This is a genomic window from Sphingomonas aurantiaca (assembly GCF_003050705.1).
GTDB classification, from domain to species: Bacteria; Pseudomonadota; Alphaproteobacteria; order Sphingomonadales; family Sphingomonadaceae; genus Sphingomonas; species Sphingomonas aurantiaca.
This window is the reverse complement of record NZ_QAOG01000003.1, coordinates 285,306-398,150: the sequence shown is the minus strand read 5'-3', so window position 1 is coordinate 398,150 and position 112,845 is coordinate 285,306. Positions and strand designations below refer to the sequence as shown.

The following is a 112,845-nucleotide window of genomic DNA, read 5'->3' as shown; positions in this document are numbered from 1 at the left end:
TGCTCGGCGACATCATCCTCGCGCACGGCGTCTGCGTCGCGGAAGCCGCCGAGCGCGGCATCTCGGTCGAGGATCATGCGATGCATCTGATGGTGCACGGCACGCTGCATCTGCTAGGCTATGATCATATGGACGACGACGAGGCGGAGGGTATGGAGCAGATCGAACGCGACGCACTCGCCGCGCTCGGGCTCCACGATCCCTATTTGATAACAGAGGACTGACGACCACGATGGCCGATGGCCCCACTGCCGGAAACGGCGATAGTACCGACAGTATCTGGCGCGGGCTGAAAGGCCTGATCTTCGGCACCCCCGACGAATCGCTGCGCGACCAACTCGAGGAGGCGATCGACCGGCACGAGGGCGATCCCGCCCCCGATGCCAAGGGCGATCTCACCCCGCTCGAACGCCAGATGGTCCGCAACCTGCTGCATTTCAGCGAGCGTGACGCAGGCGATGTCGGCGTGCCGCGCGCCGACATCATCGCGGTCGAGGAGGACACCCCGTTCGCCGACCTCGTCAAGCTGTTCGCCGAAGCGGGCCACAGCCGCCTGCCGGTCTACCGCGACAATCTTGATACGATCATTGGTATGGTCCACATAAAAGACGTCTTCAACATCCTGGCGACCGGTGCCGAACACCCTGCGTCGATCGCCGGGCTGATCCGCGAGCCCCTGTATGCGCCGATGTCGCGCGGGGCGCTCGATCTGCTCGCCGACATGCGGCAGAAGCATGTCCACTTGACGATCGTGCTCGACGAATATTCGGGCACTGAGGGCCTCGTCACGTTCGAGGATCTGATCGAGGAGATCGTCGGCGATATCGAGGACGAGCATGACGACGCGCCGCAGGTCTTGATGACGCCGATCGACGGCGGTGCCTGGGACGTCGACGCGCGCGCCGAGCTGGAAGACGCAGCCGAGCTGATCGATGCGCGTCTGGCCGAAGTCGATGGCGATATCGACACGCTGGGTGGATTGGCGGCGTTGCTGGCCGGCCACGTGCCGCAAGTCGGCGAATGCGTCGATCATCCCAGCGGGTGGAAGCTCGAGATCACCGACGCGGACGAGCGGCGCATCAATAGGTTGCGCCTGCATCCGCCGGTGGTGCCGGTCGAGGATGACGACTGAGGGACGTGTCGCCTTGCTGTTATCCCGGTGCCGTCATGGTCGTTTGAGAGCGCTCAACGCTACCACGACACTTCGACAATGATCCCAGAGAGAGTAGGGATCCCCGGGTTCGGGCCACCGCATTTGCCTCGTGGATATCCCCGCTTTCGCCGTAATGACGGAGGGGGCAAGTGTTGAGGCAACGAGGGGGCGCCGTGACCATTGCCCCCGCCCTCTCGCCCCCCTAATCTCCCCCTCATGCGCAAACACATCCTCATTGTCCTCGGCTTGATACTTCTCGTGATCGCCGGGGGCGTTACCTATCTCGCCTGGCCCGACACGGCCGAACTGTCGGTCGACCAGGTCGCCGGCAAGCTGCCCAAGATCACGGATCCGCGCATCCAGACGATCCCGACCGTCAAGGTCGCCAAGGTGGTCGGCTGGCAGAACGGTACGATGCCGACCCCCGCTGCGGGCCTGAAGGTCCAGTCGTTCGCGACCGGGCTCGATCACCCGCGCTGGATGTACCGCCTGCCCAATGGCGACGTACTGGTCGCCGAGACGAATTCGCCACCGCGCGAAGGCGGCGGGATCACGGGGTGGGTGATGAAGGTGCTGATGGGCCGCGCCGGCGCCGGCGTGCCCTCGGCCAACCGCATCACGCTGCTGCGCGACGCGAACGGCGATGGCGTTGCGGAGACGAAGTCGGTGTTCATGACCGGCCTTAACTCACCGTTCGGCATGACTTTGCTCGATGGCCAGCTCTATATCGGCAACACCGACGCGCTCGTTCGCGTGCCCTATACCGAAGGCGCGACGAAGATTACCGCCAAGCCCGAGCTCGTCATCAAGCTCAACCCAGGCGGCAACCACTGGGCGCGCAACGTCATCACGGCCGCGGACGGCAAGACGCTGTACGTCGGCGTCGGCTCGTCGTCGAACATCGCCGAGAACGGCATGGACGCCGAGAAATACCGCGCGAACATCCTGCAGGTCTGGCCCAAGGACAAGAACTGGCGGATCTATGCCGCCGGCCTGCGCAACCCCAACGGCATGGCAATCAACCCCAAGTCGGGCGGGCTGTGGACCGTGGCCAACGAGCGCGACATGCTCGGCTCCGATCTCGCGCCCGATTACATGACGCAGGTCGAGTTCGGCGACAATTTCGGCTGGCCCTGGTATTATTGGGGCGGCTATCCTGACAGCCGGGTCGAGCCGAAGAACCCCGCGCTCCAGCAATATGCAAAGCGCCCTGACTATGCACTGGGGCCACACGTCGCAGCCCTCGGCCTGACCTTCTCGGCCGATGCCAAGCTCGGCGCGAAGTTCGCCAACGGCGCGTTCGTCGGCGAGCATGGTTCGTGGAACCGCAAGCCCGTCTCCGGCTACAAGGTGGTCTACGTGCCGTTCGGCGACACCGGCTTCCCGGCGGCGAACGCCAAGCCGGTCGACGTGCTCGGCGGGTTCCTGAACAAGGACGGCGACGCGCAGGGTCGCCCGGTCGGGGTCATCACCGACAAGACCGGTGGCCTGCTCGTGGCGGACGACGTCGGCAACGTGATCTGGCGAGTCAGCGCTGGGCGGTAGGAGGCGGAACAGCCCGCTTCAGTCACTGCAAGACAGCTTAAGACGGGTCCTATCAGCAAAGACCACCCCGGCGAAGGCCGGGGTCCAGTCGGGAAACGGGCGTAACGACGGGCTGCGCCTAGTTACATCGACCTCTCCAACTGGACCCCGGCATTCGCCGGGGTGGTGGCTATTGTTAGGGATATAGCCGGCACCCAGATGTCGGCAAATTACGCGCCGCCACCGTCCGGCAAGACCGTCGCAACGCGCACCGGCAACCCGTCGATGCTTTTGGTCCGCCCGGCCCATTTTGCGAGCCGCTCGGTCCCAGCCTGTGCCGCGTGATATTTCGACAGAGTCTGCCGCTCGCGCTCCAGCGCCATGAACGGCACGCCCCAGCCGCAACTCGTCTGCACCTCACCAACCGAGATCACGAAGATCTGTCGCGTGCCCGGCAGCGGCGTGAACCTCGCGTACAGTTCCGCCCATTCGGTATCCTGCGGCAGCACCGCGCGACCCGTGCCATAGATCCGGAAGATCAGCGCGGGCTGGTCGAAGGCGCAGAACATGATCGTGATCCGCCCGTCCGCGGCGAGATGCGCGTTGGTCTCGTTCCCCGAGCCACCGACGTCGAGATACGCGACGGTGTTCGCATCGAGCACGCGAAAGCCGTCCATGCCCTTGGGACTGAGGTTGATCCGCGCGCCCTCCGCCGCCGTCGCGACGAAGAACACCGGCTGCCGCGCGACGAATGCGCGGTGATCGTCGGTGAGCGCGGGGAAGAATTCCATCGATCGACTCCGGATTGACGCGCGCCAGCTACGCGCATAACTTGTGCGCATGAAGCATGATCCCATCGCCACCGGCAAGCGCAAATCGGTCAATATGTCGCTGGATACCGGCATTGTTGCGGCGGCACGGGAAGCGGGACTCAACCTTTCGCAGATCAGCGAACAAGCGATCCGGCACGCCACGAAGGTCGAGCAGGAGCGGCGCTGGAAGGAAGACAATCGTGAAGCAATCGACGGTTGGAACCGCTGGTACGACGAGAATGGTGATCCGCTCGCGCATTTGCGGCCGCTCTGAGTGGCACAGTTCGACGTCTATCGAATCCGAGGCAACGTGCTGGTCATTGATTGCCAATCAGATCTGTTGTCCGACCTTCAGACGCGCTTCGTGGTGCCGCTCCGTCCAACCGACGCGGTCATCGTTAAGAGGCTGACACCGAGCTTCACAATCAACGGCCAAGCCCTGACAATGGTCACGCCGCTAGCCCGTGCAATCGACATCCGCGATATCGAAGCCATCGTGACCACGCTCGAGGCGGCACAGTCCGAGATCAAGGCCGCACTCGATATGCTGATCTCAGGCTATTAAGCCGCCGTCCCGCCGACCGTAAGCCCGTCGACCAGCAACGTCGGCTGGCCGACGCCCGCGGGCACCGACTGCCCGCCCTTGCCGCAGATCCCGATACCCTCGTCGAGCGCGAAGTCGTTGCCGATCCCGCGCACCTTGGTCAGCGAGCTCGGCCCGTCGCCGATCAGCGTCGCGCCCTTGATCGGTGCGCCCAGCTTGCCGTCCTCGACCAGATACGCCTCGGTGCAGCTGAACACGAACTTGCCCGACACGATATCGACCTGCCCGCCGCCGAACGCCTTGGCGAAGATGCCCTTCTTCACGCGGCTCAGCAGCTCGGCGGGATCGTCATTGCCCGCCTTCATGAAGGTGTTGGTCATCCGCGGCATCGGCGCGTGCGCATAGCTTTCGCGGCGGCCGTTGCCGGTCGCCTCCACGCCCATCAGCCGCGCGTTGAGCCGGTCCTGCATATAGCCCTTGAGAATGCCGTCCTCGATCAGCACGGTCTCGCGCGTCGGCGTACCCTCGTCGTCGATCGTCAGCGACCCACGGCGATCCTGGAGCGAGCCGTCGTCGACGACGGTCACGCCCTCGGCCGCGACGCGCTCGCCGATGCGGCCGGAGAAGGCCGACGTGCCCTTGCGGTTGAAGTCGCCCTCGAGCCCGTGACCGATCGCCTCGTGCAGCAGGATGCCGGGCCAGCCGTTGCCGAGCAGCACGGTCATCTCGCCCGCGGGCGCCGCGATCGAGTCGAGATTGACCAGCGCCTGCGACAGCGCCTCGTTGATCGCGCGGTTGTACGTCTCGGGCTGGAACAGGTCGGTGTATAGATAGCGCCCGCCGATGCCGTAGCCGCCCGTCTCGCGACGGCCATTCTGCTCGGCGACGATCGACACGTTAAGCCGCACCAGCGGCCGCACGTCGGTCGCGATGAACCCGTCCGCACGGACGATCTCGACCACCGACCACGTCCCCGACAGGCTGACCGAGACCTGCGCCACGCGCGGATCGCGCGCGCGTGCGGCGGCGTCGATCGTCTGGCAGAGGTTCACCTTGTCCGCGAACGGCACGAGATCGAGCGGATCGGCAGCGGTGTAGCGGTGGCGGTTGGTGCCCTGTGGCGGGCCGGCCTTCGCGGCGACGCCCGGTTCGATCAGCGCCATCGTCTCGGCGGCGCGGCGGATCGCAGCAGGGGTCATCTCGTTCGAATGCGCGAACGCGGTCATCTCGCCCGATACCGCGCGCAGGCCGAAACCCGAGCTCGTGTCGTAGGAGGCGGTCTTCAGCCGGCCGTCGTCGAACCCGAACGCCTCGGCCTTGCGATATTGGAGATAGAGTTCGCCGTCATCGGCCTTGCCGAGCGCCTTGGCGGTCAGCGCCTGCGCCTGCTCGGGGTCGAGCGTGTCGCGGTAGAGGAACGAGCGGGGATCTGCAGCTATCGTCATTCGATAGATATAAGGGGCTTAGCGGCCCGCGCCATCCCCATGGTCGCGCAATGTCGACTGGTCCGCGCCATCGGCGGCCCCGCCGACCAGGATGAAGCGCCGGTCGCAATAGCCGCAATCGACATAGCCGGTCTCGTCGATCTGCAACCACACGCGCGGATGGCCGAGCGCTGCGCCGCCGGGAATGTCGGTGGCGCCATCGCAGGCGACGCGGGCGTGGGTGACGCGGGTGGTTTCGAGCGGCGGATGCATGCGGGCGCGATAGCAAGCGCGGGCGGGGCGGGCAATTGGTTCTTCTGTGTCACGGAGAAGGAAGGATTTGTTCACGCGGAGGCGCGGAGGTGTTGCGCTTGTCGCGAAGTGACCCTCACATCAGGAACGGCCGGACAGGAAGTGCGTCTCCCGACCGACAGGCTGGATACGACATCTCCGCGCCTCCGCGCGAACAAATCTTCTTTGCGACGCCCGAGGGGATGACCCGCCCTTCCCGCCCCGCTATGCCGCAGCCATGACCGAAGCCGCGATCGCAATCTCGAATCTCTGCAAGACCTACGCCGGCGGAAAGCGCGCGCTCGACGGCGTGACGTTCGACGTCCCGCGCGGCCAGATCTTCGGTCTGCTCGGCCCGAACGGCGCGGGCAAGTCGACGCTGATCAACATCCTCGCAGGACTCGTCAACAAGACCGACGGCAACGCCGCGATCTGGGGCTTCGACACCGACGAGCATCCGCGCAACGCCAAGGCCTCGATCGGTATCGTCAACCAGGAGATCCTGTTCGATCCGTTCTTCTCGCCGTTCGAGACGCTGGAAATCCAAGCTGGGCTTTACGGCGTGCCCAAGGCGAAGCGCCGGACGATGGAGCTGCTCCGCGCGGTGCATCTGGAGGACAAGGCGCACGCCTATGCGCGCACGCTGTCGGGGGGCATGAAGCGCCGCCTGATGGTGGCCAAGGCGATGGTCCATTCGCCCCCCGTGCTCGTGCTCGACGAACCGACAGCGGGAGTCGACATCGAACTGCGCCAGCAGCTCTGGACCTATGTCCGCAGCCTCAATGCGGCAGGCGTCACGGTCGTCCTGACGACGCATTATCTGGAGGAAGCCGAGGAGCTCTGCGACCGGATCGCGATCATCAACAACGGTCGCCTGATCGCCAACGAACCGACGCGTGAGCTGGTCGGCAAGGCGCAGGAGAAGATCGTCGCGGTGACGGTCGACCGCGACGTGACCGATATCCCCGCGAACATTTGCTTCGAGAAGATCACGCTCAAGGGCGATCGGACGCTTGAGATCACATACAAGAAGGATCGCGTCAACGCTGGCGAGGTGCTGGCGGCGATCCAGGGCGGCGGGTTCGGGATCGTCGACGTCTCGACCAAGGAACCCGATCTCGAGGACGTCTTCCTGAGCCTGACGCGCGCCGCCAACGCCTGACATCACGGCAGGCGCTACACCGCGGGCCGGTGTCGTGCGCCTGCGGGTTCGGCAGGACCGAGCGCTGCGGCGTAGCCAGCGAGCGCGATCGCGACCAAGGCGGCGATCCACAATCCGTCGGTGCCAAGCCGCGCATAGGCGAGCGCACCGCCGATCGCCCCGCCGACCAGCGCGGCCCATAGCACCAGATAGGGCAGCCACGCCCAGCGCGGCCCGCCGATCAGCGCGCCCGCCAGACGCTGGCCGAACTTGACGAGCGTTCCGGTCATATAGGTCACGCCGATGCTGACCTCGCCCGCGCGCTGGAAGACAGTGTTCGCGGATCCCATCGCCGCTGCCATCATGGTCGTCGTCCAGCCGATCGAGGCGCGGCCGTCGATGCCCGCCGCGATCGCCAGGACTGCGGCGACGAAGACCAGGACGGCGGACTTGCGATAGCGGCCGGCGATCTCGGACAGCAGCGTGCCCGCGACAACCCCGCCGACGAACCCGAGCACGAGCCGCCCCGCCATCGCCGCCATTGGCGGATCGAGCACCGCGCCGACCGCAAGCTGGGTCGAATTGCCGCTCATGAACGACACGAACAGGCCACCCAGCTTGAGGAAGCCGATCGCGTCGACATAACCGGCCATGCCCGACAGGCCGGCGGCGAGACTCCAGAAGCGCGCGTCATAGGTCTTCACGCGCTCCAGCCTAGGCGCGATCCGGTCCGTGTTCGACCCCCGGAACTCGGGTTCGCGCATCGACGCGGCTTGGCGTCTGCGGCAAACCCTGTCCTGCCGCCCCGTTTTTGTGCCACAGCGGCGCAATGCAGGATTTTCTTCCCTCGTCGCGCGACGATACGCGGCCTTCCGACACGACCGGCATGACCAGCGATATCCTCATCGTCGGATCGGGTGCCGCCGGACTGACAGCCGCGCTTACGCTCGCCGATCGGCTTACCGTGACGGTGCTGGCCAAGGGCGCGCTGAATGAAGGGTCGACCGCCTGGGCGCAGGGCGGGATCGCCGCGGTGCTCGAACCCGGCGACACGTTCGAGAATCATGTCGAGGACACGATGGTCGCGGGCGCTGGGCTCAACGACCGCGCGATCGTCGAGATGGTCGTCGAGGGCGCCCCCGCCGCGATCGAGCGGCTCAGCCGTCTCGGCGTGCCGTTCGAGACCGAGGGCAACGCGCTCCACCTGACGCGCGAAGGCGGGCACAGCCATCGCCGGATCGTCCATGTCGCCGATGCGACCGGCTGGGCGGTGCAGGAGGCGCTGCAACGCGCGGCCGAGGCGCATCCCAACATCACGCTGGTCCCCGATCAGATCGCGATCGACCTGGCAACCGGGCGGCATGAGCTACGCTATTCGGGCGCGGGCAATGTGTGGGGGGTGTACGCGGTCGACCGCAAGACCGAGCGCGTTGGCCTTTACACCGCGCGCGCGACGATCCTGGCGACGGGCGGTGCGGGGCGGACCTATCTGTTCTCGACCGCGCCGCGCGGCGCGACCGGCGACGGGATCGCGATGGCATGGCGGGCGGGTGCGCGGGTCTCAAACATGGAAATGATGCAATTTCACCCGACCTGCCTCTACAATCTGGAGGTCAAGAATTTCCTGATCACCGAGGCGGTTCGCGGCGAAGGGGGGCGGTTGATCAACCCGTCGACGGGCAAGCGCTTCATGACCTATTACGACGCGGCGCGGATGGAACTTGCCCCCCGCGATATCGTCGCGCGCGCGATCGACGCGGAGATCAAGCGCTATGGTCTCGACTACGTCCATCTCGACATCAGCCACATGCCCGCCGACTTCATCCGCCATCACTTCCCGAACATCCACGAGAAGCTGCTGACGGTCGGCATCGACATGACGACGCAGCCGATCCCCGTCGTCCCTGCGCAACATTACACGTGCGGCGGGATCGTCGTCGACGAGCATGGCAAGACCGACCTGCCCGGCCTGTATGCCGCGGGCGAATGCACCGAATCGGGTCTGCACGGCGCGAACAGGCTGGCGTCCAACTCGCTGCTCGAATGCTTCGTGTTCGGCGAGGCGGCCGCGGACAGCATCGCCGCCGCGTGGGACAGCCTGCCCCCGCCCCCGCCGATCCGCCCCTGGGACGAAAGCCGCGTTACAGATTCGGACGAAGAGGTGGTGATCAAGCAGACCTGGACCGAAATCCGTCGGTTCATGTGGAATTACGTCGGCATCGTCCGCACGACCAAACGGCTCGAACGCGCGCAGCACCGGATCAAGCTGCTCAACGACGAGGTGGCCGAATATTATCAGCATTTCCGCGTCACGCCCGACCTGATCGAACTGCGCAACCTGCTCCAGACCGCCGAGCTGATCGTCCGGTCCGCGCTGCACCGGCATGAAAGCCGCGGGCTGCATTTCACGCTCGATTATCCCGACACGTTGCCCGATGCGGTCGACACGGTTCTCGTTCCCTGACCGCGGCGCGATTGGGCGCAACCCCCGCGCGCTTCGTCGCAGCGGTGCGGAGGCGCTGTTTCGCGCGCCCGAGCAACCGATAAGGATCGATGCTCCAGTGCAGGGCCTTCAATCCATCATGACATCGGCGAGTGCGTTCAAGCGTCTTCTGGCAACCACCCTGTTCGGTGTGGCACTCGCCGGATGTGGATCGGCATCGCGGCCCACCCCGCCTGCGGTCAGCCCGGTGAATCAGGCCGGGGGATTCGTATCGATTCCGGTGCCGCCGCCGCTGCCGCGCACGGCGCGCCCCGCGCCTGCCAGCCTGGTCAACGCGATTTCCGAATTGCAGAGCGGCTTCCAGGGGAAGGCGGGAATCGCGGTGCGCGCGGTCGACGACGGCTGGACGGTCGAGGCGGGCGGGCGCCAGTTGCTGCCGCAGCAGTCGGTCAGCAAGCTATGGGTTGCGCTGACCGTCATGGACCTGCGCGATCAGGGCAAGATCCGCCTCGACGAGCCGATCGTCGTCCGCCCGCAGGACCTGACGCTGTTCCACCAGCCGATCGCGATGCTGGTCAAGGGCGATGGCTATCGCACGACGGTCGGCGACCTGCTTACGCGCGCGCTGACGCATAGCGACAATACCGCGAACGACCGGCTTCTCACGCGCGTCGGCGGATCGGCCGCGGTGCGGTCGATGATCGCGCGCAAGCAGCTCGGCGCGATCCGGTTCGGGCCGGGCGAACGGCTGTTGCAGAGCGGGACCGCGGGTCTCGTGTGGCAGCCATCCTACGCGGTCAATGGCGGCTTCCTGACCGCGCGCAACCAGCTGTCGCCGGCGGTGCGCGCCGCCGCGCTCGACGCCTATGTGCGCAATCCACCGGATGGCGCTGCGCCGATCGCGATCGCCGATGCCATTGCGCGGCTGGCAAAGGGGGATCTCCTGTCCGAGACCTCGACCAAGATCCTGCTCGATACGATGGGCCGGTCGGTCACCGGTCGTGCGCGGTTGCGCGCCGCGCTGCCCGGCGGGTGGGAGATCGCGCACAAGACCGGGACGGGGCAGGATCTCGGGCGGCGCAACGCGGGCTTCAACGATGTTGGGCTGCTGACCGCGCCGGATGGGCGTCGCTACGCGATCGCGGTGATGATCGGCGACACGATCCGGCCGATGCCGGAGCGGCAGAAGCTGATCCAGAATGCGGCGGCCGCGGTCGCGAATTATGCGGGGACTACGCGGCCGCTGAACTGACACCGCCCCTAGAACCCGATCACTACCCCCGTCATCCTGACGAAAGTCAGGATCCAGAGCCAAGCACGGCATCGCCCGTAACCCTGAATCCTGACTTTCGTCAGGATGACGGAGTGGGGGGACGCCGCGGAATGGGGGATGCGGCGCGCGCCCTCAGTCGAAGCCGTTCGTCAGGAACCGCTCCGCCACCGCGCAGTGCATCGCGATCCCGTGCGCCATCACGCGTTCGTCGATCGTCATCTTGGTGTTGTGGAGCGGCGGGTTGGTGCGCGGGTCGCTCCCCTCGGGCGCGGCGCCGATGAACGCCATCGCGCCGGGGAGCTTCTGGAGCACGTACGAGAAGTCCTCCGCGCCCATCATTGGCGGCATCACCTGATAGGCGCCCTCGCCGCCGATCGCGGTCGCACACGCCTTCATCAGGTCGGTGGCGCGCTCATCGTTGACGGTGACCGGATAGCCTTCCTCGATCGTCGGCGTGCCGACTGCGCCGTGGGCCGCTGCGATGCCCTCGACCATGCGGATGAACGCCGCGCGGACCTGTTCGCGAGTCCGCTCCGACAGCGTGCGCATCGTGCCGAGCATCTCGACGGTCGACGGGATGACGTTGTGCGCGGACCCTGCGTTAAGCTTGGTGATCGACAGCACCGCAGGATCGGTGACCGCCACCTGCCGCGCGACATAGGTCTGGAGCGCGGTGACGATCTCGCACGCGATCGGCAGCGGATCGAGGCAATCGTGCGGCATCGCCGCATGCCCGCCGCGCCCGGTGATCGTCGCGCGCAGCGTATCGGTCGACGCCATCAGCGTCCCCGCGCGGCTGACGACATGACCCATCGGCATGTTGGGCGAGATATGCAGCGCGAACCCCGCCTCGGGCAGCGGCGCATCGAGCAGGCCGTCGGCGATCATGTGGCGCGCGCCGTGATGCCCCTCCTCGCCGGGCTGGAACATGAAGACGACGGTGCCGGGCAGTTCGTCGCGGCGTGCGCACAAGGCCTTCGCCGCGCCGACCAGCATCGCGGTGTGCGAATCATGGCCGCAGGCGTGCATCGCGCCGTCGATCTTCGAGGCGAAGGGGAGCCCGGTTTCCTCCTGCATCGGCAGCGCATCCATGTCGCCGCGCAGCAGGACCGTGCGGCCGTTGCCGCCGGCGGTGCCGCCGCGTCCGCCGCGCAGGATCGCGACGAAGCCGGTGGTCGAATTGCCCTCGCGAATCTCGAGCGGGAGGCCGGCGAGCGCGGCCTTCACCTTGTCCGAGGTGCGCGGGCAGTGGAGGCCGACTTCGGGGTCGGCATGGATCGCGCGGCGCAGCGTGATCGCATCGTCGAGGCTGTTCTCGCCGATGCTGGTCCAGTCGGTGGTGGATTCGAAATCGAGGGACATGGTTTGACTCCTTGAACGGCTTGACCATCACCCCGGCGAAGGCCGGGGCCCAATTGGGAAGGTCGATGTGACGGAGCGCCTCCCGACGTTACCTCCGTTCCCCAATTGGGCCCCGGCCTCCGCCGGGGTGGTATAATTGTTTTGAGGGCAGCCCGCCCCCGGTCACGCTGCAGTCTACCCCCGGAACAGCCCGCCTAAAACCCCGCGCAGCACGGTGCCGACCAGGCCGCCGCTCGACGACCGCCGGCGCGACGTCGTGCCGAACACCTGTTTGCCGATCTCGTTCGCCACCTGCCGGCCGATCGACGAGCTTGCGGCCCGCGTCGCGGACGTCGCCATCTTGGTCCAGGGTGAGTTCGCCGCCTCGCGATCTGCTTCACGTTGCTGGCGATCCGCCTCGCGCTGGTCCGCGACGCGCTGACGCTCCGCCTCCTTCGCCACCCTTGCATCGAGCTTGGCCTGCGCGGCCGCCGCCTTCTCCGCCTCGGTCGTAGCCTTCGCCTCGGCGGCCGCGGCGCTCGCCTCCTCGGTCTTGGCCGCGAGCAATTCCTCCGCCGATTCGCGATCGACCAAAGTGTCGTATTTGGCGCCGATCGCATCGGTCTCGATCATCACCTTGCGCTCGGCGGGCGTGATCGGTCCGACGCGCGACGCGGACGGCTTGATCAGCGTACGCTCGACCGGGGTCGGCGCGCCGTCGGGCTGGAGCAGCGACACGAGCGCCTCGCCGACCTTCAGCTCGGTGATGACCGTGGCGACATCGACGCCCGGATTGGCGCGGAACGTCTCCGCCGCCGCGCGCACCGCCGCCTGGTCGCGCGGCGTGAACGCCCGCAGCGCATGCTGGACGCGGTTGCCGAGCTGGCCAGCGACGGTGTCGGGAATGTCGATCGGGTTCTGCGTGATGAAATACACGCCCACCCCCTTCGACCGGATCAGCCGGACGACCTGTTCGATCTTCTCGAGCAGCGCCTTGGGCGCGTCGTCGAACAGCAGATGCGCCTCGTCGAAGAAGAAGCACAGCACCGGCTTGTCGGGATCGCCGACCTCGGGGAGATGCTCGAACAGCTCGCTCATCAGCCACAGCAGGAACGTCGCGTACAGCTTGGGTGAAGCCATCAGCTTGTCGGCAGCGAGGATGTTGACGATGCCCCGACCGCGATCGTCGACGCCGATGAAGTCGTTCATCTCGAGCGCGGGTTCGCCGAAGAAATTCTCCGCGCCCTGGGTGCGCAGCTGGAGCAGCGACCGCTGGATCGCGCCGATCGACTGCTTCGACACGTTGCCATAGGTGACCGTCAACTCGTCTGCACGGCCCGCGCATTCGGTCAGCATCGCCTGCAGATCGTCGAGGTCGATCAGCAGCAACCCCTCCTTGTCGGCGACGTGGAAGGCGATCGTCAGCACGCCCTCCTGCACGTCGTTCAAATCCATCAGCCGCGACAGCAGCAGCGGCCCCATCTCGCTGATCGTGGTGCGGATCGGATGCCCCTGCTCGCCGAACAGGTCCCAGAACTGCACCGGATTGTCGGCATAGGCCCAGCCGTCGTCGCCGATCGCCTTGGCGCGCTCGGCGAACGTCGCATGCGTCTTGGCGGTCGGCGATCCGGCCATCGCGAGGCCCGACAGGTCGCCCTTCACGTCGGCGACGAAGCACGGCACGCCGTTTGCCGAGAACCCCTCGATGATGCCCTGCAGCGTCACCGTCTTGCCGGTGCCGGTCGCGCCCGCGATCAGGCCGTGGCGGTTCGCGCGCTTCAACGCCAGCGTCTGCGGCTTGCCGTCCACGCTCGCGCCGATGAAGATGCCGTCGCTCATGCTCTCGTCCTCGTTGTCCGGCGCCGATCCTATCCCCGTAGCCTACAAAGAAAAAGGACCGCCGCTCGGGTGAGCGACGGTCCTTTCGGGTCAGTCGTGTCGGTCGTGGATTACTTGATCTTGACCGGCAGGAACTGTGCCGGGCTGCGTCCACGCTTTACCTGCAGCAAGACCTGCGGGCGACCCGCGGTCTTCGCGGTGTTGACCGCGTTCTGGAGGTCGGCCGCGGTGCGAACCGGCGAGCCGTTGACCGACATGATGACGTCGCCGCGCTTCAGCTTGCCAAAGGCGTCGCTGGTCTGCGCAACGACGGCGATGACGACGCCCTGCGTGCTCGCCTCGACGCCGACCGCCTGCGCGATCGCCGGGGTGAGCGGCTGTACGCCGATCCCGAGCACAGCGCCCGCCGTCGGTGCGGCGGTGGTGGCATCATCGCCGTCATCGCCATCGTCGGTGCCGAAGCCCTGTGCGTCGCCGCCCAGCGTCGCTGCCAGCTTGTCCGCGCTCGGACGCGGCACGACGACCACGTTGGCGACGACAGGCTTGCCGTTGCGCAGGATGTCGAGACGCGCGGTCTGGCCCGGCTTCACGTTGGAGACGAGGTAGGACAGCGACTGGTCGACCGTGACGACCTGGCCGTTGACCTTGGTCACGACGTCGCCTGCGCGGACGCCGGCCTTCGCCGCGGGGCCACCTGCGGTCACGTCGTTGATCAGCTCGCCCTGGTTCTTGGCGATGCCGAGTGCGGCTGCGGTATCCTCGTTGATCGTGCCGCCCGGCTGAAGCTGGACGCCAATATAGCCGCGCTCGATCGTGCCGCCCTTCATGAAGGTGGCGATGATCGGCTTGGCAACGGCTGCGGGGATCGCGAAGCCGATACCGATATTGCCGCCCGACTGGCTGAAGATCTGCGAGTTCACGCCGATCACGTTGCCGTTCAGATCGAACATCGGGCCGCCGGAGTTGCCCTGGTTGATCGACGCATCGGTCTGGATGAAGCGGTCATACGCACCGCCCTGACCGGTGACGCGGTTGATCGCCGAGACGATGCCCGCGGTGACGGTGCCGCCCAGGCCGAACGGCTCGCCGATCGCGACGACCCAGTCGCCGACGCGCGCACCGTTCGAATCGCCGAACTTCACGAACGGCAGGTTGGCCGCGTCGATCTTGAGCAGCGCGAGATCCGATTCCTGATCCTTGCCGACAACCTTTGCGACATATTCCTTCTTGTCGCTGAGCGTCACGGTGATCGAATCGACCGTCGCGCCCTGCGCGCCCGGCGAGATCACGTGGTTGTTCGTGACGACATAGCCGTCGGGCGAGATCAGGAAGCCCGAGCCGAGCGAGGCGCCCTCGCGCTTGACCGGCGCGCCGCCCTGGCCACCACCGCCCATGCCGCCGAACAGGTCGCCGAACGGCGTGCCCGCGAACGGATTGGCCTGCTGCTTCTGGACGATCGTTTGCTTGGTCGAGATGTTGACCACAGCGGGCTGGAGCCGCGCGACCATATCGGCAAAGCTCATCGGCGCGCCGGGCTTGGGGGAGACGGCCTGGATCGCGCCCGGCTCGTTCTGCGCGACCTGCGCACCGCTTGGCTGAAGCGCGAGCGTGGCGGTCGCGCCGCCGAGGAGAAGAGCACTGGTAATGGCGTAGGCGTAACGCACTAGATGTTGTCCTCTCGTTTCATCAATCGAAACAGATCGCCGTTAGGCGGGCCGTCCTGAATGATGCTTGAATATGAACGGCGTTCGAAGGTTCCGCAGGCTTAACGCCCGCGGCCCTCGAATTCCCTCAGATAGCTGTTGTTCGGCGAAAGAATGATCGAGGTCGATCCTTCGGGTGCCGCCCCGCCATCCGCGCCGAACGTGTGCCGGTACGACTGCATCGCGCGGTAGAAATCGTAGAAGTCGGCGTCCTTGCCGAAGCTCTCGGCATAGATCTTCGCCGAATCCGCGTCGGCCTGCGCGCGCACGATCTGCGCCTGCTTCTGGCCTTCGGCGCGGATCGTGATCGCCTCCTGCTGGCGCGCGCTCGACATGCGCTTGAGCGCGCTTTCGAGCGGCAGGCCGACGGGCAGGTTCGCCTGCTTGATGCGGACGTCGACGATCTCGACGCCGTACTGGCTCGCGACGCGCTGCAGGCCCTTCTGGATGTTGTCCATCAGCTCGGAGCGCTCGGGGCTGAGCAGTTCGACGAAGCGCCGCTTGCCGAGCTCGTTGCGCAGCGCCGATCCGAGGATCGGGCGCAGCTGATCGGGGATCCGGTCCTCGCTGCCCACCGCGTTACGCATCTTGCGCGGATCGACGATCCGGTAGCGCGCATAGGCATCGACCTCGAGCCGCAGCTGGTCGGTCGACAGCACGAGCGTGTTGTCGAGTTCGAGATCCTGGACGCGCTTGTCGATCCAGACGATCCGATCGACGAACGGAATGCGCGCGATCAGACCCGCGCCGGTCTGGCCGAACGGCGTATTGGGCTGCCAAGCGTTCACCGTGCGGATCGGCTGGCCGAACCGCAGGATCACCGCCTGCTTGGTCTCGGGGACGATCGCGAAGGTCGATGCGGCGAGGATGACCAACAGCAGCGCAACGATGCCGGCCACGATCGGGTTGCGGAAACTCACGGCGTTCACTGGGCAGCTCCGGACTGGGGGGCAGCCGTCGCGGGCGTCGCCTGGACAGCCTCTGGGTTCGGCAGGCGCTTGGCGTTCGACAACGGCAGGTACGGCACCACCCCGCCCGGCGTCTCGACGATCGTCTTGTCGCTCTTGGCGAGCACCGCCTCCATCGTCTCGTAATACATGCGGCGGCGAGTCACTTCGGGCGCGAGCTTATACTGCTCGTACACCTTGTCGAACGACGCGGCCTCGCCCTGCGCGCGCGCCACGACCTGCTGCGCATAGGAGCGCGACTGGTTGAGGTTGGCGATCGCCTCCTGCTGCGCGGCGGTGACGGCGTTGAAGTCCTCGACGATCCGCGCGGGCGCGGCGGCCTGCTTGATCGCGACGCCCTGGATGCGGACTCCCGACTTGTAGTCGTTGAGGATCTGCTGAGTCAGCTCGGCAACGCGCTGTTCGATGACCGTGCGCCCCGTGCCGATCGCCTGGTCGAGCGTAGTGGTCGCGACCACTGCGCGCATCGCGCTCTCGGCGGCCGCGCGGACGGTGTCGTTCGGCTCGGCGAGCTGGAACACGTAATCGCGCGGATCAGCGATGTCCCAGCGGACCGAATAGGCGAGGTCGATGATGTTCTGGTCGCCGGTCAGCGTCAGATTCTCGCCGTCGCCGACGGGGAAATTGTCGGTGCGGATCTTCTGGACGTCGACCACCGTCACGTCGGCGATCGGCGCGGGCATCGTCAGGCGGACGCCCGGGTCGAGCGTGCCGGCATATTTGCCGAAATAGGTGACGACGCCACGCTGCTGCGGGCCGATCTGGTGCACCGAGGTGAACAGGATCCAGACGACCGCGATGATCGCAACGCCGATTGCCCAGAGCGCACGGGCATTGGCGCCCGACGGCATGCCGCCGAAACCGCCATTGCCGCCACCGCCGCCGCCCGAGCCCCGCGCCTTGCGCAGGAATTCGTCGAGCGCAGTGGGCTTGGCGGCGGGTTTGCGTCCGCCGGGGGGGAGCGCCCATGGATTGCGCGGGCCGTTGCCGCCAGTCTTGCCGTCGTCACCCGAGCCGCCCCAGGGGCCTTTCGGAGTTTCGGTGGCAAGGATATCGGGGCGCTGGAACCAGCGCGAGAAGATCGTCATGCTAACCTTTATAGGTAGGCGGCGGCGGAAAAACAGTGCCAAGCGGCCCCGGCGGCCCTATCTGGCCCCGATGATCGATCTAGAAGCGGTAAAGGCGGCAGTTGCCGCAGTGGCGGGCAAGCGGGCGACCGTCCGGCTCGAAGGGACGCGTGCGGGCATCATCATCGATGCGACCGGGCTCGACCCGCAGGAACGCGATGCGCTGGAAGCGACCGTCCGCATGGCGGCCACTCAGCCCGGCGTCACCGAGGTGCGGATCGCCGTCACTGCCGAACGCTCGACGCGCAGGCTGATCGCGGTCGCCAGCGGCAAGGGTGGCGTCGGCAAGTCGACGCTGGCCGCCAATCTCGCTATCGCGATGTCGCGCGCCGGGCGCCGCGTCGGCCTGGTCGATGCCGATATCTACGGGCCGTCGCAGCCGCGCCTGATGAACGTCGAGGGCACGCGGCCGACCGCCAAGGACAAGGTGCTCGATCCGGTCCCGACGCCGTACGGCGTACCGTTGCTGTCGATGGGGCAGCTCGTCGAGCCGGGCAAGGCGATCGCATGGCGCGGACCAATGGCGGCAGGCGCGCTCGGCCAGCTGGTCGAGGCGGATTGGGGCGCGACCGACACGCTAGTGCTCGATCTGCCACCCGGCACCGGCGACGTGCAGCTGACGATGGTCCAGAAATACCGGCCCGCGGGCGCGGTGATCGTCTCCACACCGCAGGACCTCGCGCTGATCGACGCGCGCCGGGCGATCGACCTGTTCGAGAAGGCAGGGATTCCGATCATCGGGCTTGTCGAGAACATGGCGGGCTATGTCTGTCCGCATTGCGGCGAGGCGTCGGACCCGTTCGGCAATGGCGGCGCGGAGGCGGCGGCGCGCGAACTGGGCATCCCGTTCCTCGGCCGCGTGCCTTTGAAAATCGGGATCCGCACCGCCTCCGATGCGGGTACGCCGCCCGCGGCGGATCCTGATGATCGCATTTTCATGCCGATTGCGGCTCAGGTCGTCGCATGGCTCGGAAAACTGTGAAACCCGCGGGGCTGATCGACGTTGTCTCATTACCGGTCGTACCCGACGCGTAGAGTTGCGGTACGAGCGGACCAGGTTTCCCCCGATAGGAGGCATCGATGCCGTTGACCGCCGATGCCGACATCAAGGCTCTGCTCGAGAGTGCGCGGACGATCGCGATGATCGGCGCCTCCGATCGCCCCGATCGCTCGTCTTACGGCGTGATGGCCAAGCTCCAGGCGCATGGGTACCGCGTGATCCCGGTCAATCCGCAGATCACCGGCGAGCATGTCCATGGCGAGTTCGTGTTCCGCGACCTCTCGCAACTCGGTGACCCGATCGACATCGTCGACATCTTCCGCAATTCGGCTGCGGCCGGCGACGCGGTCGATCAGGCGATCGCGGCTGGCGCGAAAGCCGTGTGGATGCAGCTCGGGGTGATCAACGAGGACGCGGCGGCGCGTGCCGAGGCGGCCGGCCTGCAGGTGGTGATGGACCGCTGCCCCGCGATCGAGATCCCACGGCTGGGCGTCGCCACGATCGGGGAATGACTCTTGCCCCCGCCGACGAACGCGCCCAGTCTGCGCGCCTGTCCGGGAGGCGCTCATGCTCGCGATGCTGTTGTCGATGATGATCGAGGACCCGCTGATGGCCGTCGCGAAGGCTCGGATGGCTGCCGAGCAGACGTGTACCCCGAGCGCTGACGCTACCGATATTACGGTCTGCGGGTTACGGACTGCCGACCGGTTCCGCGTTCCCTTCATCGTCCATGATCCCGGCGATCCGGCGCATGAGAGTCTCCGCGACGAACGCACCCGCCTGCTTCACCGTACCACGCCGCTTGCCGATCTGAGCCCGTTCCAGGTCGGCGGCGGCATGGCAGGCGTCACCATGACCGTCGGGGGCGGAGGCAGCACTTCGTTCCGCAAGCCTGCGCCCTAAGGATTCCGATCATTCTCGCACCCATCCTGTTCGCGCTGCTCCAGCTGGCCGCAACAAGCCCCGCCCCTGTGCCGCCGCCCGTCCCCGAGCGCTTCTCGATCCTGGTCGACCCGTGCGCCACGCAGACGCAGGACGGCAACGAGGTCGTCGTCTGCGGCACGTCGGCGACCACCACCCCGCGCTTGCCGATGCGAGACGATCGCGGGCCGCCCGACCACCCGGTCGCCTCCAATCCCGAACTGAGCGCGGTCCGCGCGCTGCAACTGGAGAACACGCCCTGTGCGGCCACCCAATGGGGATGCCAGGTCGGCTTCGGACCGCCGATCGCCCCGATCGCGAAGGCGGCGGTCGGGCTGATCAAGAGCGCACTCGCGAAAAAGCCGGACAAAAGGGGCCGCGTACCGATCGACCTCGATGGCCCGGTCGGCACCGTCAACTAGGGTGAGGCGCTTGCGATGATCCTAATGACACTGATGCTGCAATCCGCGACCGCATCCGCCACCCCGATAGTCGCCCCGCCGCCGCAAAGCTGGTCGATCCTCACCCCGCCCGCCTGCCCCGGTTCGAGCCCGTCCGAGGTCGTCGTCTGCGGGACCAACGGTACCCCCGCGCCACGCCTCCCGCTCCCCGACGAACGCCTGCCACAGGATCGCCCGCGCCAGCCCACCGGCGATCCGCGCGCGGCGCTCGACAATGCCGGCCCCGTCTGCCCGCCGGGTGGCTGCACCGGGGTCGACCTGCTGACCGTCCCGGTGGTGCTGATCCGGGGCATCGGCGCGCTGATCGATCCGCACAGCTGTTGCGAGAATGGCGAAGGGAAGGATCCGATGGCGCTGCTCCGCGACGTCGGGCGGACATTCCGGAAGAAGCCGGACAAGGCGAACCGAGTTCCGATCGTGCTGGACGAGCCGGTTAGGTAAGTTCGTCCTTCCATGTTTCCCCGCGAAGGCGGGGACCCAGACTGGGCTCCCGCCTTCGCGGGAGAACAAGCGGGAGGTTGCGTTACTGTCCTCCACCCCGGCGAAGGCCGGGGCCTAATTGGTGTGGACGCGGTAACGACGCGTGCCCTTCGTTAGTACCGTCCCCCAATTGGGCCCCGGCCTTCGCCGGGGTGGAGGCCATGAAGGTAGCCGCCTGCCCCGTTCAATCCAGGATATGCATCCACATCGGCTGCCCGACGAGGCTCTGCGACCCGCGCAACTTCTCCAGCGCCTGCGCGATCGAACGTTCGGGGCTTTCGTGCGTGACGATCGCCACCAGCACGCTGCCATCCGAAATCGCCCCGCGCTGGATCAGGCTCTCGATCGACACGCCTGCATCGCGCATCGCCGCCGCGATCTCCGCGAGCACGCCGACGCGGTCCGCCACGGTGAAGCGAAGATAGGCGCGTCCCCGCCGCTCGCCGCTGTCCGCCTTGGGCGCGGCCGACAGCGAGGCGACCGGCATCGCGAACGGAGGCCCGAACTCGCCGCGCGCGATGTCGATCAGGTCGGCGACCACCGCGCTCGCCGTCGGGCCATCGCCTGCGCCAGCGCCCTGGAACAGCAGCCGGCCGACGAAGTTGCCCTCGGCCACCACGGCATTGAGCGATCCGGTGACGTTCGCGAGCGGATGATCGATCGGCACGAGATGCGGATGGACGCGCTGGAACAAGCCGTCCGTCCCCGCTTCCGCCAGCCCCAGCAGCCGCACGCGGTAGCCGAGCGCCGCCGCCTCGGCGATGTCGGCGCCCAGCAGGTGCCGGATGCCGCTGATCGCGACGTCGTCGAACGCCGGCTGCGTCCCGAACGCGACCGCCGCCAGGATCGACAGCTTGTGCGCTGCATCGACGCCATCGATGTCGAAGCTCGGATCGGATTCGGCAAACCCAAGCGCCTGCGCTTCGGCGAGCACCTCGGCGAAATCGCGGCCTTCCGATTCCATCTTCGATAGGATGAAATTGCAGGTGCCGTTGAGGATGCCGTAGACGCGCGCGATCTCGTTCGCCGCGGCGCCTTCGCGCAGGCCCTTGATGACCGGGATGCCGCCCGCGACCGCCGCCTCGAACTTCAACGCGACCCCCGCGGCTTCGGCCGCCTGCGCCAGCTCGAGCCCGTGATGCGCGATCATCGCCTTGTTCGCGGTGACGAAATGGCGTCCCGCAGCCAGCGTGCTGCGCGCCAGCGTCAGCGCCGGGCCGTCCGACCCGCCGATCAGCTCGACCACCACTTCGGCGCCCGGCTGCTTCGCCAGCGCGGTCGTGTCGTCGACCCAAGCGAACCGCGACAGATCGACGCCGCGATCCTTGCCGCGGTCGCGCGCGGAGACCGCGACGATCTCGATCTCGCGCCCGGCCCGTCGCGCAATCAATTCGCGGTTCGCATCCAGCAATCGGATGACACCGCCGCCGACGGTCCCGAGCCCGGCAAGGGCCACACGCAATGGTTCGCTCATTTTCGTCCTCCACTCGCGCGTCCGGTTACGTTTCGCGGGCAGTTTGCGCAATCCTGATGACGCATGGCACTGCGCACCCTATCTGGGCGCAATGTCCGGCCGCTTCGATCACCTCCCCAACCGTCGCACGATCATCGATCGCCGCGCCGTCGCCGAAACCATCGCAGCGCTGGAGGGCGTCGATCCCACCGCGCTGCGCCGCGACGCGACCATGTTGCTGAAGGCGGCGCTCGAGAAAGGCCGGATCGAGGTCGAGCGCCGCCTCGTCGAACATCCGTCGCGCGGGCTCGAAGCGTCGAGCGCGCAGGCCTATCTGATCGACCAGCTGCTGCGCATCCTGTTCGATTTCACCACGCATCGACTCTACCCGCTCCCCAACCCCACCGCCGGCGAGCGGCTCACGCTGATCGCGGTCGGCGGCTATGGCCGGGCCGAGATGGCGCCGCATTCGGACGTCGATATCGGCTTCCTGACGCCCGGCAAGCAGACGCCCTGGGCCGAGCGCGTGATCGAATCGATGCTGTACGCGCTGTGGGATCTCGGGCTGAAGCTCGGCCAGTCCAGCCGCTCGCTCGACGAGATGGTGCGCCAGGCCAAGGCCGACGTCACCGTGCGCACCGCATTGCTCGAGGCGCGCTTCGTCTGCGGCGACACCGAGCTGTACGAACAGGCCTCGCACCGTTTCAAGACCGAGGTCCAGGCCGACACCGCACGCACCTTCATCGCCGACAAGCTCGCCGAACGCGATGCGCGCCACCGCAAGATGGGCGACACGCGCTACGTCGTCGAACCCAACGTCAAGGAGGGCAAGGGCGGGCTGCGCGATCTCCACGCGCTGTTCTGGATCGGCAAATATATCTACGACGTCCAGCGCGCCGCCGAACTGGTCGAGGTCGGGCTGTTCACCAAGGCCGAATATCGCCTGTTCCACCGCGCCGACAACTTCTTCCAGGCGGTGCGCTGTCATCTGCACAGCATCACCGGCCGCGCCGAGGATCGCCTCACCTTCGACCTGCAACGCGAGATCGCCGACCGGATGCGGTTCTCCGATCGCCCGGGCAAGTCGAAGGTCGAGCGGTTCATGCAGTTCTATTTCCTGCAGGCCAAGACCGTCGGCACGCTCAGCGGCGTCTTCCTCGCCCATCTCGACGAGAAGTTCGCCGCGCGCGGACGGCGCTTCGGCCTGCCGACTATCCGCCGCTCCCCGCGCAAGCTCAACGGCTTCGTGCTCGATCGCGGCCGGCTCGCACTGCCGAGTGACGACTTTTTCCAGGCCGATCCCGAACGCCTGATCGAGATCTTCCAGCTCGCCGACAAGCACGGCGTCGAGATCCACCCGCTCGCGATGCGCGCCGCCGCGCGCGACGCAAAGCTGGTCGACGACGTCCGCAACAGTCCGACCGCCAACGCGCTGTTCCTCGACGTGCTGACGTCCCCGCGCGATCCCGAACTCGTGCTGCGCTGGATGAACGAGGCGGGAGTGTTCGGCCGGTTCGTGCCCGATTTCGCGCGCGTCGTCGCGCAGATGCAGTTCGACATGTACCATCACTACACCGTCGACGAGCACACCATCCGCGCGATCGGCCTGCTCGCGCGGATCGAGAACGGCGTGCTGAAGGAAGATCATCCGCTCGCCAGCGCGATCTTCGAACAGATCGTGTCGCGGCGCGCGCTGTACGTCGCGGTGCTGCTGCACGACATCGCCAAGGGCCGTGGCGGCGATCATTCGATCCTGGGCGCCGAGGTCGCACAGCGGCTGTGCCCGCGCTTCGGGCTGACGCCAGCGGAAACCGAAACGGTCGCCTGGCTGGTCCGCTGGCACCTGCTGATGTCCGCGACCGCGTTCAAGCGCGACCTCAGCGACTTCAAGACGATCCTCGATTTCTGCGACGTGGTGCAGAGCCCGGAGCGGCTGCGGCTGCTGCTCACGCTGACGATCGTCGATATCCGCGCGGTTGGTCCGGGCGTGTGGAACGGCTGGAAACGCCAGCTGCTCGGCGATCTGTACGAAGCCGCGGAAGAGGTCCTCCGGCTGGGCCACAAGCAGAAGGGGCGCGCCGAACGGATCGCCGCCAAGCAGGACCATCTGCGCGACGCGCTCGGCTGGGACGCGGAGTCGTTTGCGACGCTCGTCCACCGCTTGCCCGAAGCCTATTGGATCGCCGAGCCCGAGGACGTGCTCGCGCACAATGCGCGCTTTCTCGCGACGACGTTCGATGCGCAGCTCGCGATCGACGCGCATGTCTATCCGGGGCGCGGCGCGACGCTGGTGACGATCTACGCGGCGGATCATCCCGGGCTGTTCTACCGTATCGCCGGAGCGATCCACGTCGCGGGGGGCAACATCATCGATGCGCGCATCCACACGACGCGCGACGGGATGGCGGTCGACAACTTCCTCGTCCAGGATCCGTTCGGGCGGCCGTTCGATGAATCGGGCCAGCTGTCGCGGCTGAAGACCGCGATCGAGGATGCGCTGGCCAACCGCGGCAAGCTGGCCGACCGGCTGGTCGCCAAACCCCTGCCCCGCACGCGCGCAGAAGCGTTCGACATCGTTCCCAACGCGCTCGTCGACAACAAGGCGTCGAACCGCTTCACCGTGGTCGAGGTCAACGCGCGCGACCGGCCCGCGCTGCTCAACCAGCTCGCCAACGCGCTGTTCCAGTCGAAGGTGACGATCCACTCCGCGCATGTCGCCACCTATGGCGAGCGCGCGGTCGATACGTTCTACATCACCGACCTGACGGGCGACCGGATCACCCAGCCTGCGCGATTGAAGACGCTGGAACGGCGATTGCTCGCGGCGGCAGCGGGCGAGGATATCGACCTCGCGGCGTAGCGATCACTGCGCATCCTCCGGCGTCCCCGCGCCGTCGGGAATGACGCGGCGTAGGACACGAAAAAGCCGGCCCGCAGAGACCTGCGAGCCGGCTTTTCCCGTTAGGCTACCCGATCAGAAGCGCGAGCGCAGCGTCAGGCCGTAGGTGCGCGGCTCGGCGAGGAAGGCCGAGTAGAGCGCGTTGCCGGTGCCGCCATAGGCTGCGACGTTGGCCGACGACCCAGCACCCTGGAACGGCGTGTTGAACGCGACCTGGATGTAGTTCTTGTTGAACACATTCTGTGCCCAGAACTCGAGTGCCCAGATCTGGTCCTTGCCGCGCAGACCGACGCGGGCGTTGACCACCGCAAAGCCATCCTGCTTCTTCTCCGGCGCCAGATCCGACCCGGTGTTATAGTCCGACGACAGGCGGCTATCGACGTAGAACAAGCCCGACAGGCCGTTCTTGCCGATGTCCGGCGTCCACGCGAACGACGTGGTCACGACGTTCTTCGGGGCGTTCGACAACTGGCTTCCCGGGAGCAGGAAGAGAGCGCGGTCGAGCGCCTCGCCGGTGGTCGAGCTGCCGACCAGGTTCTTGCGGGCAAACGTGTCGGCATAGGTGTAGCCTGCGGTGAAGGTGACCTGCTTGATCGGCGACATGGTCGCTTCGAGCTCGACACCCTGCGAGATCACGCCTGCCTTCTTCGCCCGGTTCGGGGCGCAGGTGCCGGTCTGCGCACCGGTGACGGGGTTGAAGCCGTTATCGCTGTCGAGACCGTTGAGGTTGTCCTTGCAGCCCTGGACGTTCTGCACGACGAAGATCGAGCCGTTGAACGTGTTGAGCTGGAAGTCGGTGAATTCCTGGCGGAACGCAGCGACGTTCAAGGTAAACTGGCGCGTGTTGAACTTCGCCCCGATCTCGTAATTGTTCACCTTCTCGGCGTTGAAGCGCAGGCCAGCCGCATCGGCGTTGCTGCGCGCCGAGAGCACGCCGTTGACGCCGCCCAGATCGGACCGGTCGAGATTGTAGCCGCCCGCCTTGTAGCCCTTGGCATAGGAGGCATAGGTCAGCAGCTTGGTGAACGGCTTCCACGAGAGGACCGCCGTGCCGGTGAATTCGCCGTCACCAAAGCTGTCGTTGAGGTTCAACCCGTTCAGCGCGGTGCTCGAATTGCCCGTGCAGGTCAGCGTGACGATGCCCTGTGCGAACGCCGTCGCGCCGCTCTGAGTCCGGGTCAGGGGCGCGAGCGCTGCCTGCTGGATCGGGCAGACGCTGTTGTTGTTGTTGAACTTGGCGTTGAATTTCTTCGTTTCGTGCGTGTAGCGAAGACCGCCCGTCAGCGACAATTTGTCGGTCAGGTGAAGGATGTTGTGCGTGAAGAACGCGTAGTTCTCGCTCTTCTGCCGGTAGATCGAGCCCGAATCGCCGACGTTGTTCACGCCGCCGCCAAGCCCCGGACCACCCGTCAGCCGATCGAGTGCCGAGGTGATCAGCCCACCCGCCGCGCCGAACGCACCGGTGATCGTCGCGCGGCCAATGGCGCTCATGCAACCCGGATTGTTCTGGTTCTGCAGCGCCACGTTGGGGCTAACCGTCGCGACGAGGCGGCAAGCCGCGAACTGGCCGTATTGCGAGCCGAACACCGCATTGTCGACGAGCTTCAGATTCTCCTTCGAATAGAAGCCGCCGACGAGCCAATCGAGCTTGTCGTTGAACAGCGAGCCCTGCAGTCGCGCTTCCTGCGTGAAGGTGTGGAACTGGCGATACGCGTTGCCGTCGTCGGCGCGGTGGGTCAGATCGATGTTGGTATAGTCGATGTCGCTCGCATTGCCCGACTTATACTCGCGGTATGCGGTGATCGAGGTGAAGGTCGCGCCGCCCAGATCCCAGTCGGCCTGCACCGAGCCGCCATAATCCTTGGTCGTGTTGCGATAGGTCTGGCCCGGAGTCACCGCGACCTGGCGGCTGAACGGATCAGCCTTGTTGCCCGCGAGCGGGAACACCGCACCTTGGCGACGCAGGATATCGACGATGCGGTTGCTCGCATTGTTCGTGACCGCGCCGTCGGCGTTGACGGTGCCGAAGAACGGCGCGACGCCAGCGGTATTCGCCGTGGGATCGGTCGTCTCGACCTGGCTGTAATAGACCGCGCCGCAGCAGCTTTCCTTGCGATGCGAATAATCGCCGATCACGCGGAAGCTCAGCTGGGAAGTCGGATTGAACAGCAGCTGGCCGCGAACGAAATAGCGATCGCGGTCGTTGATGCGGCTTTCGGTGCCGTTGGCGGCGGTGACGTTCTTGTAGAAACCGTCGCGCTTCACATAGACGCCGTCGACACGGAAGGCGAGCTTCTCGGCGATCAGCGGTCCGGTGATGCCCGCTGCGATGCGCTTCTGATCGTAATTGCCATAGGTCGCCTCGGCATTGCCGTGCCAATCGAACTCGGGCGAGCGCGTGATGATGTTGATCAGGCCTGCCGACGCGTTGCGCCCGAACAGCGTTCCCTGCGGACCGCGCAGCACCTCGACCCGGTCGATCTCGCCGAGTTCGTTGAGGCCGACGCCGGTGCGGCTGCGATAGACACCGTCGATGAACACCGCGACCGAGCTCTCGAGGCCGGGATTGTCGCCGACCGTACCGATACCGCGAATACGCGCCGACGCGTTCGATTCATTGCCCGTCGACGAGATCAGCAGCGACGGCGCGAGCTGGTTGAGCGAGCGGATGTCGCTGCCACCGGAATTCTGGAGCGCGGCCTGACCGACCGCGGATACCGCGATGGGTACGTTCGACAGACGCTCCGAACGGCGGGTCGCGGTGATCACGATGTCGCTCGAGTTGCCGGTCTCGCTAACTGCGCTGGCAGCACTGGCTGCGCGCGTCGTGTCGGCGTCCGTCGCGGCGTTGGTCTGGCCATCTACCGATGCATTCGCCGTCCCCTGCGACGGCGTGGTCTGCGCCTCGACGGTCGAAGTCGCCTGCTGTGCAAAGACCGGCGTGACGAGCGTCGTGGTTGCTGCTGCGGACAACAGATATGCGATCATGCGCATCGGCGTTCTCTCCTGAGTGTTCGAACTTTTCGAACTTATGGTTTGGACGTTAGGTAGAGGCCTTCTGTTGTTGGCGTCTAGCAATTTCCGCAAACGGAAACCGATTTTTGAACATTGTGTCTCAAAACCGCCACAGAGTGACAGGCAGCAAACCCTAGTTTCAAATCACAACTGGTTTGACAGGATTGTCGTAAGCCGGTGCGGCGGCTGGAAGCACCCCGCGAGGACGTGCAAGCGTAGCAATGTGACGGAGCAGACAGGCCGCCGCCACTACGCGCAGGAACTCTTCAAGGCATTCGTCCGCCCAGAGGCTGCAGAGCAGGCCTAGCAGCCTCATAGGGGCGCCTCGCGCACGCCACACAGCACTAAGCGCCCCCCCCGCGGACGCGGGGGGCGCTAGGCACTAGGCACGATCAGACTATTAGAGAGCGGCGCGCCGCCGGGTCAGGCCTGCGCGAAGACCTTTGTTCCGACGATCCCGACGACGGTGAGCGCCATGAAGCAGGCCTGGATACCGCTGACCTTGTCACCGAAGAGCAGGACGCCGCCGATGATGACGCCGATCGCGCCGGCCCCCGTCCAGATGGCATAGGCCGTGCCCGCAGGCAGGCCGCGCATTGCCAGCGCAAGCAGGCCCATGTTGACGAAGCTCAGGATGATCGGGACGCTCGACGCCTGCCACGTGGCGATGGTGGCTGCCCATTTCAGGCTGAGCGCCCAACAGATTTCGGTGACGACGGCGACCGCGAGGATGAGCCAGGACATGATTCTTCTCCAACGGGCTCAGATTGGAGACTCGGCCGCCGGAAACCCGGGAAGAGACGGCCGTCAAACATGTTTGCGTGGGAGGGACACGTGCCCTCACCGTCCCACTGCTGCGCAGCGGGCCCTTCCTCTCCCGCGAGGGGAGAGGAGAAGACTTAGTTCAGGCGGGCCAGGCCCGAGATCGAGCGGTCGACCATCAGGCGGTCGGCAGCGGCGTCGTGGTGTTCCGCAATCAGGATACCAGCAGCCTTGGCGGCGGCATCGGCTGCGCGGGCGCGGACTTCGGCGATCGCGGCGCGCTCGGCAGCGGCGATCTTGTCCTCGGCCATCTTCGCGCGGCGAGTCATTAGGTCTTCGGCGCCAGCCTTGGCCTTTGCGATGATCGCGGCGGCCTCATGATGTGCATGCGCCTTCATGGCCTCGGCCTCCGCATGCGCGGTCTTGGCCTTCGCTTCATACTCGGTGCGGATCGCCTCGGCTTCGGCACGGAGCGCCTGGGCCTCGTCGAGCTGCGTACGGATACCGGCGATGCGCGCGTCGAGCATCTTGCCGATCATCCCTGGAACCTTCTTCCAGATCATCAGCACAATCACGATGATCATCGCCACCGCGACCCAGCCGGTCGAGGTCAGGCCGAGCGCGGTAGGATCGGCGACATGCTCGACGCCGCCGGGTGCTGTCGTGTGACCCTGAATGCCCTGGTTGTCGATCGCACCTTCGGGCGCCATGCCCTCCTCGTGGATCACCTTGGCTGCTGCGTCGGGATTAGCCATGCGCGGTCGTCCTGCGTACCGCGTCGCTCGCCGCATCCAGGCTGACCTGGAGACCTGCGACCTTGGCGGCCAATTGCTGTGCTGCTTCGGCGGCGACGCCCTGAAGGTTCGAGAGTGCCTCGGCCTTCGCGTTCGCGACCGCGAGATCGTGATGACCAAGACGCTCGGCGAGTTCGGCGTCGGCGGCATGCACCTGCTGCTCGAACGCCGTCGCCGCACGCTTTGCCGCCGCGGCGGTTTCCGCATGGGCTGCGGCGCGCGCCGCATCCATTTCGGCCTGCCAGTTCGCCTGGACCGTATCGGCCTGCGCACGGGCAGCGACCGCCGCCGCCAGATCACCGGCGATTCGGCCTTCGCGCGAGTCCACGTTGGACACGATCTTGGGCACCATTCCCTTGCCGATCCCGAAATACAGGATGCCGAAGGTGAGCAGCAGCCAGAAGATCTGCGAGGCGTAGGTAGCGGCTATCTGGGCAATCTGGGGCATTGGTCTGTCCTGCGTTAATCCGGCCGGGCGCGGTTGCCCGGCCAAATCACCGAGTGGTTAGGCGACGAACACCAGGATGATCATGGTGACGAAGGCGAGCAGGCCGAGAAGCTCGGCGGCTGCGAAACCGATGAACAGACGGCCCTGCTGGCTGTCGGCTGCGCCCGGGTTGCGGAGAGCACCGGCGAGGAACTGGGCGAACACGTTGCCCACGCCGAGTGCGGCGAGGCCCATGCCGATCGCTGCGAGGCCGGCACCGATCATCTTTGCTGCTTGTGCGTCCATGATAAATTCCCTTTGAAAAACAGTTAGGTGATGGAAAAACTTAGTGAAGGTTGACCGCGTCGTTCAGATAGACCGACGTCAGCAACGCGAACACATAGGCCTGGATCGCGGCGACCAGCAGCTCGAGCAGCGTGATGCCGATCATCAGCAGCATGCTCGGCGCGGTCACCAAACCGATATACATCCCGCCGAGGTTCAGGCCGTTGATCACGAACGCTGCCAGCACCTTGAGCAGGATATGGCCCGCGGTCATCGCCACGAACAGTCGCAGACCGAGCGAGAAAGGACGCACCAGGAACGACATCAGCTCGACCACGAAGATCAGCGGGATCATCAGCGCGGGCGTGCCGCTCGGCACGAACAGCGAGAAGAAGTGGAAGCCATGCTTGCCGAAGCCGACAATCAGGACGATCGCAAAGCTGATCAGCGCGAGCACGCCGGTCACCGTCATGTGGCTGGTCACCGTGAACGGGTGGACGCCGGGGACGATGCCGAACGGCAGCAGGCCGATAATGTTGGCAAACAGGATGAACATGAACAGCGAGAAGACATAGGGCACGAAGCGCTTTCCGCCCGGGCCGACATTCTGCTCGAGCATGCCCGCGATGAAGCCGGTAAAGCCTTCGACCGCCATCTGCCACCGGCCGGGGACGAGCTCGCGCTTCATCCCGCCGATCATGAACGCCCACAATGCGACCAGCGTCACCACCATCCACAATGCGGAATTGGTGAAGGACAGGTCGTAACCACCTACGATCCAGTGCGAGCCGAACGCCGGCTCGATCAGGAACTGGTGCATCGGATCGATCTTGCCGCCCTGTTCTGCCGCCACGTGGAATCCCTGCCGTCTTGATACGACAAACGCCCGGTTACTCCGGGCGTTCGCCTGAAATTCGAATGATCTGCCTGAACGCGACCGCTATCCCGAGGAACAGCAACACGATCAGTCCCCAAGGGCCAGTGCCGAACCAGCGGTCAATCAACCAGCCGATCAGCGCACTGCCGACGAGACTCCCGATCAGGGCGGAAATGACGCGATTGCCTTGCGAGTATCCCCGCTCGGCGTCCGCCCCCTTCTGCCCCTTAGCGAGCGTCTCCCGAGCCTTGACCTCTCTCAATCGCTCATCGAGCGCGGAAAGTCGCGGATCGTCAACACCCTGGGGGTCCTGTCCGGGTTCGATCTCCGCCACGCACGTTCCTCCACCTGATTTCGCATCGGGGAGGAAGCAAGCAGCGACGAGCGATCCCGCCAAGGCGCGGTCCGTTTAGAAAAGGGGGGGGTGCAAGTCAACCGGTGTGACAGGGGCGTCATCAATCGGGCTTTTGGAGGCGCCCCGCTTCCCACCTCCCCGGCGAAGGCCGGGTCCAGCCGGGAAGGCCATGGTAACGAAGAACCGCCCTAAACTATCAACCGCTCCCAACTGGACCCCGGCCTTCGCCGGGGAGGTGCCCCTGTTGCGACTCCCGCCGACTGTCAGACGCAGCGCGAATCACGCTCCGGGGCGGCCGCCGTGCGGGTCTTCCAGACACCACCCGGCGTCTTGTACTTCTCGCCGGCGTTGGTCTGCAGGATCAGGTTGCAGCCGCTGGTGAACGCCAGCTGCTCGACCGTTGCGCCGCTCGCCTGCGCCTTTTGCGTGTACGCCGACTTGCGCTGGATATTGATGTTGTTGACCAGCGCGCGCAGGTCGCCGCTCGCCGCACCGACGAGGCCGAGATAGCCGTCGGGTTGTTCGCCGACCTCGCCGCCCGCGCGCGCCGCGGCATAGGCCGGGTCGCGCTGCGCCGAGGCGGCCACCGAAAGGCCGCCGAGAGCCACCGCTGCGGCAACCATCATCATGACCTTGGTCTTCATCTTAGAATATCCCCGGATTCTGCTGGATCAGCGACTTCGCCTCGCCATCGAGACGATAGACCACTTCCTGCGTCACGTTGATGTTGAGGTTGATCTCGATCGGCTTGTCGGGGGCCGACACGTTGATGCAGCCCGGCAGGGCGGCGGTCAGCCCGATAATCGCGATCGTCCTCGTCATCATCCGCAAGATCGGCCTTTGCTCCAGCTTCTTCAATCCTGTTTCGGTCATGGCACAATACTGCTTTCCGGGGCCTGAATGGTGGGGAGTTTCGGAGGGGGCGGCGCGGCTTGCTGTTGGAGCAGCGCGGGCAGGTTGCGCTGGATCAGTCGCTTCGGATCGTAGAAGCTCTGCGCGGAATCGAGCAGCCCACGGAACGGCGCCTTGATGCGGATATTGAACACGAATGGCAGCTTCTGCAGGCGGCGGACGATGAAGTTCGACTTCGCGCCCTCGCCCTGGCTGATCCCGGCGAAGCGCACGTCGGTGACCATCTCGCCCGCCAGCGGCCCGTTCATGCCGACTCGCAGCGACTGGTAGCGCAGCGATTTCAGCGCCTGGAACGCGATGTTCGCCCAGATGCCGAGATCCTTCTGGCTCAGATCGCCGACATAGGCGAGCGTCCCGCCGCCCGGTCGCACGCGCAGGTCGCCGCCCTCGATCCGGCCGCCGGTCTCGTCGAAGATCATCGGCAGCACGCCGTCGAAGATGCCCGTCGCATCGAGATTCTTGAAATCGAACTGCTGGAGGAACTGGTCGGCGGCCATGTTGGCGACGTGGAACGTCATCCGCCGCTCGGAAGCCGCAGAGAAATCGAGCAACGTCGGGTCGAGCGTCAGCGATCCGCCCGCGAACGGCCACGCCCCGCCCTCGACCTGCACGCGCGCGCCGGGCAGCGTCTGGTAGCGGATCGTGCCGTCGGTGACAGGGATGCCGGGGTTGAGCGTGCGGATCGTCGCCACCTGCCCCGGCGCGCTCTGCAGATTGAGCAGGTCGGTGAAGCGGATCTCGGTCGCGATGCCGGTGACCGGGCCGAACGCGGCGGCGAGGTCGGTGCCGGCGGTGCGGAACACGCCGTTGCTCGTCACGCCATCGGGGGTCCAGGCGATGTGCCCCTCGCCGCTGACGGATCCGTTGACGTCGGCGATCACGCCGAAGGTCAGCGGGGTGAGCGCGTCGGGTTGCAGCCTGTCCTTGGCGAACGCGATTCCGGGGACGGCGAGGTCGGCCTTGCCCGCCCCTGCCCCGAGCGCGTGGGAGAGCGTGACATCGGCGACCTTGGTGTTCGTCGTCGGCTCGAACAGCGTGCCCGCCGCGGTGATCGTGCCGTTGACCAGCGCGAGCGTCACGGTGCGCGCGGCGAGCGGCTTGAACCGCGGGGTCGGCGCGGCATCGGACACGCCCATCGCGCCGGTGAGATTGAGTGCGCCGCCGACCAGCGTCCAGTCGCCGGTCGCGTCGCCGAGCAGCAGCGGCACGTTGGCGATCTGCCCCGCGCCGCCGGTGAACGCGCCCGCCAGCCCTCGCGCGGTCATGCGACCGGTGACGGTGCCGAAGTCGAGTCGCGTGACTCGCTCTGGCGCGCCGATCCGGGTCTGCACGCGCTCGATCGCAAACCCGCGATCGGCGAGCCGCACGGTCGCGCCGGCGGTCGCGAGCGTGATCGGGGTGGTGCCGAGCCGTCCGGTCAGGCTTGCCGCCGCGATCCGGGCACCGCCGCCGATCCGCGTACCCTTCACCTGCACCAGCGCGCCATCGACCGGGCACAAGGTCAGACGCGACAGGTCGAGCACCAGTCCGGATAGCGCGAACCGCTGCACCGCCAGGGGCGTGCAACCGGTGTTGACGACCAGTCGGCCGCGACCGTCCCACAGCGCGGCAACCGGCATCGCCAGGCCATCGACCCGGTTGGCGGATCCGCCGCCGCCGATCGGCCCCGAAAGCGTCACGCGCGTCGCGATCGACGTCGCGCCGCCCGGAGTCGCGCTGAAGGTGACGGGGGTCAGCGCCAGACGCGCGGCCCCCGCGGCATAGGGCGCGATGGTGGCCACACCGCGGATCGCCGCACCGGGTTTCGCCTGCGCGAGCGACACGCGCGCCTCGGGCAAGCCGCCGCCGCGCATCGCGAGGGTCGTGTCGAGCCGCACGCCGCCCTTCGGCCAGTCCAGCGCGACCCCCCTCCCGCCGCCGAGCGCCACGCGCGCACCGCTGGCAGACGCGAGCGCGAGACGGGACAGCAAAGCTTTGCCGCGGCCGCCCTCGATCTGCACGCGCACGTCGGCATCCGCCGCAAACCCGCGACCTGCCTTCTGGATCGCCTGCGCCGCTGCGGCCACCAGCGGTGCAACGGGCGTCCCCGCGGCCGCCCCGCCGATCGCCGTCAGTCCAGCGAGTCGTTTTTGCGCTACTGCGGCACCGCTCGCCTGGACGCGCCCGTCGAACGCGATCTGCTTGCCGATCCGGTACGCGCCCGCAACCGAAACCCGTCGCGCGCCGCCCTCGAGCGTGCGCACGGTATCCGCGGCAATGTCCACTTTCCCTGCGGTGGCCGCCGCGCTTCCCGTGAAAGCGATCGTGCCGCTCGCGCCCGCCAAGGTGCCGCCCGGCGTCCGTGCCGCGCCCGTCGTGACCGTCGCCTTGCCCTGCCAGCGGTCGAGCGCCGCGGAGAGGCCGACGTCGAGGTCTGCCACCAGCCGGTCGACTCGCGTCGTGCCGCAGGCGAGCCGCGACACGCGCACCGGCCCGGTGACGGTCGGCTTGGCGGCGTCGATCCGCAGTTTGACGGTCGCCGCGAGCCGGTCGATCGCGCACCCGCCGATATCGAGCCGCTCGCTGATCGCCGCCAGCGTCCCGCGGAATCCGTCGTCGAGCTTGCCCGATCCGGCCAGCTTCAGCCCGACGATCCCCTGCGGAGTCTCGAGCCGCATCCGACCATCGGCGACCGACACGTCGAGCGCGGGCAGCGCAAACGGCTTGCCCGACGACGCGGGCAGCAATTTGTCGATCGCGCCCAGCGAGACTTTCCCGTTAATTAGCCGACCGCGCAGCCGTACCTTCCCCGCGCGCACGCCTTCCAGATAGGGGCCTGACAAGCCGATGCCCGTGCGGGTCTCGACCCAGTCGGCGACGAGATCGGGATGCGCGGGATCGCCGATCACGACATTGGTCAACCGCTGGCCGCCCAGCGCAAGGTCGGCGATGGCGTAGCGCGCCGGCACACCGGCCTTGGCGAGCTCGCGGTCGATGAACCCTTCGGCGATCGGCTTGCGCACCAGCCACAAGACGAACAGCCCGGCGAGAAGAAGCAGCGCGATCACGAGCGCGACGCGGCGGGCAGTCGCAGGACGGCGAGGGTTGCCCCCTGTCTCGCTCGTCTCGCTCACCCACGCACTCCGCTCCAGTCGAAGCCCTGCATAGGCGGGTGCAGGGGCGTCATGCAATTGCGCAGCGATGTGCTAGCATCGCGATATGGCCGAACCGGACGACGACGCCGCTGCCCTGGGGAATGATCTGAAGGGTCATCGCGGACGCTTGCGCAAACGGCTGTTCGACGGCGGGGGCGAGGCGCTGCTCGACCATGAACTCATCGAATATCTGCTCGCGATCGCGATCCCGCGCGGCGATACCAAGGCGCTCGCCAAGGCGCTGATGCGCGAGTTCGGCGGGATCGGCGGGGTGCTCACCGCGGATGCCGAGGCGCTCGGCCGCGTGAAGGGGATGGGCGAGATCTCGACCGCGGCGATCAAGATCGCGCACGCCGCCGCGATCCGCCTGCTGCAATCGCAGGTCAGCGACCGCCCGGTGCTCGCCAACTGGCAGGCGCTGCTGGACTATTTGCGTGCCGACATGGCGCACCACGCGATCGAGCGCTTCCGGGTACTGCACCTCAACACGAAGAACATGCTGATCCGCGACGAAGTGATGAGCAAGGGCTCGATCGATCAGGCCGCGGTGTATGTCCGCGAGGTCATCCGCCGGGCGATCGACCTGGGGTCGGCTTCGATCATCCTCGTCCACAATCATCCGAGCGGCGACCCCTCCCCGAGCCGCGCCGATATCGAGATCACGCGCACGATCGCCGAGGCGGGCAAGCGGCTCGGCATCACGGTCCACGACCATATCGTGATGGGCACTGGCGGCCATGTCAGCCTGCGTGCGCAAGGCTTGATCTGACGGCGGCCGGGCCTTTTTACGTGCTCCGTCGTTGTCGCTGCGAAGGACGTGCACCATGGACAACAAGATTCACAACGAGCCCTCAACTGTGATCGCGGAAAACGGGCAGGTTCTCGTCGACGGCCCGGACGGGGTGGCCGTTTCGCTGACGCCCGACGCGGCGGTCGAGACGTCCGAGCGCCTGCTGCAGGCAGCGGTCGAGGCGCAGGGTCAGATGCTTGGCGAGGCGCGGGTCGAGAAGGAACGCGCGGCGCGCAAGGCCCTCTGACGTACGGCGCCCGAATGGTGGCGGATAGACGATCGTCGATCCGCCACCGTAATCCAAGGCGCCGCTACGGTCAGCCTTGCGTCAGAAAGCCGGTGACCTCGGCCTTTGTCAGCGACTTGTTCTTGTCGGCATCCGCTTGGGCGAACGCCGCGGACACCCACTCTTTCGTCTCGGGCGCGTCGGGCTTGGTAGCCGGGTCCGTCTTGGTCTTCAGCGCGACCATCCAGCCGCCGAATTCGGCCGCGCTGAGCTTGCCGTCGCCATTCTTGTCATAGGTCGGGAACTCGCTGTCGACGACCTGCGCGACCTGGCTGCCCGTTGCCGGCTGTTCGCGCGCGGCGGACTGCATCGGCACCGGGTCGGTCGGCGCGCCGGACTGCGGAGTCGTCATCGCGCCAGACTGCGACGTCTGCGCGGCAACACCGCCACCGGCCGCAGAAGCTTGCGAGGATGGTGTGGCCATCTGCGCCAATACGGGGGCAGCAATCAGAGCCGCGCCTGCCAACATAGCATATTTCAACATTACGTCTCTCCAATGCTGTTCTACAGATCCACTAAGCTGCTCTGCAACCAAGCCTGAGATATACTCGGCGATGCGAACCGCTCACCATCTTTATACGCGCGGGATCGTCACTTTTATACGCGGCGAGGGGTATTTGAACCTTTTCCTGCGTCCTGCTACCGCGTTTTCCGCCTGCATCGGCGAGACCTCCGAACGGAGACCGCCACCGCAGCATTGCCATCACGCCCGTCATCAGCCTCGAGGAAACCCATGGTCCCCCGCTATTCCCGCCCCGACATGGTCGCGATCTGGACGCCCGAAGCGCGCTTCAAGATCTGGTTCGAGATCGAGGCGCACGCCACCGACGCGCTCGCCGAGCTGGGCGTCGTGCCGAAAGAGGCCGCGGCCGCGATCTGGGCGAAGGGCGCGTTCGAGGTCGACCGGATCGACGAGATCGAGCGCGAGACCAAGCACGACGTCATCGCGTTCCTGACCAACGTCGCCGAGCATGTCGGCCCCGAGGCGCGCTTCATGCATCAGGGCATGACCTCGTCGGACGTGCTCGACACGTGTCTCGCGGTGCAGCTGGCCAAGGCGAGCGACATCCTGATCGCCGATCTCGACGCGCTGCTGGTGGTGCTCGAACGCCGCGCGCGCGAGCACAAGATGACGCCGACGATTGGCCGCAGCCATGGCATCCACGCCGAGCCGGTCACGTTCGGGCTGAAGCTCGCGCAGGCGCATGCCGAATTCGCGCGCAACCGCGCGCGGCTGATCGCGGCGCGCGACGACGTCGCGACCTGCGCGATCTCGGGTGCGGTCGGTACGTTCGCGAACATCGATCCGTTCGTCGAGGAGTATGTCGCGGGCAAGCTCGGGCTGTCGGTCGAACCCGTCTCGACGCAGGTCATCCCGCGTGATCGCCACGCGATGTTCTTCGCCACGTTGGGTGTGATCGCCAGTTCGATTGAGCGGCTCGCGACCGAGGTCCGGCATCTGCAGCGCACCGAAGTGCTCGAGGCGGAAGAGTATTTCTCGCCCGGCCAGAAGGGCTCGTCGGCGATGCCGCACAAGCGCAACCCGGTGCTGACCGAGAACCTCACTGGCCTCGCGCGGATGGTACGTGGGTACGTCACGCCCGCGATGGAGAATGTCGCGCTGTGGCATGAGCGCGACATCTCGCACTCGTCGGTCGAGCGCTATATCGGGCCGGACGCGACGATCACGCTCGACTTCGCACTCGCGCGGCTGACCGGGGTGATGGACAAGCTGGTCGTGTACCCCGAGCGGATGCTGAAGAATCTCAACAAGATGGGTGGCCTCGTCCATTCGCAGCGTGTGCTGCTCGCGCTGACGCAGGCGGGGGTGAGCCGCGAGGACGCGTATCGCCTGGTCCAGCGCAACGCGATGAAGGTGTGGGATTCGGACGGCGCGCTGTCGCTGCTCGAACTGCTCAAGGCGGATCCGGAGGTCACGCTGTCGGATGCCGAGCTCGAGGACAAGTTCGACCTTGGCTATCATCTGAAGCATGTCGACACGATCTTCGCGCGGGTGTTCGGCGCGGCTTAGTTCACCCGGTCACGCCACTCGTCATCCTGACGAAAGTCAGGATCCAGAGCCAAGCAGCGCCGCGTGTCGGTACTCTGGATCCTGACTTTCGTCAGGATGACGGGCGGGTGGGATGACGGTGGGAGAATAGCCGAGCGTCGCGAACCAAGCCAAAGTGCGCGTAACGCAATTGCGATTACGTGTTACAAAATTGCGACAGCGCGCAACTATATCCATATCCCGGTTGCCGGATATTGTTCCGGCATCGGAGACCTTCCCATGCGCATGTTCGAAACCGTGTCCAGCACCATGCTGGCAATCGCGGCTCAGGCGCTGGTGGTCGGCGTGGTTATTTCCACGCTCTGACGCATCGGCCCGCCCGCCCCCTTGCGAGGGGGCGCGGCTAGGCTGGTACATATCCTATTCTTCTTCAGGCCACGCGTACCAGCAGCCCCGGCTCGTCGTCATTATCGGCTTCGGACGGGCGCATCTTGCGCGACCGGCGCGCACGATCTGTCGCGCGAGCGCGGCCACTGCGAGCAAAAATGCCTGCATACCGCGCTATGGCACCGCGTAGGCGGAGACCCGAGGCGGCTGCGCACAAGGCGATGATGACGTCGACATACGCCGACACCTCGAACGTGGTGATCCAGACTGCAATGTCGGGCGCGCCCATCGCCAACATCCCGATGCCGTCACCTTCGCCGACAAGCGTAACCATTGCCGCCGTCAGCATCAGCAGAACCATCACGGCGGCGTCACCCCGGGTCACCCGCATCAGCCGAGCCACCGGGCGGTCGATAAGGGCGTGACGGAGGGCGATACCGATCGGCGTTTTGGGGAAAGCGGCAATGACCACCCAGCATGCGATTATCGTGAAAAGACATGCCAGCATTGCGCCCTCCCCTGATACCTAATCCGGCCTATTCGCCCGCGAACACGCCCTTGAGTTTTGCGAAGAAGCCCTGGCTTTCGGGGCATTCGTCGCCGGTCTCGGTCTCGCGGAACATCTCGAGCAATTCCTTCTGGCGGTTGCTGAGACGCGTCGGCGTTTCGACATCGATCTGGACGACGAGGTCGCCATGCCCACGGCCCTGCAGCACGGGCATGCCGGCGCCGCGCTGACGAAGCTGCTTGCCCGACTGGATCCCCGCGGGGATCTTGATCTCGTGCGTGCGGCCGTCGAGGCCGGGGATCGACAGCGACCCACCGAGCGACGCGACCGTGAAGCTGATCGGCGCGCGCGCGAACAGGGTCGTGCCCTCGCGCTCGAACAGATTGTGCTTCGTCACGTGGAGGAAGATGTACAGATCGCCCGCCGGAGCACCACGCGCGCCGGCTTCGCCTTCGCCGGTCATGCGGATGCGCGTGCCTTCGTCGACACCGGGTGGGACGTTGATCGAGAGCGTCTTGGTCTTGTCGACGCGGCCCTCGCCGCGGCAATCGGGACACGGATCGGCAATGACCTGCCCTGCGCCGTTGCAGACCGGGCAGGCGCGCTCGACGACGAAGAAGCCCTGCTGCGCGCGCACCTTGCCGTGGCCGCCGCAATGCTGGCAGGTCTTGGCGCGGGTGCCGGCGCGCGCGCCGCTGCCGTCGCAGGTATCGCAGGGTGCCGAGACGTCGATCGTGACCTCGGTCGCCTTGCCGTGATACGCCTCTTCCAGGCTGACTTCCATGTCGTAGCGCAGGTCCGCGCCGCGGCGTGCCGAACTGCGGCCACCGCCGCCGCGCTGCGCGCCGCCCATGAATTCGCCGAAGACGCTTTCGAAGATATCGCTGAAGCCGCCGAAATCCTGCGCGCCGCCGCCGTGACCGCCGCCGCCGCCGTTCTGGAACGCGGCATGGCCGAAGCGATCATAGGCCGCACGCTTCTGCGGGTCCTTGAGGCAGTCATACGCCTCGCTGACCGCCTTGAACTGCGCTTCGCTATCCTTGCAGCCGGCATTCTTGTCCGGGTGATATTTCATCGCGAGCTTGCGGTAGGACGACTTGATCGTCCCCGCATCCGCGGTCCGCTCGATCTCGAGCAGTTCGTAATAGTCTGTCTGGGTACTCATAGCGGCCCTCTTAGCCCTCTCCCCTCCGGGGAGAGGGTTGGGTGAGGGGCGATGTCTCACCGAGAATGCGCTCTCTGCGAGGCGCCTGCCCCTCACCCCGCCCCTCTCCCCGGAGGGGAGAGGGAGCAGTAGGTTGTTACGCCTTCGGGTTGTCGTCGACTTCCGAGAATTCGGCGTCGACAACGTCGTCGTCCTTCTTCGCCGCGTCGCCATCGGCCGACGGCGATGCGTCCGCCTGGGCCTGCTTCTCGTAGATCGCCTGGCCGAGCTTCATCGCGACCTGGGCGAGCGCGGTGCTCTTCTCGGTCATCGCGTCCGCATCGCCGCTCTCGACCGCAGCCTTGGTCGCGTCGATCGCGGCCTGGATCTCGGTCTTGAGCGACTCGTCGACCTTGTCGCCATTGTCGGCGAGCTGGCGCTCGGTGGTGTGAACCAGCGACTCGGCGTTGTTCTTCGCCTCGGCACCCGCACGACGCTTCTTGTCCTCCTCGGCGAAGGTCTCGGCATCGCGGACCATCTGGTCGATGTCGCTGTCCGAAAGACCACCCGACGCCTGGATGCGGATCTGCTGCTCCTTGCCGGTGCCCTTGTCCTTGGCCGAAACGCTGACGAGACCGTTGGCGTCGATGTCGAACGTCACTTCGATCTGCGGCACGCCGCGCGGTGCGGGCGGGATGCCGACGAGATCGAAATTGCCGAGCATCTTGTTGTCGGCCGCCATCTCGCGCTCGCCCTGGAACACGCGGATCGTCACCGCGCCCTGGTTGTCGTCGGCGGTCGAATAGGTCTGCGACTTCTTGGTCGGGATCGTCGTGTTGCGATCGATCATGCGCGTGAACACGCCACCCAGCGTCTCGATGCCGAGCGACAGCGGCGTCACGTCGAGCAGCAGCACGTCCTTGACGTCGCCCTGCAGCACGCCGGCCTGGATCGCGGCGCCCATCGCGACGACTTCGTCCGGGTTGACGCCGGTGTGCGGCTCCTTGCCGAAGAACTGCTTCACGACTTCACGGACGCGCGGCATGCGCGTCATGCCGCCGACGAGCACGACTTCCGAAATGTCCTCGGGCTTCAGGCCGCCGTCTGCGAGCGCCTTGCGGCACGGCTCGAGCGTACGCTTGACGAGGTCCTCGACCATCCGCTCCAGGTCGGCGCGCGTGATCGACTTCACCAGATGCTTCGGGCCGTTCTGGTCCGCGGTGATGAAGGGCAGGTTGACCTCGGTCGACTGCGCCGAGCTGAGCTCGATCTTCGCCTTCTCGGCGGCTTCCTTCAGACGCTGCAGCGCCAGCTTGTCCTTGGCGAGGTCGATGCCCTCGGCCTTCTTGAACTCGTCGGCGAGGAACTGGACGATCTTGTTGTCGAAATCCTCACCGCCGAGGAAGGTGTCGCCGTTGGTGGCCTTCACCTCGAACACGCCGTCGCCGATCTCGAGCACCGAGATGTCGAACGTGCCGCCGCCGAGATCGTAGACCGCGATCGTCTTGCCGTCCTGCTTGTCGAGGCCGTAAGCCAGCGCCGCCGCAGTCGGCTCGTTGATGATGCGCAGCACTTCGAGGCCGGCGATCTGGCCGGCGTCCTTGGTCGCCTGGCGCTGTGCGTCGTTGAAGTAGGCCGGCACGGTGATGACCGCCTGCGTGACCGTCTCGCCGAGATACGACTCGGCGGTTTCCTTCATCTTCTGCAGCGTGAACGCCGAGATCTGCGAGGGCGAATAGTCCTTGCCGCCGGCCGAGACCCATGCGTCGCCGTTCGGCCCGCGCGAGATCTTGTACGGGACCAGTTCGGTGTCCTTCTTGGTGATCGGATCGTCGAAACGACGGCCGATCAGGCGCTTCACCGCGAAGATGGTGTTGTCGCCGTTGGTCACTGCCTGGCGCTTGGCCGGCTGGCCGACCAGTCGCTCGCCATCCTTGGCGAACGCGACGATCGACGGCGTGGTGCGCGCGCCTTCGGAATTCTCGATGACCTTGGGCTTGCCGCCTTCCATGACGGAAACGCAGCTGTTGGTCGTGCCGAGATCGATACCGATTACTTTAGCCATGAGTTCTGATTAGCCCCTCACTTGAAACGAAATACGAAATCGGTTCCGCCCCGTTACGGGAGTGGAACCTTTCTGATGATGGGCGCGATATAGGTGGCCTCGCGCTTGCCGCAAGATTGTACCGGTCATAGGATGCACAAGAGGCAGGGGCCGGAGAAAAGTAACCTATGCGTATCGTTTTCGGACTGGGTGTCGCCGCGATGGCACTGGCGTCGTGCTCGCAGCCCAAGGAGCTGTCGGTCGACGGCGCGTGGGTGCGGCTGGGCGCGGTGACGGGGCGACCGGCGGCGGCCTATTTTACGGTGCATGGCGGGCCTGCGCCCGCGACGCTGATCTCGGTCACGACCGACGTCGCGATCAAGGCCGAGATGCACGAGACGATGGACAAGGGCGGCATGTCGACGATGGCGCCGATCGCCAAGGTCGAGATCCCGGCGAACACCGATGTGAGCTTTGCGCCGAGTGGGCGGCATGTGATGCTGTTCAGCATGAATTCGGGGATCAAGCCGGGTGATCGCGTGATGCTGACGTTTGCGTTTGCGGACGGGACGCGGATCCTGAACAACGCGAACGTCGTGGCTGCGGGGACACCTGCGGGCAAGTGACCCGCGAAAACGCAAGGCGCGCGCTGACCGAGGGGGAGACGGCGCTGGCGGCGTCGATGTTCGGAGGCGCGATCGACTATGCGCAAGTGCGCCTGTCGCGCAGCAAATGGGCGTTCTTCCAGCCGCGCGACACGGTGATGGCACCACGCGGGTGCATCCACTTCCATCCCAAGGGCGATTTGTGGTGCGACGATTTCACGCACGCGAACCTGACGCTGCAGGGGCTGTTCGTCCACGAGATGACGCATATCTGGCAGCATCAGCGCGGCGTGTTCCTGCCGCTCGCCCGGCATCCGTGGTGCCGGTACGATTATGCGTTCCGGCCGGGGGTGGCGCTGCACCGCTATGGGATCGAGCAGCAGGGCGAGATCGTGCGGCACGCGTTCTTGTTGCGTGCGGGGGCGACGGTGGCGGGTGCGCCCCCGCTTGCGCAGTATGAGAGCGTGTTGCCGTTCACGCCGTTAGCGTTGGCCTGACGTCCACCACCCCGCCCCCGGTCTGCTCTCCCACCGTCATCCCAGCGAAAGCTGGGATCTTAAGCCGCAAATGCGCGCGCTATTACGGGGAGATCCCAGCTATCGCTTTGATGACGGATGGTATTCGATGACGGTAGCGGGCTCAGAGCCAGCTACGACCATCCGGCCCGCCACATCCATATGGCGGCAACTGGCCCGGGAACCGCGCCTGCATCTTGTGGCAGCCCCACGCCCGCATCGGCCCCGGTGCATAGCCGTTCAGCGCGATGCCGACCTCATCATACGGGCTCGAGCCCTGCGCGACGTACATGTACCAGCGCCCGCCGAACATCACCGCTGCGGCGATGAGGACGACGAACACGACCTGAATGATTTTCTGCATTGAAGACCCCTTTTGTAATGAAGGGCGCCCCGTTGCAGACAACATGGATCAATTTCAACCACGGATCTGGTAGATCGCGACCTACCAGATCCGGGTTGGTCCGCGGCTTACAGCGCGTCGAAATCGATAGGTTGTGTTCTATCAAGCGCTTGCGGTGCTTCAGGCATCGGATATTTCAAGCCGGTCGCGCAATTGAAAAGAACGACCTTGTCGTCTTCGTCGACCAGCCCGGTGTTCAGCGCCTGATGATAGGCCGCGAGCGTCGCACCACCTTCGGGGCACAATAGCAGGCCGTCCTGCTTCGCCGCGGCTTCGACGGCCTTTAGGATCGCAGGATCGCCGACCGCCAGCGCCTGGCCGCCGCTCTCGCGGACCGCGCGGAGAATCAGGAAGTCGCCGACCGCCTTCGGCACGCGGATGCCCGCCGCGACGGTGCTTGCATCCTCCCAGCGCTCGGCATGCTCCTCGCCCGCCTCGAACGCGCGGACGATCGGTGCGCAGCCACTGGCCTGCACCGCGAACATCTTGGGGCGCTCCGAGCCGATCCAACCGAGCTTCTCGAGCTCGTCGAACGCCTTCCACATCCCGATCAAGCCGGTGCCGCCGCCGGTCGGGTAGAAGATCGCATCGGGCAGTTTCCAGCCGAACTGCGCCGCGAGTTCGAGCCCCATCGTCTTCTTGCCCTCGATCCGGTAGGGCTCCTTCAGCGTCGAGAAATCGAACCAGCGCCCTTCGGCGGCGCCCTTGCCGACGATCGCACCGCAATCGTCGATCAGGCCGTTGACGCGCCAGACGCGTGCGCCCTGCATTGCGATCTCGCGGACGTTGATCTCGGGGGTATCGTCGGGACAGAACACGATCGTCTCGATCCCGCAGCGCGTCGCGTAGGCGGCCAGCGCCGCGCCGGCATTGCCGTTGGTCGGCATCGCGATCTTCTTGACGCCGAGTTCCTTGGCCATGGCGACGGCCATGACGAGCCCGCGCGCCTTGAATGACCCGGTCGGCAGGCGGCCTTCGTCCTTGACCAGAACGTTCGGACCGCCTGACTTGGTCAGCGGCACCAGCGGCGTCTCGATCTCGCCGAGGCTGACGATGTTGGCGGTCTGCCGCACGGGCAGCAGCTCGCGCCACCGCCACAGATCGGTCGGCCGCGCCTCGATCGTGTCACGCGAAATCGCCGAACGCACCGCGTCGAGGTCGTAGCGGACGAGCAGCGGCCTGCCGGCGCGTGACAGGCCATGCAACTGATCCGCCTCGTAACGTTCGCCGGTGATCGAGCATTCGAGATGCGTGGCGAAGGTCTGGCGATCGGTGGTGAGGTTCTGGTTCATGTGTTTATCCTGACGAAGCCCAAAACCCCCGTCACCCGAACCTGTTCCGGGGTCCACCGCTCCGCCGATCCAGCGAGCGTAAATGCGCGGCACGGTGGATGCCGGAACGCTCCCGGCATGACGGCGCGGCTAGAAGAATAGGAACAAGAGACCGGTCAGTACCGCAACTACGGCCAGCCGGATTAAAAACTGCTTCCACGTGTCCGGGATAGCGGCGCCCAGTCCCTCGATCAGCACTCCGACCAGATCGTGCACGCCGCTCTCCCCGTACGTTACCCGGCCTTGGCGACACCGACCATCGCAGGACGCAGCAGGCGGTCCTTGATCATGTAGCCTGCCTGCATCTCCTGCACGATCGTGCCGGCCGGCTGGTCGCTCGGGATTTCCAGCATCGCCTGATGCTTGTTCGGGTCGAGCATCTGGCCCTCGGCGGCAATCTTCGTGATGCCGTGGCGCTGAAAGACGCTGTCCAGTTCGCGGCCGGTCGCTTCGAGCCCGGTGACGAGCCCCTTCATCTTGTCGTCCGCACGCAGGTCCGCCGGGATCGCCGACAGGCCGCGCGCGAGGTTGTCGGCAACCGACAGCACGTCGCGTGCGAACGCGGTGGCGGCATAGGCGCGGGCGTCCTGCGCTTCCTTCTCCGCGCGGCGGCGGACGTTCTGGATCTCGGCCTGCGCGTAGAGGACGTTCTGCTTGGCTTCGGCCAGCTGGTTCTCGAGCTCGGCGACGCGGTCGTTCGTGGCGACTTCGGGCGCGTCTTCGGCGGTCTCTTCGCGCAGGTCTGCAGGAGCGTTCTGGTCGGTCTCGGACATGGTTTTCCCTATAAGTTGGGCCGGCTCAACCCATCAACCGGGCGAGCGTTGCAGCCGTGAAATCCACCATGGGCACGACGCGCGCATAGTTCAACCGCGTCGGGCCAATCACGCCCACCACGCCGACCACTCGGCCGTCTAATCCCCGGAACGGTCGCGCTATGACCGAAGACCCTGACAACGCGAACAATTTGGTCTCGGCACCGATGAAAATCCGCGTCGAATCGCCGGCGCGCGCACTGTCCAAAAGCGATGCGACTTCCTGCTTTCCCTCGAGATCATCGAGCAGGTCGCGGACCCGGTCGAGATCGGCGGCGGCGGCGGCATCGATCAGCCGCCCCTGCCCGCGCACGATCAGCACCGGGCGGCGATCCGCATCCTCGCTCCACACCGCGATCCCGCGCTCAACCAACGCGCGCGCCGCGCCGTCGAGCGCCGCCTGCCCGTCCGCCATCTCGCGATCGATCCTGGTACGCGCCTCGGCGAGCGTGAGGCCTCCAAGCGTTGCCGACATGTAATTGCCCGCCTCCACCAGTGCGGACGGCGACATGCCCTTGGGCAGCGCGATCACGCGGTTCTCGACCGAGCCGTCCTCGCTGACCAGCACCGCCAGCGCCTGCTCGGGCGACAGCGCGACGAACGCGATCTGGCGCAGTCGCAGCTCGCGCTTGGGGACCATCACCAGCCCTGCGCACGCCGAGAGCCCCGACAACGCGAGCGTGGTGGCGGCCAGCGCCTCCTCGACCGGGCCGCCGACGCCGGCGCGCGCCTCGATCGTCTGGCGCTCCTCGAACGAGGGCTCCATCGCCTGCATCATCCCGTCGACGAAGAGCCGAAGCCCGCGATCGGTCGGCATCCGACCGGCGCTTGTATGCGGGCTGGCGAGCAGGCCCAGCCCTTCGAGTTCGCCCATCACGCCGCGAATCGAGGCGGGCGAGAGGCTCAAGCCCGTCAGTTGCGCGATCGTCTTCGATCCCACCGGCGTACCGCTGGCAAGATAGCTGTCGACGACGGCGCGAAAAATGTCGCGCGCGCGGTCGGTCAGTTCGGTGACGGGGGGCGTGGCCATCGCCCTGATCTAGGGCGGATCGATTGGCGTACAAAGAGGAATGCGCCCCCGCCACCCGTCATCCTGACGAAAGTCAGGACCCAGAGCCACACAGGACGCCTTCCGTCACCCTGGGTCCTGACTTTCGTCAGGATGACGGCGGTAGTTGGGCTGGCGAGCGACCAGACGAAAGGCTAGGCAGCGCCTATTGCCCACCACCCGTTCGTCCTGAGTAGGGACTGAGCGAAGTCGAAGGCCCGTATCGAAGGATGTGCCCCAAACGGGCCGATCCTTCGATACGCCGCTTCGACAAGCTCAGCAGCTACTCGGGACGAACGGAAGAATTTTAGGAATACATCATGCGCCCATCCGGCCGCGCCCCAGACCAGATGCGTCAGATCACGATCGAGCCGCGCTTCACCAAGCATGCCGAGGGCTCCGTCCTGATCGGCTTCGGCGACACCAAGGTGCTCGTCACCGCCAGCGTCGAGGAAAAGGTCCCACCGTTCATGCGCGGCAAGGGCGAAGGCTGGGTGACCGCTGAATACGGCATGCTCCCGCGCGCGACCAACACGCGCAACAACCGCGAAGCCGCCAAGGGCAAGCAGTCGGGCCGCACGCAGGAAATCCAGCGGCTGATCGGGCGTAGCCTTCGCGCGGTCGTCGACCTCAAGCTGCTCGGCGAGCGCCAGATCGTGATCGACTGCGACGTGATCCAGGCGGATGGCGGCACGCGCACCGCGTCGATCTCGGGCGGCTGGGTCGCGCTGCGGCTCGCGATCGACGGGTTGCTGGCAAGCGGCAAGCTGACCGCCGACCCGCTGACGCAGAAGGTCGCGGCGATCAGCTGCGGCATCTACCAGGGCAATCCGGTGCTCGACCTCGACTATATCGAGGATTCGGGCGCGGATGCGGATGCGAACTTCGTCCTGCTCGAAAACGGCAACATCGCCGAGGCGCAGGCGACTGCCGAGGGCGCGACCTATGACGAGGAGGCGCTGCTCCGCCTGCTGCGTCTCGCGCGGATCGGCTGCACCGATATCTTCGCCGCGCAGGCGAAGGCCGTCGCGAAATGAGCGGCGAGGGGAAAGAGCCGCAGGCGATCCGCAAGCTCCAGCCGGGCAAGCTGGTCATCGCCAGCCACAACAAGGGCAAGGTCCGCGAGATCGCGGCGCTGCTCGAAGGGCGCGGGCTTGAGGTCGTTTCGGCCGCCGAGCTCGACCTGCCCGAGCCGATCGAGACGGGCACGACGTTCTTCGCGAATGCCGAACTGAAGGCGCGCTCGGCGGCCGACCTGTCAGGCTATCCCGCGCTGGCGGACGATAGCGGGCTGTGCGTCGATGCGCTGAACGGCGATCCGGGCGTCTACACCGCCGATTGGGCGGAGACGCCGACCGGCCGCGACTGGATGATGGCGATGCAGAAGGTCGAGGATGCGGTCGTGGCAAAGGGCCCCGATGCGACCCGCGGTGCGCATTTCGTCAGCGTGCTCGCGCTGGCGTGGCCCGATGGCCATGTCGAATGGTTCGAAGGGCGTGCGGAGGGGACGCTCGTCTGGCCGCCGCGCGGGAATGTCGGGTTCGGCTATGATCCGGTGTTCGTGCCGCTCGGCTACGACCAGACCTATGCCGAACTGCCGCACGAGACGAAGAACGCGATCAGCCACCGCAACGAGGCGTTCAAGCTGCTCGAAGCCGCGGTGTTCTGAGCTGTTGGCGGCGGACAACATACCGCCGCCTACCCCCTCTACGTCATCCTGACGAAAGTCAGGATGACGGACGCGAAGCGTTCAGACCGCCAGCTTTTGCCGCACCGGCCATTGCACGGCGGGCAGCGCCTCGAACGCCGGTTTTGCCAGCAGATATCCCTGGATATACCGTACGCCGAGCGCGCGGAGTGCATCGTATTCGCCGAGCGTTTCGACCCCCTCGGCGATCACCCGAATTCCGAGCGCGGCGCACATCCGCACCATCCCCTCGACGATGATCCGCCGCGGCGAACTCGTGTCGATGTCGCGGATCAGCTCCATGTCGAGCTTGATGATGTCCGGCTGGAACCGCGCGAGCAGGTTGAGCCCGGCATGCCCCGCGCCGAAATCGTCGAGCGCGGTGCCGAAGCCCATCTTCTGGTACGTCGCGATGATGTTGGCGACATGCGCGGGATCGAGCATCTCCTCATTCTCGGTGAACTCGAAGATCAGCCGGTCGGTCGGCATCCCCACCGCCCCCGCGGTCTTCAGCGTCAGCTGGATGCACGCCGCCGGCGAATAGACCGCGTTTGGCAGGAAATTGATCGACAGCCGCGCGGACGTATCGAGCAACCCCGCCTTCACCGACGTCTCGATCGCGCGCACGCGGCACTGCTGGTCGAATGCATACAGGTTCGCCGAGTCGACCTGACTGAGAACGCTCTGCGCCGACTGGCCCTCTGGGCCGCGAACGAGCGCCTCATAGGCGAACACCGTCTCGGTGTCGGCATCGACGATCGGCTGGAACGCCATCGAGAAGGTAAACGACAACCCGGCGCCGTCGCGACATCCGGGACAGCCGCCACGCGCGCCGTCAGACGGGGTTACTGAGCTCATTAAAATACATTAGCCCCGAACGGCTTAACAAAATACCACCGATTCAGTCGGCGATCGGACCCATATTGATTGGGATCAATAGGCTTTCTGGCCGAACACGTTCCCCGGCGGCGAATAGCGGCACACCAGGTAATCGTCGGTCTTGTTGCTCGCCATCGCGCAGCCGACCTGGGTCGAGCCGCGCCACACGATCTGCGTATAATGCGCGACATCCTCGACCTTGCCGGTGCGACTGAACCCGGGTGTCGGCATGTTGATGAAGTCGCGTTGCTCGGCGACCCAATGCCCCATCATCTCGGCATAGGCATAGGCGTAGCGCGTACCGGTCCAGAGGTTTTCGCCCTCGCGGGTCATGCCCTGCGGCTGGGGAGCATGGGCGAACTTGCCCGTCCTCGCCATTTCCTCCGCATAGGCGCGCGCGGTGGTCGCCAGCGTATCGCTCCAGGTCAGCGGCGCGACGCCGACCGCGGCGCGCGCGGCGTTGTGACCGTCCATCATCGCGGCCTTCAGCAAGCTGGGCCCACGCGGTGCCGGGGCCTGCGTCTCGCGGCGCTCGACCACCCGCTCGGGGCCTTGCGCGCACCCTGCCACCATCAGCGCCGCGGCGACCGCCAAACCCAACCGACCCGTCATAGCGCTTCCTTCGACCGCCTCGTGCGACCATATGCGCCAGATAATGCCCGCATCCCAAACACCAAGCCCTCCGCGCTCGTCCGATCTGGCACTCTACGTCCATTGGCCCTTCTGCGTGTCGAAATGCCCCTATTGCGATTTCAACAGCCATGTCCGCGAGGAGGTGGACCAGGCCGCGTGGCGCGCCGCGCTGATCACCGACCTTGCGCATGAGGCGCGCGTACTGCCCGGGCGAAAATTGCAGTCGATCTTCTTCGGCGGCGGCACGCCGTCGCTGATGCCGCCGTCAACGGTCGCGGCGGTGCTGGACGCGGCCGAGAAGGCCTGGGGGTTCGCGGACGGGATCGAGATCACGCTGGAGGCCAACCCCTCCTCGGTCGAGGCCGCGCGGTTTGCGGATCTCGCGCGCGCCGGGGTCAACCGAGTGTCGCTCGGGCTGCAATCGCTCGACGATGCTGCGTTGAAGTTCCTCGGGCGCGCGCATGACGTGAACGAGGGCCAGGCCGCGCTGGCCACGGCGCAGAGCGTATTCCCGCGCGTGAGCTTCGACCTGATCTATGCGCTGCCGGGGCAACGGCTCGCCGCGTGGCGGACCGAGTTGGCGCGCGCGCTGAGTTTCGGCACCGAGCATCTGTCGCTGTACCAGCTCACGATCGAGCCCGGCACGCGCTTCGCGACCGAGGCATTGGCGGGACGGATCGTGATCCCCGACGGCGACTCGGCCGCCGATCTGTTCGAGGCGACGCGTGCCGATACGGCCGCAGCCGGGCTGCCGGCTTACGAGACGTCGAACCACGCACGGCCCGGGTCCGAGAGCCGCCACAACCTCGCTTACTGGCGGTATCAGGATTACGCCGGCATCGGTCCGGGCGCGCATGGACGGCGTGGTGGGCTAGCCACGGTGCGGCGGAAGAAGCCGGAGAACTGGCTGGCCGCGATCGAGCGCAATGGCCATGGCATGGAAGTGGAGGATCCGCTTTCGCCTGCAACCCGCGCGACCGAGGCGTTGCTGATGGGCCTGCGGCTGGCCGAAGGCGTCGACCTCGACCGGATCACCGGGCTGAATGCCGGCGTGGTTCCGGTCGACATGGCGGCCGTGGCACGCCTGGAGCAGCTGGGGCTGATCGAGCACATGCCGGGTCGGCTCCGCGTCACCGAAGCGGGCGCCCTGTTGCTGGACGCGATCCTGCCCGAAATCGTGACCGCATAACCCCGGCATGCTCGGGACAAAGAGCCGGCACGTTCAGATTGGCGCAAGCGGGGATTTGCTCTAAGTGGCGGCAGCCTGGTTGCGCCGGGCCTCTTGCGAGTGGGAATTTGATGCGCTTTTTCGTCGGAATGTTCGCGTTGCTCGGGTGCCTGGTCACGGTGCCGGTCGCGGCGCAGAAGAATGTCGTTGCCGCCCCCGCGCGCGCGACGCCACCCCTCACAACCGATACGCAGAATCTGCTGCTGCTCGATCTCTCGACCGGCGGCCGCGTGACGATCTGGCTGCGACCCGATGTCGCGCCGCTGATGGTCGAGCGGATCAAGACGCTGACCCGCCAGCATTTTTATGACGGGCTCGCGTTTCACCGCGTGATTGACGGGTTCATGGCGCAGGGCGGCGATCCCAAGGGTGACGGTACCGGCGGCTCGACGCTGCCCGACGTGAAGGCCGAGTTCAATTACCTGCCGCACGTCCGCGGGGCAGTGTCGGCTGCACGCTCGGACAAGGAGGACAGCGCGAACAGCCAGTTCTTCATCGTGTTCCAGCCGCGCCTGAGCCTCGACAAGAAGTACACCGTGTTCGGGCGCGTGCTCGACGGGATGCAATATGTCGACGCGATCCAGCGCGGCGAGCCGCCGGCGAACCCGTCGCGCATCGTCCATGCCTATATCGCCGCCGACAATCCCCCCGCTTATGTCGCGGGTCCGCCCCCGGCCGCACTGGGTGCGCCGGTGACGTTGCCGGGCACGGCGAGCGGTCCGGATGCGGCCAAGCCCAAGCTTGCGCCCGCCACCCGCAAGGCACCGGCCAAGAAGGCTCCTGCGAAGAAGTGAGACTCCGTTGAACGTCGACCTTTTCGACTTCGACCTGCCACCTGCCAACATCGCGCTCCGCCCCGCGGCGCCGCGCGATGCTGCACGGATGCTGGTGCTCGAAGGTGACGCCACGCGCGATGCGGGCGTCGCGGACCTGCCTTCGTCGCTGCGACGCGGCGACATTCTCGTCTTCAACGATACGCGCGTGATCCCGGCGCAGCTCGACGGGCGGCGCGGCGACGCGAAGATCGGTGCGACGCTGCATAAGCGCGAGGGGCCGCGGCGATGGCGCGCGTTCATTCGCAACGCGCGGCGACTGCGCGACGGCGACGTGATCGATTTCGGCAACGGCGTCAGCGCAGCGGCGGTCGATCGCGAGGATGACGGCAGCTACGCCCTGGTGTTCGCGGGCGACGAGCCGGTCGAGCTGCTGCTCGAACGCGCGGGTCACATGCCGCTGCCCCCGTACATTGCGGGCAAGCGCCCGACCGACGAACGCGACGCGGACGATTACCAGACGATGTTCGCTGCCGAACCGGGCGCGGTGGCCGCACCGACCGCGGCGCTGCATTTCACGCCCGCGCTGATGGCGGCGCTCGAGGCGGCCGGGATCGGCCATGCCACGCTGACGCTGCACGTCGGCGCGGGGACGTTCCTGCCGGTCAAGGCGACCGACACGACCGAGCACCGGATGCACGCCGAATGGGGCCGGATCGATGCCGCGACCGCCGACCGGCTGAACGCGGTGCGCGCGGGCGGCGGTCGCGTGATCGCGGTCGGGACGACGTCGCTGCGGCTGATCGAGAGCGCGACCGGCGAAGACGACGTGATCCTGCCGTTCGACGGCGACACCGCGATCTTCATCACGCCGGGATACCGGTTCCGCGGGATCGACGGGCTGATGACCAATTTCCACCTGCCGCGCTCGACGCTGTTCATGCTCGTCTCCGCGCTGATGGGACGCGAGCGGATGCAAGCGGCGTACGCCCATGCGATCGCAGGCGGCTATCGCTTCTACAGCTATGGCGACGCCTCGCTTCTGCTGCCATGACGGGCGGCATGCTGCTCGCCCTCGCCTTGTTGCAGGCCATACCGGCCGCCCCGCCGCCCGCAGGCACGCCGCAGCCGCCAGCGACGATCTTCGCCGAGCCGGCCGCGCTGTTCATCGCCGCGTGCGATGCGAACGGCGATGGCCGCGTCACCCAGCCCGAGCTGACCGCATGCGTCGCGCGCAGCTATGCAACCGCCGAGGGGGCCGCATCGGGTTCGATCGGTTATATTGCCTATGCCGACTGGGCGCAGGCCTGGCTGGGCGATCGCAACGCGTTGCCGAGCCCGTTCGAGGTCGATCGCGATGGCGACAACCGGATCACGCTCGCCGAACTGCAGACCCGGTTCGCGCAGTTCTTCACGCGGTTCGACCGCGACAAGGACGGCATCCTGACCCGCTCCGAACTCATCACGATCCGCGCCGCCGCCCCCGGCGAGCGTTACGGCATCCGCAAGAAAAACTGACATCATGACCCGTCCCCGTTTCGACTTCACGATCTCCGCCACCGACGGCAAGGCGCGCACCGGCGTCATCGCGATGCAGCGCGGCGACATCCGCACGCCTGCGTTCATGCCGGTCGGCACGGCCGCCACCGTCAAGGGGATGAAGCCTGCCGACGTGGTCGGCGCCGGCGCGGACATCATCCTCGGCAACACCTATCACCTGATGCTGCGGCCGGGTGCCGAGCGCGTTGCGCGGCTGGGCGGGCTGCACGCGTTTTCAGGCTGGTCGAAGCCGATCCTGACCGATTCCGGCGGCTACCAGGTGATGAGTCTCGCCGACCTGACCAAGCGGTCCGAGGAAGGCGTGTCGTTCAAGTCGCATCTCGACGGGACGCGACATCTGCTGAGCCCCGAGCGGTCGATCGAGATCCAGCGGCTGCTCGGCTCGAACATCGTCATGGCGTTCGACGAACTCGTGCCGACGACCTCGACGCGCGAGGTGCAGGCCGCGGCGATGGAGCGATCGATGCGCTGGGCCAGGCGATCGCGCGCAGCATTCGACAGCGGCGAAGCGCATGCCGAGAACAACGCGATCTTCGGGATCCAGCAGGGTGCGCTGAACGAGGGGTTCCGCAAATCGTCGGCAGATGCGCTGATAGACATCGGCTTCGACGGCTATGCGGTCGGCGGGCTGGCGGTCGGCGAGGGCCAGGAAGCGATGTTCGGCTGCCTCGACTTCGCGCCGGACCAGTTGCCGGTCGACAAGCCGCGCTATCTGATGGGCGTCGGCAAGCCCGACGATATCGTCGGCGCGGTCGAGCGCGGGATCGACATGTTCGATTGCGTGATGCCGACCCGGTCGGGCCGCACCGGCCAGGCCTTCACGCGGACCGGGCCGATCAATATCCGCAACGCCAAGTTCGGCGAGGATACCGGGCCGCTCGACCCCGCCTGCCCCTGCCCCGTGTGCGCGACGTGGAGCCGGGCGTATCTGCATCACCTCGTCCGATCGGGTGAAATGCTCGGCGCGATGTTGATGACCGAGCATAATATCTGGTTTTATGAGACATTGATGGCGGACCTGCGGGCGGCGATCGCTGCTAGTGCGTTGACGCAGTTCGCGAACGCGTTCCGCGCGCAGTACGTGCGGAAGAGTGAAGGAGAACAGACATGACCAAGCCGATCGATAGCGACACCCCGAACGAGATCCTCGCTGCAGCGAAGGAAGCGAAGTTGCAGGCGGAAGCGGTCGCACACAACGCGGTCGAAAAGGCGAAGAGCTGGCCGCTCGCCAAGATCGGTCTCGGCGTCGGGATCGGGTCTGCGGCCATCGCCGGTGCGGTGCTGTTCGCCAACCGCAACAAGTAGGGACCTCGATGCGCCTCCTCCGCTCCGCTCTGCTGCTCACCGCGGCATGTTTCCCCGTAGCGGCGGCGGCGCAGACCGCGCCCGGCCAGGCACCCCGACAGATCGGGGTCAAGCCGATCGCCTATACCCAGCGCACGCTGCCGAACGGGCTGCGCGTCTATGCGATCCGCGATACCGGCACGCCGAACGTGTCGGTGCAAGTATGGTACGATGTCGGATCGAAGGACGACCCCAAGGGCAAGTCCGGCTTCGCGCACATGTTTGAACATCTCATGTTCAAGTCGACGCGCAACCTTGTGTCGGAACAGATGGACCGGCTGACCGAGGACGTCGGCGGCTACAACAACGCGTCGACCAACGACGACTATACGAATTATTACGAGGTGATCCCCGCCAATCATCTCCAGCGGCTGTTGTTCGCGGAGGCCGACCGGATGGCGAGCCTTGTCGTCGAGCCCAAGAGCTTCGGCTCGGAACGCGACGTCGTGAAAGAGGAACTGCGCCAGAGCACGCTCTCGCGGCCATACGGCAAGCTGTTCTCGCTCTATTATCCAGCGCTTGCCTACACGGCGCATCCCTATGCGCGGGGCACGATCGGCAGCATTGAAAATCTCGAAGCCGCCGGGATCGACGACGTACGTGCCTTCCATGCAACCTACTATCGGCCGGACAATGCGATCCTGGTCGTGTCCGGCAATTTCGATCCTGCGCAGCTGAACGGCTGGGTCGACCAGTATTTCGCGGGGATCAAGCAGCCATCGGTGGCGATCCCGCGGGTAACGGTGGCCGAGCCTGCGCGCACCAAGGCGGTGACGCGTACCGTGTACGAGCCCAACACGCCGCTACCTGCGGTACTGGTCAGCTACCATGTCCCCGCGGATCGCGATGCGGACATCGCTGCGCTGACGGTGCTGAAGGCGGTGCTGGCGACGGGCGAGAGTTCGCGGCTGTACGAGAGCGTCGTGTACCGCGATCAGCTCGCGCAGTCCGCGGAAGCCTTCCTCGATACGAAGCAGGCGACCGGCAATCTGGTGGTCTATGCGATCCTCGCGGGCGGCAAGACGGCCGAGGCCGGGGAAGCAGCGCTGAAGCGCGAGATCGCCCGGTTCCGCGATGCCCCGGTAACGGCCGCCGAACTGGCCGAGGCGAAGAACGAGATCCTCACTCAGTCGATCGAGTCGCGCGAGACCGCGGAGGGCAAGGCGAGCACGTTGGCGGCCGCGGTGCTGATCGATGGCGATCCACAGGCGGCGGACAAGCAGCTCGCAGCGATCGCCCAGGTCAGCGCGGCGGATATCCAGCGGGTCGCGCGGAAATATCTCGGCGACGATCAGTCGGCGACGATCCGGTATCTGCCGGTCGGCGACAAGCCTTCAGGTGCGGTCGCCGATACGATCGCGGTGGCGCCGACCGTTCGGGTTGCCGACCTGACGGCGCCGGCCAATGTCGCGATCGTGACGCCCGCGCCGGACGGACAACGCGTCCAGCCCCCTGCCCCTAGCGCACCCGTATCGCCGACGATCCCGCAGCCCGTCGAGGTCCGTCTCGCCAACGGCATGCGGCTGGTCACGGTGGAGCGGCACGACCTGCCGATCGTCACCGCCTATCTGGTGACCGCCGGCGGTGCAGCTACCGATCCCGCGAACCGCCCCGGCGTCAGCAACCTGACCGCCGAGTTGATGACCAAGGGTACCAAGACGCGCTCCGCGACGCAGATCGCGCGCGCTATCGAAGGGCTTGGCGGCGCGATCGGCAGCGACGCAGGGAGCGACGGCGCGTCGGTCGCGGTGACGGTGAAGTCGGACCAGCTCGATCCGGCGATGGCGATCCTCGCGGACGTTGCGGTCAACCCAGCCTTTGCCACCGACGAGATCGAGCGGGCGCGGACGCAGCAGATCGACGCGGTCACGTTGGCGTTGAAGGACCCAGCGCAGGTCGCAGGGCTTGTGGCAGATCGTGCGGTGCTCGGCGCCTCGCCTTATGGCGCGCCCACCGGGGGTACGCCGCTGTCGTTGCGCGCAATCACCCGCCCCGACATTGTCGCTGCCTATGCGCGCAGTTTCCAGCCGGGCCAGGCAACACTCATCATGGTCGGCGACGTCACCACGGCGCGCGCAAAGGCCTTGGCGGAGGCAAGGTTCGGTGGCTGGAAATCTGCCGGCGTAGCGGCGGCCACGGCGCCCGCCGTCGTGTACCCGAAGCCTCGTGTCATCGTCGTCGACATGCCCGAGGCGGGTCAGGCTGGCGTCGTCGTGGCCCGGCCGGCGATCGCGCGACGCGACCCGCGCTATTATCCGCTCGCGGTCGGTAACACGGTGCTTGGCGGTGGATTTTCATCGCGACTGAACCAGGAGATCCGCATCAAGCGGGGGCTGGCCTATGGCGCGAGCAGCGGGCTGGACGCGGGCAAGACGCAGGGCACGATCGCCGCGAGGACGCAGACCAAGAATCCCACGGCGGCCGAGGTCGTGACGCTGATCGCCGCCGAGATGACGCGGCTTGGATCGGCGCCCGTCCCGACCGCCGAACTCGACACGCGCAAGGCGGTGCTCGTCGGCAATTTCGGACGCGGGATCGAGACGACGTCCGGCGTCGCCGGTATCCTCGGCGCCTATGTCCAGAACGACGTGCCGCTCGGTGAATTGCAGCGGTACACGGGCGCGGTCGGTGCAGTCGATCCGGCGGCGGTGCAGGCGGCAGCCACCGCGCTGCTCGATCCGAAAGAGGCGAGCATCGTCGTGGTCGGCGATGCGAAGCAGTTCATCGAACCGCTGCGCAAGGCTTATCCGTCGGTCGAGGTGATCCCCGAAGCCGCGTTGAAGCTCGACACGGCAACGTTGCGGTAAGCCATGCCTGCTAGGGTGCCGTGTCGTCCCGTGCCGGGACGGACGGATTCGGTGGAGGATCGTGGGCGTCCAATCGGCTATGCACGACGTTCATGGTCCTTGCGGCAGTCTCGCCCTGGAGCAGGTAGAAGGTAACAACGTTGCGCGTTCGGTTGCAGACGGTTCGACTGATGCGCCGCATCTGGCTTGCGATGGTTGCCGTGTTGTTGGTGATCGGCGCCGGCATGTCCGCGCACGCTGCTCTGCGCGTGATCTCCGAACGGAACGCGGCGCGGGATCGCGCCATGGTCGCGGCGGATGCGCGGGCGGCCGCCCCTGGCTCCACGGTTTTCGCCGACCAGGAAACCGCAGCACCCGCAGCCGGCGTGACGGGGACCATCGACCTGCCCGACTTGCCGATCCCCGCGGGCGTGGCTCTCGATTCCGGCGTCGTGCCTGCACGCCCTTTCTCGATGGCGGGCGCCTCGGCGATTGACCGCGACCGGGCGCGGCAATGTCTGACCGCCGCGATCTATTACGAGGCGGCGTCGGAGCCTGACGCGGGGCAACAGGCGGTTGCGCAGGTGATCCTCAACCGCGCGCGGCATCCGGCATTCCCCGGCACCGTGTGCGGTGTGGTGTATCAGGGATCGGAGCATGCCGGTTGCCAGTTCAGCTTCGCCTGCGACGGGGCGATGGCTCGCGTGCCGGCGCGGGCTGCCTGGGTTCGGGCGGCGCGGGCTGCGGGGATGGCGCTGGCTGGCTATGTCTACGCACCCGTCGGGCTCGCCACGCATTACCATACCTATGCGGTGACCCCGGCGTGGAACCGCAGCCTGGTGATGACCGATGTCGTGGGTGCGCATTTCTTCCACCGCTGGAAGGGCTATTGGGGCACGAGCGCGGCGTTCAACCAGCGTTATGTCGGCGGCGAGCCGGTGCCGGGACCGCATCGGGAGATCCAGCCCCTGGCGCCGCCGACGCCGGAGATGATCGCCGCGGCCGGGGCTGCGGCGGTGGCGGCCGCTTCGGCCGGCGAGACGACGGCCGTTACACCGAGCGTGCCGGTTGCGGTGGCCAAGGCCAGTCCGATGCCTTCGAAGCCCGCAGCGGCGGTCGTCACGGACATGCTGCCACCGGAATCGCAGATCCTCGACCGGTGGAAGGACTCCGGCAAGCCGCTGAAATAGCTCGTCGATTCAGCCTCGGACGCCGGACACAACAAAACCCGGAGGCGGTGCCGTCCGGGTTTCGATTGCTGTCAGCTTATTTAGCGCAGACTGGTTTGGATTTATTCCGCGGGGACCATCGACGGGGTGCCGATCATCATGCGTTCGCCACCGGGAGGGGCGGCTTCGCGGGCGGCGCGGAGGATCTGAGTGCGTTCGGCGCGCGATGCCATGTCATCCCAGGCCTTTTCGGCGCGGCGGCAGCGATCGCGGACATTGTCGAGGAGGGCGGCATCGCCGTTGCGACGCTCTTCATCAGCGCGGGCCCGGTAAAATTCTGGATTATCGGCCATGCTGATGCGCTCCTGCGGGAGGGTAGAGAAAGAGTTGGTGCGGCGATCCGAAGACCGCCGCACCGCAACCGAGATCAGGTGGCGAATTGCTCCGCCGACGAGATCAATCGGCTGGCTGGAGGTTCACGGCCGACTGCTTGCCACGCTTGTCGGGCTCGAGCTCGTAGGTGACGCGCTGGTTCTGGTTCAGCGTCGGCATGCCGGCGCGCTCAACCGCGGTGATGTGCACGAATGCATCATTGCCGCCGCCATCCGGCGCGATGAAGCCATAGCCCTTGTCGGCGTTGAAAAACTTGACGGTTCCGGTGATAGCCATGAATTGGCTCCTTCTTAGTATGGGTAACCCGACGTTCGAGCGACCCTGTGCCGCGGAGCAGGGAAAGAAGGAGAAAGGTGCCGCAAAGCGCCAAGAACCGTCGATGTGCGACTGTAGCTGAGCGCTATATGGGCCAAGACCGCCGGAATTGCAAATCTTGCCGGAAAAATCGGTCCAGAATTACATCGAATATCACATAGGATATTTTCGGAAGCGTAGTTCGACGCGGAAAAATCTTCGATCTACCGGCGCCGATATTTCGGCGCCGGTCGAGGGATTTAGCGGCAGCGGGTGTCGTTGTTCGAGCGATCCACTGCACGCCCGGCCAGCGCACCACCAGCCGCACCGAGTACCGTCCCGAGCAGGCCCGAGCCGCCTGGCGCGATGACGTTGCCGAGCACGCCGCCGGCGACTCCGCCGACAATCAGGCCGGTCGTGCCGTCGTTGCGGCGGCAGTAATAACGGCCGTCATTGCCGCGATAGACGCGGTCGTTGCGCGACAGACGACGCTCGCGGTAGCGGCGGTCGTCGCGGTAGTAGCGGCCGGCGTCATAGCCGCCATAGGACGGGTCGGGCGCGTTATAGTCATAGCCACGGTAGCGCGGGTCGACGCCGTAGCGGCTGCCTCCGTCGCCAACGCAACCGGCAACCAGGGTCGAGGCGGCCAGCAGGCCCAGCATCGCAACGCGCATTTCGTGTCCTTTCAGGGGGTTGATACTGAAAGCGTAATGATCGGCGCCGGGGTTTGGTTGCCGGCGCCGAAACAGGCTCAATCCTTGAGGTTCGCCGGCACGGTGCCGCCGTTCTTCTCGAGCTCGCGCATCACGGCCTTTTGCAGCCAGATGTTCATCTCCGCGCTGCCGTCCTTCTCGCCGGTATAGCCGAGCTCGGTGGCAAGCTCCTTGCGGTTGGCAAGGCTCGAATCGAGATCGAGCAGCTTCATCAGATCGACGATCGAGGTGCGCCAGTTGAGATCGGAGCCCTTCTTCGATGCGATGCCCGAGAGGACGGCTTCGACGTCGACCGACTGGGCGGGGGCAGCCTGCGGGGTCGGCGCGGGTGCGGCCGGTGAGGGCGTAGGCGCGGGCTGGGCGGCGGTCGTCTGCGGGGCGGGTGCAGGGGCGGCCTCGGGCTTGGGGGTGCCGAAATGGCCGCTGCCGAGCGGGCCCTTTTCACCGAAGATGGCGGACTTGATCTTGCTGAAAATGCTCATGGGGGTCTCCGTCGGACTGTAGAGTGACGGCGGGAGAACGCCCGGTATGGGATTTGGGTGCACGCCGCGCGACCGGCGGCGACGGACAGGCCGCGGGGTGCGGCTAGACGGGCGGCTGGACGGGCGGTTCGGGGCGCAGCGGATCGAACGTCCAGGCGAGCCCGGCGATACGGTCCGCATCGGTGTCGCCGACCGCCGCCGCCCCCGCTTCGTCGACGAGCCCCGCATCGACCGCATAGCCGACGAACCAGCTGTCGCGGTCCGCGCCCTCGGCGACCAGGCGTTCGGCGATCGCGCGGTCGCGCGGCGCCTCGAGGATGATCCCCTCCTCGTCCGAACATTCGCGGCTATAGTCGTCGTCGCCGAAGACGCCCGATTCCGCGCCGAAAAAGCCGGGCGGCGGCGGGAAGCAGGTGCGCCAGCGGGCTGCGCCATGATCGTACCAGACCGGGCAATCGGGGTTGCGGCCCTCCTCGCCTCCTGAGTGAAGTATAGGAAGTGCAGACGCTGGCGCAGCATCGTGCGGCGCGTCGCCTGCGCCGTCTCCGGCCGATGCCTCGGGGTCCGGGGCGGGATCCGGCGCGGGTGGGGCCACGGGCTCGGGCGCGAGCTGGAGCAGCCCGGCGGCCTCGGCGCGCGCCCATTGCTCGGCGGTCCAGCCGGCGCGGGCGGCGGGATCGAGATCGGCGACGACGATCCCCGACGCGACGCCCGCCGCGCTGCGCAACCAGCGGTCCGCGCGGGCGAGCGCGACGATCGGCGCCATCGCCGCCTCCGCGGCCGTAGCGCGCTCCGTCGGGCGGTCCCCTGGGCGGTCCCCTGCCCGCTCGCCATCACCCTGGAGGGCCGCGATCGCGTCGGCGTCGAGCCGCTCGCCGAGGAACAGGCCGGCGCGGGCGGGGCCTGCGTCGCGCGCGATGATGTCGAGGAACGCGTCGAACTCGGCGGCGACCATGCGCGTGGCGGCGGTCGCGGTCTCGCTCGCGTCGGCGTGGCGATCGAGCCGGTTGAGCAGCGACATGGCGAGGCGGTTGTCGTAGCGATGGCGCTCGATCACCTCGCCGTCGGGGCGGGTGACGCGCTCGGTCTGGCCGGCGATCGCGCGGAGGAAGAGCGTCTCGGCGACGACCGGCCGCGCGACGAGCCTGGCGGCGTCCCAGCCGAGCGCGAACGCCGCGCCCGCCGCCCGACGCCGCAACGCATAGGCGGCCCCGGACGAGAGGCCGACGCTGGCGCTGGCCTCGTCGACGGTGGCGCCCTCGGCGATGCGTTCGAGAAAGCCGCGCTGGCGATCGGGCGTCCAGCCGTCGCTGCGCTGCGTGTAGCGCGCGGGTGTGGCGGGGGCGTAGCCGTGGAGGGGCGCGGCGTCTGGCGGAGCGTGTTCGGGATGGGCGGCGGTTTGCAGGCGCGCGGGGGCGGCGTGCGGGAGCGCGTCGCTGGCGCCGAGGGGTGCGAGGGGGGCAGTCACTTGCGCAGGCGCCGGAAGAGCGCGGTCGAGGAGTCGCGGTTGGCGGCGATCTCGGGCGAGACCGGGATGCGGTGGCCGATCCGGCCCGCGTCGACATGCGCCATCCAGGCGAGGACGTGGCGGACCTCTTCGGCGACGTGCTCGGGGATCGGTCGTTCGGGTGCGCGTGGGGGTGCTGGCGCTGGCGGGAGGGTTGGCGGGGATGGCGGCGCGGGGATCGGCGGCTCGGTTTGCGCGTGGGGCGGCTGTGGGTCGGCCGGAGTGGGTGCGTTCGCCATGATCGATCCTCCTGCTGTGCGAAGAGGACCGATCAGATATGCCGGGTCGGGGTGTGTAGGACAGCGGTTTTTACCGGGGGGCGACGGACCTTCGATGTCCGGCGGCCGGTTGCCCGCTGCCCTTCTAGTTCCCCCGCGGAGGCGGGGGCCCAGGAGCTACGGTCGTCGTCCTGCCTAAACCTGGGCTCCCGCCTTCGCGGGAGAACAGGCAGACGTAGGGGGAGACGCCGCGGGGTCCGGCTATGTTAGCCGAGCGTCGACCCGCGATCGGCCGCGAACGACGGTGCGGGGCCGGTGGCGGGGCGGAGCGACTCGCGCTCGGCCTTGGTCGGGACGGCGGTGGGATCGGGGCGGAACGCGTCGGGCGCGCGATCGTCCGCGCCGGGGCGGGGCTTGTCGAGCGCGAGATCGGGCGCGGCATGCTCGGCGGGGTTCTTCTTCGATCGCAGGAAGACGGCGAGCAACGCACCGCCCAGCCCGATCGCCGCGGCGCCGATCGAGAGCGCGTTGCGGCCGAACGTCTTGGGCTTGGGCTTGCGGTCAGGCTGGTGGGGGTGGCGGTGGTCGAATTTGGGCATGGGCTGGTCCGGTGTTGTTGGTTCGTGAGGTTCAACGGACCGGGGCGCTGGGGTGTTCCGGTGGTACGGGCCTTATGGATAACGCTGGCGGGCGTGGAGGATGGCGAGGATTTCGATCGTCGTCGTGACCTGGTAGACCAGAATGTAATTCGGATGGATCACTGCCTCGCGGGTTCCGGCGACCCGACCGGGGCGGTAGAGATAGGGGTGATCCGGAAGCGTTTCCGCCGCGTGCCTGATCGCGGCGATCAACCGTTGCGCGGCCGCGAAATTGCGCGGGGCGATATAGTCGGCGATCTCCAGCAGGTTACGGGTGGCGTCGTCTGTCCAGACGAGCGGCAGCGTCACCGCGGCCGGTGCTTCTCGATCACCTGTTGCACCATCGCCATCACCTGATCGTGCGGGATGCCGGGGGCGGTGGACGTCATCGCCATCTCGATCTTCGCGCGGAACCACGCGTCATAGGCGTCCGCCTCTTCGGTGGTCGCGAACTCAGACTCGATGGGCGAGAGCTTTGCCATACGGGACGTATAGCAGACGGCGGTGGGGGCTGAAAGCTGGTGGCGCGTAGCGGCATGCCGGGCATCATGTCTCGGCCGAAAGGGTAAGCGCAACATCGGCTAGTAGTACGGGCCAAAAGTCGCAATACTAATTAAGGATGCATTTCCAAAGACAAAAGGGAAATACATATCAAATAGATCACCTTGATTCAGCCTAGTATACCCTCTTTGCAATATCACTAACTGAGTTCATCCCGCCGCGACCATCTCCACCTGTCTTTGGCAGAATAAACGTGTATCTACCGTCCTGCATGTATACGAGCTTTATGTGCTTACCATCGTCAGTAATCGCGAAACCTAGATCTTCCAGTGCCTTCCGTGCGTCACGCGTCATGGACTTATATTGTCCAAGCGCGTTCTTCAAAACATCTCTCCGATGTTTCATGCTATCAGATACGGGCATCAGAGATACAATGCTCTGTATTAAATGCTGGCGGCGACCACCATCCTGCTCGTTCTCGGAGGCCCTGATAAGCGCATCGCGCAAAGTCTCTGTCACTTCACCATCGAAATAACTTTGCTCGCCACCTGTGTCTAATCGGACGCCTTTTTGACTGCCCCCTCCACCATCGACTGTACGAAGTTGAGATTTGAGTCGCTGAATTTCCGCCTCCGCCTCACCTAACTGACTTTCTCTAATGGCTATTTCAGAGTCAAAGGCCGCAACATACTCTTCGATGTTATCGGATCCTGCAGCTCTCAGCGTATTAAATGCCTTTCGGGCAATTTGCGCCTCGGCCTGGGACCAAGTTATTCTGCTAAGCGACCTTCTGTTGAGGAGCGCAGTTCTTATGTCCCCACATAATGTCTTTCGGACAGCGCCGTCCGATGGCATTTGGTCGTTGATAAAGTAAACTGATCGCTCGCCGTTGGGCCAGTATACGCCCACCCGACCACCGTAAACATTCCGCGACCCTACATTGATCTGCAACATTCGGGAGAATTCGCGATCAGGTTCAACCAATATGTGAGCCATTCCAGCCAACACACGAGCCAAGGGTGCAGGATCAACTGGATGATCTCCAGTAAAGCTGCAACTCATATATACTATGGGTAAATAGTTATCAGCGTCGCCATTCATCAGCCGCGTAGTCATATTTACGTCGTTTAGACCAAGTAAAACCGGCTTATCAGAAACGTATGATTCCCCATCAAGACCGCCTTTCAGGTTATTTAAAATAGTCTTGACAACATGAGGCTTTAGGGCTGCTGGCAACTTGAGCTGCGCTGAATATGATTCGCGCGCTGTTCTTAAACCAACCCACGAATCCCCATTGCGGGAAAATACTACCGTCGTTGTCCACTCAAGAGATCCGTCCCTCGCGATATACCGAACCGCCGCAGTTTCCTGCTCTCCAGATCTAATCATGAGCATCTCGACCTGCTCACGCCCTACCTCGATATTCCATTGCCCCTCAAAGGGGATACTATCGAAATGTTCGTTCCTTAGCGCGGTATGAGGCGATCCTATCAACCAAGTGCGTACTGACGCTACAAAGTCATCAGCGGTCGAGTCTCGGACGGGAAATTCAGTGGCAAAAGAAAGCATTCCCTAGGTAGCGACAATTACTCAAAACCGTCAACTTCCCTGTCCCAGCTCGACGCGCTTCTCCAGCAACGGCGCAAGATACTTCCCCGTAAAGCTCCCCTTGGCCTTGGCGACCTTCTCCGGCGTGCCCTCGGCGACGATCTCGCCGCCCTTGACGCCGCCTTCGGGGCCGAGGTCGAGCACCCAGTCCGCGGTCTTGATGACGTCGAGATTGTGTTCGATCACGACGACGGTGTTGCCCTGCTCGACCAGCGCGTGGAGGACTTCGAGGAGTTTGCGGACGTCCTCGAAATGCAGGCCCGTCGTGGGTTCGTCGAGGATGTAGAGCGTGTTGCCGGTCGCGCGGCGCGAGAGTTCCTTGGCGAGCTTGACGCGTTGCGCCTCGCCGCCCGAGAGCGTCGTCGCCTGCTGGCCGACCTTGACGTAGCCGAGACCGACCTCGACCAGCATCGCCATCTTGTCGCGGATCGGGGGGACCGCCTTGAAGAACTCGGCGGCGTCCTCGACGGTCATGTCGAGCACGTCGGCGATGCTGTGGCCCTTGAACTTCACCTCCAGCGTCTCGCGATTGTAGCGCGCGCCGTGGCAGACGTCGCACTGCACATAGACGTCGGGGAGGAAGTGCATCTCGATCTTGAGCACGCCGTCGCCCTGGCACGCCTCGCAGCGGCCGCCCTTGACGTTGAAGCTGAACCGGCCGGGCTTGTAGCCGCGCGCCTGGCTCTCCGGGAGCCCCGCGAACCAGTCGCGGATCTGCGTGAAGCTGCCGGTATAGGTGGCGGGGTTGCTGCGCGGGGTGCGGCCGATCGGCGACTGGTCGATGTCGATGACCTTGTCGAGATATTGCAGGCCGGTGATCTTGTCGTGCTTGCCCTGGACGATGCGCGCGCCGTTGAGCTCGCGCGCGGCGGCGGCGTAGAGCGTGTCGATCGTGAAGCTTGACTTGCCCGACCCCGAGACGCCGGTGACGCAGGTGAAGGTGCCGAGCGGGATGCTCGCGGTGACGCCCGTCAGGTTGTTCGCGGTGGCGTTGTGGACGGTGAGCTTCTTGCCGTTGCCTTTGCGCCGCGTGGCGGGGACCGGGACTTCGCGCGTGCCGTTGAGATAGTCCGCGGTGATGCTGCCCTTCGACTTCAGGATCTGCTTGAGCGTGCCTTGGGCCACGACCTGGCCGCCGCGGACGCCTGCGCCGGGGCCCATGTCGATGATGTAATCGGCGGTGCGGATCGCGTCCTCGTCATGCTCGACGACGAGCACGGTGTTGCCGAGATCGCGCAGGCGTCGCAGCGTCTTGAGGAGCATGTCGTTGTCGCGCTGGTGCAGGCCGATCGAGGGCTCGTCGAGGACGTAGAGCACGCCCGACAGCCCGCTGCCGATCTGCGATGCGAGGCGGATGCGCTGGCTTTCGCCGCCGCTGAGTGTGCCGCTGGTGCGATCGAGGTTGAGATAGTCGAGCCCGACATTGTTGAGGAAGCCGAGGCGCTCGACGATTTCCTTCAGGATGCGCTCGGCGATCGCGTTCTGCTGGTCGCCGAGATGCTGCGGCATGTCGGTGAAGAACTGGAGCGCGTCGACGACCGAGAGGTGCGTGGCGTAGCTGATATCCTTCATCGCGATCTTGACCGCGAGCGCTTCGGGTTTCAGGCGCGCGCCGGCGCAGACCTCGCACGGGGCGGCGGACTGGTATTTGTTCAGCTCCTCGCGCATCCACGCGCTCTCGGTCTGGAGCAGGCGGCGGTTGAGGTTGCCGATGACGCCCTCGAACGGCTTGGAGACGTCGTATTTCTTCTTGCCGTCGATGAAGGTGAGCGTGACGGGCTTGCCCTTCGAACCGTGCAGGATGACGCGCTGGACCTCTTCGGGGAGGTCGGACCAGGGGGTCTCGATGTCGAACTTGTATTCGCGCGCGAGGCTGCCGAGGACCTGCATGTAATAGGGCGAGGGCGGGTTGGATTTCGCCCAGGGGACGACCGCGCCCTTCTTGATGCTGAGCATGTGGTTGGGGACGACGAGGTCTTCGTCGAACAGCAATTTCTCGCCGAGGCCGTCGCAGGCCGGGCACGCACCTTGCGGGGCGTTGAACGAGAAGAGGCGCGGCTCGATCTCGGAGATGGTGAAGCCGCTGACCGGGCAGGCGAACTTCTCGCTGAAGACGATGCGGCCGTCGGGGGCGTTGCTGCCGAGGATTTCGGATTTCGGGGTGTGCGGCTCGACCGGGTCGGCGGGGTCGACATAGGCGAGGCCTTCGGCAAGCTTCAGCGCGGTTTCGAACGATTCCGCGAGGCGTGTGGCGATCTCGCCGCCGACGACGAGACGGTCGACAACGACCTCGATGTCGTGCTTGTACTTCTTGTCGAGCGCGGGCGCCTCGTCGATGTCGTGGATCGTGCCGTCGATGCGGACACGCGTGAAGCCCGCCTTCTGCCACTCGGCGAGTTCCTTGCGATACTCGCCCTTGCGGCCGCGGACGACGGGGGCGAGCAGATAGAGGCGCGTGCCCTCGGGGAGCGCCATGACGCGGTCGACCATCTGGCTGACGGTCTGCGCGGCGATCGGCTCGCCGGTCGCGGGCGAGTACGGGATGCCGACGCGCGCCCAGAGCAGGCGCATGTAATCGTAGATCTCGGTGACGGTCGCGACGGTCGAGCGCGGGTTGCGCGACGTCGTCTTCTGCTCGATCGAGATGGCGGGGCTGAGGCCCTCGATGTGGTCGACATCGGGCTTTTGCATCAGTTCGAGGAACTGGCGGGCATAGGCGCTGAGGCTCTCGACGTAGCGGCGCTGGCCCTCGGCGTAGATCGTGTCGAACGCGAGGCTCGACTTGCCCGAGCCCGACAGCCCGGTGATCACCGTCAGCGTGTCGCGGGGGATGTCGATGTCGACGTCCTTGAGGTTGTGCTCGCGCGCGCCGCGTACGGAAATCTTGGTCAGCATAAGGCGGTCTGTTCCATATTTGTTCGCGTGCGGCAAGACGTGTTCGCGCGCAGCGACGCCTGCACGGCGCCATTCGATCGGGTGCTGAGATGGGTAACGTCGGCGGCCGGCGAAAGGGGGCATTGTCGTGGGTTAGCGCGATACTTACATGGTGTATTGGATATACAATACAGCTTTGGAGGCTGGCATGGGCAAGAAGAAGGACGAGCGAAAGCGGCGCGAACGCGAGGCCGAGCGGACCGCGCAGGCCGCGGGCGGCGAGCACACGCATGACTCGCACAAGCATGGGAAGCACAAGCATGGTGGCGCTGCTCCGTTCGCGGGGATTGCGGCAGCGTTGACACGGCAGATGGGAACGCCGGCGGGGCGACAGGTGATCGCGGCCGGGCTGATGATGGCGGCCAACGCGATTACCGCGAAGGACGCGCGTGGCACCGCGCCGCGCCCGCCCGAGCCGCCAAAGCCTGCGGCGACGCCGGAGTCGGCCGCGCCGCCGGAGTCGCCGTCGGAGTCGCGCGAGTCTGCGGCGACCGGGACCGGGCCCTTCGCCGGCGGCACCGCCACCCCGCCGAAAAGCGACGCCCCCGCGCTGCCGCCCGAATTGTCCAAGGTGATCGACTCGGTCGCTGCGGGTATCGAGCGCTTCGCCGCGGGCTTTGCCAAGCCCGCCAAGCCGGACTCGCCGAAAGCCTGATCGGCTTCCCGATCCTCCCCCGCCAGGGGGACGTGGCGCCGTAGGCGTCGGAGGGGGAGGACGCGCAACGGCGGGCCGCGCCTGCCGCCCCCTCCGTCAGGCTGGCGTCTGCCACCTCCCCCTGGCGGGGGAGGATCGTTGGGCTCGGGAGTGGCGCGCGGCCTTGTCAGGCGACCTTGGCGAGGAGCCTTGGTGCGCGACGGTCGCTCTTGACGGCGTACATCGTCTGGTCGGCGCGGGCGATGAGCGTGGCGAGCGGCGTGGTGGCGGCATCCTCGATGAGGCCGACGCTGATGCTGGGGGCGATGCCGATCGGGACGTGATGCGTCATGGTCTGCGCGAACGCGGTCGCCATGCGGGTGCCGAGTGCGCTGGCCTGCTCGACGGGAATGCCGGGGAGCAGGCAGACGAACTCGTCGCCGCCCCAGCGCGCGAGATGGCCGTGCGTGCCGAGGACGTCGCGGACGATGTCGGCGAGCATGCGCAGCGCGGCGTCGCCCGCGGCGTGGCCCTGCGTGTCGTTGAGCATCTTGAAGCGATCGACGTCGATCATCATCACCGACACGCGCCCGCTGTCGGCGAGCGTGCGCGCGACGCGGTCTAGGCCGGCGCGGTTGAGCGCGCCGGTGAGCCAGTCGCGCTCCATCTGGTCGAGCAGCGCGTTCTGGCCGCGCTCCGCCTGGAGGATCAGCAGCGAGAAGGCGCGGAAGATGATGAAGGCGATCTGGCCGGCGGCAAACCAGGCGCCGATATCGTCGTGGACGCCGGTCAGCCGCGTGCCGATCCGGTCGCCATAGGCGAGCCACCCGCGGGCGAGGAACATCGGGACGGTGATGGCGAACAGCGCGGCGACGATCCAGCCGGTCTGGAGAGACTCGCGGCGCGCCATCCGGATCGCGACGATGACGACGACGAGGTCGAACGCGGCGCGGATGACGCTGAGATAGGCGACGCGGAGGTGGAATTGCGCAGGGTCGCGAATGCCCCAGAAGGGCAGTCCGCAGACCAGGGCGATCCCGAGCAACGGCATCAGGCGCGCGTCGGGGCGGCTGAACCGAATCACCGCGCCCGCGATCAAGGCATAGCCGATCACCACCGCGGGGTTGCCGATGCTGGGCAGCCAGGCGAGACCGATGCGGTCGTTCAGCACCGCCATCAACGCCCCGCAACCGGCGATCAGGTGGCCCGTGCCCCATAGCCCGGCCCATGCGCCGAACCGACCGGTGGCGAGCGGGATGAGGTGGATGAAACCGGCGACCAGCATGCCGAGGCCGGCGACGACGTAAAGAGTAGTAAGATCCAGCGCCACGGCGACCTGCTTGTTGGTTCGTTAGGCGGCGTCTTAGGGCGGCTTTGCTAAGGATTGGTTCCGGTTGGGGGGGTGGCTCACCTGCCCCCGTCATGCCGGTGGACTTCGGGGCCTGTGGTAGCGGACCGGGTGATCGCAGCACGGTGTCGCCGGGTGCGCCGGGTCCATGGGTCCCGGCGTTCGCCGGGATGACGGATGGGGGTGCGGGTCGCTTGCGGGGTTTGGGAGGGTGATTGCGGGTGAGGCGGAGCGTGGTTGGACTGCGCGCCGCTATCTCCGCCTTCACTCCCCGCCACCTCGGCCCTCGGTCCCCACCCCTTCCCCGTCATCCCGGCGGACGCCGGGACCCACGGTTGCGGACCGGGTGATGGCAGCACGGTATCCCCGGGTTTGCCGTGTCCATGGGTCCCGGCGTTCGCCGGGATGACGGGTGGGGATTGAGGGTCCCTTGCGGGTTTGGGAGGGTGATTGCGGGTGGGGCGAAGCGCGGTTGGATTGCACGCCGCTATCTCCGCCTTCACTCCCCACCACCTCGGCCTTCGCTCCCCGCCACCTATGCCCTCGGTCCCCACCCCTTCCCCGTCATCCCGGCGGACGCCGGGACCCATGGTTGCGGACCGGGTGATGGCAGCACGGTATCGCCGGGTTCGCCGTGTCCATGGGTCCCGGCGTTCGCCGGGATGATGGGTGGGGTTGAGGGTCCCTCGCGGGTTTGGGAGGGTGACTGCGGGTGGGGCGAAGCGCGGTTGCGTTCTCGTGTCGCTATCTCCGCCCGGCCTGCGCCTGCTCCGCTATCTCAGTCCATGCCTGCGCCCGCACCCTCACCCGCACCCGCGCTGAGCAAACGCAGAGAGGGCGTCGGTGGGATTACCACCGACGCCCTCCGATACTCGGCTCGACCCTGGCTTGGCCGGACAGGAGCGAAGCCCCTGTCGTCGGACGGCGCTGGAGCGCCGCCGGCCGGTCCGACCGCGGGTGCTCGGCCGTAGCTGGCGCTACGACCTTTGCGCGGTCGTACTCAGATGTGGATGGGCTTGCCCTGTACCGCCATCGCCGCCTCCTTCATCGCCTCGGCATGCGTGGGATGCGCGTGGCAGGTGTAAGCGATGTCCTCGCTGGTCGCGCCGAATTCCATCGCGATGGCGGCTTCGGCGATCAGCGTGCCCGCGAGGCTCGAGACGATCCAGACGCCCAGCACGCGGTCGGTCTTGGCATCCGCGATGACCTTGACGAAGCCGTCGGTGTCGCGGTTGGTCTTGGCGCGGCTGTTCGCGGCGAAGGGGAACTTGCCGACCTTGATCTCGGTCATGTCCTTCGCGGCTTCCTCGGTGAGGCCGACGCCGGCGATCTCGGGCATCGTGTAGACGACGGACGGGATGACGTCCTCGTTGACGATGCCCGTCTGGCCGGCGATGTTCTCGGCCACCGCGACGCCCTCGTCCTCCGCCTTGTGCGCGAGCATCAGGCCGGGGACGCAGTCGCCGATCGCCCACACGCCGTCGACCTTGGTGCGGAACGAGTGGTCGGTCTCGATCTGGCCGCGCTTGTTGAGTTCGAGGCCGATCGACTCGAGGTTGAGGCCGTCGACATTGGCCTTGCGGCCGATCGAGACGAGCACCGCGTCGGCGGTCATCGTCTCGGACGCGCCACCGGCGGCGGGCTCGACGGTGACGGTCGCGACGCCGTTGTCGACGGTCACGCCGGTGACCTTGGTCGAGAGCTTGAGCTCCATGCCCTGCTTCTTGAAGAGCTTGGCGCTCTCACGGCGGACTTCGCCGTCGAAGCCGGGGAGGATCTGGTCGACGAATTCGACGACGGTGACCTTCGCGCCGAGGCGACGCCAGACGCTGCCGAGTTCGAGACCGATCACGCCGCCGCCGATGACGACCATGTGCTCGGGGACCTTGGGGAGCGCGAGCGCGCCGGTGCTGTCGACGACGGTCTTCTGGTCGACCTCGACGCCGGGGAGCGGCATGACGCTCGAGCCGGTGGCGATGACGATGTTCTTCGCGGTGACCTTCTGGCCTGCGACATCCACCGTGTGCGCGTCCTGGAACGCGGCCTTGCCCTTGAGCCAGGTGACCTTGTTCTTCTTGAACAGGAATTCGACGCCGCCGGTCAGTTCCTTGACGGCTTTCGCCTTCTCGGCGTGCATCTGGTCGAGGTTCAAGGTGACGCCGGTGAACTCGACGCCGAACTTGGTCATGTGACCGCCCTTGGCCTCCTCGTACAGCTCGGAGGCGTGGAGCAGCGCCTTGGACGGGATGCAGCCGACGTTGAGGCAGGTGCCGCCGAGCGTCTCGCGCGATTCGGCGCAGGCGGTGCGCAGGCCGAGCTGCCCGGCGCGGATCGCGGCGACGTACCCACCGGGGCCCGCACCGATTACGAGGACGTCATAGTCATAGTCAGCCATTGTCGCTTCTCTCTTACTTCCCCGGCGCAGGCCGGGGCCCAGTTGGGAGATATATGGGGAGGGCGAAGCGCTTCGTCACCACGGCCTTCCACACTGGGCCCCGGCCTGCGCCGGGGTGCTTGGATACTTACAGGTCGATCAGGATGCGCGTCGGATCCTCGATCGCGTTCTTGAGCGCGACGAGGAACGTCACGGCTTCGCGGCCGTCGATCAGGCGGTGATCGTAGCTGAGCGCGAGATACATCATCGGGCGGATGACGACCTGGCCGTTGATCGCGACCGGGCGCTCCTCGATGCGGTGGAGGCCCAGCACTGCCGACTGCGGCGGGTTGATGATCGGGGTCGACATCAGCGAGCCGAACACGCCGCCGTTCGAGATCGTGAACGTGCCGCCCTTCATCTCGTCCATCTTGAGCGCGCCGTCCTTGGCGCGCTTGCCGAAGTCGCCGATCGTCTTCTCGATCGTCGCGACCGACATCTGGTCGGCATCGCGGATCACGGGGACGACGAGGCCGCCCGGCGACGAAACGGCGACCGAGATGTCGGCGTAATCGTGATAGACGATGTCGTCGCCGTCGATCGACGCGTTGACCGACGGGATGTCGCGCAGCGCCATCGTCGCGGCCTTCACGAAGAAGCCCATGAAGCCGAGGCGGACGCCGTGCTTCTTCTCGAACAGGTCCTTGTACTTGGCGCGCGCCTCGATCACCGCGGTCATGTCGACGTCGTTGAACGTCGTCAGCATCGCGGCGGTGTTCTGCGCTTCCTTGAGGCGCTTGGCGATCGTCTGGCGCAGGCGAGTCATGCGGACGCGCTCTTCACCGCGGCCCGAGGCGGCGGGCGCTGCGGCCGGTGCAGGCGCAGGTGCGGCCGCGGGGGCGGGCTTGCTCGAGGCAGCGGCGGTCACGTCTTCCTTGGTGATGCGACCGTCGCGGCCGGTGCCCTTGACGGTGCCGGGGTCAACGCCGTGCTCGAGCACCGCGCGGCGGACCGACGGCGAGAGCGCGGCGGGGGAGTCGCTCGTGCCGGCACCAGGCTGGTCGCCGTACCCTGCGCCGGACTCGTCCTTCGCGGGCGCCGAGGGCGTTGCGGTCGCGGCAGGCTCGGGGGCCTTAGCTGCGGCGGCGCCGTCACCGGCGTCGATCGTGGCGAGCATCGCGCCGACCTGGACCGTGTCGCCGACTGCGACCGCGTGCTGACCCATGACGCCGGCGACCGGCGAGGGCACCTCGACCGAGACCTTGTCGGTCTCGAGGCTGGCGATGGGCTCGTCGACGGCGACGGGATCGCCGGGCTGCTTCAGCCACTCGCCGAGGGTGGCTTCGGTGATCGATTCACCCAGGACGGGGACGGTGACTTCGGTTGCCATTTTCTATCTTCCTATCGTTCCCCGGCGAAGGCCGGGGCCCAGGTGGGAAAGGTCATTTCTTAGCGACTGGCCTCCCCCAACTGGGCCCCGGCCTTCGCCGGGGAACAGTGAGGGTGGCGGTGTTACGATGCGCGGGTGCGGCGGATTTCGTCGCGGACGCTGTGGCCGAGCGCGTCTGCGACGAGTGCGCCCTGCTCGGCCTGGTGACGCTTCATCAGGCCGGTCGCGGGCGACGCCGAGGCGTTGCGCCCGGCATAGCGCGCGCGCTTGACCGGCGAGTTCACCGTTGCCAGCGCCTCCTCGATCAGCGGCTCGACGAAGAACCAGTAGCCGTTGTTCTTCGGCTCTTCCTGCGCCCAGACGATCTCTTCCAGGTTCGGCATCCGCGCGACGCGCTCGGCGATCGGGTTGCCGGGGAAGGGATAGAGCTGCTCGACGCGGACGATCTGCGTGTCGGTGTCGCCCGCCGCATCGCGTGCCTCGATCAGGTCGTAGGCGACCTTGCCGGTGCACAGGACGAGACGCTTGGTGTCGACATCGGCTGCACCGTTGGTGTCGGACAGGAGACGACGGAAGTGGCTGTCGCCCTGGAAGTCCTCGGCGTTCGACACCGCGAGCTTGTGACGCAGCAACGACTTGGGGGTCATCACGATCAGGGGCTTGCGGAAGTTGCGATGCATCTGCCGACGGAGCAGGTGGAAATAGTTCGCCGGGCTGGTGCAGTTCGCGACCTGGATATTGTCGTCCGCGCAGGACTGAAGGAAGCGCTCGGGACGTGCCGAGCTGTGCTCGGGCCCCTGCCCTTCATAGCCGTGCGGGAGCAGCATCACGAGGCCGTTGGCGCGGAGCCACTTCGACTCGCCGCTCGTGATGAACTGATCGATCATGATCTGCGCGCCGTTGACGAAATCGCCGAACTGCGCCTCCCAGAGGACGAGCGTCTTCGGGTCGGCGAGCGCATAGCCATACTCGAAGCCGAGCACGCCGTATTCGCTGAGCGGGCTGTCGAGCACTTCGAAATTGCCGTGCTCGATCTCCTGCAGCGGCACGTATTTGTGTTCGTCGGTCTGGTCGACCCAGACCGCGTGACGCTGCGAGAAGGTGCCGCGGCCCGAATCCTGGCCGGACAGACGGACGCCATAGCCTTCGGACAGAAGCCCGCCGAACGCGAGTGCCTCGCCGGTCGCCCAGTCGAAGCCCTTGCCCGACTTGAACATCTCACGCTTGGCATCGAGCACGCGCGCGAGCGTCTTGTGGATCTTCACGCTGTCGGGAACCGTCGTCAGCGTGCGGCCGAGCGAATCGAACAGCTTCTGGCTGAGGCCGGTCTCGACGTTGCGACGTGCGGACGCACCGTCGGTCGGTGCGCTGAGGCCGGTCCAGCGACCGCCGAACCAGTCGGCCTTGTTTGGCTTGTACGACGAACCCGCTTCGAACTCGCCCTCGAGCCGCAATGTGAGCTGCTTCACATTCTCGTCGATCCAGGGCTGGTCGATGACGCCTTCCTTGATCAGGCGGTTGCCATAGACCGAGCTGACGCCGGGGTGCTTGCGGATGATGTCGTACATCAGCGGCTGCGTGAAGGACGGCTCGTCGCCCTCGTTATGGCCGAAGCGGCGATAGCACCACATGTCGATGACGATGTCGCGGTGGAACTTCTGACGGAATTCCATCGCCATCTTGGTGGCGAAGGTCACCGCCTCGGGATCGTCGCCATTGACGTGAAAGACCGGCGCCTGGACGCCCTTGGCGACGTCCGACGGGTAAGGCGACGAGCGCGCGAACTGCGGGCTGGTCGTGAAGCCGACCTGGTTGTTGATGATGAAGTGGACGCAGCCGCCGGTGTTGTAGCCGCGGATGCCCGAGAAGCCGAGGCACTCCCAGACGATCCCCTGCCCTGCGAACGCCGCATCGCCGTGGATCAGCACGGGCAGCGAAGCGACATGGTCCTTGAGATCGTTGTTGAGCGTCTGGATCGCGCGCGTCTTGCCGAGCACGACGGGGTCGGCCGCCTCGAGATGCGACGGGTTGGCGACGAGGCTCATATGAACCTTGTGGCCGTCGAACTCGCGGTCGGTGCTGGTGCCGAGGTGGTACTTCACGTCGCCAGACCCGCCGATGTCATCGGGGTTGGCCGAACCGCCAGCGAATTCGTGGAAGATGACACGCAAGGGCTTGGCCATTACGTTGGCGAGCACGTTCAGACGACCGCGATGCGCCATGCCGATGACGATCTCGCGCACGCCCATCTGGCCGCCGTACTTGATCACCGATTCGAGCGCGGGGATCATCGATTCGCCGCCGTCGAGCCCGAACCGCTTCGTGCCGACATACTTCTTGCCGAGGAATTTCTCCCACTGCTCGGCTTCGATGACCTTGTTGAGGATCGCCTTCTTGCCGTCGACGGAGAATTCGATCGCCTTGTCCTGGCCCTCCATGCGCTCCTGGAGGAAGCGGCGCTCCTCGACATCGGCGATGTGCATGTATTCGAGGCCGACATTGCCGCAGTAATTCTTGCGCAGCGTGTCGACGAGCTCGCGGATGGTCGCCCATTCGAAGCCCATCGTGCCGCCGAGATAGACTTTGCGGTCGATGTCGGCGTCGGAGAAGCCGTGATATTCGGTCTTGAGATCCTCGGGCATCTCGCGCTTGGAGAGACCGAGCGGATCGAGATTGGCGGCGAGGTGGCCGCGGACGCGGTAGGTGCGGATCAGCATCTGCGCGCGGATCGCGTCGGCCGCTGCCTTGGCGATCTCGTCCTTCGAGACGGGGGCGGGCGCGGCGGCTGCGGGGGCCGGCTTGCCACCCTTTGCGGGCTTGGGCGCAGGCTCCATCTGGGTGGGATCGAGTGCTGCGGTGAGGTCGTCCGTGGTGGTCAGCGGCCAGCGCGCGCTTTCCCAGCTCGGGCCCTGCGCGGAGCCTTCGAGATCCTCGAAGAACGTCCGCCAGCCGGATTCGACCGAGGCCGGATCGGCGGTGAACTTGGCGTAGAGCGTCTCTACGAACGCCGGGCTGACGCCGGCTGCGATATCGCTGAAATCCTGGCCTTCGTAGCCCATCGTTCTCGTCCTCGATTCCCCTCTCCCCGCGGGGGAGAGGGAGGGGCCCGCCCGCACTTGCGGGTGGGAGGGTGAGGGCACGGGCGGTCACGTGCCCTCACCCTTCCGCTGCCAAGTGGCAGCTCCTTCCCTCTCCCCGGGGGGAGAGGGGTAGTAAAATCAGCCCTTCAACACGCTCAGCAGCGTCTCGCCGAGCAGGCTGGGGCTTTCCGAAACGCGGATCCCGGCGGCTTCCATCGCCGCGATCTTGCTCTCGGCATCGCCCTTGCCGCCCGAAACGATCGCACCGGCATGGCCCATGCGACGACCCGGAGGCGCCGTGCGGCCCGCGATGAAGCCGGCCATCGGCTTCTTGCGGCCACGCTTGGCCTCGTCGATCAGGAACTGTGCAGCCTGCTCCTCGGCGTCGCCGCCGATTTCGCCGATCATGATGATCGACTGCGTCTCGTCGTCGGCGAGGAACAGCTCGAGCACGTCGATGAAGTTCGTGCCGTTGACCGGATCGCCACCGATGCCGACCGCGGTCGTCTGACCAAGGCCTGCGTTCGACGTCTGGAAGACCGCCTCATAGGTGAGCGTGCCTGAACGGCTGACAACGCCGACCGAGCCCTTCTTGAAGATCGAGCCGGGCATGATGCCGATCTTGCACTCGCCGGGGGTCAGCACGCCGGGGCAGTTCGGGCCGATGAGGCGCGACTTGGAACCCGACAGTGCGCGCTTGACCTTGACCATGTCGAGCACCGGAATGCCCTCGGTGATCGCGACGATCAGCTCGATGTTCGCGTCGATCGCCTCGAGGATCGAATCGGCGGCGAAGGGGGGCGGCACGTAGATGACCGACGCGGTCGCGCCGGTCATCGCCTTGGCTTCGGCGACGGTGTTGTAGACGGGGAGGTCGAGGTGCGTCGTGCCGCCCTTGCCGGGGGTGACGCCACCGACCATCTGCGTGCCGTATTCCAGCGCCATCTTGGTGTGGAAGCTGCCGGTTTCGCCGGTCATGCCCTGCGTGATGACCTTGGTGTTCTTGTCGACGAGGATGCTCATCTTGTCTCGTTCCTTACCACCCCGGCGAAGGCCGGAATTCAGCTTGGGCGCCCGCGCTAGCGGGTGAACAAGCCTGCTAAAATAATGACTCGAACAGGTCGTTCCAGTCGGGGTTCATTCGCTCGATCTCGGACAGTTTCCACTGCCGGTTCCACTTCTTCATCTGAAGTTCGCGCAGCCGCGCATTCTCCAGATCGTCATGCACCTCATACCAAACTAGAAGTTTGCAGTAGTGCGTTTTCGTGAAACCGATGATCAGGCCGTTACGATGCTGATAGGATCGCGCGGCTAGGTCGCTGGTCACGCCGAGATAAATCGTTCCGTTTCGCCGGCTCGCCATGATGTAGACATAGCCGGCCTTGGTCACCGTCCGTGCCCTTGTTTCCCCGCGAAGGCGGGGACCCAGTCTGGGCACCCGCCTTCGCGGGTGAACAAGGTGGCTGGCCGGGAGGTCACCTTAGTTCAGGCTACCGTCGATGCCCTTGCAGGCGACGATCAGTTCCTTGACCGCGTCGACCGAGACCTGGAGGTTGCCCTTGGCTTCGTCGTCGAGCTTGATCTCGACGATCTTCTCGACGCCGCCGGCACCGATCACCACCGGCACGCCGACGTAGAGATCGTTGAGGCCATACTCACCCGAGACGTACGCCGCCGCCGGCAGGACGCGCTTCTGGTCGTAGAGATAGGCTTCGGCCATCGCGATGCCGCTGGTGGCGGGCGCGTAATAGGCCGAGCCGGTCTTGAGCAGTGCGACGATCTCGCCGCCGCCGCCGCGCGTGCGCTTGACGATCGCGTCGATCTTCTCCTGCGTGGACATGCCCATCGCGATGAGATCGGGAACCGGGATGCCCGAGACGGTCGAATAGGAAATGACCGGGACCATCGTGTCGCCGTGGCCGCCGAGCACGAAGCTGGTGACATCCTTGACCGAGACCTTGAACTCGTCGGCGAGGAAGTGGCTGAAGCGCGACGAATCGAGCACGCCGGCCATGCCGACGACCATGTGGTGCGGCAGACCCGAGAACTCACGCAGCGCCCAAACCATCGCGTCGAGCGGGTTGGTGATGCAGATCACGAATGCGCCGGGCGCGTTGGCCTTGATGCCCTCGCCGACGGCCTTCATGACCTTGAGGTTGATGCCGAGCAGGTCGTCGCGGCTCATGCCGGGCTTGCGTGCGACACCGGCGGTGACGATGATCACGTCTGCGCCGGCGATGTCGGCATAGTCGTTCGAGCCGGTGATCTGCGAGTCGAAGCCTTCTACGGGTCCGCACTGCGACAGATCGAGTGCCTTGCCCTGGGGGATGCCCTCGGCGACGTCGAACAGGACGATATCGCCAAGGCCCTTGAGTGCTGCGAGGTGCGCGAGCGTGCCGCCGATGTTACCGGCGCCGATCAGCGCGATCTTCTTGCGAGCCATTCCAATCCGTCTCCGTCTGATGTGCGGGGTGATTGGTGACGCCGGTTACGCGCATTATGCCCTTACGGCAACCTCTAAAGCGGAAAAGTGAGGGCGTTATTGCAAGTCGTTCGCAGGAGCAATAAGCTTACAGGTGCCCTTCGGCGAGATAGTCCTCGGAGCGCATCTCCTCGAGACGGCTGATCGTGCGGTCGAATTCGAACCGGCCGTCGCCGCTCTCGTAGAGGTCGCCGGGCTGCGCATCGGCGGCGGCGAGGAGCTTGACCTTGTGCTCGTAGAGCGCGTCGATCAGCGCCACGAAACGCGCGGCCTCGTTGCGGCTGTCGGGTCCGAGCTTGGGGATGCCGACGAGGATGATCGTGTGGAATTTGCGCGCGATGGCGAGATAGTCGGCCACGCCCCTCGCCTCGCCGCACAGCTTCTTGAAGCTGAACACCGCGACGCCCTTGAGCGACTTGGGGACGCGGAGCGTGCGGCCCTGGACGATCAGGTCTTCGGATGGGACATGCTCGCTGTCGTCGGTCGAGAAGTCGGTGAGGCGGAAGAACGCGGCGGAGAGCTGCGCGGTCGCCTCGGGGCCGTTGGGGACGAGCCAGGTGTCCTGGCTGCCGAGCCGGTCGCGGCGGTAGTCGACGGGGCCGTTGAGGGGGAGGACGTCGAGGCGCTGCTCGATCGTCGCGATGAAGGGCAGGAAATGCTCGCGGTTGAGGCCGTTCTTGTAGAGATCGGACGGCGGACGGTTCGACGTCGTGACGATCGTCACGCCCGAGTCGAGCAGCGAGGTGACGAGGCGCGACAGGATCATCGCGTCGGGGCTGTTGGTGACCATCATCTCGTCGAACGCGAGCAGGCGGGTCTCGTCGGCGATCGCGGTGGCGACGGGGACGATCGGGTCGCCGACCTCCTTGCGACGCTCGGCGGCGATGCGCGCGTGGACCTCGAGCATGAACTCGCCGAAATGGACGCGGCGCTTCTTCTCGACTGCGGCGTTCTCGTAGAACAGGTCCATCAGCATCGACTTGCCGCGGCCGACCCCGCCCCAGAGGTAGACGCCGCGGGGGTCGGCCTTCTTGCCGGTGAGGCGGGCGAAGAAGCCGGTGGATTTCGGGGTGGCGAGTTCGGTGGCGAGCGTGTCGAGGCGCGCGGCGGCGGCGGCTTGCTCGGGGTCGGGGCGGAGTTCGCCTGAGGCGATCAGCGCGTCATAGGCTTGGACGACGGTCATTGCTCTGTACCACCCCGGCGGAGGCCGGGGCCCAAGTGGAGAGGCTTCGATGACGGAGCGGGGCGCTTGAACAATGATCGTGTCCCAATTGGGCCCCGGCCTTCGCCGGGGTGGTGGGTGCGGGCGGTATCAGCCCTTGGACGGCTTGCGGATCGTGGCCGAGAAGGCGGCGATCTTCGCTTCGTCGTCGCCTTGCACCACGAGGCCCCGCAGGAACAAGAGGCGGCCGGTTTCCTTGAGGACTTCGACCTGCGCCTCTACGGGCACGCCGACCTTGCCGCCGCCGATGAACTGCGTGTTGAGATCGAGCGTCACCGCGGTGCCGGCGGTGATCAGGCCGAAGCCCCGCGCGGCCGCGAACAGCGCGACGTCGATGAACGCGAGGAGCGCGCCGCCGTGGACGTTGTTCTGGAGATTCGAGTGGCGATGCTCGGGGGTGATGCGCACGCGGACGATCTGGCCGTCGACGCGGTAGAGCATGGGGCCGAGGAGGGTGTTAAAACGGGTCGGGTCCGAGAGCGACCAGCTGCGCCAGCCCGGGTTGGCGGGGTCTTCGGCTTCGACGAAATGGGGTTTGTCAGTCATATTTGCCGTTCGTGCCGAGTAGAGACCGAGCGAAGTCGAGGGCTCGTATCGAGGTACATGTCCTTCGATACGCCATCTCGACACGCTCGATGGCTACTCGGGACGAACGGGGTGGGGAAAAACTCACCTCCCCTCCCCGAGGATCAGACGATCCGTTCGGCTTCCATCTTCTTGATCTCGGCGATCGCCTTGGCGGGGTTGAGGCCCTTGGGGCACGCGTTCGCGCAGTTCATGATCGTGTGGCAGCGATACAGGCGGAACGGATCCTCGAGCTCGTCGAGCCGCTCGCCGGTCATCTCGTCGCGGCTGTCGGCGAGCCAGCGATAGGCCTGCAACAGGATCGCCGGGCCGAGGAACTTGTCGCTGTTCCACCAGTAGCTCGGGCACGAGGTCGAGCAGCAGGCGCACAGGATGCACTCATAGAGGCCGTCGAGCTTCGAGCGGTCGGCGGGCGACTGGAGCCGCTCCTTGCCCGAGGGCGGCGGGGTGACGGTCTGGAGCCAGGGCTTGATCGACGAATATTGCGCGTAGAAATGCGTGAAATCGGGGACGAGGTCCTTGATTACGTCCATGTGCGGCAGCGGCGTGATCTGGACCTCGCCCTTGCAATCCTCGATCGCGGTCGTGCAGGCCAGGCCGTTCTTGCCGTTGATGTTCATCGAGCACGAACCGCAGATGCCCTCGCGGCACGAACGACGGAAGGTAAGCGAGCTGTCCTGCTCGCTCTTCATCTTGATCAGCGCGTCGAGCACCATCGGGCCGGTCTCGTCGAGATCGAGCGCGAACGTATCGTAGCGCGGGTTCTCGCCGCTGTCGGGATCGTAGCGATAGACCTTGAAGGACTTGAGCCGCTTGCCCCCGTTCGCGGGCGCGTGCTTAACGCCCTTCTTGACGACGCTGTTCTTCGGGAGCGAGAATTCGGCCATTGCGAGCGGTCCGTCCGTGGTGTGATGATAGGTTGTCAGAGCCGATACATGACAGCGGCCCTCCCCGCAAACCCTTAGCTTAGCAGGTGCAACATGCGTCACACCTGCCCGCTACTGCCGAAGCGCGCCTACTGAAACCGGGTCAGATGATGTCGAGGATGAGCCCCAGGTCGCGTGCCTCCTCGGCTTCGATGTACCAGTTGGACGGGGCCTTCTTCTTCAGCTCTTCGAGCGATACCTTCGAGCCCTCGACGATCGCGCGGAAGCCCTCCTCCTGGATGTTGATCGAGTCCTCGATCTCGTGGAGCTTGGCTTTGAGCGCATAGGACAGCGTGTTGAGCGGGCCGTTGAGCTGGATCGTGCTCTGCATCTGGCGCTCATGGATCATGATCCGGCTGCCGCGCGTGAGGAAGCGGCTGTCGACCGGGAAGGCGGACATGAAGGTCGCGCCGGCCGAATAGACCGCGACCTTGCCGAGAAAGAGCGTCTCGCGGCCGGTATAGTCGCGGAGCAGGCGGATATTGTCCCCCATCGCGCGCGCGACCTCGGGATCGCCGCCGAGCGTGGTGATCGAGACGACGAGCGGGCCATCGGCGGGGGCGGCGACGAGCTGCGACGTGAAATTGTCGTACATCGCGTCGTCGACGGGGCCGTGGAGCTGGATATGGGGGACGGCGAGCAACGGGTAGTTGCGCGCGTTCGAGGCGGGGGATGTGTCGGTCATGCGCGGCAAACTTTCGCAGCGGCGGCGAGTTCCGCGCGGCGTCACGCAAGGACGAGCCTAGAGCTTTGTTGGGATCCCCGCCTGCTTCAATATCGCGTTGGCCGTATGGCGGGACAGGATCGTGCCATCGACGACGATCGGGCGCAGTGCGAGCGGGCTGCGCCAGATCTCGTGATCACCCTTGCCGCGTCGCACGAACGTGCAGCCGTTTGCCGTCAGGATCGCGCGAACCTGGGCGGCATAGCCCCGGACCACGGCCCGTCAGGCCGCAATCTCGAAATCGCGCTCATGGTGGGCGATGATACGGATGCGGTGCGGGCCCGCCAGACGCGCGGGATCGGCGATATCGTCGGCGTGGATGTCGAGAAGGTCGGGCAGCATGGCGCCCGCCTTTGCCGCCAGTGCCTCCAGCGTCGTCGCGTCTGCGGCGAGCCCGGGGATGTCGCCGTCTACCGAATACCAAACGCTGGCTTCGGGATCATAGTCCGCCCGGATCGTCCAATGCGCCATGTCCAGCCTCGCCTCGCTGCAGGGTGTGCAACGACATTTACGCCGAATTGCAGTGCAGCGCCACCGTTGGGGTATGCGGATCGGAAGCGGTTGGCGACCACAAGCTTGCTTCCCCGCGAAGGCGGGGATCCAGACTGGGCTCCCGCCTTCGCGGGAGAACAGGCAGCGACGTTAGATCTTTCGGTTCGTGCGCTTGTGTTGGAGGATCCAGCCTACGAGGCCGCCTGGGACTCCGCCGACGAGCGAGAAGAGTGCGTAGAAGGTGATCGCGATCTTCTGCGGCTCCTCACCGGCGCCGGGGGTTTCGATGCCGAAGACGTAGATCGCGGTCAGGATCGCGACGAGCGCCGGCCAGAGAAAGCCGGCGATCATCGGTGGGAAGCGCGTGAGGAGCCCCACCGCGACGGGCACGAGGAACCCGATCGCGATGATGGCCCAGATCATCAATACACCCGCTTCTTTGGCTTGATGTAGTCCACGTCGTCGGTGAGCGTGTAGTCGTGCACCGGGCGGAAATCGATCTTGGTCTCGCCGCCCTTGCCGCCCCAGCCGTTGAAGGTGGTGATGGTGTGCTTCATCCAGTTGGCATCGTCACGCTCGGGGAAATCCTCGTGCATGTGCGCGCCGCGCGACTCGGTGCGGTTGGCCGCCGAGTTCATCGTGACGACGGCCTGGCCGATCAGATTGTCGAGCTCCATCGTCTCGACCAGATCGGTGTTCCAGATCATGCTGCGATCCTTCACGGCGACGTCGGTCATCCGGTTATAGATGCCCGCCATCTTCTCGACGCCTTGGTTCAGCAGCTCGGTGTCGCGGAACACGGCGCAGTGCTTCTGCATCGTCTGCTGCATGTCGAGACGGATCTGCGCGGTCGGCGACCCGCCGCTCGCGTTGCGGAAGTGATCGAGACGCGTGAGCGCCAGATCTTCCGAACCCTTGGGCAGCGGTGCGTGTGCGGTGCCGGGCTTCAGCGTGTCCTTGATGCGCAGGCCGGTCGCGCGGCCGAACACCACGAGATCGATCAGGCTGTTCGAGCCGAGACGGTTGGCGCCGTGGACCGAGACGCAGGCCGCTTCACCGACCGCGAACAGGCCGGGGACGACCGCGTCGGGGTTCCCGTCGACGAGGTTGACGACCTCGCCGTGGAAGTTCGTCGGGATGCCGCCCATATTGTAGTGCACCGTCGGCGTGACGGGCAAAGGCTGGCGCGTGAGATCGACGCCCGCGAAGACCTTGCCGGTCTCGGTGATTCCCGGCAGGCGCTCGGCGAGCACCTTGGGATCGATATGATCGAGGTGCAGGAAGATGTGGTCGCCGTTCTTGCCGACGCCGCGGCCTTCGCGCATTTCGAGCGCCATCGAGCGGCTGACGACGTCGCGCGAGGCGAGGTCCTTCGCCGACGGGGCATAGCGCTCCATGAAGCGCTCGCCCTCGGAGTTGGTCAGATAGCCGCCCTCACCGCGTGCGCCCTCGGTGATGAGAACGCCCGCGCCGTAGATGCCGGTCGGGTGGAACTGGACGAACTCCATGTCCTGGAGCGGCAGGCCGGCGCGGAGCACCATCGCGTTGCCGTCGCCGGTGCAGGTGTGCGCCGAGGTCGCTGAGAAATAGACGCGGCCATAGCCACCCGTGGCGAGCACGGTCTGGTGGCTGCGGAAGCGGTGGATCGAGCCGTCTTCCATGCACAAGGCGATGACGCCGCGGCAGACGCCGTTTTCCATAATCAGGTCGAGCGCGAAATACTCGACGAAGAAGTCCGTATTGTACTTCAGGCTCTGCTGGTAGAGCGCGTGGAGCATCGCGTGGCCCGTGCGATCGGCGGCAGCGGCGGTGCGCTGGACCGGGGGGCCCTCGCCCATGTTCTGCATGTGGCCGCCGAACGGGCGCTGATAGATCGTGCCGTTCTCGTTACGGCTGAATGGCATGCCTGCATGTTCGAGCTCGTACACCGCCTGCGGGGCCTCGCGGCACAGATACTCGATTGCGTCCTGGTCGCCGAGCCAGTCGGAGCCCTTGACGGTGTCGAACATGTGCCAGGTCCAGTGATCCGGCGAGTTGTTGCCGAGCGACGCGGCGATGCCGCCCTGGGCGGCGACGGTGTGCGACCGGGTCGGGAAGACCTTGGTGATGCACGCGGTCTTGAGGCCGCTCTCGGCGATGCCCATCGTGGCGCGCAGGCCCGAGCCGCCGGCCCCGACGACGACCGCATCATAGGTATGATCGATGATCTTGTAGGCAGCTGACATTACGCAGGAGCTCCGGAGAAGGCGACCTTCAGGATCGCGAACAGGGCGATGCCGCCCAGCGTGAAGGTGAACAGGTTGAGCAGGATCATCGCCACGACACGGCTCTCGCCATGCTGGTAATCCTCGATCACGACCTGAAGACCGAGACGGAAATGGTAGAAGACCGACAGGATCAGCAGCGCCATCGGGATCGCGACCCAGGCGGATTGCAGCCAGAGGTGGACCGCGGCGTAATCATAGCCGGGCATGCGCGCGACCGAGATCATCAGCCAGAGCATGAGGAACAGGTTGGCGCCCGCCGTCAGGCGCTGCCGCCACCAGTGAAGCGTGCCGTGCTTGGCGCTGCCGAGGCCGCGGACGCGACCGACTGCCGTACCCGAACCCATTACTTGATCCCCATGTAGAGCCAGAACACGACCGTGAGCGCGACACTTGCGACCATCGTCGCGATCGCGCCCATCTTGTTCCGCTTCAGTTCGTAGCCGGCGCCGGTATCGAGCACGAAGTGGCGGATGCCGGTCATCATGTGCTGGAACAGCGAGAGCGTCAGGCCGACCGCGACGATATAGCCGAGGATGTTGAGGCCGCCGGTATCGCGCGTGAACACGTCGACGAAGGTCGCATAGGCCTGATCGCCCGACGCGATCGCGGCGAGCCACCAGACGAGCAGCAGGCTGCCGACGGTCGCCATCCCGCTGCCGGTCGCGCGGTGCAGGATCGAGACCAGCATGTGCGGGCCCCATTTATAGACCTGCAGATGGGGAGAGAGCGGGCGTGCCGGGTTGCGCGATGCCAAGGGCGGAGTCCTCGAACCAGAAGATGACGAACCAAAAACGGTCTTGGTCCGGAAAATATATATCGGGCGACCTATTAGCCAGCGCGTGCTGCGATGCAACCCATTGGGGCCGGTCCGATAACCCATGACACCGCATAGCCGGGCCGGAAATGATTCTGCGGCGGCGCCAGCGGGTACCGCCGATCCCTAACCAGCCCTTAAGACATAGGCTGTAGCGCTGGACGGGTAGTCCCGAACCGGAGCCCAGCATCTTGACCACCACCGACCTGCCGGTTCCCGGCACGATTGCTGCCTCTGTCGACCTGGCGGCACGGCTGCGGGTTTTCGATTTCGACGGCAGCCTTGCCAGCGCGAGCCGCGAGGTATGGGCTGCGCTCGCGCCCGAGATCACGCATGTGTCGAAGGCCTATTGGGAGCAGTGGCTGCGCTGCTTCTCCGACGAACGCATCTGGGCGCCGCACGAGACCGAGCGGATGATCGAGGTCGGCTGCACGTTCCTGCGCAACCGGTTCCTCGAGACGAGCGGGCGCGCCTGGGTCGAGTCGGTCGAGCGGTCGGTCGCGGCGGCCTATGTCGCCGACGTCTCGCCGATGGCGCTGCTGTCGATGATCAGCGCGAGCGACCGTGCCGCGCTCGAGGTGCTGATGCGCAGGGTCGACCGGTCGGATGCCCGGCTGCCGGCCTATGTCGACACGCTGATGCGGCTGTCCGCGCTGGAAGGCGAGATCACCGTGGCGATCTACAGCGCGTACCGGACGCATTCGGCCCGCGTCGCGCGCGATACGCTGGCGGCGGAGTTCCGCGACGGGATCGCGGCGATGGTCGAGACCGCGACCGACGAAGGCCATATCCTGCGCGAACAGGCGATGCGGAGCTCGGCATCGACTCGCGTGGTGCTGGGCAAGGCGAGCGAAGTCGCGGCCGCCGCCGAGCAATCCGCAGTCGCCATGCGCGAGGCGGCGCAGACCGCCGCCGGGCTGATCCGCGCGATCGAGGATGCGCGCACCGAGGTGGAGGCCGCGGCCGAGATCGCCAACCGCGCGTCGGCGCAGGCCGGCCAGGCGGTCGGCATGTCCGAAACGCTAAGCGATCATGCCAAGTCGATCGAATCGATCCTGGGGCTGATCCGCGACATTGCCGGGCAGACCAACCTGCTCGCGCTCAACGCGACGATCGAGGCGGCGCGCGCGGGCGATGCCGGGCGCGGCTTCGCGGTGGTGGCGCAGGAGGTGAAGAGCCTCGCCAACCAGACCGCGCGCGCGACCGACGATATCGCCGCCAAGATCGCCGCGATCCAGGCCGCGACGCGCTCGACGGTCGATACGAACGCGTCGATCAAGGCGACCGTCGCCGAGGTGCAGGAGAGCGCCGACCGGATCCGCTATGCGATGGAAGCGCAGGCGCAGACGGTGACCGCGATCACCGCGGCGGTCGACGAGACCGCGCTGGCGGCCGATTCGATGTCGACCACGATCGCCGCGATCCGCGAGGATACCGAGACGGTCGCGACCGAGATCGACGGCGTCGGGCGCGGGTTCGACGTGCTGGATACGCGGCTCGGCAATCTCAAGACCAGCGCGGGCGTGTTCGTCGCGAAGGTCGCTGCATAACGGACCCTCAGGAGGGGGCGATAATGGAGTATCAGGAGGGGATATCCGGCCGACCCGTCAAAGACGGGGGGCCACAGACCGGTTCCGAAGCCAGCCGGGCCACGCGCAATCCCGCCCGGAACTGGGGCGCGGATCAGCGACCGCTGCGCGATCGCGTGCATGATTACGACTGGGACGGTGCGATCGGCCCCGCCTGCGCGACGCTGGGGGCGCTGCTCGCGCCCGCCGATTGCCGCCAGATCGCCGAGACGTTCTGGCGGCATTACCTGTCGCTGGAGTCGGCGCGGCATATCGTGCGGCATCTGACGCCCGAGGCGATCGAACGGCGCATCGCCTCGAGCGCGGACTATGTCCGGCTGCGCTACGGCGACCCCATCGACGATGCATGGAAGGCGATGGCGATCAGCCATGCCGAGGATTCGTATCGATCGGGAATCCCCCTGCCCGCCTTGCTCTCGTCGCTCGCCTTTGCGCACAGCGTGACGCTGACGCTGGTCGCGGATCGGCTGGGCACCGACATGGCGACGATGCGGACGCTGAGCGACGTGGTGCAGCGGCTGGCGCTGATCGAGGCGGACATCATGGCGTCGCATCTCGGCGCCAGCGATGCCGAAGCCGCGCGGGTCGAACGCCAGACCAGGGCGACCGACTTTCGCGGGAGCATCGCCGCGTCGATCGAGCAGACCGCCGCGCTGGGCGCGCGGATCCGCGTGCAGGCGGCGGGCGCCTCCGACTCGACGCGCGGCATGCTCGGCAAGGCGAGCGAGGTCGCATCGGCGGCGGAGCAATCCGCGGTGGCGATGCGCGAGACCGCGCGGACCACCGCCGGGCTGATCCATGCGATCGAGGATGCGCGGACCGAAGTCGAGGCGGCGGCCGCGATCGCCGACCGCGCCTGCACGCAGACCGGCGAGGCGGTGGGCGTGTCCAGGGTACTGAGCGACCATGCGCAATCGATCGAATCGATCCTGGGACTGATCCGCAGCATTGCCGGCCAGACCAACCTGCTCGCGCTGAACGCGACGATCGAGGCGGCGCGGGCGGGCGATGCCGGGCGCGGCTTCGCGGTGGTGGCGCAGGAAGTGAAGAGCCTCGCCAACCAGACCGCGCGTGCGACCGACGATATCGCTGCCAAGATCGCCGCGATCCAGTCGGCGACCGCGGCGACGGTCGCGACCAATGCCCTGATCAAGACGACGGTGACCGAGGTGCAGCACAGCGCCGAACGCCTGCGCCACGCGATGGAGGCACAGGCCCGCACCGCCGCCGCGATCACCGCCGCGGTCGACGAGACCGCGCTGGCGGCGGACCTGATGTCGACGACGATCGCGACGATCCGGGTCGAGACCGAAGCGGTCGCGACCGAGATCGACCAGCTGGGGCATGCGTTCGGCGATGTCGACGACCAGCTCGGCGTGCTGCGCGGGGCCGCGGACGGGTTCTCGGCGAGCGTGGGGTAAGTTTGCGCGTCAGCGGCCGCGCTGGCCGCTCCGGCGCCATAGCCGGCCGAGCAGGCGGCCGATCGTCGCGGGCAGGCCGGGGCGCAGCAGGATCCAGTCGCGGATCTGCGCGTCGGCGGTGGCGCCGATGACCTGCTTGTAGCCGCTGTCGCCCGCGCCCCAGTCGACCCGCTGGATGCCGCGCGCCTGCGCGGCCACCAGGTTGCGCCAGTAGAGCAGCTTGCCCGGCGACTGTTTGGCAAAGCGCGGGTCGTAGCTGTTGGCGATCGCGTACAGCAGCGCGCCGGTATCGATGTCGAACGAGAAGGCGGCGGGCGCCCCCTCGACGCTGAGCAGCGCGGCGCGGAACATGCCCGCGAGCACCGGGTCGGCGACCGCGGCCTGCCAGAAGGCGAGATGGCCGTCGGTGGTGAATTTCATGTCGGTGCGATCGGTGGCGTGCGCGATCCAGCTCGTCTGCTCGACCGCGCCGAGACCAGCGAACGCGGCGGGCCAGTCCGTGCCCGACAGGAAACGCCAGTCGAGCGCACCGTGCTCGGCGAGATGCTTTTCGTGGAAGCGGTTCTTGCGCAGCGTCGAGTTGCGCGGCCAGGGCTGGCCGTCGGCGGCGGGGCGGAGATCGAGCGACCAGTTCTGCCCGATCGGCCGGTCGATCGCGGCCCAGCCGCTTGCACGCGCCGCCGCGATCAGCGCGGTGGCGGCGGGGTCGTCGTCATGAACGGGGCCGATCCGCAGGCCGTTGACGTGAGCCCCCAGCGTCGACAGCGCGGTCTTGAGCGCAGCCTCGCCGGCGTCGAGCGCGAGGCCGAAGCTGCGGAACGGCCAGTAGCAGCCGGGGATCGTCGCCAGCCGGAGCGCGCGAGGACCGAGCGGCACGAACGGCAGCGCCAATACGGGCGCATCCTCCTGCTCGACCACCAGCGTCCGCGCCTGCCCGCCATAGGCGGCGAGCGCGGCGGCGTACCAGCCGAAGCGCAGGAAGCGGTGGCTCTGCGCGCCGCGCTCGGCGACGATATCGATCGCGGCGGCCAGCCCCTCGACCACGTCGCCGCGGACGATGGGGGGCAGCCGGACGAAGTCGGCCAGGAGCATCGGCTTGGACATGGCCCCTGGATACCGCGCAGAAGGTTACGATTGCATGCTCTTTTGCAGACGCGGCCTTTTGCAATCGCGCGCATTCCCCACCATGGTGGCATCATGCCGACGATCCCCGCCATCTCGACCATCGCCCAGACGATCCAGCTCTCGCTTGCCCCGGTGTTCATGCTGGCGGGGATCGGGCAGCTGCTCAACGTGCTGGCGGGGCGCCTGTCGCGCGTGATCGACCGCGCGCGGAAGCTCGAGCTGATGCATGGCAGCATTACGGGGCCCGACCATCATCGCTACGTCTGGGAGCTTCGCCTGCTCGACCGGCGGATGACGATCATCAACGCCGCACTGTTCCTCGCGGTGTCGAGCGCGATCATGACCTGCGTGCTGATCGCGCTGCTGTTCATCGCCGAGCTGGCCAAGCTGCATTTCGGGACTGCGGTCGCGTTGTGCTTCATCCTCGCGATGATCCTGCTGATCGCGGCGCTCGTGTCGTTCATCGTCGAGGTGCGGATCTCGCTGCGCGCGTTCCGGATCCGGCCGGAATTGCTCAAGGACCTTTCGTGATCGTCGAAAAGCGCGTGTTGCAGGCGGTGATCGCGGTCGCGTGCCTGTTGCCGTTGATCGTCGGCGGCCAGGGCGTGCTGCATGGGCCTGCGCCGTTCGGGCACCTGACCGACGTGCCGCGCGATCTGGACAGCCATTTCCGCTATATCTCGGGGATCTTCTTTGCGACGGGACTGGGCTTCGTCAGCTGCATTCCGGATGTCGAGCGCAAGGGCGCGCGGTTCCGGTTGCTGGGCGGGTTGATCGTCGTGGGGGGACTGTCGCGCGGGGTTTCGCTGCTGGCGGTGGGGGTACCGTCGCAGGGGCATGTGCTCGGGCTGGTGATGGAGACGGTGGTCGTGCCGGTGCTGATGCTGTGGCAGTGGAATTTCGCGCGGCGGGCGAGCTGAACCCTTTTCCCCCGTCCGCTTCGACGCACACAGTCCCCCACCCGTCATCCTGACGAACGTCAGGACCCAGAGCCATTGGCGCCACGCTCTTTACTCTGGGTCCTGACTTTCGTCAGGATGACGGTAGGTTTGGGCGGCTAGCGGGCCGCTTCCAACCCGGGGCCGACGTCGGCGGTCGGTCGGTAGCGAGGCGCGACGCGGGCCTTTGCGCGCTGTTCATAGGCATAGCCGGCGCCGAGCACCGCTGCGTCGCCGTATTTGGTGGCGATGAACGACAGGCCGACCGGCAGGCCGCGGGCCAGCCCCATCGGCACGGTCAGGTTCGGATAGCCCGCGACCGCCGGGAGTTCGCTCGAGCTCGGGCCGCCATACTGATCGCCGTAGACGGGTTCGCTGAGCCAGGCGGGGCCGTAGGTCGGCTCGACCAGTACGGTCGCGCCGGCGGTCTTGAGCATCGCGTCGATCCCCTCCGCACCTGCCAGACGCAGCGATTTCGCGCGCGCGGCCTTGTAGGCGGGGTCGTTCAGGCCCTTGGTCTTGGCCGCCGCGTCGAACGTCTCCTGCGCGAAGAACGGCATTTCGGTCGCGGCGTTCGCGGTGTTGAACGCGATCACCTGATCGAGCGAGCGCGTGCGGACCGCCGCGGGGGTGGTCGCGAGATAGGTGTCGAGATCGGCCTTTAGTTCGGTCTGGAGGACCAGCAATTCCGCCTCGCCGAGGCCGTCCAGCTTGGGTTGCTTGATCTCGACGAGCACCGCGCCTGCGGCCTTCAGCACGTCGAGCGCCGCCTGGTATCTGGCGGCGACGTCCGCGGTCATCTCGGGCCGGAGCACGCCGACGCGCAGGCCCGACAGCGCGCTGGTCGAGAGCGCGGCGGCATAGTCGCGCCGATAGGCCCCTGCCCCCGCGGTCGCAGGATCGCCCGGGTCGGCCGCGATCATCGCCGAGAGCATCGTCGCGACGTCGCGCACGCTGCGCGCCATCGGGCCGGGCGTATCCTGGCTGTGGCTGATCGGCACGACGTGCGTGCGGCTGACGAGGCCGAGCGTGGGCTTCAGCCCGACCAGCCCGTTGATCGACGACGGGCAGACGACCGAGCCGTCGGTCTCCGTGCCGATCGCCGCCGCCGCGAAGCTGGCCGCGATCGCGGCGCCCGAGCCGCTCGACGAGCCGCAGGCGGTGCGATCAAGCGCATAGGGGTTGCGGACCAGACCGCCGACCGCGCTCCAGCCGCTCATCGACCGGGTCGAGCGGATGTTCGCCCATTCGCTGAGGTTGGTCTTGCCGAGGATCACCGCGCCTGCCGCGCGCAACTGCGCCACCACGGGCGCGTCGCGACGAGTCATGTTGTCCTTGAGCGCGAGGCTGCCTGCGGTGGTCGGCATCGCGTCGGCGGTCTCGACATTGTCCTTGATCAGCACGGGCACGCCGTGGAGCGGACCACGGATGCGTCCGGCCTTGCGTTCGGCGTCGAGTGCCCTGGCCTGCGCCTCCGCGCCCGGGTTGAGCGCGATCACGCTGCGCAACGCCGGGCCGGTGCGGTCCATCGCTGCGATCCGCGCGCGATAGGCGCGGACGAGATCGACGCTGCTCGCCTTGCCCGCGGTCATCATCGCCTGGAGCTGGTCGATCGACTGTTCCTCGACCATGACCGTCTTCGAATATGCCGCCGCTGGAATCGCGGTGGCGAGCAATAGCCCGATGATAAGCTTACGCATTTTTGAATCCCCTTTGGCGCGAGGCTATCGGGGTTGCGGCCTCGCGCCAAGCGGTCTGAACGATGGTCGCGACGATGCGTTACGCACCGGCAACGGATAGGGGAACGACGTGCGGCTGGTGTTGAAGATCGTCGGGAGTGTCGTTCTGCTGACGGTCGTGGTCGTCGCGCTGGCGGTGACGATCGTCCCGAGGTTCCTCGACCGGATCTATTATCGGGGGCCGGCGACGGCGCATTTCGACGGCGCGCGCTTTGCGAATCCCGACAACGACGCCGATACGCAGCAGATCCAGCCGGCGGGGGGCGGGCGCGCGAGCTTCTTCTGGCGCTATTTCACGGGGAGCGACGGGCGGCCGGCCTGGCCCAAGTCCGTGGCGGTGCGACCGATCGCGCCGCCCGCGCGCGTCGAGGGCGAGCGGATGGTCGTGACGTGGGTGGGCCATGCCAGCGTCCTGATCCAGACGCAGGGGCTCAACATCCTGACCGATCCGGTGTGGGCGCAGACGGCGGGGCCGCTCGGCGCGGGGCCGCGTCGGGTCGCCGAGCCCGGGATCGCGTTCGATGCGCTGCCGAAGATCGATCTCGTGCTGGTCAGCCATGATCATTACGACCATCTCGACAAGGCGACGCTGGCGCGGCTGTGGCAGCGTGATCGGCCGCGGATCGTCACAAGCCTTGGGAACGACAGCGTGATCGGGCAGACCGGCGCGACGGCGACCGCGCTCGATTGGGGGCAGCGGGTGGCGATCAAGCCGGGCGTGTCGGTCAGCGTGACTCGCAACCATCATTGGGGCAGCCGCTGGTTCAGCGACCGCAACCGCGCCTTGTGGTCGAGCTTCGTGGTAACGCTGCCGGGCGGCAATGTGTTCTTTGCGGGTGATACGGGGATGGGCGACGGCAGGTGGCCGGTCGAGGCCGCAGCGCTCGGCCCGATCCGGCTGGCGCTGATCCCGATCGGCGCGTTCCGGTTCGTCGATGGGCAGATGGAGTCGGGGAGCCATATCGGGCCGGTCGACGCGGTCGAGGTCTATCGACGGCTGGGTGCGGCGCAGGCGATTCCGATCCACTGGGGGACGTTCCGGCTGTCGTTCGAGGGGTATGACACGCCGCCGAAGCTGCTGGCGGCGGCGATGCGGTGTACCGGGCAGAGCGGCTTCGCGCCGGTCGCGATCGGGCGGCCGGTGGAGGTTGCTGGGTATGTGAAGCCGGTGACGGGGACGCCGATGCCGCGGGTGGCATTGTTGAAGTGCCTCGATACGGCAGCGGTTCGGGCATTGCGGTAGGCCGAGTTATTGAGTTCAGAAAGCTCGACGTGTCGTCCAATGGATAGCTGCCCCCCCGGCGGAGGCCGGGGCCCAATTGGGGGAGGCTGCTGGCAGTGGACCGCGCTTCATTACTGCCACCTTTCCAATTGGGCCCCGGCCTTCGCCGGGGTGGTATATTAGGCTGGGGTGGTGACTCAGTCGGGGTGGTGATCGCCCAACCGGACCCGCCGCTCACCCCATCTTGAACACGCAGAGCTTGTTGCCGTCGAGATCGCGGAAATAGGCGCCGTAGAAGCCCATGTCTTCGGGGCCACGGATGCCGGGGGCGCCTTCGTCCGCGCCGCCGAGTTCGATCGCCTTGGCATGGACCTGGTCGACCTGCGCGCGCGAATCCGCGGCCAGCGCGACCATCGTGCCGTTGCCGGCGGTCGCGGCCTGGCCGTCATAGGGCTTGCCGATAACGAGCATCGGCTTGGCCGCGCCGGCGCCGTAGAAGGTCAGCTTGCGATCGTCGGGCATCTGCATGAGGCGCTTGCCGCCGGCGGTCGCGAGCAGCGCGTCGTAGAAGGTGAGCGCGGCGTCGATGTCGTTGGTGCCGAGCGTTGCGTAGCCGATCATGACTCTCTCCTCTTGGTGTTTGAGGAGGCATATCGACACGGTTCTGCGGCCGAGACAATGCGCTTGGCCCGCCACCTTATCCGTCATCCTGGGCTCGACCCAGGATCCAGAGCCACGATGCTTCCGCTATGTGGCTCTGGATCCTGACTTTCGTCAGGATGACGGGGGGGCGTCAGGATGACGGGGGGCGTCAGGATGACGGGGGGCGTCAGGATGACGGGGGGCGTCAGGATGACGGGGGGCGTCAGGATGACGGGGGGTCAGCCGACGAAGGCGCGCTCGATCACGAACGTGCCGGGCTTCGAATTCGCGCCCTCCTCGAAGCCGTTCGCTTCGAGCATCACCGCGAATTCCTTGATCATCTCGGTCGAGCCGCACAGCATCGCGCGGTCGGTCTCGGGGTTGAGCTTCTGCTCGCCGCGGACCGGGTGACCGAACAGCGAGGCATCCTCGATCAGCGCGCCGATCCGCCGCGTGGTGCGGAACGGCTCGCGCGTCACGGTCGGGATGTAGTGGAACTGGGTCTGCGCCTCGTCGGCGATCAGCGGGTCCTCGGCCAGCAGCCCGACCATCTCGTCGTGATAGGCGAGATCGCTGACGCGGCGCACGCTGTGCACGACGATGACCTGCTCATAGGCCGCATAGACGTCGGGATCGCGCATCAGGCTGAGGAACGGCGCGAGGCCGGTGCCGGTCGAGAACATGAAGAGGCGCTTGCCGGGGAGCAGCGCGTCGAGCACCAGCGTGCCGGTCGGCTTCTTGCCGAGATACACTTCGTCGCCCGGCTGAATGAGCTGGAGCTTCGAGGTCAGCGGGCCGTCCTCGACCTTGATCGAGAGGAATTCGAGCTCTTCGGAATAATGCGGGGACGCGATCGAATAGGCGCGCATGATCGGCTTGCCGCCGTCCTGGGGGAGGCCGATCATCACGAACTCGCCCGAGCGGAAGCGGAAGGTCGACGGGCGCTCGATCGCGAAGCTGAACAGATGTTCGTTCCAGTGGCGGACCCACAATACCTTGGCGTTGAGGAACGCGGGGGTTTCGGGGATCAGCGCGGGGGAGCGGGTTTCTGCGGCGATAGGGGCGGTCATGCGTCTTTTCCTTGGCCTGCGCGGCGGGGCGTCGGCGGATCGATGGCTTGCGAAACGGTCGCAGTATTGGCGCGCGGGGTATGGGTCAACAACAGCAAAGCTTGGGGGGGCACAAAGCGCCGCCATCAAAACGCTCGTCATTCCCGCGCAGGCGGGAATCCAGACTGGCAACGCTCTCCCTTAAATTGCTGACGGCGTAGGTTATGGATCCCCGCCTGCGCGGGGATGACGGGTGGTTAGTGGAATGATGGAGCATCCAACGGCGTTGCCGTTGCCGCGCCTGTTCCCCATATTCCCCCTCGATGGCCATCCAAATCCGCACCAGTCTCGCCGAGCCCGAAACCGGCGAAAGCTTCGTCCCGCACCGCCCGACCGCGCGGCCTGCCAAGGTCGAGGGCGGCAAGCGATTCAAGCTCGTCAGCGACTACGCCCCCGCCGGCGATCAGCCGACCGCGATCGCCGAGCTGGTCTCGGCGATCGGCGAGGGCGAGAAGGACCAGGTGCTGCTCGGCGTTACCGGCTCGGGAAAGACCTTCACGATGGCGAGCGTGATCGAGCGCGTACAGCGGCCTGCGCTGATCCTCGCGCCGAACAAGATCCTCGCGGCGCAGCTCTACGGCGAGATGAAGTCGTTCTTCCCCGACAACGCGGTCGAATATTTCGTCAGCTACTACGACTATTACCAGCCCGAGGCGTATGTCGCGCGGTCGGACACGTATATCGAGAAGGAATCGTCGACCAACGAGTCGATCGACCGGATGCGGCATTCGGCGACCCGCGCGCTGCTCGAACGCGACGACGTGATCATCGTCGCGTCGGTCTCGTGCCTGTACGGCATCGGCTCGGTCGAAACCTATTCGGCGATGATCTTCGACCTGAAGAAGGGCACGACGGTCGACCAGCGTGAAATCGTGCGCAAGCTCGTCGCACTGCAGTACAAGCGCAACGACGCGGCGTTCCAGCGCGGCAATTTCCGCGTGAAGGGCGACACGCTCGAGATCTTCCCGTCGCATTACGAGGACAGCGCGTGGCGTATCTCGTTCTTCGGCGACGATATCGAGGAAATCACCGAGTTCGACCCGCTGACCGGCAAGAAGGTCGCGTCGCTCAATTCGGTGCGCGTCTATGCGAATTCGCATTACGTGACGCCCGGCCCGACGCTGAAACAGGCGGGCGAGGCGATCAAGCACGAGCTGGCCGAGCGGCTGAAGGAACTGGTGCTCGAGGGCAAATTGCTCGAGGCGCAGCGGCTCGAGCAGCGGACGAACTTCGATCTCGAGATGATCGCGGCGACCGGTAGCTGTGCGGGGATCGAGAATTACTCGCGCTTCCTCACCGGCCGGATGCCGGGCGAGCCGCCGCCCACGCTGTTCGAATATCTGCCCGACAACGCTTTGCTGTTCGTCGATGAGAGCCATGTCACGATCGGCCAGATCAACGGCATGTCGCGCGGCGATCACCGGCGGAAACTGACGCTTGCCGAATATGGCTTCCGCCTGCCGAGCGCGATCGACAACCGGCCGCTGCGGTTCAACGAATGGGACGCGATGCGCCCGCCGACGACCTATGTCTCGGCAACGCCGGGCAGCTGGGAGATGGAGCAGACCGGTGGCGTGTTCGCCGAGCAGGTCATTCGTCCGACCGGGCTGATCGATCCGCCCGTCGAGATCAAGCCGGTCGAGGAGCAGGTGCAGGACCTGATCGTCGAGGTCGGGAAGACCACGGCTTTAGGGTACCGGACGCTCGTCACGACGCTGACCAAGCGGATGGCGGAGGATCTGACCGAATATATGCACGAGGCGGGGATCAAGGTCCGCTACATGCACAGCGACGTCGAGACGCTGGAGCGTATCGAGCTGATCCGCGACCTGCGGCTCGGCGTGTACGACGTGCTGATCGGCATCAACCTGTTGCGCGAGGGATTGGACATTCCCGAATGCGGGCTGGTCGCGATCCTCGATGCGGACAAGGAGGGGTTCCTGCGGTCCGAGACCTCGCTGATCCAGACGATCGGTCGCGCGGCGCGTAACGTCGACGGCCGCGTGATCCTGTACGCCGACCGCGTCACGGGCTCTATGGAGCGCGCGATGAACGAAACCGCGCGGCGTCGCGAGAAGCAGGTCGCGTACAACACCGAGCATGGCATCACGCCGACGACGATCCGCCGCAACATCGGCGACATCATCGCGCACGTCGCGAGCCAGGATCAGGTGACGATCCCGATCGACGAGGACCGGCCGCACATGGTGGGCCACAATCTGCGTGCGTATATCGAGGATCTGGAAAAGCAGATGCGCAAGGCGGCGTCCGATCTCGAATTCGAGACCGCGGGGCGGCTGCGCGACGAAATCCGGCAGCTGGAGAACGAGGAACTGGGTCTGCCCGTGGACCAGCAGAAGGCGCCCGTTATGGGCCGCTCGAACGAGGGCAAGCCGGGGACGCGAAAGACGCGCTACGGAAAGAGCCAGAAGATGCGGATGGGCGGGTCGCGCTCGCGTTGAGGCAGCCCTTCTTCGTCACCCTGACGGAAGTCAGGGCCCAGAGCCGCGGGCGCTGCGGCCAGTAACTCTGGGTGCTGACTTTCGTCAGGATGACGAAGGGGTCAGGTTAGCCGACGACGAGATCTTCGCTGTTCGACCCGTAATAGCTTGCGACGCGGTCGGCATAGGCCTGGTCGAAGACGGGGGCGTTGTTCGCCCAGCTCGGGCCGCCTTCGAGGACGCGCTTGTCGATCGTCACGACGTACAGGTCGCGGACCGCGTCGAACTGGAGCAGCGCGAACGGCAGCGGGTAGAAGCTCTTGCCCATGCCCAGGAAGCCGCCGAGGCTGAGCACGGCGTGCGTCGCGCGGCCGGTGCCCTTGTGGACCATGAACGCGTGGACCGAGCCGACATTGTCGCCATCGCGGCTCTCGACCTTCATCGTGCCGGAAACGCTCGCCTGGACGAGCAGCTGGGTCGGGGTCTGGGCGGCGTCGGACATGAACATTCTCCTGATATCTTCCGTCGCTGAACCGGTATCACCGTGCGGCGGTTCCCAGCTAGCGCGCTTCGTCGTGCTTGAGCCGCCGCCGGGCGTGCCGCATAGCGATGCGATGCGTACCCAGTCCCCCTGTTCCGTCGGCTTGCGATCGCTTGCCAGCCCCATCGTCCTGGCGCGACTAGCCGGTCTGGCGACGCTCGCAACGATCGCCGGCTGCGTCCCGCCTCCGCGCGCCGAGGCACCGCCGCCGCGCGCGGAGGCCCCGGCGCCCGCCCCGGCCCCGCGCCCCGTGCCGATCGCCGCCGACTGGCGCGACTGGCCCTATTCGCCGGGGACCTGGGTGTATCGCCGCGACGCGCGCGGCTCGATCGCGCTGTTCGGGCCGGCCAATGCCGACGCCGCGCTGACGGTCCGGTGCGATACCGGCGCGCGGCAAATCTATCTGTCGCGCGCGGGCAGCACGGCGACGCCGCTGACGATCCGGACGTCGAGCGTGACTCGCGCCGTATCGGTCCAGCCGACGGGCAGCACGCCGGCCTATGTCGCCGCGGCGCTGATGCCGAATGATTCGCTGCTGGAGGCGATGGGGTTCAGTCGTGGGCGGTTCGTCGTCCAGCAGGCCGGGCTGCCGCCGCTGGTGGTGCCCGCCTGGGCCGAGATCGAGCGCGTGACCGAGGATTGCCGCGGCTGAAATCGACGAAACGACAGCCGCCAAGGATCGGCCGAAAACTTCTGTAAAACAAGGCTTGTATCGCATCCCCGTCCGGCACACATTGGCGTTGCGGTCAGGCTTGGCCGCGTTTTTTCCACAAGCGAAAGGAGGTGATCCGATGTCTCATGGTTCAGCAGTGAGTTCGGTTCGGTTCGTTCGGGGGACGCACCGCTAAGTCCGCCGGTTTGCGTGGGGAGTATCCTCTCCCAGTCAACACGTGAGCCATAGGATAGGTGGTACGCATGGTCCTCCGGGCTGGAGCTCTCCGGCCGCTGACCATGTCAGGAGGCTGTCGGTTCGTCGGGAGACGAGCCGGCAGCCTCTTTTCATTTTGGGGTGGTTTTCGTGGGTGGTGCGGGCGCGAACGGCGCTGATGATCCCACGAGGTACAGCCACCCTCCGTCATCCTGACGAAAGTCAGGATCCAGAGCCATCAACGGCGCGCTTTGTAACCCTGGATCCTGACTTTCGTCAGGATGACGGAGAGCGTTGAACGCGAGCCGCCTTACAGGAACGCCTTCGCGCGCTTGAGCACGACGTTGCAAAGCTGCGTCTTCACCTGCCCGCCGAAATTGCCGAGCGACAGCGTCTGGCCATTGCCGGCCTGGACCTGCCCCGCCTGTCCCGCGGCATAGCCGGGCGAGGTCTGGACGTCCCTGCGTCCGGTCAGCTGTTGCAGGATCGACTGCGCACCGCTGGCCTGTGGCGTCGCCTGCGCGCCGGTCTGGCTGCCGGTCAGTCCGCCGAGCATGCCGCCCTGCCCGAGCAGCCTGTTCTTGAGGCAATAGCCGAGCAACCCCGCCGCATTGCCAGCCCCGACCGACCCGATATTCGGCAACCCGCCACCGAGCAGGCCACCAAGGCTGCCAAGCCCGCCGAAACCGCCCTGCGCCGCGCGCTCGGTTTGCGGTGCGGCGGTCTGGGCTGCGGCCGTCTGCGCGGCGGCGCCTGTTGTCAGGCTCAGCGCGGCGGCAAGAGCGATGGCGGTTTTCATGATACGCAACTCCGATGGGTTTAGTTGACCAACGGTAGAGCGCCTGCCCCGTTCCGATGCGCTGCCGTATGCGAGCCCCGACTCAGCGCTGCGCAAACACCGCGTCGACCGATCCGCCGTTATTTGCCAGCACCGTCGCCACGCGGTGGCGCGCGTCGTGATAGGCCAGCGCGGGGGCATGGGGATCAGTCCGGCGCAGACGCCCGGCTTCGGCGTCGGTGAGGCTGCTTTCGGCCGCGACATGATCGGCATAGCCTTCCGCGACCCAGGTCGGGAGCAGCGCCGCGCGCAGTTCGCCGAGGTGGTCGGCGATCATGATGTGCGTCGTCTCATGCGCGATCACGCCCGACAGCGTGCGCGTGTTGCCGATGTCGCGGTCGGTCGTCACGCGGTCCGCGGCGATATCGCTCCGGTTGACGACGATCGCCGATCCGAACGGTCGACGAAACGCGAAGGCGTGCGGCGACTGGAGCGCGAGTACGCGCCAGCGCCAGCCGCCGTTCGTCAGGAACAGCGACCGGCGCACGGGCCCCGAGTAGATCGGGCTCGATCGCAACAGCATTTCCGCGCGCGCGAGTTCGTCGACGATCCGCGTGTCGATCGGGCGCTCGGCATAGACGGTCACGTCGCCGATGCGCTGGCTGAACGGAAACGCGAGGACCTGCGGCGCATAGGCCAGCGTGAGCGCGAGCAGGAGGAGCATGGCGAGCGTCCACCCGACGGGGCCGCCCCGCCTCCTGCCCGCGCGCGCGGTCATGCGGGGGTGAGCAGCCCTTCGCGCGCGATCTTCTCGCGCCAGACGAGCGGGGCGAGCTGGTGGACGTTCTCGCCCGCCGAATCGACCGCGACGGTCACCGGGAAGTCGGCGACCTCGAACTCGTAGATCGCCTCCATGCCCAGATCCTCGAAGCCGACGACCTTCGATCCCTTGATCGCGCGCGCGACCAGATACGCCGCGCCGCCGACCGCCATCAGATAGGCCGACTTGCGCTCGGCGATCGCCTTGGTCGCGTCCGCGCCGCGCTCGGCCTTGCCGACCATCGCGAGCAGGCCCTGGTCGAGCATCATGCGCGTGAACTTGTCCATCCGCGTCGCGGTGGTGGGGCCGGCGGGGCCGACCACCTCGTCACCGACCGGATCGACCGGGCCGACATAATAGATCACGCGACCGCGGAAATCGACGGGGAGCTCCTCGCCCTTGGCCAGCATGTCGGCGATCCGCTTGTGCGCGGCGTCGCGGCCGGTCAGCATCTTGCCGTTGAGCAGCAGGCGGTCACCATGCTTCCACGTCTGCACGACCTCGGGGGTCAGCGTGTCGAGATCGACTCTGATCGCGGCCTTGTCGGGCGTCCAGTTGACGTCGGGCCATTCCTCGAGCTTGGGCGCTTCGAGATAGACCGGGCCCGAGCCGTCGAGCACGAAATGCGCGTGGCGCGTGGCGGCGCAGTTCGGGATCATCGCGACGGGCTTCGACGCGGCATGAGTCGGCCAGTCGAAGATCTTGACGTCGAGGATGGTGGAGAGCCCGCCCAGCCCCTGCGCGCCGATGCCGAGCGCATTGACCTTGTCGTAGATCTCGATCCGCAGCGCCTCGATGTCGTTCTTCGGCCCGCGCGCCTTGAGCTGCGCCATGTCGATCGCGCCCATCAGCGACTGCTTGGCGAGGATCATCGACTTTTCCGCGGTGCCGCCGATGCCGATGCCGAGCATCCCCGGCGGGCACCAGCCCGCACCCATCTGCGGGATCATCTCGAGCACCCAGTCGACGATCGAATCGCTCGGGTTCATCATCTTGAACTTCGACTTGTTCTCGCTGCCGCCGCCCTTGGCCGCGACGTCGATCGAGACGGTGTTGCCGGGCACCATCTCGACATGCATCACGCTCGGCGTGTTGTCCTTGGTGTTGCGGCGCGTGAAGGCGGGATCGGCGAGAATCGACGCGCGCAGCTTGTTCTCGGGGTTGAGATACGCTTTGCGCACGCCTTCATCGACGACCTCCTGCAAGGAGCGGGTCGAGTCGAGGCGGCAGTCCTGGCCCCATTTGACGAAGATCGTGACGATCCCGGTATCCTGGCAGATCGGGCGGTGGCCCTCCGCGCACATCCGGCTGTTGGTCAGGATCTGCGCGATCGCATCCTTGGCGGCGGGCGATTTCTCGGCCTCGTAGGCGACGCCGAGGGCGCGGATGTAATCCATCGGGTGATAGTAGCTGATGAACTGGAGCGCGTCGGCGACGCTTTCGATCAGGTCGGCTTCGGTGATGACGGTCATGCAGCGCCTTTGCAGATGCGGGTATGGGGTGCCTTACCGTGCCCGGCCGGGTTATTGAAGGTCATGCAGGATATTCGGAACATCGTGGTGCTGACGGGCGCTGGCATTTCGGCGGAGAGCGGGATCGCGACGTTCCGCGGGCCCGGCGGGTTATGGGAGGGGCACCGGGTCGAAGACGTCTGCACGCCCGAGGCGCTCGCGGCGGATCCGGAGCTGGTGCACCGGTTCTACGACCTCCGCCGCGCGGCGCTGGCGGCGGTCGAGCCGAACGCGGCGCATCGGGCGCTGGCGCGGCTGGATGCGGCCTGGGACGGCGAGTTGCTGATCGTCACGCAGAATGTCGACGACCTGCACGAGCGCGCGGGGGCGACGCGGATGCTGCACATGCATGGCGAGTTGCTTTCGGCCTTGTGTGGCGTTTGCGGGCGCCGCGAGCCTTGGGCGGGCGCGCTGCCCGAGGGATCGGTGTGCGGCGCGTGTGGCGCGGCGGCGCTTCGGCCGGACATCGTGTTCTTCGGCGAGATGCCGTACCAGATGGAGCGGATCGAGGCGGCGCTGGCGCGCGCCGATCTGTTCGTGTCGATCGGGACGTCGGGGGCGGTGTATCCGGCGGCGGGGTTCGTGCAGACCGCCGCGTATCACGGCGCACAGACGCTGGAGCTGAACCTCGATCCGTCGATGGGGAGCGTGTTCTTCGAGCAGACCCGGATCGGGGCGGCAGGGGTGCTGGTACCGGCTTGGGTCAGCGAGGTTTTGGGAGATTGATCATGCTGCGGGGACTGTCGCGACTCGGGATCCCCTGAGCGATAGGGCGAAAAACCAGACGCCGGCACCGATCATCGGCACGCTCAGCGTCTGCCCCATCGTCAGCCCCCACCACAGATGGTCGAGCCCGGCATCGGGCTGGCGGACGAATTCGAGCAGGACGCGTGCGGTGCCGTACAGGATCAGTCCCGCCCCGAGCAGGTGGCCGGGGCGAAGCCGCGCGTCGGTGCGCCAGAACAGATAGGCCAGCACGATCATGCTTAAGCCGCCCTCGAGCGCGGCTTCGTAGAGCTGGCTCGGGTGGCGCGGGATGCCGTCCTGCGTGCCGGGGAAGATCACCGCCCAGGGTAGCGAGCTCGGCCGGCCCCATAATTCCCCGTTCACGAAGTTGGCGATCCGCACCAGCACGAGGCCGAACGGCGTCGCGCACGCCACATAGTCGCAGACGCGCAGTAGCCGCAGCCGGTGACGCCGTGCGAACAGGATCAGGCTGACGATCACCCCGAGGAACCCGCCGTGCAGCGACATGCCGCCCTGCCAGAGTTTCAGCACGTCGAGCGGGGCGCGCCAGATCTCGGGGCGGTAAAACATGCAATAGCCGAGGCGGCCGCCGATGATGATCCCGAGCGTCAGGTAGAAGACGAGATCGTCGACATGGCGTTCGGCCATCGGTGCGCCGGATCGACGGAGCATTTTCCGCAGATACCACCAGCCCAGCGCGATCATCGCGAGATAGCTGATCGCGTACCAACGGAGCTGGAACAGGCCGAGATCCAGCGCCACCGGGGATAGATGAAGCTGGTCGTAGCGGATCGCGGAGGTCGCATCGATCAGGGTCGGCATCGCGTGGTCCTCGTGCCGCTCAGCGGGCGAGGTCTATGGTAGCATCAATAGATTTCAGGACGTCGTGGGTTTGATACAATAGGCATAGGCGTTGCCAATTGCCGGGCCAAAGTCTGTTCTCCCGCGAAGGCGGGAGCCCAGGCTGGGCCCCCGCCTTCGCGGGGGAACAGGGTAGTGCGGGTAGTGAGTTCGCGGGTCAGTCGACCCAGTCGAGGCCGATGTCGCGGTAGGTTTCGCGGTCTTCGTCCCAGCCGGGCTTGACCTTTACGTGCAGGTACAAATGGACGGGCTTGCCGGTGATCGAAGCGAGTTCGATGCGGGAGCGCGCGCCGATTTCCTTGATCCGGACGCCGCCCTTGCCGAGCACGATCGCGCGCTGCGTCGGGCGTTCGACGAGGATCTGCTGGTGGATCTCCAGCGACCCGTCCTGGCGCTCGATATACTGCTCGGTCTCGATCGTGCTCGCGTACGGCAGCTCGGCGTGGAGCTGGAGATAGAGCTGCTCGCGAGTCACTTCGGAGGCGAGCGCGCGCTCGGTCGAGTCGGAGACCTGGTCTTCGGGATAATGCCACGGGCCTTCGGGCATCGCCTTGGCGAGCTGCGTCTTGAAGTGCGCGAGGCCGTCGCCGGTGCCCGCGCTGATGAAGAACGTCTCGGCGAAGGGGAGCAATGCGTTCAGCTTTTCGGCGTGGATCAGCAGCTTGGTCTTGTCGGCGAGATCGACCTTGTTGAGGATCAGCCAGATCGGCTCGGTGCGGCCGACCAGCGACTCGACGATGGTCGTGACCTTGCCGCCGATCCCGCCCTTGGCGTCGACCACCAGCGCGATGATGTCCGAGCCTTCCGCGCCGCCCCAGGCGGCGGCGACCATCGCGCGGTCGAACCGGCGCTTGGGCTCGAAGATGCCGGGGGTGTCGACGAGCAGGATCTGCGTGTCGCCTTCGATCGCGACGCCCATCAGTTTCGCGCGCGTGGTCTGCGCCTTGGGGCTGACGATCGCGACCTTCTGGCCGACGAGCGCGTTGACGAGCGTCGACTTGCCGGCGTTCGGGGCGCCGACGATGGCGACTAGGCCGCAATGCTTGGTATCGGGCTGGGTATTCGTTTCAGTCACATATGCTCTTTTCGAACTGGTGTTGCACGCACCTGTACAGGGAAAACGGCTGTCCGTCATCGCGTCGTGGGTACGTCGAGAAAGGGAGTTTTGTTCGCGCGGAGGCGCAGAGAGCGCGGAGGTGGTGTGGTCGGGGCAAGGTCGCGCCCGGCAAGGCGCCGAGTTATTCGGCGGTGCGTGATCGTAGTGGGAGCGAGCCTCATTCGCAGCACCTCCGCGTCCTCCGCGCCTCCGCGCGAGCAAAACTCATTCTAACTGAGCTTCTCCAGCAGCGCCTTGGCTGCCGCGGTTTCGGCTTCTTGTTTGCTTGATCCCATGGCGGTCGCTTCGGCGAGCTTGCCGACCGAGACGAGGATCGTGAATTTGGGGGCGTGGCCGGGGCCGGAGCGCTCGACGACGGTGTATTCGGGGGGCTTGCGGTTATGCGCGGCGGCCCATTCCTGGAGCGCGGACTTGGGGTGCTGCGGGGCCTTGGCGCCGGCCTGCACGCGGTCGCCCCATGCGCCGCGGACGAAGGCGCGGGCGGCGTCGAGGCCGGCCTCCTGATACCAGGCGCCGATCAGCGCCTCCATCACATCGCCGAGCACGTTGTCGCTGTCGCTGGCGCCGTCGTCGCGCGCCTGCTTGCCGAGTTTGAGATGCGCGCGGACGCCGAGCTGGCGCGCGACGTCGGCGCAGACGGGGCCGGTGACGAGCGCGTTGAGACGCTTCGACAGCGAACCCTCGGGATCGGTCGCGAACAGTTCGTACAGCCATTCGGCGATGATGAGGCCGAGGACGCGGTCGCCGAGGAATTCGAGTCGCTCGTAGTTCGCCGCGGCCTGGCTGCCGTGAGTCAGTGCGCGCTCATAGGGCGCGAGGTTGGTCGGTGTGCGGCCGAAGAGCGTCTTCAGCCAGCCGGCGAGGTCGCTCAAAAGCCTTCCCCGATGCGGCTCCAGCGCGCGGCGCTGACCCAGGTCCAGGGTTTGAGCCACTGCGCATTGCCGTCGGTCGAGAAGAAGTTGGCGACCGCCTTGCCCTCGACATTCTCGAGCGGGACGTAGCCCATGCCCTGCGGCGCGGGGAAGCGGCTGTCGCCGCTGTCGTCGCGGTTGTCGCCCATCACGAAGATGTGGCCCGCGGGGATCGTGTAGAGCCCGGTATCGTCGCGATCGGGGAGTTCGGCCTGGTCGAGCACCTCGTAGCTGCGGCCGTTCGGCAGCGTCTCGCGGAAGCGGGGGTAGCGACAGATCTGGACGTTGGCGACGACGTCGACGAACGGCGCGCCGCATTTCTCGGCGTCGAAATTGGCGGTGAGCGGGATCGTGAAGTCGGCGATGCGGAGCTTCGGGATCGCCTTGCCGTTGAGGTAGACGACGCCTTGGCGCATCTGCACCGTCTCGCCGGGCAGGCCGATGACGCGCTTGATGACGTCGTGATCGAGCACTTCGGGCGCGCGGAAGACGACGACGTCGCCGCGGGTCGGCGTGCTGCCGAGGATGCGGCCGGGGATCAGCGGGACACCGGCGGGGAGCGACCAGCGCGAATAGCCGTAGTTCCATTTCGACACGAAGAGATAGTCGCCGATCAGCAGCCGGGGCAGCATCGATTCGGACGGGATGCTGAACGGCGCGAAGATGAAACTGCGCAGGATCAGCACGACCACCGCCAGCTTCAGCAGGAAGCGGAACGTCTCCGCAGTTTCGGACCGCTTGGGTTTCGTCTTCACGTCATTTGCCATGTCTGCGGGTTTGCGCAGACGGCGCGCGTCGTCAAGCTTGCGCGGGATACCTGTCACCGAAAGAGCGTTGTCGCGGTCTCGCGCTTGCAGCATGACCGGCGCGCACGTCTATTCGGAGAAGTAGCATGACCGCCGACTGGTCCAAGATCGAAGCCCTGCCCGCCACCACGCTGACCGACCTGTTCGCGCAGGATTCGGAGCGCCTTTCGAAGCTGAGCCTCGACGTCGCGGGTATCCATTTCGACTGGTCGAAGACGCATCTGACCACCGACATGGTCGCGGCGTTCGAGCAGATGGCCAAGGCGCAGGATCTGGCGGGCAAGCGCCAGGCGCTGTTCTCGGGCGAGGTCGTCAACGTCACCGAGGGCCGCGCGGTCGAGCACACTGCGGAGCGCGGCGAGGGCAAGCCCGAGAGCGTTGCGATCGCGCAGGCGAGCCATTCGCGGATGCGCACGCTGATCGATGCGATCGAGGCCGAAGCGCTCGGGCCGGTGCGGCATATCCTGCACGTCGGGATCGGCGGGTCGGCGCTGGGGCCGCAGTTGCTGGTCGACTCGCTCGGGCGTGACGACAAGCGCTATGACGTCGGGATCGTCGCCAATGTCGACGGCGTCGCGCTGGAGGACGTGTTCGCCAAGTTCGATCCGGCGGCGACGCTGCTCGTGGTCGCGTCGAAGACGTTCACGACGACCGAGACGCTGATGAACGCCGAGAGCGTGCTGCAGTGGATGACCGAGCATAATGTCGAGGATCCGTATGGCCGCGTGATCGCGCTGACCGCCGCGCCCGAGAAGGCGATGGAATGGGGCGTCGACGAGACTCGCATCCTGCCGTTCGCCGAGAGCGTCGGCGGGCGCTACTCGCTGTGGTCGACGATCGGGTTTCCGGCCGCGATCGCGCTCGGCTGGGACCGGTTCGAGGAACTGCTCGAGGGGGCGGCAGAGATGGATCGCCACTTCCGTCTCGCCGCACTGCACGAGAATGCGCCGGCGCTCGCCGCGTTTGCAGACCTCTATTACACGCAGATCCGCCATGCCGAGACGCGTGCGACCTTTGCCTATGACGAGCGGTTGCGCTTGCTGCCGAGCTATCTCCAGCAGCTGGAGATGGAGTCGAACGGCAAGTCGGTGACCGCGGACGGCGAGCCGCTCGGGCGGCCGTCGGCGGCGATCACCTGGGGCGGGGTCGGCACCGAGGCGCAGCATGCGGTGTTCCAGCTGCTCCACCAGGGCACGCATCTGGTGCCGGTCGAGTTCGTCGCGTCGATCGAGGCCGGCGACACGCTGCCTGAGGAGCATCACCGTGCGCTGTTGCTCAACGCGTTCGCACAGGGTGCGGCGCTGATGGCGGGCAAGCAGGTCGAGGATCCGGCGCGCAGCTATTCGGGTGACCGGCCGTCGTCGACGCTGCTGCTCGACGATCTCGATGCGCGCACGCTGGGGGCGCTGATCGCGTTCTACGAGCACCGCGTGTTCGTGAACGGCGTGTTGCTGGGGATCAACTCGTTCGACCAGTTCGGGGTGGAGCTCGGCAAGGAGATGGCGAAGGCGGCGGAGAAGGGCGGGCAGACGTTCGATCCTTCGACGGATGATTTGATCAAGCGCGCGTTCGGGTAAGCTGGGCCTCGCGCCCTTCGTTTCCTCAACACCCGCACTTCCCCGGCGGAGGCCGGGGCCCAGTTGGGACGTCCGTCGTGTAGCCACTGCGGTTCACCCAACTGGGCCCCGGCCTTCGCCGGGGTGGTAGAAGAGGGAGCGCGAACGAACCTGCCGCGTTACATCTTCATGTCGATCCTCTTAGCCGCAGCGCTCGCCGCTTCTCCCACCCTCGCGCAGATGAAGTGGGAGCGGCGCGTGCTGATCGTCGCGGCACCCTCCGCGCAGGACCCCGCGCTCGCTGAGCAGCGCCGCATCCTCGCCAGCTGGACCGCGAAGGGCGACGAGCGCGACCTTACCATCGTCGAAATCGTCGGCGACCAGGTCCGCGGCGCCGGCGACACCGCCCCCGCGCTGCGTCGCAAATTCCGCCTTCCCGCAGGCTTCACCGCGATCCTGATCGGCAAGGACGGCGGCGAGAAGCTGCGCAGCGCCGAGCCCTTCCCCACCACACTGCTGGAGCAGACGATCGACGCGATGCCGATGCGCAGGGCGGGTCGGCGATAGAGCGGGCCGATCACCCTGATCGCCGCGCCGGGCTTGTCCGCGCATCCCCCCTGCCCCAGATGGCACCCAAAGCCGCAGCGCGGCGGCGCGACGTACAAGGATAGCCCGTGACCGATACCCAATTCGACTATGACCTCTTCGTCATCGGCGCCGGCTCGGGCGGGACGCGCGCGTCGCGCGTCGCCGCCGCGCATGGTGCGCGTGTCGCGGTTGCCGAGGAATATCGCGTCGGCGGCACCTGTGTCATTCGGGGCTGCGTGCCGAAGAAGCTGCTGATCTATGGCGCGCATTTCGCCGAGGATCTGAAGGATGCCAAGCGCTTCGGCTGGCAGGTGCCCGACGATTGCGCGTTCGACTGGCGCGTGCTGCGCGACAACGTGATGGAGGAGGTCGACCGGATCAACGGCGCCTACACGACCACGCTCGAGAACAACCATGTCGACATCATCCACCAGCGCGCGGTCGTTTCCGGCCCCAACGAAGTCACGCTCGCCGACGGCAGCACGAAGACCGCGGCGAAGATCCTGATCGCGGTCGGCGCGCACCCGCTGGTGCCCGAGTTTCCCGGTGCCGAGCACGGCATCACTTCGAACGAAGTGTTCCACCTCGACGACGTGCCGAAGCGCGTGCTGATCGCGGGCGCGGGCTATATCGCCAACGAGTTCGCCGGGATCTTCCACCAGTTCGGATCGCATGTGACGCTGGTCAACCGGACCGACGTCATCCTGCGCGGCTATGACGAGTCGATCCGCGACCGGCTGCTCCAGATCTCGATGAGCAAGGGGATCGATTTCCGCTTCAACGCCGCGTTCGAGCGTATCGAGAAGAGCGAGGACGGCTGCCTGACCGTGCACACGCACGGGCATGAGCCGATCGTCGTCGACCTCGTGATGTTCGCGACGGGCCGCCTGCCCAACACCAAGGGGCTCGGGCTCGAAACCGCAGGCGTCGAACTCGACGCGGCGGGCGCGGTAGTGGTGGACGCGGACAACCGGTCGAGCTGCGACAGCATCTTTGCGGTCGGCGACGTCACCAACCGCATCCAGCTGACCCCGGTCGCGATCCGCGAGGGGCAGGCGTTCGCCGACACGTTCTTCGGCAACAAGCCGACTCGCGTCGATTACGCCAACGTGCCCGCCGCGGTGTTCAGCCACCCGCCGATGGCCGGTGTCGGCATGACCGAATCGCAGGCCAAGCAGGCGCTGGGATCGGTGAAGGTCTACACGTCGGACTTCCGGCCGATGAAGAACGTGCTCGCGGGGCGCAACGAGCGATCGCTGTACAAGATGATCTGCGATGGCGAAACCGACCGGGTCGTCGGCATCCACATGATCGGGCCGGACTGCCCCGAGATCCTGCAATCCGCCGCGGTCGCGGTGAAGGCTGGGCTGACCAAGGCCGATTTCGACGCGACGGTCGCGCTGCATCCGACGATGGCGGAAGAACTCGTGCTGATGAAGTAAAGCCTTCGGGCTTTGCGTCCTGCGCGCAATTCGGTAGATCGGGCGCATACCCGATCCTCGAAAGGTTCCAGCATGCGTGAAGCCGCCATCGTATCGACCGCCCGTACCGCTATCGGCAAAGCCTATCGCGGCGCGTTCAACGCGACCGAGGCTCCGGTGCTGGCGGGGCATGTGATGAATGCGGTCGTCGAGCGCGCCGGGGTGGATCCGGCGCGGATCGACGAGGTGTTCTGGGGTGTCGGCAACCAATGGGGCACGCAGGGCGGCAATGCAGGACGGATGGCGATCTTCGCGGGCGGGCTGCCCGAGTCGGTCCCCGCGTTCTCGCTCGACCGGAAATGCGGATCGGGGCTGACCGCGGTGGCAATGGCGGCGCGGACGATCATCTGCGACGAGGCCGATGTCGCGCTCGCGGGCGGGATGGAGTCGATCAGCTACACCGTCACCAAGGACGCGCCGCGCTACGTCAATGCGAGCGTGATCGCCAAGGAGCCCGCCGCCTATATCCCGATGATCGAGACCGCGGAGATCGTCGCCGAGCGCTATGGCATCAGTCGCGAGGCGCAGGATGCCTATGCCGCGATGAGCCAGCAGCGCGCGGCGGCGGGGCTCGCGAGCGGGGCGTTCGCGGAGGAGATCGTGCCGATCACGGTCGAGAAGGCGCTGTTCGACAAGCAGGGCAATCACGCCGGAATCGAGAGCGTCACACTGTCGCAGGACGAGGGCATCCGCGCGGGCACCACGCTGGAGGGGCTGCGCGGGCTGAAGACGGTGTGGGCGGGCGGCGAGTTTTCGGGGCCCGGCACGAGCGTGACCGCGGGCAATGCCAGCCAGTTGTCCGATGGCGCCTCCGCACAGTTACTGATGGACCGCAAGACCGCGGAGGCCGAGGGGAAGGATATCCTCGGTATCTATCGCGGGTTCCAGGCGGCGGGGTGCAGCCCGGCGGAGATGGGGATCGGGCCGATCTTCGCGATCCCGAAGCTGCTCGAGCGCGCGGGGCTGTCGGTCGGCGATATCGGGCTGTGGGAGCTGAACGAGGCGTTCGCGTCGCAGTGCCTCTATTGCCGCGACCATCTCGGCATCGATCCGGAGAAGTATAACGTCAATGGCGGCGCGATCGCGGTGGGGCACCCGTTCGGGATG

General features: G+C 66.5%; 114 protein-coding genes (2 of these 114 running past the window's edge). 43 read left to right on the top strand and 71 right to left on the bottom strand.

Going from position 1 to position 112,845, the window contains the following annotated elements:
- From ybeY to C8J26_RS10790, 3 genes are all read left to right on the top strand, one after another.
- Nucleotides 1-224: the final stretch of an rRNA maturation RNase YbeY gene (gene ybeY, locus C8J26_RS10800; protein WP_031393855.1), read on the top strand. It extends 286 nt beyond the left edge of the window; only the last 224 of its 510 coding nucleotides appear in the window; its start codon lies off the left edge, out of view; the stop codon is at nt 222-224.
- A gap of 8 nt (nt 225-232) precedes the next feature.
- Nucleotides 233-1,132 carry a hemolysin family protein gene (locus C8J26_RS10795; protein ID WP_056416767.1) on the top strand — a complete coding sequence of 300 codons (900 nt, stop codon included), beginning with the start codon at nt 233-235 and terminating at the stop codon, nt 1,130-1,132.
- A 237-nt stretch (nt 1,133-1,369) separates the two neighbouring features.
- On the top strand, nt 1,370-2,698 hold the full coding sequence (locus C8J26_RS10790) for a PQQ-dependent sugar dehydrogenase (RefSeq protein ID WP_107957934.1): 1,329 nt from the start codon (nt 1,370-1,372) through the stop codon (nt 2,696-2,698).
- A 209-nt stretch (nt 2,699-2,907) separates the two neighbouring features.
- Here the strand turns inward: C8J26_RS10790 and C8J26_RS10785 are convergent, their stop codons facing one another.
- Entirely contained in the window at nt 2,908-3,468 is a 561-nt protein-coding gene (locus C8J26_RS10785; protein ID WP_107957932.1) for a pyridoxamine 5'-phosphate oxidase family protein, read from the bottom strand.
- A gap of 49 nt (nt 3,469-3,517) precedes the next feature.
- On the opposite strand from C8J26_RS10785, the gene C8J26_RS10780 reads away from it, so the two are divergent.
- Together C8J26_RS10780 and C8J26_RS10775 are read left to right on the top strand one after the other, a co-directional pair.
- Complete coding sequence (locus C8J26_RS10780) at nt 3,518-3,763, top strand: type II toxin-antitoxin system CcdA family antitoxin (RefSeq protein WP_056416754.1); 246 nt, start codon at nt 3,518-3,520, stop codon at nt 3,761-3,763.
- Nucleotides 3,764-4,054: a CcdB family protein gene (locus C8J26_RS10775; RefSeq protein ID WP_107957925.1), complete on the top strand. Its 291-nt coding sequence runs from the start codon at nt 3,764-3,766 to the stop codon at nt 4,052-4,054.
- Here the strand turns inward: C8J26_RS10775 and tldD are convergent.
- Nucleotides 4,051-5,478 carry a metalloprotease TldD gene (gene tldD, locus C8J26_RS10770; protein WP_107957923.1) on the bottom strand — a complete coding sequence of 476 codons (1,428 nt, stop codon included), beginning with the start codon at nt 5,476-5,478 and terminating at the stop codon, nt 4,051-4,053. The two genes, C8J26_RS10775 and tldD, sit on opposite strands and share 4 nt — an antisense overlap.
- An 18-nt stretch (nt 5,479-5,496) precedes the next feature.
- A complete protein-coding gene (locus C8J26_RS10765) occupies nt 5,497-5,730 on the bottom strand; it encodes a zinc-finger domain-containing protein (RefSeq protein WP_031393477.1) in 234 nt (77 codons plus the stop codon).
- Between the two features lie 256 nt (nt 5,731-5,986).
- Between C8J26_RS10765 and C8J26_RS10760 the strand changes: the two genes are divergently transcribed.
- Nucleotides 5,987-6,910, top strand: a complete 924-nt coding sequence (locus C8J26_RS10760) for an ABC transporter ATP-binding protein (protein ID WP_107957921.1) — start codon at nt 5,987-5,989, stop codon at nt 6,908-6,910.
- 14 nt (nt 6,911-6,924) lie between these two features.
- Here C8J26_RS10760 and C8J26_RS10755 read toward each other — a convergent pair whose 3' ends face one another.
- Nucleotides 6,925-7,593: a YoaK family protein gene (locus tag C8J26_RS10755; protein WP_107958180.1), complete on the bottom strand. Its 669-nt coding sequence runs from the start codon at nt 7,591-7,593 to the stop codon at nt 6,925-6,927.
- A gap of 182 nt (nt 7,594-7,775) precedes the next feature.
- Between C8J26_RS10755 and nadB the strand changes: the two genes are divergently transcribed.
- Together nadB and C8J26_RS10745 are read left to right on the top strand one after the other, a co-directional pair.
- Nucleotides 7,776-9,353: an L-aspartate oxidase gene (gene nadB, locus C8J26_RS10750; RefSeq protein WP_107958178.1), complete on the top strand. Its 1,578-nt coding sequence runs from the start codon at nt 7,776-7,778 to the stop codon at nt 9,351-9,353.
- Nucleotides 9,354-9,471: 118 nt separating this feature from the next.
- Nucleotides 9,472-10,584 carry a serine hydrolase gene (locus tag C8J26_RS10745; protein ID WP_107958176.1) on the top strand — a complete coding sequence of 371 codons (1,113 nt, stop codon included), beginning with the start codon at nt 9,472-9,474 and terminating at the stop codon, nt 10,582-10,584.
- A 153-nt stretch (nt 10,585-10,737) separates the two neighbouring features.
- On the opposite strand, the gene C8J26_RS10740 is transcribed toward C8J26_RS10745, so the two are convergent.
- From C8J26_RS10740 to hflK, 5 genes are all read right to left on the bottom strand, one after another.
- Nucleotides 10,738-11,967, bottom strand: coding sequence for a M20 metallopeptidase family protein (locus C8J26_RS10740; RefSeq protein ID WP_107957919.1), 1,230 nt, complete (start codon nt 11,965-11,967; stop codon nt 10,738-10,740).
- A 174-nt stretch (nt 11,968-12,141) separates the two neighbouring features.
- Entirely contained in the window at nt 12,142-13,785 is a 1,644-nt protein-coding gene (locus tag C8J26_RS10735; protein ID WP_107957917.1) for a helicase HerA-like domain-containing protein, read from the bottom strand.
- A 110-nt stretch (nt 13,786-13,895) separates the two neighbouring features.
- Complete coding sequence (locus C8J26_RS10730; RefSeq protein ID WP_107957915.1) at nt 13,896-15,449, bottom strand: Do family serine endopeptidase; 1,554 nt, start codon at nt 15,447-15,449, stop codon at nt 13,896-13,898.
- Nucleotides 15,450-15,550: 101 nt separating this feature from the next.
- Nucleotides 15,551-16,417: a protease modulator HflC gene (gene hflC / locus C8J26_RS10725; RefSeq protein ID WP_235516902.1), complete on the bottom strand. Its 867-nt coding sequence runs from the start codon at nt 16,415-16,417 to the stop codon at nt 15,551-15,553.
- Complete coding sequence (gene hflK, locus C8J26_RS10720; RefSeq protein ID WP_107957913.1) at nt 16,414-17,544, bottom strand: protease modulator HflK; 1,131 nt, start codon at nt 17,542-17,544, stop codon at nt 16,414-16,416. The genes hflC and hflK overlap by 4 nt, the downstream gene beginning before the upstream one ends.
- A gap of 70 nt (nt 17,545-17,614) precedes the next feature.
- Between hflK and C8J26_RS10715 the strand changes: the two genes are divergently transcribed.
- The 5 genes from C8J26_RS10715 to C8J26_RS10695 all read left to right on the top strand — a co-directional run bounded on the left by C8J26_RS10715 (nt 17,615) and on the right by C8J26_RS10695 (nt 20,406).
- Nucleotides 17,615-18,565, top strand: coding sequence for an Mrp/NBP35 family ATP-binding protein (locus C8J26_RS10715; RefSeq protein WP_056416726.1), 951 nt, complete (start codon nt 17,615-17,617; stop codon nt 18,563-18,565).
- Nucleotides 18,566-18,663: 98 nt separating this feature from the next.
- Nucleotides 18,664-19,095: a CoA-binding protein gene (locus C8J26_RS10710; RefSeq protein WP_107957911.1), complete on the top strand. Its 432-nt coding sequence runs from the start codon at nt 18,664-18,666 to the stop codon at nt 19,093-19,095.
- 55 nt (nt 19,096-19,150) lie between these two features.
- Complete coding sequence (locus C8J26_RS10705) at nt 19,151-19,486, top strand: hypothetical protein (RefSeq protein WP_199860984.1); 336 nt, start codon at nt 19,151-19,153, stop codon at nt 19,484-19,486.
- Nucleotides 19,487-19,554: 68 nt separating this feature from the next.
- Nucleotides 19,555-19,926 (top strand): hypothetical protein, encoded by a 372-nt coding sequence (locus tag C8J26_RS10700; RefSeq protein WP_235516900.1) that lies wholly within the window; start codon nt 19,555-19,557, stop codon nt 19,924-19,926.
- Between the two features lie 15 nt (nt 19,927-19,941).
- A complete protein-coding gene (locus C8J26_RS10695) occupies nt 19,942-20,406 on the top strand; it encodes a hypothetical protein (RefSeq protein WP_146168812.1) in 465 nt (154 codons plus the stop codon).
- A gap of 223 nt (nt 20,407-20,629) precedes the next feature.
- Here the strand turns inward: C8J26_RS10695 and C8J26_RS10690 are convergent, their stop codons facing one another.
- Entirely contained in the window at nt 20,630-21,919 is a 1,290-nt protein-coding gene (locus C8J26_RS10690) for a homoserine dehydrogenase (RefSeq protein WP_107958174.1), read from the bottom strand.
- A 91-nt stretch (nt 21,920-22,010) separates the two neighbouring features.
- Here C8J26_RS10690 and C8J26_RS10685 point away from each other — a divergent pair, with 91 nt between their 5' ends.
- Nucleotides 22,011-24,758: a [protein-PII] uridylyltransferase gene (locus C8J26_RS10685; protein WP_107957905.1), complete on the top strand. Its 2,748-nt coding sequence runs from the start codon at nt 22,011-22,013 to the stop codon at nt 24,756-24,758.
- Between the two features lie 114 nt (nt 24,759-24,872).
- Here C8J26_RS10685 and C8J26_RS10680 read toward each other — a convergent pair whose 3' ends face one another.
- The 10 genes from C8J26_RS10680 to C8J26_RS10635 all read right to left on the bottom strand — a co-directional run bounded on the left by C8J26_RS10680 (nt 24,873) and on the right by C8J26_RS10635 (nt 35,337).
- The gene (locus C8J26_RS10680; protein ID WP_107957903.1) at nt 24,873-27,791 is read right to left on the bottom strand and encodes a TonB-dependent receptor; all 2,919 of its coding nucleotides are present in this window, start codon (nt 27,789-27,791) and stop codon (nt 24,873-24,875) included.
- A gap of 444 nt (nt 27,792-28,235) precedes the next feature.
- Nucleotides 28,236-28,556: a DMT family transporter gene (locus C8J26_RS10675; protein ID WP_056416700.1), complete on the bottom strand. Its 321-nt coding sequence runs from the start codon at nt 28,554-28,556 to the stop codon at nt 28,236-28,238.
- A 155-nt stretch (nt 28,557-28,711) separates the two neighbouring features.
- A complete protein-coding gene (locus C8J26_RS10670; RefSeq protein WP_199861097.1) occupies nt 28,712-29,284 on the bottom strand; it encodes a F0F1 ATP synthase subunit B family protein in 573 nt (190 codons plus the stop codon).
- Nucleotides 29,285-29,321: 37 nt separating this feature from the next.
- Complete coding sequence (locus C8J26_RS10665) at nt 29,322-29,816, bottom strand: F0F1 ATP synthase subunit B family protein (protein WP_107957899.1); 495 nt, start codon at nt 29,814-29,816, stop codon at nt 29,322-29,324.
- Nucleotides 29,817-29,873: 57 nt separating this feature from the next.
- Nucleotides 29,874-30,101, bottom strand: a complete 228-nt coding sequence (locus C8J26_RS10660) for a F0F1 ATP synthase subunit C (RefSeq protein WP_055873230.1) — start codon at nt 30,099-30,101, stop codon at nt 29,874-29,876.
- Between the two features lie 40 nt (nt 30,102-30,141).
- Complete coding sequence (locus C8J26_RS10655; RefSeq protein ID WP_107958172.1) at nt 30,142-30,900, bottom strand: F0F1 ATP synthase subunit A; 759 nt, start codon at nt 30,898-30,900, stop codon at nt 30,142-30,144.
- 70 nt (nt 30,901-30,970) lie between these two features.
- Complete coding sequence (locus tag C8J26_RS10650) at nt 30,971-31,291, bottom strand: AtpZ/AtpI family protein (RefSeq protein ID WP_055873233.1); 321 nt, start codon at nt 31,289-31,291, stop codon at nt 30,971-30,973.
- A gap of 284 nt (nt 31,292-31,575) precedes the next feature.
- A complete protein-coding gene (locus C8J26_RS10645; protein WP_056416692.1) occupies nt 31,576-31,956 on the bottom strand; it encodes a YdbL family probable chaperone protein in 381 nt (126 codons plus the stop codon).
- A gap of 1 nt (nt 31,957) precedes the next feature.
- Nucleotides 31,958-32,137, bottom strand: coding sequence for a YnbE family lipoprotein (locus C8J26_RS10640; protein WP_082445295.1), 180 nt, complete (start codon nt 32,135-32,137; stop codon nt 31,958-31,960).
- A gap of 44 nt (nt 32,138-32,181) precedes the next feature.
- Entirely contained in the window at nt 32,182-35,337 is a 3,156-nt protein-coding gene (locus C8J26_RS10635; RefSeq protein WP_244185253.1) for an intermembrane phospholipid transport YdbH family protein, read from the bottom strand.
- An 85-nt stretch (nt 35,338-35,422) separates the two neighbouring features.
- Between C8J26_RS10635 and radC the strand changes: the two genes are divergently transcribed.
- Complete coding sequence (gene radC, locus C8J26_RS10630; protein WP_107957897.1) at nt 35,423-36,127, top strand: RadC family protein; 705 nt, start codon at nt 35,423-35,425, stop codon at nt 36,125-36,127.
- 55 nt (nt 36,128-36,182) lie between these two features.
- Complete coding sequence (locus C8J26_RS10625) at nt 36,183-36,395, top strand: hypothetical protein (RefSeq protein ID WP_056416684.1); 213 nt, start codon at nt 36,183-36,185, stop codon at nt 36,393-36,395.
- A 70-nt stretch (nt 36,396-36,465) separates the two neighbouring features.
- Here C8J26_RS10625 and C8J26_RS10620 read toward each other — a convergent pair whose 3' ends face one another.
- Nucleotides 36,466-36,786 (bottom strand): EF-hand domain-containing protein, encoded by a 321-nt coding sequence (locus C8J26_RS10620; protein ID WP_244185252.1) that lies wholly within the window; start codon nt 36,784-36,786, stop codon nt 36,466-36,468.
- Between the two features lie 381 nt (nt 36,787-37,167).
- Here C8J26_RS10620 and purB point away from each other — a divergent pair, with 381 nt between their 5' ends.
- Nucleotides 37,168-38,466: an adenylosuccinate lyase gene (purB, locus tag C8J26_RS10615; RefSeq protein WP_107957893.1), complete on the top strand. Its 1,299-nt coding sequence runs from the start codon at nt 37,168-37,170 to the stop codon at nt 38,464-38,466.
- A gap of 63 nt (nt 38,467-38,529) precedes the next feature.
- Entirely contained in the window at nt 38,530-38,811 is a 282-nt protein-coding gene (locus C8J26_RS20095) for a hypothetical protein (RefSeq protein WP_146168811.1), read from the top strand.
- 64 nt (nt 38,812-38,875) lie between these two features.
- On the opposite strand, the gene C8J26_RS10610 is transcribed toward C8J26_RS20095, so the two are convergent.
- From C8J26_RS10610 to dnaK, 3 genes are all read right to left on the bottom strand, one after another.
- Nucleotides 38,876-39,340 carry a hypothetical protein gene (locus C8J26_RS10610; RefSeq protein WP_107957891.1) on the bottom strand — a complete coding sequence of 155 codons (465 nt, stop codon included), beginning with the start codon at nt 39,338-39,340 and terminating at the stop codon, nt 38,876-38,878.
- Between the two features lie 28 nt (nt 39,341-39,368).
- On the bottom strand, nt 39,369-40,505 hold the full coding sequence (gene dnaJ / locus C8J26_RS10605) for a molecular chaperone DnaJ (protein WP_056416672.1): 1,137 nt from the start codon (nt 40,503-40,505) through the stop codon (nt 39,369-39,371).
- Nucleotides 40,506-40,641: 136 nt separating this feature from the next.
- Nucleotides 40,642-42,549: a molecular chaperone DnaK gene (dnaK, locus tag C8J26_RS10600; protein ID WP_056416669.1), complete on the bottom strand. Its 1,908-nt coding sequence runs from the start codon at nt 42,547-42,549 to the stop codon at nt 40,642-40,644.
- 167 nt (nt 42,550-42,716) lie between these two features.
- Between dnaK and C8J26_RS10595 the strand changes: the two genes are divergently transcribed.
- Together C8J26_RS10595 and C8J26_RS10590 are read left to right on the top strand one after the other, a co-directional pair.
- Nucleotides 42,717-43,154, top strand: a complete 438-nt coding sequence (locus tag C8J26_RS10595; protein WP_208631374.1) for a copper chaperone PCu(A)C — start codon at nt 42,717-42,719, stop codon at nt 43,152-43,154.
- A 56-nt stretch (nt 43,155-43,210) separates the two neighbouring features.
- Nucleotides 43,211-43,630 (top strand): vgr related protein, encoded by a 420-nt coding sequence (locus C8J26_RS10590; RefSeq protein WP_107958167.1) that lies wholly within the window; start codon nt 43,211-43,213, stop codon nt 43,628-43,630.
- Nucleotides 43,631-43,772: 142 nt separating this feature from the next.
- Here C8J26_RS10590 and C8J26_RS10585 read toward each other — a convergent pair whose 3' ends face one another.
- From C8J26_RS10585 to hrcA, 5 genes are all read right to left on the bottom strand, one after another.
- On the bottom strand, nt 43,773-44,012 hold the full coding sequence (locus C8J26_RS10585; RefSeq protein ID WP_107957889.1) for a hypothetical protein: 240 nt from the start codon (nt 44,010-44,012) through the stop codon (nt 43,773-43,775).
- A 107-nt stretch (nt 44,013-44,119) separates the two neighbouring features.
- Nucleotides 44,120-45,343 (bottom strand): threonine synthase, encoded by a 1,224-nt coding sequence (locus C8J26_RS10580; protein WP_107957887.1) that lies wholly within the window; start codon nt 45,341-45,343, stop codon nt 44,120-44,122.
- A gap of 129 nt (nt 45,344-45,472) precedes the next feature.
- Nucleotides 45,473-45,598 (bottom strand): hypothetical protein, encoded by a 126-nt coding sequence (locus C8J26_RS21075; protein ID WP_279628941.1) that lies wholly within the window; start codon nt 45,596-45,598, stop codon nt 45,473-45,475.
- A gap of 17 nt (nt 45,599-45,615) precedes the next feature.
- Nucleotides 45,616-46,155 (bottom strand): nucleotide exchange factor GrpE, encoded by a 540-nt coding sequence (gene grpE / locus C8J26_RS10575; protein ID WP_107957885.1) that lies wholly within the window; start codon nt 46,153-46,155, stop codon nt 45,616-45,618.
- Between the two features lie 25 nt (nt 46,156-46,180).
- A complete protein-coding gene (gene hrcA, locus C8J26_RS10570; RefSeq protein WP_107957883.1) occupies nt 46,181-47,224 on the bottom strand; it encodes a heat-inducible transcriptional repressor HrcA in 1,044 nt (347 codons plus the stop codon).
- Nucleotides 47,225-47,562: 338 nt separating this feature from the next.
- Here hrcA and rph point away from each other — a divergent pair, with 338 nt between their 5' ends.
- Together rph and rdgB are read left to right on the top strand one after the other, a co-directional pair.
- Nucleotides 47,563-48,279, top strand: a complete 717-nt coding sequence (rph, locus tag C8J26_RS10565; protein WP_055873281.1) for a ribonuclease PH — start codon at nt 47,563-47,565, stop codon at nt 48,277-48,279.
- The gene (gene rdgB, locus C8J26_RS10560) at nt 48,276-48,911 is read left to right on the top strand and encodes an RdgB/HAM1 family non-canonical purine NTP pyrophosphatase (RefSeq protein ID WP_056416649.1); all 636 of its coding nucleotides are present in this window, start codon (nt 48,276-48,278) and stop codon (nt 48,909-48,911) included. The genes rph and rdgB overlap by 4 nt, the downstream gene beginning before the upstream one ends.
- A gap of 81 nt (nt 48,912-48,992) precedes the next feature.
- Here rdgB and C8J26_RS10555 read toward each other — a convergent pair whose 3' ends face one another.
- Nucleotides 48,993-49,787, bottom strand: a complete 795-nt coding sequence (locus C8J26_RS10555) for an EAL domain-containing protein (RefSeq protein ID WP_452657871.1) — start codon at nt 49,785-49,787, stop codon at nt 48,993-48,995.
- 75 nt (nt 49,788-49,862) lie between these two features.
- Complete coding sequence (locus tag C8J26_RS10550; RefSeq protein WP_107957881.1) at nt 49,863-50,420, bottom strand: CAP domain-containing protein; 558 nt, start codon at nt 50,418-50,420, stop codon at nt 49,863-49,865.
- Nucleotides 50,421-50,463: 43 nt separating this feature from the next.
- On the opposite strand from C8J26_RS10550, the gene hemW reads away from it, so the two are divergent.
- The 8 genes from hemW to C8J26_RS10510 all read left to right on the top strand — a co-directional run bounded on the left by hemW (nt 50,464) and on the right by C8J26_RS10510 (nt 59,322).
- A complete protein-coding gene (hemW, locus tag C8J26_RS10545) occupies nt 50,464-51,630 on the top strand; it encodes a radical SAM family heme chaperone HemW (RefSeq protein ID WP_107957879.1) in 1,167 nt (388 codons plus the stop codon).
- Nucleotides 51,631-51,740: 110 nt separating this feature from the next.
- Nucleotides 51,741-52,463 (top strand): peptidylprolyl isomerase, encoded by a 723-nt coding sequence (locus C8J26_RS10540; RefSeq protein WP_056416635.1) that lies wholly within the window; start codon nt 51,741-51,743, stop codon nt 52,461-52,463.
- A gap of 7 nt (nt 52,464-52,470) precedes the next feature.
- A complete protein-coding gene (gene queA / locus C8J26_RS10535; RefSeq protein ID WP_107957877.1) occupies nt 52,471-53,496 on the top strand; it encodes a tRNA preQ1(34) S-adenosylmethionine ribosyltransferase-isomerase QueA in 1,026 nt (341 codons plus the stop codon).
- Nucleotides 53,497-53,504: 8 nt separating this feature from the next.
- Nucleotides 53,505-53,960, top strand: coding sequence for an EF-hand domain-containing protein (locus C8J26_RS10530; protein ID WP_107958165.1), 456 nt, complete (start codon nt 53,505-53,507; stop codon nt 53,958-53,960).
- Nucleotides 53,961-53,964: 4 nt separating this feature from the next.
- The gene (tgt, locus tag C8J26_RS10525) at nt 53,965-55,113 is read left to right on the top strand and encodes a tRNA guanosine(34) transglycosylase Tgt (protein ID WP_107957875.1); all 1,149 of its coding nucleotides are present in this window, start codon (nt 53,965-53,967) and stop codon (nt 55,111-55,113) included.
- Complete coding sequence (locus C8J26_RS10520) at nt 55,110-55,307, top strand: hypothetical protein (RefSeq protein WP_056416621.1); 198 nt, start codon at nt 55,110-55,112, stop codon at nt 55,305-55,307. The genes tgt and C8J26_RS10520 overlap by 4 nt, the downstream gene beginning before the upstream one ends.
- A gap of 8 nt (nt 55,308-55,315) precedes the next feature.
- Nucleotides 55,316-58,153, top strand: a complete 2,838-nt coding sequence (locus tag C8J26_RS10515; protein WP_107957873.1) for a M16 family metallopeptidase — start codon at nt 55,316-55,318, stop codon at nt 58,151-58,153.
- A 170-nt stretch (nt 58,154-58,323) separates the two neighbouring features.
- Entirely contained in the window at nt 58,324-59,322 is a 999-nt protein-coding gene (locus tag C8J26_RS10510) for a cell wall hydrolase (RefSeq protein ID WP_107957871.1), read from the top strand.
- A gap of 101 nt (nt 59,323-59,423) precedes the next feature.
- Here C8J26_RS10510 and C8J26_RS10505 read toward each other — a convergent pair whose 3' ends face one another.
- From C8J26_RS10505 to uvrA, 11 genes are all read right to left on the bottom strand, one after another.
- A complete protein-coding gene (locus C8J26_RS10505) occupies nt 59,424-59,654 on the bottom strand; it encodes a hypothetical protein (RefSeq protein ID WP_056060610.1) in 231 nt (76 codons plus the stop codon).
- 103 nt (nt 59,655-59,757) lie between these two features.
- Nucleotides 59,758-59,970 (bottom strand): cold-shock protein, encoded by a 213-nt coding sequence (locus C8J26_RS10500; RefSeq protein WP_031394996.1) that lies wholly within the window; start codon nt 59,968-59,970, stop codon nt 59,758-59,760.
- Between the two features lie 278 nt (nt 59,971-60,248).
- Nucleotides 60,249-60,662, bottom strand: a complete 414-nt coding sequence (locus C8J26_RS10495) for a glycine zipper 2TM domain-containing protein (RefSeq protein WP_208631372.1) — start codon at nt 60,660-60,662, stop codon at nt 60,249-60,251.
- Between the two features lie 77 nt (nt 60,663-60,739).
- Nucleotides 60,740-61,183, bottom strand: coding sequence for a DUF3597 domain-containing protein (locus C8J26_RS10490; protein ID WP_107957869.1), 444 nt, complete (start codon nt 61,181-61,183; stop codon nt 60,740-60,742).
- Nucleotides 61,184-61,286: 103 nt separating this feature from the next.
- The gene (locus C8J26_RS10485; protein ID WP_107957867.1) at nt 61,287-62,651 is read right to left on the bottom strand and encodes a hypothetical protein; all 1,365 of its coding nucleotides are present in this window, start codon (nt 62,649-62,651) and stop codon (nt 61,287-61,289) included.
- Nucleotides 62,648-62,929 carry a hypothetical protein gene (locus C8J26_RS20090; protein ID WP_146168810.1) on the bottom strand — a complete coding sequence of 94 codons (282 nt, stop codon included), beginning with the start codon at nt 62,927-62,929 and terminating at the stop codon, nt 62,648-62,650. Before C8J26_RS20090 ends, C8J26_RS10485 begins: the two co-directional genes overlap by 4 nt.
- A gap of 245 nt (nt 62,930-63,174) precedes the next feature.
- Entirely contained in the window at nt 63,175-63,507 is a 333-nt protein-coding gene (locus C8J26_RS10480) for a hypothetical protein (RefSeq protein ID WP_107957866.1), read from the bottom strand.
- Nucleotides 63,508-63,579: 72 nt separating this feature from the next.
- Nucleotides 63,580-63,855 (bottom strand): type II toxin-antitoxin system RelE/ParE family toxin, encoded by a 276-nt coding sequence (locus C8J26_RS10475; RefSeq protein WP_107957864.1) that lies wholly within the window; start codon nt 63,853-63,855, stop codon nt 63,580-63,582.
- Complete coding sequence (relB, locus tag C8J26_RS10470; protein ID WP_107957862.1) at nt 63,852-64,028, bottom strand: type II toxin-antitoxin system RelB family antitoxin; 177 nt, start codon at nt 64,026-64,028, stop codon at nt 63,852-63,854. The genes C8J26_RS10475 and relB overlap by 4 nt, the downstream gene beginning before the upstream one ends.
- Before the next feature lie 193 nt (nt 64,029-64,221).
- On the bottom strand, nt 64,222-65,616 hold the full coding sequence (locus C8J26_RS20085) for a hypothetical protein (RefSeq protein ID WP_146168809.1): 1,395 nt from the start codon (nt 65,614-65,616) through the stop codon (nt 64,222-64,224).
- Between the two features lie 30 nt (nt 65,617-65,646).
- Nucleotides 65,647-68,550, bottom strand: a complete 2,904-nt coding sequence (gene uvrA / locus C8J26_RS10465) for an excinuclease ABC subunit UvrA (protein WP_107957860.1) — start codon at nt 68,548-68,550, stop codon at nt 65,647-65,649.
- Nucleotides 68,551-68,737: 187 nt separating this feature from the next.
- Between uvrA and C8J26_RS10460 the strand changes: the two genes are divergently transcribed.
- Nucleotides 68,738-69,244 carry a hypothetical protein gene (locus C8J26_RS10460; protein WP_107957858.1) on the top strand — a complete coding sequence of 169 codons (507 nt, stop codon included), beginning with the start codon at nt 68,738-68,740 and terminating at the stop codon, nt 69,242-69,244.
- 166 nt (nt 69,245-69,410) lie between these two features.
- Here C8J26_RS10460 and C8J26_RS10455 read toward each other — a convergent pair whose 3' ends face one another.
- The 17 genes from C8J26_RS10455 to sdhC form a co-directional block, all read right to left on the bottom strand.
- The gene (locus tag C8J26_RS10455) at nt 69,411-70,553 is read right to left on the bottom strand and encodes a GGDEF domain-containing protein (protein WP_146168808.1); all 1,143 of its coding nucleotides are present in this window, start codon (nt 70,551-70,553) and stop codon (nt 69,411-69,413) included.
- Nucleotides 70,554-71,571: 1,018 nt separating this feature from the next.
- Nucleotides 71,572-72,966 (bottom strand): dihydrolipoyl dehydrogenase, encoded by a 1,395-nt coding sequence (gene lpdA, locus C8J26_RS10450; RefSeq protein WP_107957854.1) that lies wholly within the window; start codon nt 72,964-72,966, stop codon nt 71,572-71,574.
- 127 nt (nt 72,967-73,093) lie between these two features.
- Nucleotides 73,094-74,335: a 2-oxoglutarate dehydrogenase complex dihydrolipoyllysine-residue succinyltransferase gene (odhB, locus tag C8J26_RS10445; protein WP_107957852.1), complete on the bottom strand. Its 1,242-nt coding sequence runs from the start codon at nt 74,333-74,335 to the stop codon at nt 73,094-73,096.
- Between the two features lie 122 nt (nt 74,336-74,457).
- Complete coding sequence (locus C8J26_RS10440; RefSeq protein WP_107957850.1) at nt 74,458-77,394, bottom strand: 2-oxoglutarate dehydrogenase E1 component; 2,937 nt, start codon at nt 77,392-77,394, stop codon at nt 74,458-74,460.
- A 159-nt stretch (nt 77,395-77,553) separates the two neighbouring features.
- Nucleotides 77,554-78,438, bottom strand: coding sequence for a succinate--CoA ligase subunit alpha (sucD, locus tag C8J26_RS10435; RefSeq protein WP_055873333.1), 885 nt, complete (start codon nt 78,436-78,438; stop codon nt 77,554-77,556).
- A 76-nt stretch (nt 78,439-78,514) separates the two neighbouring features.
- The gene (locus C8J26_RS10430; RefSeq protein ID WP_107957848.1) at nt 78,515-78,805 is read right to left on the bottom strand and encodes a GIY-YIG nuclease family protein; all 291 of its coding nucleotides are present in this window, start codon (nt 78,803-78,805) and stop codon (nt 78,515-78,517) included.
- A gap of 90 nt (nt 78,806-78,895) precedes the next feature.
- Complete coding sequence (mdh, locus tag C8J26_RS10425) at nt 78,896-79,858, bottom strand: malate dehydrogenase (protein WP_056416577.1); 963 nt, start codon at nt 79,856-79,858, stop codon at nt 78,896-78,898.
- 127 nt (nt 79,859-79,985) lie between these two features.
- The gene (zapE, locus tag C8J26_RS10420) at nt 79,986-81,080 is read right to left on the bottom strand and encodes a cell division protein ZapE (RefSeq protein WP_107957847.1); all 1,095 of its coding nucleotides are present in this window, start codon (nt 81,078-81,080) and stop codon (nt 79,986-79,988) included.
- Nucleotides 81,081-81,209: 129 nt separating this feature from the next.
- Entirely contained in the window at nt 81,210-81,665 is a 456-nt protein-coding gene (locus tag C8J26_RS10415; protein WP_107957845.1) for a PaaI family thioesterase, read from the bottom strand.
- 143 nt (nt 81,666-81,808) lie between these two features.
- Nucleotides 81,809-82,591, bottom strand: coding sequence for a succinate dehydrogenase iron-sulfur subunit (locus C8J26_RS10410; RefSeq protein ID WP_107957843.1), 783 nt, complete (start codon nt 82,589-82,591; stop codon nt 81,809-81,811).
- 142 nt (nt 82,592-82,733) lie between these two features.
- Nucleotides 82,734-83,315, bottom strand: a complete 582-nt coding sequence (locus tag C8J26_RS10405) for a ClpP family protease (RefSeq protein ID WP_056416569.1) — start codon at nt 83,313-83,315, stop codon at nt 82,734-82,736.
- A gap of 57 nt (nt 83,316-83,372) precedes the next feature.
- On the bottom strand, nt 83,373-83,570 hold the full coding sequence (locus C8J26_RS10400) for a type II toxin-antitoxin system HicA family toxin (RefSeq protein ID WP_056416566.1): 198 nt from the start codon (nt 83,568-83,570) through the stop codon (nt 83,373-83,375).
- 6 nt (nt 83,571-83,576) lie between these two features.
- Nucleotides 83,577-83,825: a DUF1902 domain-containing protein gene (locus C8J26_RS10395; RefSeq protein ID WP_056416563.1), complete on the bottom strand. Its 249-nt coding sequence runs from the start codon at nt 83,823-83,825 to the stop codon at nt 83,577-83,579.
- A 171-nt stretch (nt 83,826-83,996) separates the two neighbouring features.
- Nucleotides 83,997-84,272: a hypothetical protein gene (locus tag C8J26_RS10390; RefSeq protein ID WP_208631371.1), complete on the bottom strand. Its 276-nt coding sequence runs from the start codon at nt 84,270-84,272 to the stop codon at nt 83,997-83,999.
- The gene (sdhA, locus tag C8J26_RS10385) at nt 84,269-86,071 is read right to left on the bottom strand and encodes a succinate dehydrogenase flavoprotein subunit (protein WP_056016680.1); all 1,803 of its coding nucleotides are present in this window, start codon (nt 86,069-86,071) and stop codon (nt 84,269-84,271) included. Before sdhA ends, C8J26_RS10390 begins: the two co-directional genes overlap by 4 nt.
- The gene (sdhD, locus tag C8J26_RS10380; protein ID WP_107957839.1) at nt 86,071-86,457 is read right to left on the bottom strand and encodes a succinate dehydrogenase, hydrophobic membrane anchor protein; all 387 of its coding nucleotides are present in this window, start codon (nt 86,455-86,457) and stop codon (nt 86,071-86,073) included. The genes sdhA and sdhD overlap by 1 nt, the downstream gene beginning before the upstream one ends.
- Entirely contained in the window at nt 86,457-86,867 is a 411-nt protein-coding gene (gene sdhC / locus C8J26_RS20875; RefSeq protein ID WP_056416552.1) for a succinate dehydrogenase, cytochrome b556 subunit, read from the bottom strand. The genes sdhD and sdhC overlap by 1 nt, the downstream gene beginning before the upstream one ends.
- Before the next feature lie 266 nt (nt 86,868-87,133).
- On the opposite strand from sdhC, the gene C8J26_RS10370 reads away from it, so the two are divergent.
- Together C8J26_RS10370 and C8J26_RS21070 are read left to right on the top strand one after the other, a co-directional pair.
- Entirely contained in the window at nt 87,134-88,477 is a 1,344-nt protein-coding gene (locus tag C8J26_RS10370; protein WP_107958161.1) for a methyl-accepting chemotaxis protein, read from the top strand.
- Nucleotides 88,478-88,632: 155 nt separating this feature from the next.
- A complete protein-coding gene (locus C8J26_RS21070; RefSeq protein WP_341871501.1) occupies nt 88,633-89,937 on the top strand; it encodes a methyl-accepting chemotaxis protein in 1,305 nt (434 codons plus the stop codon).
- Between the two features lie 9 nt (nt 89,938-89,946).
- Here the strand turns inward: C8J26_RS21070 and C8J26_RS10360 are convergent, their stop codons facing one another.
- Nucleotides 89,947-91,041: a GNAT family N-acetyltransferase gene (locus C8J26_RS10360; protein WP_107957835.1), complete on the bottom strand. Its 1,095-nt coding sequence runs from the start codon at nt 91,039-91,041 to the stop codon at nt 89,947-89,949.
- Nucleotides 91,042-91,134: 93 nt separating this feature from the next.
- Between C8J26_RS10360 and C8J26_RS10355 the strand changes: the two genes are divergently transcribed.
- Together C8J26_RS10355 and C8J26_RS10350 are read left to right on the top strand one after the other, a co-directional pair.
- A complete protein-coding gene (locus C8J26_RS10355; RefSeq protein ID WP_056416547.1) occupies nt 91,135-91,593 on the top strand; it encodes a DUF2721 domain-containing protein in 459 nt (152 codons plus the stop codon).
- Nucleotides 91,590-91,982 carry a DUF4345 domain-containing protein gene (locus C8J26_RS10350; RefSeq protein ID WP_107957833.1) on the top strand — a complete coding sequence of 131 codons (393 nt, stop codon included), beginning with the start codon at nt 91,590-91,592 and terminating at the stop codon, nt 91,980-91,982. The genes C8J26_RS10355 and C8J26_RS10350 overlap by 4 nt, the downstream gene beginning before the upstream one ends.
- Before the next feature lie 137 nt (nt 91,983-92,119).
- Here the strand turns inward: C8J26_RS10350 and C8J26_RS10345 are convergent, their stop codons facing one another.
- Complete coding sequence (locus C8J26_RS10345) at nt 92,120-93,700, bottom strand: amidase (RefSeq protein WP_107957831.1); 1,581 nt, start codon at nt 93,698-93,700, stop codon at nt 92,120-92,122.
- Nucleotides 93,701-93,818: 118 nt separating this feature from the next.
- On the opposite strand from C8J26_RS10345, the gene C8J26_RS10340 reads away from it, so the two are divergent.
- On the top strand, nt 93,819-94,982 hold the full coding sequence (locus tag C8J26_RS10340; RefSeq protein ID WP_167398818.1) for an MBL fold metallo-hydrolase: 1,164 nt from the start codon (nt 93,819-93,821) through the stop codon (nt 94,980-94,982).
- 213 nt (nt 94,983-95,195) lie between these two features.
- Here the strand turns inward: C8J26_RS10340 and C8J26_RS10335 are convergent, their stop codons facing one another.
- Nucleotides 95,196-95,582, bottom strand: a complete 387-nt coding sequence (locus tag C8J26_RS10335) for a VOC family protein (RefSeq protein WP_107957829.1) — start codon at nt 95,580-95,582, stop codon at nt 95,196-95,198.
- 260 nt (nt 95,583-95,842) lie between these two features.
- A complete protein-coding gene (locus C8J26_RS10330) occupies nt 95,843-96,673 on the bottom strand; it encodes a ferredoxin--NADP reductase (protein ID WP_107957828.1) in 831 nt (276 codons plus the stop codon).
- Between the two features lie 302 nt (nt 96,674-96,975).
- On the opposite strand from C8J26_RS10330, the gene uvrB reads away from it, so the two are divergent.
- Nucleotides 96,976-99,174 carry an excinuclease ABC subunit UvrB gene (uvrB, locus tag C8J26_RS10325; RefSeq protein WP_107957827.1) on the top strand — a complete coding sequence of 733 codons (2,199 nt, stop codon included), beginning with the start codon at nt 96,976-96,978 and terminating at the stop codon, nt 99,172-99,174.
- Nucleotides 99,175-99,280: 106 nt separating this feature from the next.
- On the opposite strand, the gene C8J26_RS10320 is transcribed toward uvrB, so the two are convergent.
- A complete protein-coding gene (locus tag C8J26_RS10320; RefSeq protein ID WP_056417273.1) occupies nt 99,281-99,655 on the bottom strand; it encodes a PRC-barrel domain-containing protein in 375 nt (124 codons plus the stop codon).
- Nucleotides 99,656-99,728: 73 nt separating this feature from the next.
- Between C8J26_RS10320 and C8J26_RS10315 the strand changes: the two genes are divergently transcribed.
- Complete coding sequence (locus C8J26_RS10315) at nt 99,729-100,346, top strand: hypothetical protein (RefSeq protein WP_244185251.1); 618 nt, start codon at nt 99,729-99,731, stop codon at nt 100,344-100,346.
- 526 nt (nt 100,347-100,872) lie between these two features.
- On the opposite strand, the gene C8J26_RS10310 is transcribed toward C8J26_RS10315, so the two are convergent.
- The 3 genes from C8J26_RS10310 to C8J26_RS10300 all read right to left on the bottom strand — a co-directional run bounded on the left by C8J26_RS10310 (nt 100,873) and on the right by C8J26_RS10300 (nt 103,632).
- Nucleotides 100,873-101,361, bottom strand: coding sequence for a DUF2501 domain-containing protein (locus C8J26_RS10310; protein ID WP_167398817.1), 489 nt, complete (start codon nt 101,359-101,361; stop codon nt 100,873-100,875).
- Between the two features lie 82 nt (nt 101,362-101,443).
- The gene (locus C8J26_RS10305; protein ID WP_056417267.1) at nt 101,444-102,064 is read right to left on the bottom strand and encodes a hypothetical protein; all 621 of its coding nucleotides are present in this window, start codon (nt 102,062-102,064) and stop codon (nt 101,444-101,446) included.
- Between the two features lie 50 nt (nt 102,065-102,114).
- Nucleotides 102,115-103,632 carry a fumarate hydratase gene (locus tag C8J26_RS10300; RefSeq protein WP_107957825.1) on the bottom strand — a complete coding sequence of 506 codons (1,518 nt, stop codon included), beginning with the start codon at nt 103,630-103,632 and terminating at the stop codon, nt 102,115-102,117.
- A gap of 63 nt (nt 103,633-103,695) precedes the next feature.
- Here C8J26_RS10300 and C8J26_RS10295 point away from each other — a divergent pair, with 63 nt between their 5' ends.
- Nucleotides 103,696-104,397 (top strand): NAD-dependent deacylase, encoded by a 702-nt coding sequence (locus C8J26_RS10295; protein WP_107958157.1) that lies wholly within the window; start codon nt 103,696-103,698, stop codon nt 104,395-104,397.
- Here the strand turns inward: C8J26_RS10295 and lgt are convergent, their stop codons facing one another.
- The 4 genes from lgt to lepB all read right to left on the bottom strand — a co-directional run bounded on the left by lgt (nt 104,398) and on the right by lepB (nt 108,074).
- Nucleotides 104,398-105,240, bottom strand: coding sequence for a prolipoprotein diacylglyceryl transferase (lgt, locus tag C8J26_RS10290; RefSeq protein ID WP_107957824.1), 843 nt, complete (start codon nt 105,238-105,240; stop codon nt 104,398-104,400).
- 196 nt (nt 105,241-105,436) lie between these two features.
- On the bottom strand, nt 105,437-106,354 hold the full coding sequence (gene era / locus C8J26_RS10285) for a GTPase Era (protein ID WP_244185250.1): 918 nt from the start codon (nt 106,352-106,354) through the stop codon (nt 105,437-105,439).
- Between the two features lie 251 nt (nt 106,355-106,605).
- Nucleotides 106,606-107,268, bottom strand: coding sequence for a ribonuclease III (gene rnc / locus C8J26_RS10280; protein ID WP_244185249.1), 663 nt, complete (start codon nt 107,266-107,268; stop codon nt 106,606-106,608).
- On the bottom strand, nt 107,265-108,074 hold the full coding sequence (lepB, locus tag C8J26_RS20865) for a signal peptidase I (protein ID WP_244185267.1): 810 nt from the start codon (nt 108,072-108,074) through the stop codon (nt 107,265-107,267). Before lepB ends, rnc begins: the two co-directional genes overlap by 4 nt.
- A 125-nt stretch (nt 108,075-108,199) precedes the next feature.
- On the opposite strand from lepB, the gene pgi reads away from it, so the two are divergent.
- The 4 genes from pgi to C8J26_RS10255 all read left to right on the top strand — a co-directional run.
- Nucleotides 108,200-109,690: a glucose-6-phosphate isomerase gene (gene pgi / locus C8J26_RS10270; protein WP_107957820.1), complete on the top strand. Its 1,491-nt coding sequence runs from the start codon at nt 108,200-108,202 to the stop codon at nt 109,688-109,690.
- 168 nt (nt 109,691-109,858) lie between these two features.
- Nucleotides 109,859-110,236, top strand: a complete 378-nt coding sequence (locus tag C8J26_RS10265; RefSeq protein WP_208631370.1) for a DUF4174 domain-containing protein — start codon at nt 109,859-109,861, stop codon at nt 110,234-110,236.
- 107 nt (nt 110,237-110,343) lie between these two features.
- Nucleotides 110,344-111,699 (top strand): glutathione-disulfide reductase, encoded by a 1,356-nt coding sequence (gorA, locus tag C8J26_RS10260; protein ID WP_107957819.1) that lies wholly within the window; start codon nt 110,344-110,346, stop codon nt 111,697-111,699.
- A 72-nt stretch (nt 111,700-111,771) separates the two neighbouring features.
- Nucleotides 111,772-112,845 carry the 5' portion of a thiolase family protein gene (locus C8J26_RS10255; RefSeq protein WP_107957818.1) on the top strand. It continues 123 nt past the right edge of the window, so 1,074 of the gene's 1,197 nt are visible here — the first part of the coding sequence; its start codon is at nt 111,772-111,774; its stop codon lies beyond the right edge, outside the window.

Excerpts from the sequence above, each read along its gene's own strand:
- lepB (WP_244185267.1), bottom strand. The coding sequence starts at position 108,074 with ATGGCAAATGACGTGAAGACGAAACCCAAGCGGTCCGAAACTGCGGAG.
- odhB (WP_107957852.1), bottom strand. The coding sequence starts at position 74,335 with ATGGCAACCGAAGTCACCGTCCCCGTCCTGGGTGAATCGATCACCGAA.
- C8J26_RS10345 (WP_107957831.1), bottom strand. The coding sequence starts at position 93,700 with ATGCGTAAGCTTATCATCGGGCTATTGCTCGCCACCGCGATTCCAGCG.
- C8J26_RS10665 (WP_107957899.1), bottom strand. The coding sequence starts at position 29,816 with ATGCCCCAGATTGCCCAGATAGCCGCTACCTACGCCTCGCAGATCTTC.
- C8J26_RS10295 (WP_107958157.1), top strand. The coding sequence starts at position 103,696 with ATGCAGGATATTCGGAACATCGTGGTGCTGACGGGCGCTGGCATTTCG.
- C8J26_RS10640 (WP_082445295.1), bottom strand. The coding sequence starts at position 32,137 with ATGATGACGAGGACGATCGCGATTATCGGGCTGACCGCCGCCCTGCCG.
- C8J26_RS10595 (WP_208631374.1), top strand. The coding sequence starts at position 42,717 with ATGCGTATCGTTTTCGGACTGGGTGTCGCCGCGATGGCACTGGCGTCG.
- C8J26_RS10550 (WP_107957881.1), bottom strand. The coding sequence starts at position 50,420 with ATGACGGGTCGGTTGGGTTTGGCGGTCGCCGCGGCGCTGATGGTGGCA.
- C8J26_RS10670 (WP_199861097.1), bottom strand. The coding sequence starts at position 29,284 with ATGGCGCCCGAAGGTGCGATCGACAACCAGGGCATTCAGGGTCACACG.
- C8J26_RS10330 (WP_107957828.1), bottom strand. The coding sequence starts at position 96,673 with ATGACCGCCCCTATCGCCGCAGAAACCCGCTCCCCCGCGCTGATCCCC.
- uvrB (WP_107957827.1), top strand. The coding sequence starts at position 96,976 with ATGGCCATCCAAATCCGCACCAGTCTCGCCGAGCCCGAAACCGGCGAA.
- C8J26_RS10320 (WP_056417273.1), bottom strand. The coding sequence starts at position 99,655 with ATGTCCGACGCCGCCCAGACCCCGACCCAGCTGCTCGTCCAGGCGAGC.
- mdh (WP_056416577.1), bottom strand. The coding sequence starts at position 79,858 with ATGGCTCGCAAGAAGATCGCGCTGATCGGCGCCGGTAACATCGGCGGC.
- rdgB (WP_056416649.1), top strand. The coding sequence starts at position 48,276 with ATGAGCGGCGAGGGGAAAGAGCCGCAGGCGATCCGCAAGCTCCAGCCG.
- C8J26_RS10785 (WP_107957932.1), bottom strand. The coding sequence starts at position 3,468 with ATGGAATTCTTCCCCGCGCTCACCGACGATCACCGCGCATTCGTCGCG.
- C8J26_RS10515 (WP_107957873.1), top strand. The coding sequence starts at position 55,316 with ATGCGCCTCCTCCGCTCCGCTCTGCTGCTCACCGCGGCATGTTTCCCC.
- C8J26_RS10620 (WP_244185252.1), bottom strand. The coding sequence starts at position 36,786 with ATGACGACTCCGCAGTCCGGCGCGCCGACCGACCCGGTGCCGATGCAG.
- hrcA (WP_107957883.1), bottom strand. The coding sequence starts at position 47,224 with ATGGCCACGCCCCCCGTCACCGAACTGACCGACCGCGCGCGCGACATT.
- C8J26_RS10410 (WP_107957843.1), bottom strand. The coding sequence starts at position 82,591 with ATGGCCGAATTCTCGCTCCCGAAGAACAGCGTCGTCAAGAAGGGCGTT.
- C8J26_RS10660 (WP_055873230.1), bottom strand. The coding sequence starts at position 30,101 with ATGGACGCACAAGCAGCAAAGATGATCGGTGCCGGCCTCGCAGCGATC.
- sdhA (WP_056016680.1), bottom strand. The coding sequence starts at position 86,071 with ATGTCAGCTGCCTACAAGATCATCGATCATACCTATGATGCGGTCGTC.
- C8J26_RS10745 (WP_107958176.1), top strand. The coding sequence starts at position 9,472 with ATGACATCGGCGAGTGCGTTCAAGCGTCTTCTGGCAACCACCCTGTTC.
- C8J26_RS10520 (WP_056416621.1), top strand. The coding sequence starts at position 55,110 with ATGACCAAGCCGATCGATAGCGACACCCCGAACGAGATCCTCGCTGCA.
- C8J26_RS10415 (WP_107957845.1), bottom strand. The coding sequence starts at position 81,665 with ATGACTGACAAACCCCATTTCGTCGAAGCCGAAGACCCCGCCAACCCG.
- lgt (WP_107957824.1), bottom strand. The coding sequence starts at position 105,240 with ATGCCGACCCTGATCGATGCGACCTCCGCGATCCGCTACGACCAGCTT.
- nadB (WP_107958178.1), top strand. The coding sequence starts at position 7,776 with ATGACCAGCGATATCCTCATCGTCGGATCGGGTGCCGCCGGACTGACA.
- C8J26_RS10580 (WP_107957887.1), bottom strand. The coding sequence starts at position 45,343 with ATGAACCAGAACCTCACCACCGATCGCCAGACCTTCGCCACGCATCTC.
- C8J26_RS10780 (WP_056416754.1), top strand. The coding sequence starts at position 3,518 with ATGAAGCATGATCCCATCGCCACCGGCAAGCGCAAATCGGTCAATATG.
- hemW (WP_107957879.1), top strand. The coding sequence starts at position 50,464 with ATGCCCGCATCCCAAACACCAAGCCCTCCGCGCTCGTCCGATCTGGCA.
- purB (WP_107957893.1), top strand. The coding sequence starts at position 37,168 with ATGGTCCCCCGCTATTCCCGCCCCGACATGGTCGCGATCTGGACGCCC.
- sdhD (WP_107957839.1), bottom strand. The coding sequence starts at position 86,457 with ATGGGTTCGGGTACGGCAGTCGGTCGCGTCCGCGGCCTCGGCAGCGCC.
- C8J26_RS10265 (WP_208631370.1), top strand. The coding sequence starts at position 109,859 with ATGTCGATCCTCTTAGCCGCAGCGCTCGCCGCTTCTCCCACCCTCGCG.
- C8J26_RS10310 (WP_167398817.1), bottom strand. The coding sequence starts at position 101,361 with ATGAAAACCGCCATCGCTCTTGCCGCCGCGCTGAGCCTGACAACAGGC.
- C8J26_RS20090 (WP_146168810.1), bottom strand. The coding sequence starts at position 62,929 with ATGGCGAACGCACCCACTCCGGCCGACCCACAGCCGCCCCACGCGCAA.
- C8J26_RS10680 (WP_107957903.1), bottom strand. The coding sequence starts at position 27,791 with ATGCGCATGATCGCATATCTGTTGTCCGCAGCAGCAACCACGACGCTC.
- C8J26_RS10645 (WP_056416692.1), bottom strand. The coding sequence starts at position 31,956 with ATGAAGACCAAGGTCATGATGATGGTTGCCGCAGCGGTGGCTCTCGGC.
- C8J26_RS10715 (WP_056416726.1), top strand. The coding sequence starts at position 17,615 with ATGATCGATCTAGAAGCGGTAAAGGCGGCAGTTGCCGCAGTGGCGGGC.
- dnaK (WP_056416669.1), bottom strand. The coding sequence starts at position 42,549 with ATGGCTAAAGTAATCGGTATCGATCTCGGCACGACCAACAGCTGCGTT.
- C8J26_RS10495 (WP_208631372.1), bottom strand. The coding sequence starts at position 60,662 with ATGCGCGTTGCGATGCTGGGCCTGCTGGCCGCCTCGACCCTGGTTGCC.
- C8J26_RS10460 (WP_107957858.1), top strand. The coding sequence starts at position 68,738 with ATGGGCAAGAAGAAGGACGAGCGAAAGCGGCGCGAACGCGAGGCCGAG.
- C8J26_RS10395 (WP_056416563.1), bottom strand. The coding sequence starts at position 83,825 with ATGGCGCATTGGACGATCCGGGCGGACTATGATCCCGAAGCCAGCGTT.
- C8J26_RS10405 (WP_056416569.1), bottom strand. The coding sequence starts at position 83,315 with ATGACCGACACATCCCCCGCCTCGAACGCGCGCAACTACCCGTTGCTC.
- C8J26_RS10305 (WP_056417267.1), bottom strand. The coding sequence starts at position 102,064 with ATGCTCCTCCTGCTCGCGCTCACGCTGGCCTATGCGCCGCAGGTCCTC.
- C8J26_RS10505 (WP_056060610.1), bottom strand. The coding sequence starts at position 59,654 with ATGGCCGATAATCCAGAATTTTACCGGGCCCGCGCTGATGAAGAGCGT.
- C8J26_RS10655 (WP_107958172.1), bottom strand. The coding sequence starts at position 30,900 with ATGCACCAGTTCCTGATCGAGCCGGCGTTCGGCTCGCACTGGATCGTA.
- zapE (WP_107957847.1), bottom strand. The coding sequence starts at position 81,080 with ATGACCGTCGTCCAAGCCTATGACGCGCTGATCGCCTCAGGCGAACTC.
- C8J26_RS10480 (WP_107957866.1), bottom strand. The coding sequence starts at position 63,507 with ATGCCCAAATTCGACCACCGCCACCCCCACCAGCCTGACCGCAAGCCC.
- pgi (WP_107957820.1), top strand. The coding sequence starts at position 108,200 with ATGACCGCCGACTGGTCCAAGATCGAAGCCCTGCCCGCCACCACGCTG.
- C8J26_RS10590 (WP_107958167.1), top strand. The coding sequence starts at position 43,211 with ATGTTCGGAGGCGCGATCGACTATGCGCAAGTGCGCCTGTCGCGCAGC.
- C8J26_RS10540 (WP_056416635.1), top strand. The coding sequence starts at position 51,741 with ATGCGCTTTTTCGTCGGAATGTTCGCGTTGCTCGGGTGCCTGGTCACG.
- tgt (WP_107957875.1), top strand. The coding sequence starts at position 53,965 with ATGACCCGTCCCCGTTTCGACTTCACGATCTCCGCCACCGACGGCAAG.
- C8J26_RS10300 (WP_107957825.1), bottom strand. The coding sequence starts at position 103,632 with ATGACCGTCATCACCGAAGCCGACCTGATCGAAAGCGTCGCCGACGCG.
- C8J26_RS10795 (WP_056416767.1), top strand. The coding sequence starts at position 233 with ATGGCCGATGGCCCCACTGCCGGAAACGGCGATAGTACCGACAGTATC.
- C8J26_RS10510 (WP_107957871.1), top strand. The coding sequence starts at position 58,324 with ATGCGCCGCATCTGGCTTGCGATGGTTGCCGTGTTGTTGGTGATCGGC.
- C8J26_RS10610 (WP_107957891.1), bottom strand. The coding sequence starts at position 39,340 with ATGCTGGCATGTCTTTTCACGATAATCGCATGCTGGGTGGTCATTGCC.
- radC (WP_107957897.1), top strand. The coding sequence starts at position 35,423 with ATGGCCGAACCGGACGACGACGCCGCTGCCCTGGGGAATGATCTGAAG.
- C8J26_RS10355 (WP_056416547.1), top strand. The coding sequence starts at position 91,135 with ATGCCGACGATCCCCGCCATCTCGACCATCGCCCAGACGATCCAGCTC.
- tldD (WP_107957923.1), bottom strand. The coding sequence starts at position 5,478 with ATGACGATAGCTGCAGATCCCCGCTCGTTCCTCTACCGCGACACGCTC.
- C8J26_RS10695 (WP_146168812.1), top strand. The coding sequence starts at position 19,942 with ATGATCCTAATGACACTGATGCTGCAATCCGCGACCGCATCCGCCACC.
- C8J26_RS10440 (WP_107957850.1), bottom strand. The coding sequence starts at position 77,394 with ATGGGCTACGAAGGCCAGGATTTCAGCGATATCGCAGCCGGCGTCAGC.
- relB (WP_107957862.1), bottom strand. The coding sequence starts at position 64,028 with ATGGCAAAGCTCTCGCCCATCGAGTCTGAGTTCGCGACCACCGAAGAG.
- C8J26_RS10490 (WP_107957869.1), bottom strand. The coding sequence starts at position 61,183 with ATGAGCATTTTCAGCAAGATCAAGTCCGCCATCTTCGGTGAAAAGGGC.
- C8J26_RS10500 (WP_031394996.1), bottom strand. The coding sequence starts at position 59,970 with ATGGCTATCACCGGAACCGTCAAGTTTTTCAACGCCGACAAGGGCTAT.
- sucD (WP_055873333.1), bottom strand. The coding sequence starts at position 78,438 with ATGAGCATCCTCGTCGACAAGAACACCAAGGTCATCACGCAGGGCATG.
- hflK (WP_107957913.1), bottom strand. The coding sequence starts at position 17,544 with ATGACGATCTTCTCGCGCTGGTTCCAGCGCCCCGATATCCTTGCCACC.
- C8J26_RS10555 (WP_452657871.1), bottom strand. The coding sequence starts at position 49,787 with ATGAGCTCAGTAACCCCGTCTGACGGCGCGCGTGGCGGCTGTCCCGGA.
- C8J26_RS10735 (WP_107957917.1), bottom strand. The coding sequence starts at position 13,785 with ATGAGCGACGGCATCTTCATCGGCGCGAGCGTGGACGGCAAGCCGCAG.
- C8J26_RS10335 (WP_107957829.1), bottom strand. The coding sequence starts at position 95,582 with ATGATCGGCTACGCAACGCTCGGCACCAACGACATCGACGCCGCGCTC.
- C8J26_RS10760 (WP_107957921.1), top strand. The coding sequence starts at position 5,987 with ATGACCGAAGCCGCGATCGCAATCTCGAATCTCTGCAAGACCTACGCC.
- C8J26_RS10625 (WP_056416684.1), top strand. The coding sequence starts at position 36,183 with ATGGACAACAAGATTCACAACGAGCCCTCAACTGTGATCGCGGAAAAC.
- C8J26_RS10705 (WP_199860984.1), top strand. The coding sequence starts at position 19,151 with ATGCTCGCGATGCTGTTGTCGATGATGATCGAGGACCCGCTGATGGCC.
- C8J26_RS10710 (WP_107957911.1), top strand. The coding sequence starts at position 18,664 with ATGCCGTTGACCGCCGATGCCGACATCAAGGCTCTGCTCGAGAGTGCG.
- C8J26_RS20085 (WP_146168809.1), bottom strand. The coding sequence starts at position 65,616 with ATGCTTTCTTTTGCCACTGAATTTCCCGTCCGAGACTCGACCGCTGAT.
- C8J26_RS10530 (WP_107958165.1), top strand. The coding sequence starts at position 53,505 with ATGCTGCTCGCCCTCGCCTTGTTGCAGGCCATACCGGCCGCCCCGCCG.
- C8J26_RS10685 (WP_107957905.1), top strand. The coding sequence starts at position 22,011 with ATGTCCGGCCGCTTCGATCACCTCCCCAACCGTCGCACGATCATCGAT.
- C8J26_RS10765 (WP_031393477.1), bottom strand. The coding sequence starts at position 5,730 with ATGCATCCGCCGCTCGAAACCACCCGCGTCACCCACGCCCGCGTCGCC.
- C8J26_RS10740 (WP_107957919.1), bottom strand. The coding sequence starts at position 11,967 with ATGTCCCTCGATTTCGAATCCACCACCGACTGGACCAGCATCGGCGAG.
- uvrA (WP_107957860.1), bottom strand. The coding sequence starts at position 68,550 with ATGCTGACCAAGATTTCCGTACGCGGCGCGCGCGAGCACAACCTCAAG.
- lpdA (WP_107957854.1), bottom strand. The coding sequence starts at position 72,966 with ATGGCTGACTATGACTATGACGTCCTCGTAATCGGTGCGGGCCCCGGT.
- C8J26_RS10360 (WP_107957835.1), bottom strand. The coding sequence starts at position 91,041 with ATGTCCAAGCCGATGCTCCTGGCCGACTTCGTCCGGCTGCCCCCCATC.
- grpE (WP_107957885.1), bottom strand. The coding sequence starts at position 46,155 with ATGTCCGAGACCGACCAGAACGCTCCTGCAGACCTGCGCGAAGAGACC.
- C8J26_RS10690 (WP_107958174.1), bottom strand. The coding sequence starts at position 21,919 with ATGAGCGAACCATTGCGTGTGGCCCTTGCCGGGCTCGGGACCGTCGGC.
- rph (WP_055873281.1), top strand. The coding sequence starts at position 47,563 with ATGCGCCCATCCGGCCGCGCCCCAGACCAGATGCGTCAGATCACGATC.
- dnaJ (WP_056416672.1), bottom strand. The coding sequence starts at position 40,505 with ATGAGTACCCAGACAGACTATTACGAACTGCTCGAGATCGAGCGGACC.
- C8J26_RS10585 (WP_107957889.1), bottom strand. The coding sequence starts at position 44,012 with ATGCAGAAAATCATTCAGGTCGTGTTCGTCGTCCTCATCGCCGCAGCG.
- C8J26_RS10675 (WP_056416700.1), bottom strand. The coding sequence starts at position 28,556 with ATGTCCTGGCTCATCCTCGCGGTCGCCGTCGTCACCGAAATCTGTTGG.
- C8J26_RS10790 (WP_107957934.1), top strand. The coding sequence starts at position 1,370 with ATGCGCAAACACATCCTCATTGTCCTCGGCTTGATACTTCTCGTGATC.